The organism is Streptomyces sp. NPDC093801 (assembly GCF_040701585.1).
Lineage (GTDB): Bacteria > Actinomycetota > Actinomycetes > Streptomycetales > Streptomycetaceae > Streptomyces.
Map to the genome: position 1 here is coordinate 1 of NZ_JBFBDP010000032.1, position 93,487 is coordinate 93,487.

General features: G+C 73.0%; 83 protein-coding genes and 1 pseudogene. 33 read left to right on the forward strand and 51 right to left on the reverse strand.

Annotated features, from left to right (window positions below; genetic code table 11):
* Window positions 1-168: 168 nt before the first annotated feature.
* The 11 genes from AB0469_RS31065 to AB0469_RS31115 all read right to left on the reverse strand — a co-directional run bounded on the left by AB0469_RS31065 (window position 169) and on the right by AB0469_RS31115 (window position 15,550).
* Complete coding sequence (locus AB0469_RS31065; RefSeq protein WP_366454792.1) at window positions 169-1,044, reverse strand: AraC family transcriptional regulator; 876 nt, start codon at window positions 1,042-1,044, stop codon at window positions 169-171.
* Window positions 1,045-1,198: 154 nt separating this feature from the next.
* Window positions 1,199-1,861, reverse strand: a complete 663-nt coding sequence (locus tag AB0469_RS31070) for a hypothetical protein (protein WP_366454793.1) — start codon at window positions 1,859-1,861, stop codon at window positions 1,199-1,201.
* A gap of 153 nt (window positions 1,862-2,014) precedes the next feature.
* Entirely contained in the window at window positions 2,015-3,355 is a 1,341-nt protein-coding gene (locus AB0469_RS31075) for a ParB/RepB/Spo0J family partition protein (protein ID WP_366454794.1), read from the reverse strand.
* Window positions 3,352-4,512 carry a ParA family protein gene (locus AB0469_RS31080; RefSeq protein ID WP_366454795.1) on the reverse strand — a complete coding sequence of 387 codons (1,161 nt, stop codon included), beginning with the start codon at window positions 4,510-4,512 and terminating at the stop codon, window positions 3,352-3,354. The genes AB0469_RS31075 and AB0469_RS31080 overlap by 4 nt, the downstream gene beginning before the upstream one ends.
* A gap of 565 nt (window positions 4,513-5,077) precedes the next feature.
* A complete protein-coding gene (locus AB0469_RS31085; protein ID WP_366454796.1) occupies window positions 5,078-7,129 on the reverse strand; it encodes a pentapeptide repeat-containing protein in 2,052 nt (683 codons plus the stop codon).
* Window positions 7,130-7,346: 217 nt separating this feature from the next.
* Window positions 7,347-7,799: a hypothetical protein gene (locus AB0469_RS31090; RefSeq protein WP_366454797.1), complete on the reverse strand. Its 453-nt coding sequence runs from the start codon at window positions 7,797-7,799 to the stop codon at window positions 7,347-7,349.
* Window positions 7,800-8,015: 216 nt separating this feature from the next.
* Window positions 8,016-10,232 (reverse strand): TniQ family protein, encoded by a 2,217-nt coding sequence (locus AB0469_RS31095; RefSeq protein ID WP_366454798.1) that lies wholly within the window; start codon window positions 10,230-10,232, stop codon window positions 8,016-8,018.
* 12 nt (window positions 10,233-10,244) lie between these two features.
* On the reverse strand, window positions 10,245-11,282 hold the full coding sequence (locus AB0469_RS31100) for a TniB family NTP-binding protein (RefSeq protein WP_366454799.1): 1,038 nt from the start codon (window positions 11,280-11,282) through the stop codon (window positions 10,245-10,247).
* 224 nt (window positions 11,283-11,506) lie between these two features.
* Window positions 11,507-13,483 carry a transposase gene (locus tag AB0469_RS31105; RefSeq protein ID WP_366454800.1) on the reverse strand — a complete coding sequence of 659 codons (1,977 nt, stop codon included), beginning with the start codon at window positions 13,481-13,483 and terminating at the stop codon, window positions 11,507-11,509.
* A 71-nt stretch (window positions 13,484-13,554) separates the two neighbouring features.
* A complete protein-coding gene (locus tag AB0469_RS31110; protein WP_366454801.1) occupies window positions 13,555-14,220 on the reverse strand; it encodes a TnsA-like heteromeric transposase endonuclease subunit in 666 nt (221 codons plus the stop codon).
* A gap of 580 nt (window positions 14,221-14,800) precedes the next feature.
* Complete coding sequence (locus tag AB0469_RS31115; RefSeq protein ID WP_366454802.1) at window positions 14,801-15,550, reverse strand: hypothetical protein; 750 nt, start codon at window positions 15,548-15,550, stop codon at window positions 14,801-14,803.
* Between the two features lie 975 nt (window positions 15,551-16,525).
* On the opposite strand from AB0469_RS31115, the gene AB0469_RS31120 reads away from it, so the two are divergent.
* The 6 genes from AB0469_RS31120 to AB0469_RS31145 all read left to right on the forward strand — a co-directional run bounded on the left by AB0469_RS31120 (window position 16,526) and on the right by AB0469_RS31145 (window position 23,017).
* Window positions 16,526-17,227: a hypothetical protein gene (locus tag AB0469_RS31120; protein ID WP_366454803.1), complete on the forward strand. Its 702-nt coding sequence runs from the start codon at window positions 16,526-16,528 to the stop codon at window positions 17,225-17,227.
* A 63-nt stretch (window positions 17,228-17,290) separates the two neighbouring features.
* A complete protein-coding gene (locus tag AB0469_RS31125) occupies window positions 17,291-17,710 on the forward strand; it encodes a hypothetical protein (RefSeq protein ID WP_042815027.1) in 420 nt (139 codons plus the stop codon).
* 1,115 nt (window positions 17,711-18,825) lie between these two features.
* A complete protein-coding gene (locus AB0469_RS31130; RefSeq protein WP_366454865.1) occupies window positions 18,826-19,863 on the forward strand; it encodes a bifunctional DNA primase/polymerase in 1,038 nt (345 codons plus the stop codon).
* Complete coding sequence (locus tag AB0469_RS31135; RefSeq protein ID WP_366454804.1) at window positions 19,860-21,533, forward strand: phage/plasmid primase, P4 family; 1,674 nt, start codon at window positions 19,860-19,862, stop codon at window positions 21,531-21,533. Before AB0469_RS31130 ends, AB0469_RS31135 begins: the two co-directional genes overlap by 4 nt.
* A gap of 226 nt (window positions 21,534-21,759) precedes the next feature.
* Window positions 21,760-22,146 carry a DUF6009 family protein gene (locus AB0469_RS31140; protein WP_042812893.1) on the forward strand — a complete coding sequence of 129 codons (387 nt, stop codon included), beginning with the start codon at window positions 21,760-21,762 and terminating at the stop codon, window positions 22,144-22,146.
* Between the two features lie 385 nt (window positions 22,147-22,531).
* Window positions 22,532-23,017: an NUDIX hydrolase gene (locus AB0469_RS31145; protein WP_366454805.1), complete on the forward strand. Its 486-nt coding sequence runs from the start codon at window positions 22,532-22,534 to the stop codon at window positions 23,015-23,017.
* Here AB0469_RS31145 and AB0469_RS31150 read toward each other — a convergent pair.
* From AB0469_RS31150 to AB0469_RS31165, 4 genes and pseudogenes are all read right to left on the reverse strand, one after another.
* A complete protein-coding gene (locus tag AB0469_RS31150; RefSeq protein WP_366454806.1) occupies window positions 23,014-24,510 on the reverse strand; it encodes a phosphotransferase in 1,497 nt (498 codons plus the stop codon). The genes AB0469_RS31145 and AB0469_RS31150 overlap by 4 nt on opposite strands.
* A 394-nt stretch (window positions 24,511-24,904) precedes the next feature.
* Window positions 24,905-25,468: an amino acid transporter gene (locus tag AB0469_RS31155; protein WP_366454866.1), complete on the reverse strand. Its 564-nt coding sequence runs from the start codon at window positions 25,466-25,468 to the stop codon at window positions 24,905-24,907.
* 108 nt (window positions 25,469-25,576) lie between these two features.
* Window positions 25,577-26,044: pseudogene (locus AB0469_RS31160) on the reverse strand (ATP-binding protein); the annotation flags it as partial.
* 185 nt (window positions 26,045-26,229) lie between these two features.
* Complete coding sequence (locus tag AB0469_RS31165) at window positions 26,230-27,138, reverse strand: hypothetical protein (protein ID WP_366454807.1); 909 nt, start codon at window positions 27,136-27,138, stop codon at window positions 26,230-26,232.
* A gap of 309 nt (window positions 27,139-27,447) precedes the next feature.
* On the opposite strand from AB0469_RS31165, the gene galE reads away from it, so the two are divergent.
* Together galE and AB0469_RS31175 are read left to right on the forward strand one after the other, a co-directional pair.
* The gene (galE, locus tag AB0469_RS31170; protein ID WP_366454808.1) at window positions 27,448-28,449 is read left to right on the forward strand and encodes a UDP-glucose 4-epimerase GalE; all 1,002 of its coding nucleotides are present in this window, start codon (window positions 27,448-27,450) and stop codon (window positions 28,447-28,449) included.
* A gap of 106 nt (window positions 28,450-28,555) precedes the next feature.
* Entirely contained in the window at window positions 28,556-29,098 is a 543-nt protein-coding gene (locus tag AB0469_RS31175; RefSeq protein WP_366454809.1) for a GNAT family N-acetyltransferase, read from the forward strand.
* A gap of 140 nt (window positions 29,099-29,238) precedes the next feature.
* Here the strand turns inward: AB0469_RS31175 and AB0469_RS31180 are convergent, their stop codons facing one another.
* The 7 genes from AB0469_RS31180 to AB0469_RS31210 form a co-directional block, all read right to left on the reverse strand.
* Window positions 29,239-29,529 carry a hypothetical protein gene (locus tag AB0469_RS31180; RefSeq protein WP_366454810.1) on the reverse strand — a complete coding sequence of 97 codons (291 nt, stop codon included), beginning with the start codon at window positions 29,527-29,529 and terminating at the stop codon, window positions 29,239-29,241.
* Window positions 29,530-29,785: 256 nt separating this feature from the next.
* Window positions 29,786-31,213 carry an FAD-dependent monooxygenase gene (locus AB0469_RS31185; RefSeq protein WP_366454811.1) on the reverse strand — a complete coding sequence of 476 codons (1,428 nt, stop codon included), beginning with the start codon at window positions 31,211-31,213 and terminating at the stop codon, window positions 29,786-29,788.
* Window positions 31,210-32,403, reverse strand: coding sequence for an MAB_1171c family putative transporter (locus AB0469_RS31190; RefSeq protein WP_366454812.1), 1,194 nt, complete (start codon window positions 32,401-32,403; stop codon window positions 31,210-31,212). The genes AB0469_RS31185 and AB0469_RS31190 overlap by 4 nt, the downstream gene beginning before the upstream one ends.
* Complete coding sequence (locus tag AB0469_RS31195; protein WP_366454813.1) at window positions 32,400-33,572, reverse strand: MAB_1171c family putative transporter; 1,173 nt, start codon at window positions 33,570-33,572, stop codon at window positions 32,400-32,402. The genes AB0469_RS31190 and AB0469_RS31195 overlap by 4 nt, the downstream gene beginning before the upstream one ends.
* 2 nt (window positions 33,573-33,574) lie before the next feature.
* Entirely contained in the window at window positions 33,575-34,129 is a 555-nt protein-coding gene (locus AB0469_RS31200; RefSeq protein WP_366454867.1) for a toxin-antitoxin system, toxin component, read from the reverse strand.
* A 184-nt stretch (window positions 34,130-34,313) separates the two neighbouring features.
* The gene (locus AB0469_RS31205) at window positions 34,314-35,000 is read right to left on the reverse strand and encodes a helix-turn-helix transcriptional regulator (protein ID WP_366454814.1); all 687 of its coding nucleotides are present in this window, start codon (window positions 34,998-35,000) and stop codon (window positions 34,314-34,316) included.
* A gap of 356 nt (window positions 35,001-35,356) precedes the next feature.
* On the reverse strand, window positions 35,357-35,617 hold the full coding sequence (locus AB0469_RS31210; RefSeq protein ID WP_042813416.1) for a DUF6225 family protein: 261 nt from the start codon (window positions 35,615-35,617) through the stop codon (window positions 35,357-35,359).
* Window positions 35,618-35,729: 112 nt separating this feature from the next.
* On the opposite strand from AB0469_RS31210, the gene AB0469_RS31215 reads away from it, so the two are divergent.
* From AB0469_RS31215 to AB0469_RS31225, 3 genes are all read left to right on the forward strand, one after another.
* Entirely contained in the window at window positions 35,730-36,362 is a 633-nt protein-coding gene (locus tag AB0469_RS31215; protein ID WP_366454815.1) for a class I SAM-dependent methyltransferase, read from the forward strand.
* Window positions 36,363-36,394: 32 nt separating this feature from the next.
* Window positions 36,395-37,174, forward strand: coding sequence for a phosphotransferase (locus AB0469_RS31220; RefSeq protein WP_366454816.1), 780 nt, complete (start codon window positions 36,395-36,397; stop codon window positions 37,172-37,174).
* 470 nt (window positions 37,175-37,644) lie between these two features.
* Window positions 37,645-38,169: a GNAT family N-acetyltransferase gene (locus tag AB0469_RS31225; RefSeq protein ID WP_366454868.1), complete on the forward strand. Its 525-nt coding sequence runs from the start codon at window positions 37,645-37,647 to the stop codon at window positions 38,167-38,169.
* Between the two features lie 128 nt (window positions 38,170-38,297).
* Here AB0469_RS31225 and AB0469_RS31230 read toward each other — a convergent pair whose 3' ends face one another.
* The gene (locus tag AB0469_RS31230; protein WP_366454817.1) at window positions 38,298-38,963 is read right to left on the reverse strand and encodes a class I SAM-dependent methyltransferase; all 666 of its coding nucleotides are present in this window, start codon (window positions 38,961-38,963) and stop codon (window positions 38,298-38,300) included.
* Between the two features lie 211 nt (window positions 38,964-39,174).
* Here AB0469_RS31230 and AB0469_RS31235 point away from each other — a divergent pair, with 211 nt between their 5' ends.
* Window positions 39,175-40,227: a S66 peptidase family protein gene (locus tag AB0469_RS31235; RefSeq protein WP_366454818.1), complete on the forward strand. Its 1,053-nt coding sequence runs from the start codon at window positions 39,175-39,177 to the stop codon at window positions 40,225-40,227.
* Between the two features lie 9 nt (window positions 40,228-40,236).
* On the opposite strand, the gene AB0469_RS31240 is transcribed toward AB0469_RS31235, so the two are convergent.
* Window positions 40,237-40,815, reverse strand: a complete 579-nt coding sequence (locus AB0469_RS31240) for a hypothetical protein (protein WP_366454819.1) — start codon at window positions 40,813-40,815, stop codon at window positions 40,237-40,239.
* Between the two features lie 94 nt (window positions 40,816-40,909).
* Here AB0469_RS31240 and AB0469_RS31245 point away from each other — a divergent pair, with 94 nt between their 5' ends.
* Both AB0469_RS31245 and AB0469_RS31250 read left to right on the forward strand, forming a co-directional pair.
* A complete protein-coding gene (locus AB0469_RS31245; protein WP_366454820.1) occupies window positions 40,910-41,308 on the forward strand; it encodes a hypothetical protein in 399 nt (132 codons plus the stop codon).
* Window positions 41,309-41,439: 131 nt separating this feature from the next.
* Window positions 41,440-42,672: a SpoIIE family protein phosphatase gene (locus AB0469_RS31250; RefSeq protein WP_366454821.1), complete on the forward strand. Its 1,233-nt coding sequence runs from the start codon at window positions 41,440-41,442 to the stop codon at window positions 42,670-42,672.
* Here the strand turns inward: AB0469_RS31250 and AB0469_RS31255 are convergent.
* On the reverse strand, window positions 42,659-43,258 hold the full coding sequence (locus AB0469_RS31255) for a hypothetical protein (RefSeq protein ID WP_366454822.1): 600 nt from the start codon (window positions 43,256-43,258) through the stop codon (window positions 42,659-42,661). The genes AB0469_RS31250 and AB0469_RS31255 overlap by 14 nt on opposite strands.
* Complete coding sequence (locus AB0469_RS31260; protein WP_366454823.1) at window positions 43,255-43,536, reverse strand: hypothetical protein; 282 nt, start codon at window positions 43,534-43,536, stop codon at window positions 43,255-43,257. The genes AB0469_RS31255 and AB0469_RS31260 overlap by 4 nt, the downstream gene beginning before the upstream one ends.
* A 358-nt stretch (window positions 43,537-43,894) precedes the next feature.
* Here AB0469_RS31260 and AB0469_RS31265 point away from each other — a divergent pair, with 358 nt between their 5' ends.
* From AB0469_RS31265 to AB0469_RS31275, 3 genes are all read left to right on the forward strand, one after another.
* On the forward strand, window positions 43,895-44,281 hold the full coding sequence (locus tag AB0469_RS31265) for an RNHCP domain-containing protein (RefSeq protein ID WP_366454824.1): 387 nt from the start codon (window positions 43,895-43,897) through the stop codon (window positions 44,279-44,281).
* Window positions 44,282-44,308: 27 nt separating this feature from the next.
* The gene (locus AB0469_RS31270; RefSeq protein ID WP_366454825.1) at window positions 44,309-44,722 is read left to right on the forward strand and encodes an RNHCP domain-containing protein; all 414 of its coding nucleotides are present in this window, start codon (window positions 44,309-44,311) and stop codon (window positions 44,720-44,722) included.
* Window positions 44,723-44,980: 258 nt separating this feature from the next.
* A complete protein-coding gene (locus AB0469_RS31275) occupies window positions 44,981-46,066 on the forward strand; it encodes an SGNH/GDSL hydrolase family protein (RefSeq protein WP_366454826.1) in 1,086 nt (361 codons plus the stop codon).
* Window positions 46,067-46,364: 298 nt separating this feature from the next.
* On the opposite strand, the gene AB0469_RS31280 is transcribed toward AB0469_RS31275, so the two are convergent.
* Window positions 46,365-47,186, reverse strand: coding sequence for a MerR family transcriptional regulator (locus AB0469_RS31280; RefSeq protein WP_366454827.1), 822 nt, complete (start codon window positions 47,184-47,186; stop codon window positions 46,365-46,367).
* Between the two features lie 313 nt (window positions 47,187-47,499).
* Here AB0469_RS31280 and AB0469_RS31285 point away from each other — a divergent pair, with 313 nt between their 5' ends.
* Window positions 47,500-47,934: a DUF5959 family protein gene (locus AB0469_RS31285; protein ID WP_366454828.1), complete on the forward strand. Its 435-nt coding sequence runs from the start codon at window positions 47,500-47,502 to the stop codon at window positions 47,932-47,934.
* 235 nt (window positions 47,935-48,169) lie between these two features.
* On the opposite strand, the gene AB0469_RS31290 is transcribed toward AB0469_RS31285, so the two are convergent.
* The gene (locus tag AB0469_RS31290) at window positions 48,170-49,039 is read right to left on the reverse strand and encodes an MBL fold metallo-hydrolase (RefSeq protein ID WP_366454829.1); all 870 of its coding nucleotides are present in this window, start codon (window positions 49,037-49,039) and stop codon (window positions 48,170-48,172) included.
* A gap of 421 nt (window positions 49,040-49,460) precedes the next feature.
* Between AB0469_RS31290 and AB0469_RS31295 the strand changes: the two genes are divergently transcribed.
* From AB0469_RS31295 to AB0469_RS31310, 4 genes are all read left to right on the forward strand, one after another.
* Window positions 49,461-50,129: a DedA family protein gene (locus AB0469_RS31295; RefSeq protein WP_366454830.1), complete on the forward strand. Its 669-nt coding sequence runs from the start codon at window positions 49,461-49,463 to the stop codon at window positions 50,127-50,129.
* 337 nt (window positions 50,130-50,466) lie between these two features.
* Window positions 50,467-51,588, forward strand: coding sequence for a histidine kinase (locus tag AB0469_RS31300; protein WP_366454869.1), 1,122 nt, complete (start codon window positions 50,467-50,469; stop codon window positions 51,586-51,588).
* Window positions 51,579-52,223 (forward strand): response regulator transcription factor, encoded by a 645-nt coding sequence (locus AB0469_RS31305; protein ID WP_366454831.1) that lies wholly within the window; start codon window positions 51,579-51,581, stop codon window positions 52,221-52,223. Before AB0469_RS31300 ends, AB0469_RS31305 begins: the two co-directional genes overlap by 10 nt.
* 118 nt (window positions 52,224-52,341) lie before the next feature.
* Window positions 52,342-53,880: a GMC oxidoreductase gene (locus AB0469_RS31310; RefSeq protein ID WP_366454832.1), complete on the forward strand. Its 1,539-nt coding sequence runs from the start codon at window positions 52,342-52,344 to the stop codon at window positions 53,878-53,880.
* Between the two features lie 426 nt (window positions 53,881-54,306).
* On the opposite strand, the gene AB0469_RS31315 is transcribed toward AB0469_RS31310, so the two are convergent.
* A complete protein-coding gene (locus AB0469_RS31315) occupies window positions 54,307-55,137 on the reverse strand; it encodes a tetratricopeptide repeat protein (RefSeq protein WP_366454833.1) in 831 nt (276 codons plus the stop codon).
* Between the two features lie 166 nt (window positions 55,138-55,303).
* Here AB0469_RS31315 and AB0469_RS31320 point away from each other — a divergent pair, with 166 nt between their 5' ends.
* From AB0469_RS31320 to AB0469_RS31330, 3 genes are all read left to right on the forward strand, one after another.
* Window positions 55,304-56,056 (forward strand): hypothetical protein, encoded by a 753-nt coding sequence (locus tag AB0469_RS31320; RefSeq protein ID WP_366454834.1) that lies wholly within the window; start codon window positions 55,304-55,306, stop codon window positions 56,054-56,056.
* The gene (locus AB0469_RS31325; protein ID WP_366454835.1) at window positions 55,984-56,850 is read left to right on the forward strand and encodes a hypothetical protein; all 867 of its coding nucleotides are present in this window, start codon (window positions 55,984-55,986) and stop codon (window positions 56,848-56,850) included. Before AB0469_RS31320 ends, AB0469_RS31325 begins: the two co-directional genes overlap by 73 nt.
* Before the next feature lie 688 nt (window positions 56,851-57,538).
* Window positions 57,539-58,657, forward strand: a complete 1,119-nt coding sequence (locus tag AB0469_RS31330) for a selina-4(15),7(11)-diene synthase (RefSeq protein WP_366454836.1) — start codon at window positions 57,539-57,541, stop codon at window positions 58,655-58,657.
* Between the two features lie 78 nt (window positions 58,658-58,735).
* Here AB0469_RS31330 and AB0469_RS31335 read toward each other — a convergent pair whose 3' ends face one another.
* From AB0469_RS31335 to AB0469_RS31345, 3 genes are all read right to left on the reverse strand, one after another.
* On the reverse strand, window positions 58,736-59,896 hold the full coding sequence (locus tag AB0469_RS31335; protein WP_366454837.1) for an amidase: 1,161 nt from the start codon (window positions 59,894-59,896) through the stop codon (window positions 58,736-58,738).
* 28 nt (window positions 59,897-59,924) lie between these two features.
* Window positions 59,925-60,917: an SDR family NAD(P)-dependent oxidoreductase gene (locus AB0469_RS31340; RefSeq protein ID WP_366454838.1), complete on the reverse strand. Its 993-nt coding sequence runs from the start codon at window positions 60,915-60,917 to the stop codon at window positions 59,925-59,927.
* A 263-nt stretch (window positions 60,918-61,180) separates the two neighbouring features.
* Window positions 61,181-62,050, reverse strand: a complete 870-nt coding sequence (locus tag AB0469_RS31345; protein WP_366454839.1) for a hypothetical protein — start codon at window positions 62,048-62,050, stop codon at window positions 61,181-61,183.
* 225 nt (window positions 62,051-62,275) lie between these two features.
* Between AB0469_RS31345 and AB0469_RS31350 the strand changes: the two genes are divergently transcribed.
* Together AB0469_RS31350 and AB0469_RS31355 are read left to right on the forward strand one after the other, a co-directional pair.
* Window positions 62,276-65,767 (forward strand): hypothetical protein, encoded by a 3,492-nt coding sequence (locus AB0469_RS31350; RefSeq protein ID WP_366454840.1) that lies wholly within the window; start codon window positions 62,276-62,278, stop codon window positions 65,765-65,767.
* Between the two features lie 117 nt (window positions 65,768-65,884).
* Entirely contained in the window at window positions 65,885-67,543 is a 1,659-nt protein-coding gene (locus AB0469_RS31355; protein ID WP_366454841.1) for a DUF4173 domain-containing protein, read from the forward strand.
* 32 nt (window positions 67,544-67,575) lie between these two features.
* Here AB0469_RS31355 and AB0469_RS31360 read toward each other — a convergent pair whose 3' ends face one another.
* On the reverse strand, window positions 67,576-67,974 hold the full coding sequence (locus AB0469_RS31360) for a VOC family protein (protein ID WP_366454842.1): 399 nt from the start codon (window positions 67,972-67,974) through the stop codon (window positions 67,576-67,578).
* A 94-nt stretch (window positions 67,975-68,068) separates the two neighbouring features.
* Here AB0469_RS31360 and AB0469_RS31365 point away from each other — a divergent pair, with 94 nt between their 5' ends.
* The gene (locus AB0469_RS31365) at window positions 68,069-69,106 is read left to right on the forward strand and encodes a WYL domain-containing protein (protein WP_366454843.1); all 1,038 of its coding nucleotides are present in this window, start codon (window positions 68,069-68,071) and stop codon (window positions 69,104-69,106) included.
* Between the two features lie 39 nt (window positions 69,107-69,145).
* On the opposite strand, the gene AB0469_RS31370 is transcribed toward AB0469_RS31365, so the two are convergent.
* Window positions 69,146-69,907: a metallophosphoesterase family protein gene (locus AB0469_RS31370; protein ID WP_366454844.1), complete on the reverse strand. Its 762-nt coding sequence runs from the start codon at window positions 69,905-69,907 to the stop codon at window positions 69,146-69,148.
* Between the two features lie 273 nt (window positions 69,908-70,180).
* On the opposite strand from AB0469_RS31370, the gene AB0469_RS31375 reads away from it, so the two are divergent.
* Together AB0469_RS31375 and AB0469_RS31380 are read left to right on the forward strand one after the other, a co-directional pair.
* On the forward strand, window positions 70,181-71,710 hold the full coding sequence (locus AB0469_RS31375; RefSeq protein WP_366454845.1) for a hypothetical protein: 1,530 nt from the start codon (window positions 70,181-70,183) through the stop codon (window positions 71,708-71,710).
* Window positions 71,711-71,754: 44 nt separating this feature from the next.
* Entirely contained in the window at window positions 71,755-72,171 is a 417-nt protein-coding gene (locus AB0469_RS31380) for a GNAT family N-acetyltransferase (RefSeq protein WP_366454846.1), read from the forward strand.
* Window positions 72,172-72,189: 18 nt separating this feature from the next.
* Here AB0469_RS31380 and AB0469_RS31385 read toward each other — a convergent pair whose 3' ends face one another.
* Complete coding sequence (locus tag AB0469_RS31385) at window positions 72,190-73,035, reverse strand: AraC family transcriptional regulator (RefSeq protein ID WP_366454847.1); 846 nt, start codon at window positions 73,033-73,035, stop codon at window positions 72,190-72,192.
* Window positions 73,036-73,330: 295 nt separating this feature from the next.
* Here AB0469_RS31385 and AB0469_RS31390 point away from each other — a divergent pair, with 295 nt between their 5' ends.
* A complete protein-coding gene (locus tag AB0469_RS31390) occupies window positions 73,331-74,089 on the forward strand; it encodes an SDR family oxidoreductase (protein ID WP_366454848.1) in 759 nt (252 codons plus the stop codon).
* Here the strand turns inward: AB0469_RS31390 and AB0469_RS31395 are convergent.
* The 16 genes from AB0469_RS31395 to AB0469_RS31470 all read right to left on the reverse strand — a co-directional run bounded on the left by AB0469_RS31395 (window position 74,074) and on the right by AB0469_RS31470 (window position 90,878).
* A complete protein-coding gene (locus tag AB0469_RS31395; RefSeq protein WP_366454849.1) occupies window positions 74,074-74,775 on the reverse strand; it encodes a C39 family peptidase in 702 nt (233 codons plus the stop codon). The genes AB0469_RS31390 and AB0469_RS31395 overlap by 16 nt on opposite strands.
* Complete coding sequence (locus tag AB0469_RS31400) at window positions 74,772-75,488, reverse strand: M15 family metallopeptidase (RefSeq protein WP_366454850.1); 717 nt, start codon at window positions 75,486-75,488, stop codon at window positions 74,772-74,774. Before AB0469_RS31400 ends, AB0469_RS31395 begins: the two co-directional genes overlap by 4 nt.
* 55 nt (window positions 75,489-75,543) lie before the next feature.
* Window positions 75,544-76,800 (reverse strand): MFS transporter, encoded by a 1,257-nt coding sequence (locus AB0469_RS31405; RefSeq protein ID WP_366454870.1) that lies wholly within the window; start codon window positions 76,798-76,800, stop codon window positions 75,544-75,546.
* 79 nt (window positions 76,801-76,879) lie between these two features.
* On the reverse strand, window positions 76,880-78,151 hold the full coding sequence (locus AB0469_RS31410) for a hypothetical protein (RefSeq protein ID WP_366454851.1): 1,272 nt from the start codon (window positions 78,149-78,151) through the stop codon (window positions 76,880-76,882).
* 76 nt (window positions 78,152-78,227) lie between these two features.
* Window positions 78,228-79,283, reverse strand: a complete 1,056-nt coding sequence (locus AB0469_RS31415; RefSeq protein ID WP_366454852.1) for a D-alanine--D-alanine ligase — start codon at window positions 79,281-79,283, stop codon at window positions 78,228-78,230.
* A gap of 99 nt (window positions 79,284-79,382) precedes the next feature.
* The gene (locus tag AB0469_RS31420; protein WP_366454871.1) at window positions 79,383-80,921 is read right to left on the reverse strand and encodes a class I tRNA ligase family protein; all 1,539 of its coding nucleotides are present in this window, start codon (window positions 80,919-80,921) and stop codon (window positions 79,383-79,385) included.
* Window positions 80,922-80,997: 76 nt separating this feature from the next.
* Window positions 80,998-82,254, reverse strand: coding sequence for an ATP-grasp domain-containing protein (locus AB0469_RS31425; protein ID WP_366454853.1), 1,257 nt, complete (start codon window positions 82,252-82,254; stop codon window positions 80,998-81,000).
* On the reverse strand, window positions 82,251-83,513 hold the full coding sequence (locus tag AB0469_RS31430) for a hypothetical protein (RefSeq protein ID WP_366454854.1): 1,263 nt from the start codon (window positions 83,511-83,513) through the stop codon (window positions 82,251-82,253). Before AB0469_RS31430 ends, AB0469_RS31425 begins: the two co-directional genes overlap by 4 nt.
* 97 nt (window positions 83,514-83,610) lie before the next feature.
* Complete coding sequence (locus AB0469_RS31435) at window positions 83,611-84,312, reverse strand: HAD family hydrolase (protein ID WP_366454855.1); 702 nt, start codon at window positions 84,310-84,312, stop codon at window positions 83,611-83,613.
* Window positions 84,309-85,052, reverse strand: a complete 744-nt coding sequence (locus AB0469_RS31440) for a hypothetical protein (protein WP_366454856.1) — start codon at window positions 85,050-85,052, stop codon at window positions 84,309-84,311. Before AB0469_RS31440 ends, AB0469_RS31435 begins: the two co-directional genes overlap by 4 nt.
* A complete protein-coding gene (locus AB0469_RS31445) occupies window positions 85,049-86,371 on the reverse strand; it encodes a hypothetical protein (protein ID WP_366454857.1) in 1,323 nt (440 codons plus the stop codon). Before AB0469_RS31445 ends, AB0469_RS31440 begins: the two co-directional genes overlap by 4 nt.
* Window positions 86,368-87,699, reverse strand: a complete 1,332-nt coding sequence (locus AB0469_RS31450; RefSeq protein WP_366454858.1) for an aspartate aminotransferase family protein — start codon at window positions 87,697-87,699, stop codon at window positions 86,368-86,370. Before AB0469_RS31450 ends, AB0469_RS31445 begins: the two co-directional genes overlap by 4 nt.
* Window positions 87,700-87,890: 191 nt before the next feature.
* A complete protein-coding gene (locus AB0469_RS31455; protein ID WP_366454859.1) occupies window positions 87,891-88,895 on the reverse strand; it encodes a TauD/TfdA family dioxygenase in 1,005 nt (334 codons plus the stop codon).
* A gap of 232 nt (window positions 88,896-89,127) precedes the next feature.
* Window positions 89,128-90,258, reverse strand: coding sequence for a hypothetical protein (locus AB0469_RS31460; protein WP_366454860.1), 1,131 nt, complete (start codon window positions 90,256-90,258; stop codon window positions 89,128-89,130).
* Entirely contained in the window at window positions 90,255-90,470 is a 216-nt protein-coding gene (locus tag AB0469_RS31465) for a hypothetical protein (RefSeq protein ID WP_366454861.1), read from the reverse strand. Before AB0469_RS31465 ends, AB0469_RS31460 begins: the two co-directional genes overlap by 4 nt.
* 102 nt (window positions 90,471-90,572) lie before the next feature.
* Window positions 90,573-90,878 carry a hypothetical protein gene (locus tag AB0469_RS31470; protein WP_366454862.1) on the reverse strand — a complete coding sequence of 102 codons (306 nt, stop codon included), beginning with the start codon at window positions 90,876-90,878 and terminating at the stop codon, window positions 90,573-90,575.
* Between the two features lie 253 nt (window positions 90,879-91,131).
* Between AB0469_RS31470 and AB0469_RS31475 the strand changes: the two genes are divergently transcribed.
* Both AB0469_RS31475 and AB0469_RS31480 read left to right on the forward strand, forming a co-directional pair.
* Window positions 91,132-92,127 (forward strand): helix-turn-helix transcriptional regulator, encoded by a 996-nt coding sequence (locus AB0469_RS31475; protein WP_366454863.1) that lies wholly within the window; start codon window positions 91,132-91,134, stop codon window positions 92,125-92,127.
* Between the two features lie 282 nt (window positions 92,128-92,409).
* The gene (locus AB0469_RS31480; RefSeq protein ID WP_366454864.1) at window positions 92,410-93,210 is read left to right on the forward strand and encodes a hypothetical protein; all 801 of its coding nucleotides are present in this window, start codon (window positions 92,410-92,412) and stop codon (window positions 93,208-93,210) included.
* Window positions 93,211-93,487: the final 277 nt, after the last annotated feature.

A 93,487-nucleotide genomic window follows, 5' to 3' on the forward strand; every position in this document is an offset into this window, starting at 1 on the left:
CGCACCGCCGGGGCCCCCCCCCCCCGGGGGCGGCCCCCCCCCCGCCCGGCCGCCGGGCGGCCCCCGCCCGACTTTTGTCCGCGGACAAAAGTCGGGCTCTCGCTGCCCTCGGCCGGGGAGACGGGGCATGACCGGGCGCCCCGCGCCGCGCGTGCGGCGGCCTCCGGCTCAGGCCGTGGTGCGGGTCACCGGGATCCACAGCTGGGCGTCGGAGTGGGCCGGCTCGTCCTGGGAGGCGCGGGTGCGCAGGATCTCCGGGCCCGGGCGGTACTCGTACGGGTTGGAGGGGATCCACTGGGCGGCGACGTCGCCCCACATCTGCTGCAGTGCCTGCGGGAACGGGCCCGTGTTCTCGAAGACGGCCCAGGTGCCCGCCGGGCACTCCAGCACGTCGAGGTCCCCGGGGAGCTCGGTCCCGGCCGCGGTGACCACGGCGTGGTAGTAGTCGAGGTCGCTGCCCTCCTCGAAGCCGTCCGACAGTCGCACCGTCGCCGACACCACCCCCTCCGGGTGCTGGTCCGAGAGGCCGGCGATCCGCAGCATCGTCTCCGCCGGGATGCTCTGGATGTGCTCGGCGATGTGCGGGTTGACCCCCTGGTAGATCAGCGGGACGCGGGCCTTCTTGCCGACGACCCGAAAGGCTTCCTTCTCCACGATGCGGTACCGCATGGTGCTGTTCCCTTCGACGGTGAGGCGGAAGGAGAGCCGGGGCTGCGCGTTCAGAGCCGCGCCGGTACGCCGGGCCTCGCCCGGGCCGATGCCGTGCACGGCGCGGAACGCCCGGGCGAAGGCCTCGCCCGAGGTGTAGCCGTAGCGGATCGCGATCTCCAGCAGCGTCGGTTCCCCGGCCAGGACCGCGGCCGCGGCGACGGTGAGCCGCCGCCGTCGGACGTACTCCGACAGCGGCATCCCGGCCAGTGAGGAGAACAGCCGCCGGAAGTGGTACTCCGACGTGACCGTGATCCGTGCCAGGTCCGACACCTCGATGCGCTGGTCGAGATGCGCCTCGATGTGTTCCATGGCCTGGTTCAGCCGATCCAGCAACTCCGGTCTCCTTCCCTTTCGATCACCCACGTTAGGAAGGACCAAGCCTGCCGCACCCGACATCCTGTGCCCGCTCCGGTCGGGTACGGAGGGCCCTCCCTGCCAGAGTCGCTCGGATCGAGCGGCCTGACCGGTGCGGAGCGGTCGCCGGGGATCAGTTGCTGCCGGGGGCCGGATCCTGACCGACGAGGTAGATCCGTTCGCGGAGCTGCGTCTCCGCCCAGTCCAGGTCGACGCGCAGGTCGAGCCAGACCCGGTCCTTGCGCCCACGGGGCTGGTCCAAGCTGACGGCGGCCCAGGTGAACACGCCCTGGAGGACCTCGCGTGCGTGTCCGGGGCTGGTCACGGACAGCGCGAAGCGGAGGGCGATGCCGGCCCGGGTGACGGTCACGCGCTGTGGATCCTCAGGATCCCGGCGGCCGCCTGTGAAGTAGCGGGGGTCGTCGAGAACCTTGATCCACTCCAGGACCGCTCCGGGGACCTGCCCGTCCAGGATCCTCGCGATGGAGTCTCGTACGGCGACGTCCGGCCGTTCGGCGAGCCAGCCCAGCCAGTGCTGGGAATCCGTGAGCTTGGCGAAGTCGTCCTTCGGCGGGCCGTAATTCGGATTCTCGACGAACTCGCCGGTCAGCTTTCCGTCCTCGCCGACCACCCAGACCCCCTGCACGGCCTCCCCCGGAACATAGCCGTTGGGGTCACCGATGAACTCAGGGTCGATCACGGCGACCGATCCGCCCGGGTTTTCAGCCGCCTGCGCGACGAGCTCCGGCGGAGGCGACTCCAGGATGCGACGCCGCTCGGCTGATATGTCCCCCATGTGTCCAACCCTTCCCCTGGTCCGTCCGAGGAGATCGACACCTCCCCGTCCCGTGCATGTTTCCATGCGCGCCGTCGGATACGGGAACGGCCCGACTTTTGTCCGCGGACAAAAGTCGGGCCGTTCCCGTCAGAGCCTGGTGGCCGGGGCCGGTCAGCGGTTGGCGGACCGGCCGTTGCTGTCGATCAGGAGCATGGTCAGCTCCGCACGCTGCTTCGGCGGCATGTTCTGGCGGATCGCCTCGAAGACCGCCTGGGGGTCGGCCCAGGACACCGGGCCCGCTTCCGGGCTCGTCGCCTGCTCCGGGATGGCCGTCTCCGGCTCGTAGGCGGGAGTCGGCTGGGTGACGGGCGCCGGCTGGGTGACGGGAGCCGGCTGGGTCGGCTGAGTAGCCGGAGCCGGCTCGGGTGCGGAAGGCGGGACCGGTGCGGGCGCCGGCTCGGGCTGAGCCGCCGCGGTCGCGGCAGCCTCCTGGGGGAGGGGGGCCGGGGGCGTGCTCTCGACCGGCTCGGCGATCGGGGTCAGTCCCTCCGGGGTTGCCACCGGGGCTGCTTCCGCCTCCCGACTTTTGTCCGCGGACAAAAGTCGGGGCTGAGGCTCGGCCTGCTCCGGTGTCTGCTCCTGAACCGCAGCAGCAGTACGCGGTTCGGCCTCGACCGGAACCGGGGCGGGCAGGGGAGCCGGCACCGGGGCGGGCTCACGCGCTTCGCGCAGGAGCTCCCGCTGGGCCGCCTTGGCCTGGGCCTCCTGCGCCTTGTTCTCCTGGAGGAGGTCCAGCAGCGCGGCCGCGTCCGCCCCCGGCCGGTCCTTCGCCGCGCGCGCCAGGAGGCGTCCGTCGCGCTCCGGCATGTCGCCGGAGCTCAGCATCCTCTGGATCTCCTCCGGGAGTTCCAGCAGCACCAGCTGGTTGGTCACCCAGGACGGCGACTTGCCCAGCCGCTCCGCCGCACGCGACTTCGCCCCGTGCTCCCGGCCCTGCTCCGCGCAGGTGTCGACGAGCTGCTGCACGCCCCGGGCGCGCTCGATCACGTCGAAGTCCTCGCGTTCGAGGTTCTCCGCGAGCAGGTGGTCGATGAAGTCCGTCCGGGAGGCCGCCAGGTCGTCGCGGACGACGAAGTCCAGCGACTCCAGCCCCACGTGCAGGGCGCTGCGGAAGCGCCGCTCACCGTTGATGAGGATGTACGCGGACGTGCCGATCCGGCCCTCGTGGTCGGGCCAGAGGGAGAGGTACGCGCCGCGGGTGACGGCGATGCAGGCCGACAGCTGGGCCTGGCGCAGCTCCTCGCCGAAGCGGGTCTTCTCCTCGTCCGTGCCGAAGTTCCGGCGCGGGTTGAGGGGAGTGGGGGAGACCTGGTCCAGCGGGACGCGGATCAGTTCGTACGCCGGTACGTCGCCCTGGGCGATGGCCTTGGCCCGGCCGCGCTCGCTCCGGCCGGCGGTACGGCGTGCGTTGCTGAAGGCCGCACCCGTGCCGAGGAGGTCGCTCTTGCTCATGCCGCGATCCTCCGGGCGATCTCGCGCATGGCCTCGGACTGCTCGCAGTCCGGTGCGTAGTGCAGCAGGGGCAGCTTGACGCGTACGGCCTCGCGCTGCTCCTTGAGGTCGGCGATGACGGTGATGACCGGCGGGTCGCCGAACTCCTTCCAGCTGTTGAGGGAGGAGGTGACGACGTAGCCCTTGCGGCTGTCGTAGAGGTTGACCACGAAGCCGAGCTGCGTGATCTCGATGCCGAGGTCGTCGATGAGGTCCTCGAGCTGCTCACTGAGCATGTCGTAGGCGTCGGCCGAGGTGTCCTCCGCCTGCACCGGGATGATCACGCCCGAGCCCTTGGGGGACTCGCCCTCACGGGTGCGGGCGTAGTAGAGGGCGGTGTCCATGGTGTAGCCGAGGCTGGGCGGGCAGTCGACGACGATGTAGTCGAACTCCTTCTCCAGCTCTTCGAGCGCCTTCTCCAGCGCGGTCTCCTTGGTCCGGACGTGGCGCGTGGTGGCCAGCCGGGCGTCGAGGAGGAACGCGTCCTTGCAGGAGGGGAGGAGGAAGAGGCGGCCGGCGAACACCCCGTGCTCGATGGGCACGAGGAGGTCGCGGATGCGGCCGTCGATCTCGCCGAGCATGAACTTGGCGAGGCTGGGCTCCTTGATGCTGAGCATCTCGGCGCCGAGGTGGCGCGTGAGGTGGCCCTGGGGGTCGAAGTCGATGACGCAGACGCGGGCGCCGGTTTCGGCGAGGGCCTGGGAGAGGCCGTTGCTGATGGCGCTCTTGCCCACGCCGCCCTTCTGGTTGCAGACCACGATCCGGCGCGCGCCCTCGTTCGCGGGGCGGCGGCGGCCGGCGGGGGAGGGGTGGGTGTCGAGCCAGAGCCGGATCGACTGGGCGAGGCCCTGGTTGTACGGGACCTCCCGTACCCGGCAGTCCTCCTTGAAGTCGCCGTACAGGCCGGTGGGGAGGTACGTCGAGAAGGAGGAGGCCCCCGAGGTGTCGACGGCCGTTGCCGCGGACGCGTCGGCACGCCAGGCGTGGACGCCCTCGGTGACGGCGTCCTGGATGTCCACGCCCAACTGCGCTGCGCGGACCTTGAGTTCCTGCCGCAGGGTGGCGGGCAGCTTGGCGACTACCTTTTCCCTGACTTCCGGATCGTATGGAGCGGTCATGCGGGTACCTTACTAACCTTCTGGCGGGAAGGCGAAGAGGCACACCGAAATATGTTGCCCTGGTATGAGGAGGGTTGGCCGGAAAAGATCACCGGTTACCTGGCCCGAAGGCGAGGCCTGGCGGTCCGTCAGGGGGAGCGGGGCTGGGGGCTGGGGACTCGCAACTCTCGCCTCCCCCGAACCGGGGGAGGGGCCGACAGGACGGGGGAGCGCGGCGGGCGGGATCCTCACGGCGACCTAGGCCTTGGCCTGTGGCTCGGCCTGTGGCTCGGCGAGCCGGCCGTCTTCGACACGACCGCGTGGGACCCCCTCGCGGTGTGCGATGCCGGCCGACCTCTGACGACGCCTGACGTGACGGCCCGGAGGGCGTGACCGGGGCCGGCGGGGCCTCACTGCTGTGACTGAGCACCTCAGTTGGCCCGTCCGGCCAACTCGGGCGCTCAGCTCAAAAAGCGCGCTGACCAGGGCGTTCTTCATCGCTGCGGCTGGAATCGGCCCTGGCAAACAGTGGCGCGGCGAGTAGCGGTTGGGTGTTCAGTTTGCTGAACACCTGGCGGTGTGGTGGTCAGCGTTTGATGCGACCGCGTACGGCGAGGACGGCTAGGGCAAGGAGGGTGGGTTCGAGGAGTCGGGAGGCCATCTCGATGTAGGTGCCGACAGTGGTGAGGTGCTGGCCTGCGGAGCGGAAAACAACGGAGTTGACGGCGACACGGGAGGCCTTCTCGGCGCGCTTCCAGGTCATGCGCTGGTTCCAGCCGCCGCGCAGTGCGGGGTCGGGGGTCTTGGTGGTGAGGCTGATCTTGCTTCCGTGGAGCGTCCCAGTGGTGGCCGGGTCGGGGTCGTTGGTAGGCAGGCCGAAGCCCATGAGGAGCAGCACGGTCAGCGACATCGCGGCAAGCAGCCAACCGAAGGCTCGGGAGGATCGCAGGCCGTAGCCGGAGAGCAGCCAGTAGCCCCACAGCAGGCAGCGTTCCCCTTTCGGGGTGCCAGTGCGGTCGTGGCGGCGCATCTCCATCTCGCCGTAGTAGAAGTCCGCTGCTCCAGGTTCGTTCTTGCCGTCCTCGAATGCCTTGCGTAGCTGCCGATAGACCGCGGCCATCTCTTCCGGGCCGGGGGTACGTGCCGGGTCGCCGTGATGCGGTCCAGTCCGCCACCTGCGGGAAGATGCGGTTTGCCCGGGGCTGGGGGAAGGCTGGCCGGCGGCCCGGGCCCTCCAGTGGTGTTCTTCGACCAGAGTGCGGCGCGGGGACCACCGGACCGGCCAGATGCGGTGACGGCGGATGCCTCGGGGGACGGGGGCGAAGGTAGTACGGCCTTCCAGACGTATCTGGTCGAGGTGGAACGCGCCCGTGAACAGACAGTCACTCAGGTCGGTGTCGGTCAGTACCAAGTGGGCGGCGTCCACGCCCTGTACGGATGTCACCGCCACGTTCGGCTGACTGCTGGCCAGCAATGTCTCGTCGACCACCTGTTCCGCGGCGGTGAAGGGAGCGGCGTGGGCGGTGACCGCGAACGGGGCGGACAACACTGCGTCTGTCAGATCCACGCGGGCGTACCGAACACGCATCGTCGCTGTCGAATCCCACTGTGTCCTGTCACAGACCAGCTCATGCGCCGCGACCTGCAGTGTCAGCGGAACCGTGAACACCGCACCAGACAGAGTCATCCTGCCCGCACACACCGCTGGCCCAAGTGCATGAACGCCGCTGAACTGCGCTCCATGAAACCAGGCGTCGTCACTAAACTGCGCTCCATGGAACCAGGCGTGGCCGCTGAACTGCACCCCCTCGAACAGGGCGAATTGGTTGAACTGAGCCCCGTCGAACCTGGCACCGCCGCTGAAGAGTGCCCTGGTGAATTGGGCACCACCACTGAACCGCACGTTGAAGAGCAGGGCCTCACGGTTGAACCGGGCTTCGTCGAAGTAGGTGCGGCCGCTGAACTGGGCCCCACCAAATTGGGCCTCGCCATCGAACAGGGACCCAACGAAGTGGTGGCAGTCTCCGCTGAACTTGGCCCCCATAAATCCGGCGTCGCCACTGAATTGCGCCCCGTTGAACCAGGTGTGACCGCTGAACTGGGCCATGTCGAATCGGGCGTCGCTGCTGAACTGGGTCCTGCTGAAGACTTGGTTGTCGCCGTTGAACTGCGTCGCGAGAAAACCGGCGTAGTCGCTGAACTCTGCCTCGTTAAAGCAGACGGGGCCGCTGAACTGAGCCCCGTCAAAGCGGGCGGGGCCGCTGAACTGAGCCCCGTCAAAGCGGGCGGGGCCGCTGAACTGAGCCCCGTCGAAGTCGGCCTTGCCGCTGAACCGTGCCTCTTCAAACTGGGCGTCGCGGATGTTGACCTTGCCGGTGGAGGGGGCTCGTAGGGCGTTGAGGAGGGCGGTGAGGAGTACCTCAGTGAAGGGGGTGCCGCGGTGATCGATGTCGCTGCCGGGGGTCAGGCTGGCCAGGTAAGCGGTGCGCTGGGCCTCAGTGACGTGGGCAAGGCATGCGGCGTGGCCGGGTACGTGGATACCGCTGCAGCCGGCGGGCGCGGTCGCCGGGTCCGCGCCGTGCCCGCAGCGCGGCCAGGAAAGCGACGAAGGAGATATGGGCGTCGGTGGTGTGCTCATGGGGTAGCGGCTCCGCTGGTGTGTCTCGTGATTGGCGGACAAGAGGACGGGGTGTTGCGGCTGCGCCCGAGTCAGGGCCTGCCGTGCTGGGGGTGACTGCCGTCGACCGCCGGTCCGGTGTGCGGATTGTGTCCTGCAGAGCGGTGTAGTAGCGCGATGTGGTAGCAGCAAGTCGCGAGAAGTGATCGCTGCTACACCACTCCAGGGGACATCACCGTCAGTGGAACCAGACGACGAGGCGTACGTTCTCAGCTTCATGGACCTCGCTGAGGATGTGCATGACGTTCCAGACCCGGCCCCAGTCAGTGTCGGCCCCTGCGGCCGAGGCGCGGCTACGTGTGCCAGAGGCATCGGTCTCCTGCCAGTCCACGCTGTTCAGCTCATCGCAGGTCAGCCAGGTGGTCCCGTGCACGTCGTGGGGGCCGCCGTCGGCGGTGAACTCACTTCGAAGCCCGTCTGAGGCGTCATCCGGGAAGCCACGGCCTTCCGCCAGTGGGCGGAAGCCGAAGGTGTTGCGGACTCCGAAGAGGCAGGCCAGGCCGTCGTAGGCGTTGCCCCTGTTTAGGAGGAAGAGATCGATGGCGGGTTCCCACACGGAGTCCTCATCGTCGGGGCCCCACAGCCGGGCGCCTGGCCGGCATTCGATCATTCCGCTGACATCGGTCGACATACCGAGATCTTGCCTGGGAAGGACGGGAGTCAGCATCTGCGTTTCCCTCCCGCACGACTGAGGGCCCCCGAAGCGCTGGAACGCCGGCCAGGCGTCGTGCGCGGTCAGCTGAGCGAGCTCGTGGTGTCCGCTGTCCAGTTCATCCGGCAAGAACTGGACAGCCTGGCAGATCAGCGGCCTGTGCGCATTCGGTGTACTCCTCGGTCGGCGGCACCATCAGCTGATGCCCTCACGGGCCGAGGCCCAGATACGTTCAAACTCGGTCGCCGTGATCTCGGCCGCGGAGTCGGTCTCTTGCCATCCGTCCAGGCTTCCCTCGGCGAGGATGCCGTACTTGTGTTGGTAGACGGCCATCGCGGTGCGGTCGCCACGGTCTCGAATGTCGAGGACCTCACTCAGGGCTGCTGCGGTCACAGGCTGCAGAGTGGAGCCTTGAAGATCGACGTGACGGAGTGCCCAGCCCTCGGAGTCGAGCTCGAAATAGGACCAGGTGTCGAGATCGTCGTAGTAGGAGCGGATCCATCGGGTGCCGCTGATTTTGGGGTTCCTTGTCAGTTGTGCTGGCAGGCCAGGGGGTGGTTGGCGCGGGAGCCACAGCCGGTCCTGCGCGCGGGGAAGTGGTGCACCCGCGTCGATCTGGCGAGCCAGCGAGTTTGCATGTTTGACGAGAAGCTTTCGCAGCTCAGCGTAGTGGGGCAGGGCATCGGGCCTGGCGAGCTGGAACCAGGTGGTGTTGCGCCGGTTCGCCCAAGCGCGTTGAACATGCTCCGTCTTTCCGGCCTCGATGGGACGTGGAGCGAAGAGATGCTCGCCTCGCGTGACATGGCTCCAGATGAAGATAGAGGCGTCCTGCCGCTGGCGGTCGTCGAACACTGGCTGAGCGGATCCCGGACTCGGCGGCAGACGGTTGACCAGGGCTTGCCACTCACCACGGCCGAGGTGCCAGTCCTCAAGGACGGAACGACGATAGTGATAGTCGATCGGATCTGTCTGGGCGGCCAGCTGATCGGCGAGATTGTGAAGTGCGATCTCGAAGGCTGCCGGGCCCTGCTGTGCGCGTGCCCATCGGTACGCATCGTTGGCCGGAGTGAACTGCATCCGCCCGGGAGAAATCCCGAGGAACTCGGCTGCTTCAACCATGGAGCCGCCGGAGACCCAGTGGACGAGGCGGACGGCAGCGATCCGGCGGAGAATCTTGGAGGTAACGCCCTCGAGACGGCTGAAGTGCTCTTCGAACCAATGGGGTTCCAGGAAGGCCGGGATGTGCTCAGGCCGGTAGTCGCTGCGGAACATGCCGGGCAGGCCGTGGGGCCCGCTCACGCGCCGGAAAGTGCGGGTCAGTGGCTCTGCCGCATGTCGTACGCGCGCTGAGCAGGAGCTTTCCAGACGGTTGAACAGGCGAGCCCAGGTGTCTCTGGCCACACCGTTCCTACGAGAGACGTCGAGGAGTTCTGCCAGCGTGCTCCGCAGGTCTTTCGACTTCAGGAGCGCATGGGAGGCGCCGAGAAGGGCCGCGCAAAGGGCCGAGTCGCGTGGCGGCGAGTAAAGCAGACGGTTGCGCTCGCCGGGGGTAGTGCTTGAGGCCAGGGCGTTCTCGACGTACGGGTTCATCAGAGCAGCGAGATCTTCGCCGAAAAGGGACCGGGCCTGTGGCCATGATGAGGTCACCACAGCCGCAAGGAGCCTGAGATCCGTGAAGTACTGCGATGCGCCTTCGGAGGGATAGCCAGGTGTGAGCAGATCGAGGATGTGTTCCTGAAGTCCGAGGAGTTGCTCCGGGGGCTCAAACGCAGCTCTCCTGGGGCGCGTGCTGTCCAGCCGGTTTCCGCATGCTGCCGTTCTCCGTTTGACGGGAGTCGGATGGGTGGACTGTCGGCGGCAGCGAGCAGGGTGCAGGGATGGGTCGTTCGCCCGGTGGATCAAGGCGTCAGGTCCGCTCTCGACACCTCCGCACTGCCGGCAGTCGTGTTCGAGGAAGCGCTGGTGTTCCAGGCAGGCGAAGACGACCGGGAGGTGCCATGCCTTCTTCCATGCTCCCCCGAGTTGCCTTTGCAGGGGTGAGGCATCACCTGCCAGGCAGTTCGGGCAGTGCCGGGGCGTGATGAAAAGCCACGGATCCTGCCCGGCCCGGCTCCGGGCGGTGAGTTCGCTGGAAACGCCGATCGGTGGATAGTGCTCCTTCCAGCCGGCCAGAGTGAGCTCCATGACCTCGGCCAGGCTGAGTCTTGTCGCACGAGCGAAGGCGACGGCGTCGGTGGGGTCGAGTCCCAGCAGAAGTCCGCGGCGGACGTGGCTGCCAGCGGGTTGAGAACTCCCGCTGGCCATCCGGGCGACTTGCAGTGGGGGAACACCAAGTCGGTGTGAGAGTCGCAGAATGAAGCCCGGTAGCGATTCGCCAGCGAGCGGGGCCAGACTTCGAGGAAGCGGGTGCACGGCCGATCTGCCTCACGTGCCCATTGCTGCGGCGGGGCCGTGGTCGTCGAACACGGTGTTCCTGGGGCGCTTGCGCCCACTGGCGCCGCCAGGCTTCATAGTGCTGCTGCCAGGGACATCGGGGATCTCGCCAGCGCTTGGATCGCGGCCCGGCGCGTTGTCGACAGCGATGGCGATGCCGTCCAGCAGGGCTTCGGTGAGGCACTCCGTGCCCGAGTCGATAGCCTCCTGGCAGCCGTCCTCGGCCAGCCGTTCCAGCAGTCCGACCACTCCGTTGGTGCGCTCGAGAAGGTACTCGGGCATGTGGCCGTCGGTGAGCATGCCCGGGGTCGCCTTCAGAAGCCGCAACTGGTTCTCAAGGCCAGTCAGATGACTGATCCACGCAGTCATCTGAGCTGGAGTGTCGTAACGGAAGCGATCCAGTTCGACCAGATCGAAGCGCCGCTCCGTCTGGGTCGACTCCAGGCCATGTGACCTGGCATGCCGGGACGGCGGGAAGATCACCTGCCGCGTCCGGGGGTCGTGGCGCCCCTCTCTCAACAGGCCCGAACCGGGGATGTCGACGCCGACAAGGATGAGGGTGACGTGCATGCTCATGAAGGCCCGGATCAAATCGAGCGTGTCCTGATCGTCCGCCCTGTGCATGCGAAGCCTCGTAATATCATCCAGAATCAAGGCTTTTGTGCCGTGATCGTGCAGAGAATTCGCGACCTGGCGGATGAGGTCGGGCAGGTCCATCCGCGGGCTGAGCGGTGCGCCGTAGAAGTTGAGGATGGCCTTGCAAGTGCTCTTCGGTTTCGCTGTCACCGGCGTCTGAACGTATGCGACTGGGACGTGCAGGTCTCGGGCCCCTGCAACTGCATCCGGGTTGAGGTGCCGGTGCAGCTCAAGCCACGAGTCCTCGAACGTCGCAGCGATCTCGCAGATCGTCTCCGTCTTGCCCTGGTAGCCGCCACCCGTCACCATCACGCCGGCCCTGGTGGTGGGTTTCCGCTTGAGCGCGTTGGTCATGATGCGGCCGTGCAGCAGTTTGGTGACGGACTTGGTCATCGGTGTCTGCAGCAGCGGAAGATTGGCGTGGGTGGCCGCGCGATGCAGATCATGCAGAGATCTCTTCCGCGAGCTCAGGCGTCGCCACTCGGCAAGACTCAGCCGTGGCGCGGGCACGAAGCTATTTCGGGTCGTTCGCCAGTGCTCCCATCCACCCGCCGTGTCCCGCATTGGCGGCGAGCCTGGCAGGAAGAACGAAACGTGCCCGCCGTCTCCCGGCGCACTCATGCTGACTCCGGGCCTTGATCGGGGGCTTGGTCATCGTCCTCGTCGGGCAGCAGGAAGAGATTGTTGGCTCGCAGAGCCTCGCCCAACAGGGGCGGAGGCATCGGCGGCTGGGAGACTGCTGCTTCGCGTCGCTTCTGGCGGTCCGCAGTGACTGCCCGCAGGTTCCGCTGGGCCAGCTCTGCTGACCGGGCGGGTGGAGGAAGCGCACTCATCGGGATGGACGGCCGGTCGGCGGTGGCAGCACGGGCCCGCGCCAGTTCACGGGCCCGCTCACTCTTCTGCTTGGCGGTCATCTGGGTCGGCCAGTCTGTAACCGGCGTCCGCGCGGCCACCAGCTCAAGCAGCACGGGCAGCAGTTCACCATCGTCGCGCGGCTTGAGACCCGTGCGTGCCGCCTCGCGAAGCACTTCGCGTACGCGTGTATCGGAGAATGCCGGGACGTCATCTCCGGGCGGCAAGCCGTTCCAGTGCAGGGAATGCCAGAGTCCCGGGTGCTCGGGATCTTCGAAGTAGACCTCGCGGCAGTCCCGCGGATCGCGATTGATGGCCCACTTGCCCTCGTGCCGTCCGCTGCGGCCGGAGATCTGGCCGCGGTAGGGGTCCAGAGCGGGGTCGGTGCCGCCGTACCAAAGTCCACCGATCTTCACCCCGCGACGGCGGTCGATCTTCACGAAGTGGGTGGGCAGAAGCTCGTAATACAGGCTCGGCTCGGGGATCTCCAGACTGATGCCATCGCGGGCCGCCGCAGCTGCGAACAGCGTGTTCGGACTGTGCCGCCCCCCAGGGTCCCAAGCAGGCGAATACTGATCGAGTCGCCGGTTCTGCCATACCGCGACAACCCAGGTCGCCAACAAGTGCTCCATCTCCGCCAGCGTCCAGACCGCGTCCCCTTCCGGGTCCACCCCTCGGTCAGCGACATCGACGCCGCGGAAACCGAGCAGGAGTTCCAACAGCAGCGACTGAATCCCGGCGAAGGCACGTTCGCAGGCGGCCTTGTCGGTTGGACGCATCGCACGGGCCGGCAACAACTCCACCCCCAACGTGCGGGCGACCTGGACGATCTGGTGATTTTTGTAAACGCTTCCGTGATCGCTGGTCACCGTCTCCGGAGCAAAGAACGGCAGCCCCGCCACCCGGTGCCCAGCGAATTCAGCTACCAGCGCGGCAGGGACACCGGGATAGGGCCACTCCAGCTCCTCGCCCCAAGCCGGGCGCATGGGCATAGGCAGCAGCACATCCCGCAGCAGCATCGCCACCTCCACCGACGAGTCCGACACCGGCGTGAGACGGAACGCGACGAGCGAATGCGAATAGGCGTCCAGGGCCAGGGTGAGATGGACGGAGATCGGGGTGCCGAAGACATCGTCGAGCACCTTCACCGGCAGGGGCGTCGTGTCCAGCGCGACCACCTGACCCGGCCGGACGATCACTACCCTCGCCCTCCCCGTTTCCACCGCCGCAGCGGAGCGGATGTATCGCTGCCGGGCCCCGTCGGTGCCGAACCACTCCTTCCACACCTTCGCCAGCGTGGTGTAGTGCGGCACCTTCACCTTCTTGCCCTCGGCCTCAAACTTCTCGCGCACGTACTGATGAATCAGCCGTTCCTTCGTCTTCATGCTCACCTTCGAGCGATGCATAGATTCCGCATGAACGGCCCGGATTGCCTCGGCAACTTCGTCGCCGATCGCCCGGCGGCCACGCAGGGGAGGGGTCCACCTCCCATCCGCCAGGCCCATCAACCCGTTCTCGTCGTACTGAGCGGCCATACGTTTCAACGTGCGCTCGCTGATCCACTCCAGCCCCAGCTGTTTGGCCTCCTGGCGGTCCAGATCCTTCAGCTCGGCCACCTTCGCGCGGCGCCGCTCAGTCAACGTGGTCCGCTCCGGGTCGTACTCACCCTTGGGCTCACCAGGCCGGGCCCATGACCGGCTGCCACTGCGGTAGCCCGTCTCTGCTTCCAGCAGATGAGCCATTCGGATCCGGGCCCGCGCTAGGTCGTGCTCTTCAAGATCCTCGCTCCGAGGCCGCTGCCGCCCACCGTCCATCACGCCGTCCCCACCGGGTAAATCCACGTGGCATCGTCCAGCGGTTGAGTCAGATCCATCGCCAGGCGGCGGTGCCAGATCAGGTGAACCGCATGTGTGCGGGCCACCGCCGGCATCGAGGTGGCCTCCATCAGCTCGCCGAACTGCCGAGGACGCTCCCGGACAAGTTCCAGGAGTTCTCCCTGAAGCCCCAGGAGGTCAGACATCGGGCGTCTCCGTGCGGACAGTGCATCAAGGCCGGTCAGCACCTGGCGGCGCCAGCCGGATACCACCAGGTAGCGCCATCCCACCGCACCCGCCGCCCACTCTGTCGCGGCGAACTTCACCAGATCCTTGTCCTTGATCAAGTGCCTGGGCCGGACATCGATGAGCACAGCGGTATCGGGCAAGAGCACCAGGAAGTCCGGCGTGTGGTTCTCGCTGCCGTCCGCAGTGGTGAACCGCAGTTTGAACGGTTGTGACAGCACCTCCATCACGTCGCCGGTGAAGTCCAGGGCGATCAACAGATTCCGCTCGGCCAGGCTCTCAAAGCCATGCATCCGATCCGTGGCCAGCAGGTACTGCAGCCCGGGACGATGCCGCTGCCCCGCCCGCCAGGTGAACCCGCGGACCGGTACCGATGCGATGGCCGGGACGCCGGCCAGCTCCTGGACCGGGCAGATCACATCTGCTTGTGTGGTCTTCCAACTGGCCGTCCACCGCCGCGCCCACCCGGGCTCCGTGTCCAGCCTCTCCGCCGCCGCTGGCTCAATGGCGTACGGCGCGACGAGGTCATCCAGAGCGCAACTGTGCGACCACACCGGCCGGGATTAGCTCTCCGGAGCACGTACCGAAACCGTCATGCCCCCAGAACAGCCCGCTCGCAGGGCTTCCCGTACGACTTCCCCGAACACTCAGCAGGTGAACTGGGGCACCCGCTACCCTGCGGGCCAACACCGACGCGCAGACGGGCCAACTCAAACGCTAAGGGGCCAACTCAAGCGCTCAGTCTCAACTGCTCCGTTGGGGCGATGCTCCACGCCCCTGAGACGGCTCCACCCTCCATCGAAAAGCCCTGTGCGCCCCACTGGCGGCCTGTGGCCGCCGGGAAGGTCGCGGGACACCGGGGGAGTTGAGATCGGCCGCCTGAGGGGCCTTTCTGTCGGTCGATTTTTGTCCGTTGCGCCGGAAAACGAGCGAGCCGCCCCAAACCTCGGCCGTTCCGTCCCCGGCGAAGGCCTCCGCCTTCGGCCGCTCGACTTCCGCTCAGCCGGTGGCGGACCGATCGCCGGTGATCCGGTCCGCGACGCAGAAGTCCGCCGCGCAGTCCGGGCATGTCGCGTCGCCGAACACATGGGCGAGCGCGTCGGCCACTTCCCGCTGCCCGTCGGCGCGTGCGATCTCGTGGAGCCGCCGGCCGATGCCTTCCATGGCTGCGGGATCGGCGGGACGCAGGGGCCTCGTCTCGACCTCGTGCTCCGACAGGGCGTAGTCGCTGCTCGTGGAGAAGAATCCGTACGCGCCGATGGCGATGAACAGGTCGACCCGGCAGCCGGGGCAGGAGACCGCGTACTCCTCGCCGACGAGGCCCCAGGCCAGGTCCTCGCTCCAGTGCATGACGCCTTCGAAGCCGAGCATGCATTCCAGGAGGTAGGTGTACTCGGTGCGATCGGAAGCCGTCCGCAGATGTGCGTTCACCAGTGCCAGCAGGGTCTCGATCTCCGCCGCGTACAGCGCACGGACGTCGCCGGCCCCGTGGGCCTGGTCGGAACCTGCCACGATGGCGCCCGCCAGGTTCAGGGCGCTGACCGCCTGCTCCCGGTCGTCGCTGCCGGCTACGTCGGCCAGCCAGGGAAGGGCCGCGAAGCTGGCCGAGTAGACACTGCCCTGATGACACAGCGCCGACCACAGATCACTCCAACGCTCGGGGCTCGGCTCCGATGCGGTCTGCTCCAGCAGCGCCGGCATGTCTTCCGCAGAGCCGTAGGCGTGGCTGAGGTGCGACCAATCCGTCATGCCGGAATCCAACCAGGTCGGTGCACCGACGCCGCAGGCGCATCGGACCGACTGCGCATCGGGGTTCCTGGGTTCCGGGGTTCTTGTCGGTCGCCGGCTGCGGTCCGGATGTCCCAGGGGCCAGCCCCTGGACCCCGCCAGCGCCTGGCCGCGCTGGACCGGCCTCGGCATGGGGGGCTGCTCGCCCCCCAGACCCCCTCGCCAGGCGCTCGGGCGCCCTGGACCCGCTCCCCCTCACGCCCTGCCCCGACTCCCTGACGGTCGCCGGTGCACCCCTCGGGCGCTGGGCGCCCTCACTGGGCATGAGGGCCGGGCAGAACGGGGGCTGGTGCCGGACGTGCCCGGGGTGGGGGACTGCCGGTCGGTATGTCGGCCGCAGCCGACCTGTGCTGAAGGTGCGTCGGCCGGTGTATCGGGAGGCGGGGAGGAGGAGGGCATCGGATCGGGGAAGCGGGCACGCGTGGGGGCAGGTACCGCACAGGGGGAGGGTTCGAGAGGCCGGGGGATGGGCCGGAGTGCGTCGCCGGGTTGCTCTTTTAGTAAGAGGGCCCCGTCCTTTCGAGCCCCTGACCTGCGGTTTTGCCCGGCTCCACGTGTCGCCCACGACACATTCGGGGTCGTGCAATGTGTACCTGGCGGGCACATTGCACGGAAAACTCAAGCAGGGCTTGAGTTTTGTCCGGCGTCGGCCCGGCCGATAGCGCCGCAGGTCAGGGCGTTGGGCCAGGAGGGCCGAACGCCCCGCAGATCCGCATGGCATCTACACGTACGTGTCGCCGCTCCGGCAACCGAAATCAAGCAGGCGTGGATTTTCAGGACTTCACGGCACTGGAACTCCACCCACCGTGGACTTTCGGCGCAGCACTCGAACGGAACCTGACGCGGAGTCGTCCTCCGGCGCGCCGGGGCGTCAAAAGACAAGCAGGGGTTGATTTTTTGGATAGCCTCGGACCGCCTGAGTAACAAGGAGGTCCTGTGACATCTGATCCGCCCGCCCGTCGTCGGCGCGGGCCCCGAGCGCTGCCCGCCCCCACCGCCGCGGGCAGCGAGGCCGAGTACGGAGACATCCTGGCGGTCCTCGGCCAGCAGCTCGGCGAGAAGGTCGCCGAGGCCACCGACCCCGGAGGCCGTCGTCGCCTCAAGGGAGTCCACTTCGAGTACGCCGCCGACCCCAAGTCCGTGCACGACATGGCCGGGGGATCCGGGTACAGCCTGGCCAGCAACTGGTTCACCCAGCTGCTGGCCCAGCTCGCCGTGGCGAACAGCATCACCAAGTCGCAGCTCTGCGTCTTCCTCTTCGTGGCCGGCGGGCAGGTGCCGGGAACCGGTGTCACCCCGTACACGCAGCAGGAGATCACCGACGGGCTGAACAAGATCGCCGCTCAGAAGGGCGGCAAGATGATCACGCGGTCCACCGTCAACCGTGCCGTCCAGGCGCTGTGCGGCTACAACTGGGTGGAGAAGGCGGGCCGGGGCCGGATCCAGCTCAACGTGCGCCTGTGGTTCCACGGGAACAGCACGGCCCAGCACGACGTACTCGCCGAGATCGCCGACCGGCACGAGCACGACGTCGCGGCCTTCCCCTACGCTGTGGGCCCGCAAGGTGCCCATCAGGAGGAACTCGACCTCGATTTCGGGGCGGCGGCCGACTATCGCGGAAGGAAACGTACCGGGTGATAGTGCTGCCAGGCCCGTCCTCCATCACGGACCACCGCCACCGCTCACGAGGAAGGCCGTCCCATGGCTAACGTCATGTCTCCGATCGTCGCGGAGCGCATCTGGGCCCTGCCGCTGTCAGGGTCCGCCGTCAAGTTCCTCCAGTACCTGGTCGCCCGGAGCGACTTCGGGGGAGCCCTGGGGGTACGGCAGAAGGACATGGCGGCCGAGTACGGGGTCACGCCGCAGGCCGTCAGCGGGCTCATGGCGCCCCTGTGCGAGCTGAACATCGTGCTCCGCCCACGCAGCGAGGAGCGCAACGGCAACTCCTACCGGCTCCACCCGCTCGCGGCGAAGTACGAGAGCCCGGAGAGCATGGAGGCGGCCTTCCGCGCGGCCCTGGTCCGCATCCAGGCCGGCGACCTGCCCAACCTGAAGCTGCCCACCTACCACCAGGCCCCGCCCACGCCGACGACGGGCCGTCCGAAGCTCCAGGTGGCCTGAGCGGGAGCCTGCGGGGGCAGGAGCGGAACAGGACAAGACGAAGGGCCCTCCACATCGTGGAGGGCCCTTCGCGCCTGAGTAACTCGTGCCGCCACTATATCCGCGTGCCCTGGGTTGGGACAGCCGAACCGGGCAGCCCACCGCAGCGGTGTCCCGGACCGGTCCTGGTCCCAGTCCCTGTCTCTGCTGCTCCTGTCCAGGACAACCCCGCATTCTCCCGGCCCGCTTCATGGGTGCCCAGCCCTCCCATCACCAGGCTCCCGGCTCTCCACTCCCTGCTCTCTACTCCTGACTCACGGCTTCGGTCACTCGGTCCCTCAGTCCCTCAGACCCTTCGTCACTCGGTCCCTTGGTCTTCAGGGCCAGGGACCGAAGCCGATGACACCTCGGGGCGGCTCTCCGACAGCGCTCTGTGGACCCTCGGAACAGCCCGCGTTCGGTCCCTCGGTCCCTGGGTCCCTCAGTCCCTCCACGTTTGTGCAGGTCAGAGCAGGGTCAGGCCTAAACGGAGGGACTGAAGGGACTCAGAATCCACTCTTCCAGCCTTTACGTGCGTGCGTGTATGCGCGGGCGTAAGCAGTACTGGTGCCATATTCACGTCATAACTAGAAAACTGAGTCCCTTCAGTCCCTTCGAATCCGGCAGCAACCGCCTGACCAGCAGGTTTGTCAGTGACTGAAGCGACAGGGACCGAAAGGTGTCTGACTGCCTTTCCGTCCCTGTTCGGGGGTGAGCGGGATCAGGGGGGAGGGGGCCCAGGACCCGCCAGGGACTCAGTCCCTGCCCCCGACCCTGCCCTGCCGTCGGGAGAAAACCGGCAATCCAGGGCAATCTTCCCGACCCACCCTACTGCCCCCCGTGCTTCGGAGGGACTCAAGGGACTGAAAAATCAAAACAGTCGCAGCAGCTTGCACTGCTTCGGCGTGTCGCTGCGCTAGGCTCCGGCATTGTGAAAGTTTGGTCCCTTCAGTCCCTGCCCGGGACCGGGGCCGACCCTCCTACCAGCCCACACGGTCAAACCGAGCCACACCGCACCGCCGAGGAAGACACACGTGCCAGCCCACAGCGCAACGCCGCCACCAGCGGCCGCCGTCGGCTCCCGGCACAGCCTTGACGTGGCGCTCTGGCTGGCTTCCCAGGGCATGCCCGTCCACCCCCTCGCCCCAGGGACCAAGACGCCCCCCGCGAACTGCGCCCGCTGCCGGGAGCAGCACCACGGCCCCTCGGCCTGCCCCTGTACGGCGGAGGGACGCTGGTGCCACGGCTTCCACGCCGCCACCACCGACACCGACGTCATCAGGGACTGGTGGCGCCAGGAGCCGGAGTTCGGCGTCGGCGTCTCCTGCGGCCCGGCCGGACTGGTCGTCATCGACGTGGACACCCACCCGGCGCCCCTGCCCGACCGGGGACGCCTGCTGCCCGGCATCCCCATCGACGAACGGGTCGACCTGACCGGGCTCGGCTCCGGCTACGACACCCTCGCGCTCCTCGCCGCGCTCCGCCGACGCCCCGATCCCGCCCGGGACGGCGGCACCCTGCGCGTACGCACCCCCAGCGGAGGCCTGCACATCTGGTACCGCGCCCCGCTGGGAAGCCCGGCCATCCGCTCCTCCAGCGGCAGCAGCACCCGTGCGGCCCTCGCCTGGCAGGTGGACGTACGGGCCACCGGCGGCTACATCGTCGCGCCCGGCACCCGCACCGCCGCCGGCACCTACGAGGCCCTGCCCGGCTCCCGCACGCCCGCACCCCTGCCGCTGTGGCTCCACGCCGAACTCGCCCGCACCGGCCACCACCCCGCCCCGCAGCCCGGGCCGGAGCGCGCCCCCGTGCCGCGGAGCGGGCGGACCGCACCGACGCCCCCGACGGCCGGGGCCGACGACGCCCACCGCATCCTCGCCCCCCTCCTCGCCGAGGTCCGGGCCTGCGCCCAGGCACCCTCGGGCACCGCGTTCGGCGAGAAGCTCAACCGGGCGGCCTTCACCGCCGGCGGTCTCGCGGCCGCGGGCCACATCACGCTGCCCGAATGCGCCGACCTCCTCACCGACGCGGCGAACGCGGCCCGCCCGGGCCGGCAGCGCCGCAACCGATTCGTCATCGACTCCGCGCTCCGCGCCGGCAGCCACCGCCCCATCCACCCCAAGGGACGTTCATGAGCAGCGCAGGAAGCACCGGCTTCGACGCGCACGCCGCCGCGGAGCAGCTCGCGGTCTTCGCCGCCGAAACCGCCGGAACGGCCGGGACCAGCGGAGTGGCCGGGACCAGCGGAGTGGCCGGAACCACCGGGACGCCCGGAACGGCCGTGGCTCCCGGTACCCCTGGTACCCCCGGGACGGCCGGGACCCCGGACGGTGCCGCGACCGCCCAGCTCCCCGCCCAGCAGGTCTCCACGCCCGGGGCCGTCTCCCGCCCCGGTGACTTCGTCCAGGCCGGCCTGCTCGTCAACCTCACCGACCGAGGCAACGCCAAGCTCTTCGCCCACCTCCACAACCACCGCTTCCGCCACGTCGAGGGCCTCGGCTGGTACGTGTGGGACGAGTACCGCTGGAAGCGCACCGGCGGCGAGAAGGCGGCGATCTGGGCGGCCGGCGACATGGCCGAGGAGATGCCGCTGCACGACCCCCGGGGCCACTTCACCGACCGCGAGCTCGCGCAGCACCGCAAGCGCGCCATGTCGACCTCCGGGGTCAAGGCCATGTTGTCCCAGGCCAAGGCCTCCCCGGAGCTCGCCCTCGACCCAGACACCCTCGACGGCGACAAGTACGCCCTGTGCACCCCCGCCGGCGTCGTCGACCTGCGCACCGGCGAGCTCCGCAAGCCCGACCCGCTCCGGGACCTGCACTCGCGCGCCACCTACCTTGCCCCCGAGGCCCGCCCCACCCCCCGCTTCGCCCGCTTCCTGACGGAGACCTTCGGCGACGACGACAAGGGCAAGGAGATGATCACCTTCGTCCATCTCCTGCTCGGCTACTCCATCACCGGCGACGTCGGCGGCCAGGTGCTGCCGTTCCTCTACGGCATCGGCGCCAACGGCAAGTCCGCCCTCATGGACATCGTCATCAAGATCCTCGGCGACTACGCGGACGTGGCGCCGCCCGGCTTCCTGATGGAGCGCGGCAAGTTCAACGAGCACTCCACCGAGCTCACCGAACTCCACGGCCGCCGCCTGTTCGTGTGCAGCGAGCTCAAGCCCCACGACAAGTTCGACGAGGCCCGCGTCAAGCTCCTCACCGGCGGCGACCGGCTCAAGGCGCGCCGCATGCGCCAGGACTACTTCAGCTTCGAGCCCACCCACAAGCTGTGGCTGCTCGGCAACCACCGCCCCGAGGTCGGCACCGGCGGACACGCCTTCTGGCGCCGCATCCGCCTCATCCCCTTCGACAAGGTCGTCCCCGACCACCGCAAGATCGACAACCTGGCGGAGGAACTCGTCAACCACGAGGGTGCCGGCATCCTCCACTGGATGATCCAGGGCGCCATGGCCTACCTGAAGACCAAGCCCTCCCTCACCGGGCCCACCGTCGTGCGCACCGCCACCCAGGCCTACGCCACCACCGAGGACCACATCGGCCGCTTCCTCGCCGAATGCTGCACCACCGGCGACGGCCACGAGGAGCCGCGGGACTTCAAGGTCGAGCAGGGAGCCCTCTACCGCGCCTACAGCACCTGGTGCCAGGAGGGCGAGGGCCTGCGCCCCGCGACCACCCGCGCCTTCGCCACGCGCATCCGCGCCGAGGTGGGCATCTCCTCGCCCGGCGAGATGCTCCGCTCCAACGGCCAGAAGTTCTACCCCGGCCTCGCCCTGCTCGCCGAAGAGGCCGGATGAGGGCGTACGGGACCGTACGGGGCGCCCGGCGAACGGGGCAGGCCCGGGGTGAACCGCCCGGGCCTACTGTCCGCCACCGCATCCAGACACCTACCATGGACACGCAACGAATGAGCCAGCCACAGGACGCCGCCGCGCATACCGGCATAGCCCATGCCCGGCGCCCGGTAGCGTGGCCAGTCCGGCCCGTGCAGCAGCTACGTCAGACCGAGAGGGGACCAAGGCCATGAGCTCGCTACTTCAAGCAAGCGATCTCACCCACGAGGACAAGGTGGTGTGGCTGGAAGACCCCGCGCAGCTCGACTATGTACGCCAGGCCCTCGACAAGACCCCGCGCCGGCGCGGCAAGCCCCGCTACTACCGGGACGGCCGTATGGTCGGCTTCGCCGAACTCTGCGACAGCGCGGAGGCCGATCCTGACAGCGGGCTCCAGAAGCGCCGCGTCTTCTACCTCCTGCCGCACGACCGCGACGCGGAGCCGGACGGCCTCTACCGGGCCGGCGCCCCCGGCGAGGCGGTGGACCCCCGCACGGTGGAGCCGCGGCACGTCGGCATGAAGACGGAACGTTCCCAGAGGGGCGCCGCAGGCACGACGACGCGCACCGTCGCCTGACACGGGGCCGGCCGGCCGACCGTTCGACGCCGTGCACACACTTCGAAAATTCGGTCCCTTCAGTCCCTGAACGGGCCCTGCCGGCGCTCTGACCTGCAAGGACCGACAGGGACCGAAGGGGTGTACGGCACCACCCACCCCTTCGCGGACCCGCCAGTCCTTCAGTCCTTCCTTGGGCGGGCGGTGTCCGGGCCGCCCCGAGGGCCCCTGTCAGGCGTGGCTCGCCCCTGGCTCGCCCTTGCCACGTCCGGGTGAGAATCGGCCTTCCGCCCACGCGCCGGGGAACGCCCCGGTAGCATTTGCGCCGCCGTGGCGCTGGAGCAGGCCGCCGCGTACGAGCGGCGCCCGCGTGCGGCGTACGCCCCGGGGAGAAGGAGGCCTCCGCGTGACCGGTACCTGGCTGCCGCCCGAGCAGTACGTCAAGACCATCGCGAACGCCACCGGTTACGCGGCGCTCTACTTCACCGACACCGCCGGCCGCCCGGTCCAGCTCCGTGCCGTCGGGGACGCGGGGACCTGGCAGTGGCCCGGCGGCAACATGGACCACGGCGAGACGCCGTGGGAGTGCGCCGTGCGGGAGTGCTTCGAGGAGACGGGCATCTCGTTCGCCGGGCCGCAGAAGCTCCTGGCCGTGCACTTCATCGCCCAGGGCGCCGACTGGCCGCTGAACAAGTTCGGCGTGATCTTCGACGGCGGGCACCTCACCGACGCGCAGATCGCCCACGTCACCCTCGACCCGGCCGAGCACACCGAACTCCGCGTCCACACGCTGGGGGAATGGCAGCAGATCATGCACCCGGACGGCTTCGCCCGCCTCCGGGCAACCGACACCGCCCGCCGCACGGGCGCCGTCGCCTACCTGGAGCGCTAGCCCACCGCGCTCGTGGCGATGCCCGCCGGCCCGGTCTCCGCCGCCGCGCGGTGGCGGGCCAGGGTGCGGCGGCCGCGTTCGACGAGCTCCGGGTCGGCGTGGGCGGCGCCGTACTGGATGCCGGAGACGGCGTCGAGTACGGACAGGACGGCCAGGTGTTCCTGCTCGACGGCGGTGAGCGGGCGGCCGTAGCCGGCCGTCAGGGCCTCGTACAGGTCCGGGCGGCCGTGCCAGGCGTCGGACAGGCGGACGAAGTCCCGTACGGCCGGACCGTACTCGCCGCGCTCGAAGTCGATGACGTGCAGGGTCGCTCCGGCCTCGTCCCAGCGCAGGTTGCGGAGCTGGAGGTCGCCGTGCGTGGGCACGGTGTGCAGGGCGGGCAGCCGTGCGGCCCGCCCTGCGGCCGCCCGGACGAACTCCTCGTCGCCCGGGGTGAGGTGGGGGCGGGCCGCGTCCAGGTGCCGCTCCCACCTCCCGGAGGGCACGGCGGCGGCCGGGCCCGGCGGGGCGCCGTGGTGGATGGCCGCGGCGAGGCGGCCGATGTGGTGGAAGATCCGCCGCTGCTGCGCCGGGGCGTGGACGGCGCCGTGCAGGGAGCGGCCCGGGACCGCCGTGACGACGACCGTCCGGAGGGTCGCGTCGGCGGCCACCAGGCGGGGCGCGGCCGCCCCCAGGGCCGGGACCCAGGTGCGGAAGGCGGTCGTCTCGCGCGCGTGGAAGCGGGCGCTGCGGTGGACCTTGACGAACCAGGTTCCGCCCTCCGCCCCGCGGACCCGCCACACCTGGTTGCCGGCCCGTGCCCAGGAGACGTCCGTCCAGTCGGTGACGCGTCCGACGGCCTGCTCGGTGAAGGCCCGTACGTGCCCGTCCGGTCCGGCGGTACCGGTCGTACGGTCGGGACCGGCTCCCGGGACGGGCCGGCGCCGGTCGAGGGCGGGATCGTGGGCGATCGGGTCGCCGGGCTGCTGGAAGTGCACGGCCATCGCCCGGCCGTCCCGGTAGGTGTCGAGTCCGGCCCGGCAGTACGCGACCATCGGCTCCGGCAGCGCGTCCAGCCCGTACCAGCCCATCGCGTCGCAGACGTCCGGCTCCCGCACGGCGGGGGCGCCCTGCCAGGTACGGACCTCGAAGAAGAACCCGGTGCGGGACCGGCCACCAGGGCCGCGGTGGTGCACGGCGACCGCGAAGCGGACCTCCGCCGGGTCGACGACCACCCCGGTCTCCTCGCGGGCCTCGCGGACCAGGGCCTCCACGACGTCCTCGTGCGGGCCGTCCAGATGGCCGGACGGCAGGTGCCACATCCCGGCGGCGTAGACCTCCCCGGCCCTGCGGGACAGGAGCACCTCGGGGGCGGCCGCGCCGTCGCGGCGCAGGATCAGGTGCACGTCGACGGCCTCCCGGTGCCGTGCGGCAGGGGCCGCGAACCGAACGGGCGCGGCCCGAGGGGCGAGGGGGACGGGGAGGGCGGTACGACGAGGGGGCAGGGGGTACATGCTCGCCTCCGGGGCAGGGCGTTGCGGGTCGGTCGGCGGGCTTAACGACGGTGCTCAGCTCGTCGAACACACGTCTTTCAGACGTGCCGCAACCCGGATGTCAGGCGAATGCACGTTCGTGCCGGCTACACCGACCCGCGCCGGTCCTGCCCCGCGCCCCGGATGCCCGATGGCCGAAACGCCGCTGGTGGTCGCGTGCCCCGGCGGACGACGCGCTGGTGTCGAGGCACTCGGCAGCGGAACCGCAGCCCCTGCCGCGCCCGCCGCGGCGTCGTTCTCGGATGCACCGGCCCGGGGCCGGACGGCCCGGGGAGGACCGCGCTCTTCTGCAGCGTTGGCCGGGCCGGTGCCAGGGGCGGCTTCCCCCTGGTAGGCCGAGCATCCTGCGCGCATGTCAGCGCAGCCGGGCCGTCCAGGGGTGGGGGCCGAGGGTGCGGGTGACGGCGTGGGTGAGCCAGGAGCGCTGTGCGGGGTCGAGGTGGGGGAGGGCGGCGTCGAAGTCCCGCTCGTCCTTCGGGCGGGGGTGCTTCGCCTTGTAGTAGAGCTGGATCTCAGGCCTCAGGTAGGGGATGCCGTCCGGGCTGACCGCGCCGATCCCGGCCACCGGTCGGCGCACGCCGTCGTCGCGGCGGGACACCCACTCGCCGTGCTCCGCCTCGTCCAGCATCACCTGGATCCGCCAGGCCGCGCCCGGCGCGGGGCGGCACCAGATGTCGTGGACGCCGGGGCGCAGACGCTCCCCGGGGCGCCAGGGGCGCAGGGTTGCGGGCGGGTCGGCGGCCCACCACTCCCAGCCGGCGAGGACCTCCTGTACGGCGAACTGGTCGTCGCGCAGGAGCAGCACGTCGATGTCGTCGTGGGGGCGCAGCCCGCGGCCGACGGCGAGTTCGATGGCGTGGCCCCCGGCGATCCACCACCGGCAGCCCGCCCGGCCGAACAGGCCGACCACTTCGTGCAGGGGTGCGGGATCCCAGCGGGCGGAGGTTCCGCCGGTCAGGAGACGGAGGGCGGTCGCCGGGTCGCCGTCGTGGCGAACGGGGTTCTCGTCGGGACCGGGCGGCTGGTACCGGTCGCGGAACCGGTGCAGGTCGTGCTCCTCGAAGCGGAGCTCGGCCGGGGATCCGTGGGCGTTGCGGTCCCGGACGCGCTCCCACAGGGTGTCGTGCTCGGCGTCGAGCAGGACCAGGACGGGGACCCCGCCGGCCTCGGTGACGACCTGCCGCCACTCGTCGCGCTCGGCCCGGGTCCACAGGCCGTGATCGAGGACGACGGGCCGTCCGTCCGCGAGCAGCCGGCCCAGCCGGCGCTTGAGGTCGTCCAGGACCGGCCGCTCGTGGGCGGAGAACGTGCCGCGCGGGTAGTCGACGCCGTACACGCCGTACCGCCGGTGCATCTCCTCGTCGGGGCAGAGGCGGGTCACACCGTGCGCTTCGAGGGCACGGGCCAGGTGGGACTTCCCGGATCCGGGCAGACCGACCAGCAGGAGGCAGCTCGGCCCGTCCGGGCCTTCGGGCAGGGAGGTGTGCTCGGGCATCCGGGCACGCTACCGCCGGACGGCCCGTGCCGGCCGCCGGTTTCCGGTGCGGGCCGCGGGAGCGGTCGTCGCCGCCAGGCCGTGCCGCCTCCCTGCGTGTCCGGCGGACCGGTTCGGCCGGTCCGCCGGACGCCGTCACGGGGCGGCTGCCGCGCGGTGGTGCCCGACGGCCCCGTTTCCGGCGGTTACTGCCTCACCCTCGTCAGGTGTACGGCCTTGACGTCGCTCGCCGTGACCCCGACCCGGTAGTCGCTGTCGTAGGCGGTGGCGGTCGCCTTCACCTCGACGTCACCGGCCTGGAAGGGGCTGGCCCCCGTGGGGTCGGCCTCGGCGCTCCAGGCGACCGGTGCGCCCGGGACGCACGCCACGCTGGCGCTGTACGGTCCCCGGATCAGGGTGTTCCGCTTGACCTGGGTCACCAGGCCCGACACGTCCACCTGGACCGGCTTGTTGCAGCTGACCTTGCCGTTGACGGTCGCCCGGCCGTTCAGCGCGCCGGCCCGGCCCTCGACCGAGACGCCGACTCCCAGCGAGAGGGCGGCCGGGGGCGCCGGGTTCTGGACGTGCACCCGGCCGCGCAGGGCGGGGCCGCCGCCTTCGCAGTGCTGCTCGTAGGCGGCGTCGAGGGCCTCGACGTAGCCGTTCGGGCCCCAGGTGATCTTGGAGATGGTGAAGGAGCCGGTCAGGGTGTTGCAGCCGCGGCCGTTGCCGTCGTGGCTGAGGCCCGGTGCGCCGCCGTCGTTGAAGGGGTAGCGGGTGGCGCCCTCGTACGTACCCGCCTGGAGCTCCCGGCCGGCCGGGGCGGCCAGGGAGAGGTTCCACCAGTCGCCGTCGGCTCCGTTGATGCTGAGGCCGACGGTCGTCCGGTCGGCGGACCCGTTCACCTGGATCTGGTCCTTGCCGGCGGTGTAGGCGTACGAGCCGCCGCCGCTGATGTAGTCCCCCTGGTCGCCGTCGAAGCCGACGGTGCCCTCCGAGACCGGCTGCGCGTGCGCGCCGGTCGCCGCCAGCAGGCCTCCCGCGGCCAGTGCGAGCGTGAGACCCAGTCCGGTGACGGTGCGGGCGAAGGCGCGTCGCATCGTGTGTCGCGTCAAGATCGAATCCCCCCACGTGGTGGTGCGTGGACCCTCGTACGGCGGTTGCCGTCAGGGCGGAGGGAGTCTCGCAAGGCGTGCGATCGGCGACAACTCCATTTATGGGAGTGGCAGTTGGGATTGGCTGGATTCGTGCGGGGACGGAACGGGCGCAGGCACATCGGATGTCGCGTGACGGGCTGCTCGACAGGACGGGGTTCACGAGCGACGACACCCGCACGCACATGCCGGCATGGGGCACCATGCCCGCAACACCCCGGCGGCGACGCAGGACCCGCAGCGGCCGCCCCGACGAACGAGGAGCAGACCTTGAAGGTACTCATCGCAGGAGGCGCCGGCTTCATCGGCAGCACCATCGCCTCCGCCTGCACGGACAACGGCATCACCCCCGTCATCCTCGACAACCTCGCCACCGGCCGCCGTGAGTTCACCGCCGGCCGGATCTTCTACGAGGGCGACATCAGCGACGGCCCCCTGCTCGACCGCATCTTCACCGAGCACCCCGACGTCCGGACCGCCGTCGACTGCGCGGCGCTGATCGTCGTCCCCGACTCGGTCGCCGATCCGCTCGGCTACTACCGCGAGAACGTCGCCAAGGGCATCCGGTTCCTGGAGCACCTCGTCCGCAACGACTGCCGCAACCTCCTCTTCAGCAGCTCGGCCTCCATCTACCGGGCCGACCCGGCGGACTTCTCCGTCGACGAGCGGTCCCCCCTCGAGACCCTCAGCCCGTACGCCCGCACCAAGGCGATGTTCGAGACGATCCTGAGCGACGTCGCCGCGGCCGGAACCCTCGACGTCGTCTCGCTGCGCTACTTCAACCCGATCGGCGCCGACCCGCGGCTCCGCACCGGCCTCCAGGTCCGCACGCCCACGCACGCCCTGGGCAAGATGATCGACGTGCACCACGCGGGCGAGCCGTTCTGCATCACCGGCACCGACTACCCCACCCACGACGGGACCGGCATCCGCGACTACGTCCACGTCTGGGACCTCGCCGCAGCGCACGTCAAGGCCATCGAACGGTTCGACGCCGTGACCGCCGCCGCCCCCTACCGCGTCATCAACCTGGGCACCGGCCGCGGAACGACCGTCCGGGAGCTCCTCGCCGCCTTCGAGAGCGTCACCGGAACCCCGCTGGCGGCCGTCGAGACCGACCGCAGGCCCGGCGACTCGGCGGGTGCCTACGCCCGCGTCGACCTCGCCCGCGAGCTCCTCGGCTGGAAGGCCGAGCACTCCCTCGAGGACGGCATCCGCGACTCCCTGCGCTGGTACGACCGGCGCGACACGGTGATCGGCAGCGGCGAGTAGACCGGCGCCGGGGGAACCAGGGGCCCGGGGCGCGGAAAATGCCGGTGGGCCCGGGTCCTCGCCGGTTATCTTGCCTCGTCATGAACAGGCCAGGGAGGTCACCCACATGAGCAGTGCCACGTCGTCCTTGCCCGAGCGGATCGAGCTGTCGGGGGAGGGGCTCGTCCTGCGCGACTGGAGGGAGGGCGACCTGGCCGCGATGCCCGAGCTGTTCGACCACCCCGACATCGCGTACTGGACGCCGATCGTGTCGCCCTTCGACGAGGCGGCCGCCCGCGCACGGCTGGTCCGGGACCGGCAGCTGCGGAGGGAGGGCACGACCCTCCTGCTCGCCATCACCGTCGACGGGGACGCCCCGCTCGGCGAGATCATGCTGCGGCGCGCCCCCGAGGGCATGGAGATCGGCTACGCCGTCGGCCCCGCGCACCGGGGCCGGGGGCTGGCGGTGCGGGCGGTGCGGCTGATGGCCGCGTACGCGTTCGAGGAGATGGGCGCGGAGCAGGTGATCCTGGAGCTGGAGGCCGAGAACGCGGCCAGCGTCGCCGTGGCCGGCAAGGCGGGGTTCAGGCTGCTCGACGTCCCGCTGATCACGGGCGAGGAGAAGGGGAGGCCCTACGTCCTCCAGACCTGGGGCCTGGACCGCCCCTGACGGCCGGCACCGGCCGTCAGGGCCCGTGCCGGCGGCAGGGTCGGGCGCCGGCCGGGCCCGTCACGCCGGCCGGGCCGTTCCGGCGGGCGGGGCAGGAGTCGGCCGGGCCGTTCCGGCGGGCGATCCCCGGTGTGTGCGGGTCAGCCCAGCGGGTGCCGGCCGGCCATGGCGATCAGCTGGACGTCCATCTCGTCGGCCTGCGCACGGAGGATGCTCGCGACCGTCCGCATCGTTTCCTCGTCCAGACGGGCCGGGGCCGCCCGGTCCTCGGCAGGCCGGACGGCCCCGTCCGACTGCGCGTGCTGGTCGAACGCCCGCGCCAGGTCGCGGAGCATCGCGGTGACGTCCCGGGCCGCCACGTAGAACTGCCCGTCGGCGCCGCGACGTACGAGCGTCTCCGCGTCCGTGTGCCGCCAGACCATCTTCCTCACCCCACTGAGATCACGCCCCACCAGGCGGTGCGTCTCTGCCCGGGCCCATCCTGCTCCCTACGGGTGCCGTCGGCGAAGGGGTTCGGGGCGGTCGGCGTGTCGGCACGCCGATGTGCACTCCTCCGTGGTCACCCCGCCCGCCCCGGCCCATCCGATCGGACCGTCCTACGGCCCCGGGGGCCGGGGAGGCCGGGTCGACCGCCTCCGCCGGGGTCGTCCGTCCGTCCGCGTGCACGCCGGTCGTACGGCGGTCCCTTCACCGGCGGGCCCCGCCCTGGACGAGGGCGAGTTCCCGGGCCGTCAGGGGCGGCCCGCCCAGCGGCGGGTACTGCGGCCCCCGTACGGCTCCCAGCAGGACGCGCGGCCTGAGCAGGTTCGTGAGCGGGGCCTGGAGCGAGGTGACGTCCGAGAGGTCCTCCACCATGCTGAACCGTCCGCAGCTCGTCCTCACCAGGCGGTCCACGTAGCGCCCCAGGATCCTGTCCCTGAGGCTCGGACCGCCGCCCTGGACCTCCGGGTAGAACACGTCCTGCCCCGTCGCCAGCTCCCACGCCGCTGCGACCGGCTTCGCCATGGCCCGCTGGACGTGCCGTGCGAGACCCGGGGAGTCCACACCGCGGGCCTCGACCGCCCTCCGCAGGACCTCGGCCGTCTGCGCGGCGACGGACATGCCGTGCCCGTACAGGGGGTTGAACGCCGCGAGGGCGTCGCCCAGGACCGCGAAGCGCTCCGGCCAGTCCCGCACCCGCTCGAAGTACCGGCGCGTGTTGCGCGTGCTCCTGCTGAGCGACACGCCCGTGAGGGGCTTCAGGCGGGAGACGATCTCCCCGACCACGGGATGGCGGAGCCCGCGCGGGAAGGCCGCGAAGTCCTCCGGGTCGCCCGACGGCTCGCCCGCCCTGGTGCCCGTCTCCGTGACGATCCACCGGCCGCCTTCCACCGGCAGGATGCTGGCGCCCTGCCCGGGCCGTCCGCTGCGGGGATCCGACTGTACGCTCACGATCGGGAAGCCCCGGGCCCCTTCCGGGGCGCGGAAGACCCGTGTCGCGTACACCAGGCCGAGGTCCAGGGAGCGCTCGGGCGCGGCGGGCACCCCCAGCTCCTCCAGGTGACGGGGCGTCCGTGAGGCACGTCCGCTCGCGTCGACGACGAAGTCGGCTTCCAGGGTCCGCTCGCGGCCGTCCGGCCCGCTTACGCGCACCCCGGTCACGCGGCGCGCGCCGCCGGTCAGGCCCTCGACCCGGGTGCGCTGCAGGACCGTGACCCCTTCCCCGGCCAGGACGTGCTCGCGTACCACCGCGTCCAGCAGGTCGCGGCTGCACGCCAGTACGAAGTGGGTCTCGCGGTCCCAGCGCCTGAACCAGCCCTGGGAGCTGAGCGCGACCATGCCGGTCGGGATCGGAACGCGGTTGGCGCCGGCCGCCAGCCAGCGGTCGGTGATCCCCGGCAGTACCGCCTCGGCGGCGTGGACGCCACCGCTCCAGAACATGTGCGCGTGGCGCGCCTGGGGAAGTCCCCTGCGGGGGAGCGGCCCTTCCGGGAGTTCGTCGCTCTCGACGACGAGGACCTCGTCCACCGCGCCGCGCAGCGCGGCGGAGGCCAGCATGCCGGCCAGCCCCCCGCCGATGACCAGGGCACGCCGGTGGAGCCCGGTGCGGGTGCGGGCGGTACGCGGATCGTTCACGACACCGCCTTCCGCGGGGCCGCCGACGGGTCGTGCCTGTTCCGGTCGTGCCCGGCGGCCGCGAAGCTCCCGCGCGCCGCCATGACCCGTACCGCGTCGGAGAGGCGCACGAGTCCGTCGTCGCTGTCGATCAGGCTCTGAACGCTGCCGTCGCCGTCGCCGGGGCGGCCGCGCAGGGAGTCGAACGCGGCGATGACCAGTGCCGCGTGCTCCGCCGCCCCGGGCTTCAGCGCACCGGGGACCGTCGCGCGCCCGTGCCCGCGTACGTCCGCTCCCGCGCGGTGTTCGAGGTGGGGGGCGAGGAGGCGCAGGCCGTCCCGGATGTCGCAGGTCCGCCGCAGATGGCGCCTGCTCAGCGAGGACCACGGGGGGATCCGCACCAGCTCGTACGGGATGACCAGGCGCATGATCTCCCACAGCGGACCCAGCCGGTGGTACCTCGACCGGCGCCGCCACCGTTCGTGGAGGCTGTGGCCGACGGCGGGAAGGGCGAAACCGATGCACTGGAGCAAGGAGGAGAGGGCGGCCATGGAGGGGGCCACCGTGGTGCTGACGCCGTCCCAGTCGTGGCCGGTCCAGCGTGCGCCGACGGCGAGGAGCTTGCCCGCCGTGTAACCGAGCCCCAGGACCCCTCCGGCCACGATCAGGACGAGCCCGGCGCGCAGCAGACCGGTGACCTCGCAGGCCCACCGCCAGCACAGGACCGACAGGACGGTCGTCGCCACCGCGTGGGCCACGAGGTAGAGGACGATCATCTCGCGGAGATAGGGCGTGGTGGAGTAGTACGTGTCGAAGTCCTGGAGCCGTTCGTCGGGTGCGTCTCCCAGGGCGAACAGGGCGAGCAGCGCGACGATCACCGCGCCGTAGACGCCGGCGCACCAGAGGGTTGCCGCCCGCCGCCGCTCCTCCGGGCCCCCCTGCCAGGTCAGCATCAGGTTGATGACGCCGGCGCTCCCCGCGGTGACGACGGCGTAGACCAGCGGGGCCGAGAAGTTGGCGACGCCGGTGAGCGCGTTCACCGCGGACACCGTCGGCGGCGCGGCGAAGAAGAAGACCACGGCGCCGAGGGGGATCACCACGCCCACCGAGCGGACCAGCGGATCACGCCAGTGCCGCACGAGACCGGGCACCCTCAGGGCGAAGGAGACGAGCAGGAGGAACGCGGGGATGTAGTAGTAGACGCTGCTCAACGGGTGGCCCTTCCGGCTTCCGGCCCGCCGGCGGCCCTCTTGCGGGTGTGCAGGAGCGCCTGCGAGATGCGGACGAGGTCGCGGTCCTCGCCCGCCGGCTCCTGGAGGGCCCGCGAAGAGGCGATCACCCGCCGTTCGGGGTCGGCGCGCATGGTCTTCACCGCCGCGAGGACCATGGCCGCGTCCGCGTCGGCCGCCGCTCGGTCGCCGGTCGCGCCCCCGGCGACGGCTTCGGCCAGGGTGCGCGCCCGCAGGCCGAGGTCGAAGTAGGGGTTGAGGACGAGCAGTCCGTCGTGGATCACCGATTCGCGCTGGAGCCGCCGTACGCCCACCGAGGCGAGCAGCGGCACGCCGGCAGCGGCCGGGGTCGGAGCCAGCCCGCCCACCAGCTGCGACAGCGGTTCCAGCCGCCGGTACCGGGTCCAGTCCTGCCAGCGCCCCCGGAAGCGCCGCACGACGATCGGCAGCACCATGCCGCACGCGATGAGGGGGGCGGCCACCGAGGTGAACCCCCGGGCCACCTCGGTGCTGAGGACGTCCCAGTCCGCGCCGGCCCACCGCGCGCCCAGGGCGGTGAACTTGAGGAGGCCGAAGCCGATCGCGAGGCCGTACCCCGTCACCATCAGGGCGAGGCCCGCCCTCAGCTCCCCGTCCACGTGACGCAGCCAGCGCCGGCACATGGAGGCCATGACGGTCGACGCCACGGTGTGGCCGACCAGGTAGAGGACGATCATCTCGCGCATGTAGGGGGTGTTGGCGTAGTAGGTGTCCAGGTCCCGCAGCCGCTCGACGGGCGCGTCCGCCTGTGCGAACAGGACGACCAGGGCGGCGCAGAGGGTCCCGTAGCCCGCGATGCACCAGCGGGTGGCCCTCCGGATGCGCTCGGGGGGACCGCCCCGCCAGTTGATGATCAGCACGATGCCCGACGCGGCGCAGGCCATGGCCCAGAAGTAGTCGAAGGGGGCTGCGGCGTTCGGAACGCCCGTGAGCTCGTTGACCTTCGCGACCACCGGGACGGAGGTGAAGAAGAACACGCCCACGCCGGTCACGAGCATGGCCATGACCGCCCGGAGCAGGGGGTCGCGCGGATTCCGCAACAGGCCGGGGAGCCTGAGCAGGGCGGCCACACCGCCCAGCACCGTGGGAAAGACAACCGTCGGGTCGGGCATCGTCAGTCTCGGATCCCGTGGTTGCAGAGCGCGGCCGCGATCCGGCCGGAGCGGGTGTCCCGGTCGGGCTCGGGGGTGTCGGAAGCCGTCAGCAGGTGCCGTACGGCATGGGCCAGTTCCAGCCCGTAGCGCTCCGCCGCCCGCTCCTCCACCCGGTGCCTGCGGGCGGCGGTCCCGTCCTCCTCCAGCAGGGCGGGGCTCTGCCGTCCGGCGACCGCGAGGGCCGACGCGACGAGCCGTTGCAGATCGGCGTCGTGGTGGAGGAGACGGGTGGCCACGGAGCCCTCGGACACGTGCTGGTGGCAGTGTCCGAGTTCCAGGTGGCGCAACTCGTGCCCGGTGATGACGATCTGGTGCTCGGCCACGGTCCGCTGTTCGACGACGACGAGGTCCCGGTCGCCGAGGTCCAGGGCGAGGCCGCTGGCGGTGCCGGGAGGGAAGGAGGTGCTGCGGAACTCGATCTTCCGACCCCGGCGCCGTCCCATGGCATCGCAGAGCGCGCGGCAGACCACCTCGGCCGGAACCGGAGACTTCAGATGGCTGAGCCCGCCCACCACGGCGCTCACGGACTGCCGTAATTCCCGCTGCTTGAACACGTGACTTCCCCCTGCCCCTCTCCCGCGGAGGCCGGAACACGTCCCTCCGCAGATTCCATCCGGCCGGCCCGTACCGCCCCGCACGGCGGTCGACCGCTTGACAGCACCCCGGCCCGCCCGACGACCGCGAGGGTCCCCGACGGCCTCAGGCCCGTTCGACGGGCGGACCGGGATCCTGCTCGGCCGCCTGCTCGTCCATGTAGTGGTCGAGCCATTCGAGCAACTTGGTGCGCCCCTGGTCGGGCAGCAGTGCCGCGCGCAGCGCGATGCCGTCGACGCCGTGCCGCTCGTAGAGACCGGGCCGCCCGGCACCGGCCGGGGCCGCGGCCGCGAGGGCGTTGCGCTCGCTGTGTTCCTGGTACTCCCGCAGGAGCGTCTTCTCGATGGTGGCCAGGGCGCAGCCCAGCGCCTCGGAGTCCTCCGACTGGAGGAACCCGGCGGGCCGGTCGAAGAACCTCTCCAGCCGCGCGCAGTGGTCCATCGTGGGGCGGCGGTCCCCGCCGAGCAGCGCCTGCACCTGCTGCCGGGAGATGCCGCTCTCCCGGGCGATCTCCCCGTGCGAGAACTTCCTGCCGTTGTCCTTGCGGTGCGTCTCGTGGAGCAGGTCCAGGCGCTGGCGGAACCGCGCGTGGATGTCCGGCTCACCGGCCGCCCGCCCCTGGAGCAGCGCCCGGATGACGTCGAGGGGAACCCCGCAGGCCCGGGTCAGCGTCTCCGGGGCGAGCACCTCGTCACGACTCCGTCCGAGCTTGGCCCCCAGGCGGGCGACCCGCTCGACGGCCGCGGCCAGCCGGGGGCAGGGGCGGGGCGGTACGGAGAGGGCTTCGGTCACCGGGCTTCCCTCCCGAGGTCGGCGCAGGACGACTCCTCCCGGAGCCACCGGGAGCTCGGGGCCGCTGCGGGCGGCCCTTCACCGCCGATCCTGCCACGGTGGTGGCAGGTGGGCCATGGATCTCCGGCCAAACTGCCACAGTGGTGGCAGGAACGTGACGGTCCCTCACCAGGGGCCCTGACGCTCCGGGGGTTCGCCTCCTCCCTGCCGACCCGGCCCGGCCCCGGCACGGGACCGCCCTCCTCCGGCCGTGCCGGGGGAGGGCGGGGTGCGTCCGCGGACGCGGCCGCCGTCGCCGGGCGGTCGCGGAAAGCCGGTCCGGGCCGTCGGGGCAGCGGCCCCGGCCCGGGGCGGTGTCAGTCGACGTCGGGGTGGTAGGCGCCCGCCCGGGCGTCCGCGAACAGGGTGAACTGGACGTGCGGAGGGCCGTCGACGCCGTCGGTGTCCAACTCGACGGGCTCGGCGTCCACCAGGACGTACTCCCCGTACCCGTCGAAATCACCCGGACCGTCCGCGACCCCGATGTGGATCGGTGTCTCGTCCGGCAGTTCCGCGAGAGCTTCACGCAGCCGCGCAGCGGTCCATACCTGCGGGGCGTGCTCGAACATGTCAGCCATGTACAGAAGCTAGAACCACCGTCGGCCGAAGCAGGGTTCGCCGCGCCGTGGGCACGTGTGCCATGTCGGCCGGAGGGCGGGGGCGAAGCCCGTGCTGCTAGCTTCATCCCCCATGCCGCAACACCAGGACGAGATCAGGACCGCCTACGACGGGGTCGTGGAGCTCTACGCGTCCATGTTCGCCGATCGCCGCCTGGAGGCGCAGCCCTTCACACGGAACATGATCGCCACCTTCGCAGAGCTGGTGCGCGCTACGGGCAACCGGCGGGTGGCCGACGTCGGGTGCGGGCCCGGCCACCTCACGGCCATGCTGCACGACCTGGGCGTGGACGCCTTCGGCCTCGACCTCTCCCCGGGCATGGTCGCCCACGCCCGGCGGGCCCACCCGGCACTGCGGTTCGACGAGGCCCGGATGGAAGCCCTGCCGGTCGCGGACGGAGCGCTCGGCGGAGTGCTGGCCCACTACTCGACGATCCACACCCCGCCGGAGGAACTCCCCGCGCTCCTCGCCGAGCTGGCCCGCGTCCTGGCATCCGGGGGCCTGCTCCTGGTCTCGTTCTTCGCCACCGACGGCCCGGACCCGGTCCGCTTCGACCACAAGGTGACGCCCGCCCACAGCTGGCCCGCGGACCGCATCGCCGAACTGCTGGCCGGGGCCGGCCTCATCCCCTTCGCCCGGCTCCTGCACGACCCGGCCTCCGAACGCGGCTTCCTCGACGCCCACGTGCTGGCCCGGCGCCCGTAGCCACCCCGCCGGGGCACGCCTAAGCTGGCCCGGTGATCGAGGATGGTGCCACCGACCAGGGCAGTGTGACGACCGTGCGCCGCGTCGGCGAAACGATCCGCCGGCCGGCCGGCGCGTGGACGCCCGCGGTGCACGCCCTGCTGGACCACCTGGAGTCGGCGGGCTTCACCCGGGCACCGCGCGCCCTCGGCACCGACGGCGCCGACGAAGTCGTGTCACTGCTCCACGGCGAACCGGCCTTCAGCCCCTGGCCGCCGGCCCTGCGGTCGACGGCCGGCATCCGCGAGCTGGGGACCTGGCTGCGCGAGTACCACGAAGCCGTCCGCGACTTCAGGCCCCCGGCCGACGCGCGATGGCGGGCCCCGGACGAGGAACGGCGGCCCGGAACGATCGTCCGGCACGGCGACCTCGGCCCCTGGAACTCCATCTGGAACGGAGACCGGCTGGCCGGCTTCATCGACTGGGACTTCGCAGCGCCCGGCCACCCCCTCGACGACCTCGCACAACTCGCCTGGTACGCCGTACCGCTGCGCCCCGTCGGGCAACAGCGCAGGGCCGGGATCACCGGGGCCGGCGCCCTGCGCAGCCGCCTCGACGCCCTCTGCACCGCCTACGGCGCACGCCCGGCGGCCGTCCTGGACGCGCTGGACGCCCTCCAGGCCCGTGAGGCGGAGCGCATCGAACGGCTCGGCGGGCGGGGCGAGGAGCCGTGGGCGACGTTCCTGGCCCGCGGCGACGCGGCCGAGATGACGGAGGAACGGGCCTGGCTGCGGCAGGAGCGCGCGGCCCTCCTCGGCGATCCGGGCGACTGAACACGTCAACACCCGCGCAACGGCGTTCAACGGACGAGAGCGGCGGGACCCGCTACCTCGACGTCCCCGCCGGGGCGTCGGACCCGGCCGGCTTCGAGAGCCGGCGCACCACCGTCCGGGGGTCGGAGACCGTCCGCTCGCTCGGTGCACGGTTCTTCCCCCGGCCGGCCGAGGACGACCTCCGCGTCGCCCCGGGGGACGTCGCGGAGTTCACCGAGGAAGTCCACCTGCTCCAGGCCGACATCGAGACCATCGCAGCCCGTACGGACTCGCCCGAACCCGTGCCGCGGCGCATCGGCGAGATCGCCGACCGTCCGGGCAACGTCCTCGACGCCGCCCGGCGGGCGGAGCGGATCGGCGGCGGGGTGCAGATCTGGCAGCGGGAGCGCGTCGCTGTGCCTGCCCCGCCCTTCCCCTCCCCGGACAATTCCGGTGCGGTCCGGTCGTCCCGCGTGGTACTCCTGCCTGCCATGGACGACGTGGTGACGGAACGGCTCCTGCTCCACCCGATGACCATCGGCGAGGCCGAGCGGTTGCTGGCGGGCGAGCCGGACGGCGGCGACCGGTGGGCGCCGGGATACCCCACCGAGGGCGACGCGTCGGCCGCCGGGCGCTTCCTGGGCACCTGCGCGGACACCGGCGACCCCCACCCGTTCGGCAACTACGAGATCCGGCTCCGCGAGGACGGCCGGGCCATCGGCGGCATCGGCTTCCACGGACCCGCGGACGCGCACGGCAGCGTCACCATCGGCTACGGCCTCGTCCCCTCGGCCCGGGGCAGCGGATACGCCTCCGAAGCCCTCCGCGCCCTCCTGCTGCTCGCGCGGTCCCGGGGCATCACCCGCGTGAAGGGCGACGCCGACCACGACAACACCGCGTCCCACCACGTCATGACGGCGGCCGGCATGCGGCCGGCCGGACAGGACGAGCGCGTCAGGTACTTCGAGATCACCTGGCCCGACCCGACGACGGCGCCCGCCGACCCGTACCCCTAGGCCGTGTCTTTCGGATCAGGCCGGGCCCGCGACGCCCGGCAGGTCGGAGCGTGCCGACGCCGCGCCAGGTCCAGCCCGCCCCGACGACCGCGTCGCCCACGCTCCGCGCGGGCCCGCGACGGCCCTGCTCACCGGGGCAGGTACTGGGTGACGCGCCACAGGCGGCGCGGCAGTTCGCCCTCCTCGAAGGCGTGGACCTCGTCGAGGATCCAGCCGTCTGCGAGGGCGTCGACGAGTTCGCGGTCGAAGAAGTGGACCGCGAAGCCCCCGTGTTCGAAGATGCCGTCGCCGTGCGCCGTACCGGCGCCGTAGTGGGCGTCGCCGGTGTGCCGCACCGTGTAGACGAACACTCCGCCGGGCCGCAGGACGCGGCGGACCTCCGCGACCAGGGCGTGGATCTCCTCAGTCGACAGGGCCATGCACAGCAGCATGTGCGCGAACACCGCGTCCACCGAGGCGTCCGGCAGCGGTAGCGGCTCGCGCACGTCGTGGACCGCGGTGGTCACGCGCTCACCGACGGCCCGGGAGCGGGCGGCGTCGCGCAGCTGTTCCAGCCCGGCGGGGCTGAAGTCGGTCGCGTGGACGGTGAAGCCCTCGCGGGCGAAGAACAGCGCGTCCCGGCCGTGCCCGGCGCCCAGCTCCAGCACGTCCCCGACCCGCGCCACCCTGAACACGGCGGCGGCGTGGACCGCGGGCTCGGACGGCTCCTCGCCGTACATGCCGGGGTGGGCGGCGTAGGTGCCCTGCCAGTGCCGCCGCTGAACCCCGGCCAGGTCCTCCCGCTCGTCCGCCATGCCGCCTCCTTCGCCGGGCCCGTGTCCGGAGGAATCCTAGGAGCACCGCCGCAGAGGGAGTCCGGGGCGGGACCGGCCTTCTCCCGGGTGTCGGCACGGCCCTGACCACCTGGACCGTTGCGGACGGGCCGCGGCCCCGAGCGACGCCGGCCCACGCCCTGCTCCGAAATGAAGATGATCCGACGCGGGCCGGGCCCCTAACCTCACCGTCATGACCGCACCCTCCCCCGCGTATCCCCCCAAGCCCGCCCCCGGCGACCGCATCGCCGTCATCTCGCCGGGGTCGGGTCTGCCGGAGCTGTTCCCCCTCCCGTACGAGCTGGGGCTCAAGCGGCTGCGCGGGGACTTCGGCCTCGAACCGGTGGAGTATCCGACGACGCGCGTCATGGGCTCCACCCCCCGCGCACGGGCCGACGACATCCACGCCGCGTTCGCCGACCCCACGGTCACGGCGGTCATGGCCACCATCGGCGGCGACGACCAGATCACCGTGCTGCCCCACCTGGACCGCGAACTGATCCGCGCCAACCCCAAGCCCTTCTTCGGGATGAGCGACAACACCAACCTGCTGGCGTTCCTCTACAACCTGGGCGTCGTCGGCTACCACGGCGGCTGCCTCATGACGACGCTCGGCCGCCCGTACGCGCTCCACCCCCTGACCGCCGACTCGCTCCGCGCGGCCCTGTTCACCCCGGGCCCGTACGCACTCCGCCCCGCCGCGCACTACGGCGACACCGACCGCGACTGGGCCGACCCGGCCACCTTCGAGGAGGAACCGGACGCGCGGCCCGCCGACGGCTGGACCTGGCACCAGCCGGAACGCCGCGTCGAGGGCCGGGCCTGGGGCGGCAACCTGGAGATCCTGTCGTGGCTGCTGATGGCCGACCGCGAGATCGCGCGCGACCCGGCCGTGTACGACGGCGGGGTGCTGTTCCTCGAGACGTCGGAGGAGCTGCCGAGAGGGGAGGAGGTCTTCCGCATCCTGCGCAACATGGGGGAACGGGGCCTGCTGGCGCGCTTCCCGGCCCTGCTGATGGGGCGGGCCAAGGCGTGGTCCTTCGAGCGGCCCAACGGGCCGGAGGACAGGCGGCGCTACGCCGTGGAGCAGCGCGAGGCGGTGCTGCGCGCCCTGGCGGCGTACGCCCCGCGCACGACGGCGGTCTTCGACGTCGACTTCGGGCACACCGACCCGCAACTGGTGATCCCCTACGGCGGATCCGTCACCGTCGACGGCCCGGCGCGGCGGATCACGGTGACGTACTGACCGAGGCGGTCAGTCCTCACCGATGGTCCGCAGCGCCTCGTCCCAGACGTTGCCGCCGTCGGCCCAGGTCCAGAGCCAATGGCGCAGCGAGGGCGCCGCGTAGCGCAGGCCGTCGTGAGGGGTCTGTCCCGCGTCGGGCTCCCAGCCGTCGGCGTCGTAGAGCAGCACGGGATGGTCGACGGCCGTCAGCGAGACGTACCACTCCATGCTGCAGCCGCCGTCGGTCAGAGGGAACCACGACCGCGGCGGCGCCGTACGGGGCCGCCGGTCGCGGACGGTCAGCGCACAGTGCCAGTCCGCCCGGTACCCGGGCGGCCGGCGGCCCGGCACGAGCGACGCGAGGCCGCCTTCGGGACCGAACCCTCCGTCACCGATCTCGGTGTAGATGCGCCGGAGCAGACCGGGCAGCCGATACCCGATCTTCCGTTCCGCGTGCGCGACCTGGGCCCCCGAGAGCGGCGGGAAGGGCCCCGCCGGCAGGACGGTCGGGTAGGGGACCACACTGCCGCCGCCCCACGCGAGCGCATGGAGCCGCTCCAGCAGCGCGTCGTCGTCCGCGGCCGTGCGGCGGTGGGCAGGAGGGGTCACGCAGCGTGAGTGTAGTGCGGGGTGCCGCGGCTCCCGCAGCTCCCGCCTGCGGCCGCCCCCGGCCGTGGCGGGAGTCCGGTGCGATCATGCCTGCATGAACGATCCCGGCGACGCCCGCATGCGCACCTGGACGCTGCGCCTCATGACCCTCCTGGCGGCCGACGCACAGGACCAGCTCGCCTGGGTGGGCGAGCGGCGGGTGCGGACGGCGGACGTCGTCGAGGAGGCGGAGCTGCTCTGCCGTGTCTGCGAGGGACTCGCGGAGCGCGGAGTCCTGGAGCCGGAAGAAATCCGCGACCTGCGCCCCGTCGGCCGCCGCCTCGCCGAGATCGACGCCACCGCCCGCTCCGGCCTCTGGGCCGACGCCCTGACCACCACGGACCCGGCCTGGAACGACGTCCGCCTCCGCAGCCGACAGTTCCTCCTCACCACCCTGGGCACCTGGCAGCAGCCCCTGCCGCACTGTGTACCCCTGCAGCCGGGGGACCGCTGATCGAGGGTGCCGCCGTGCGAGGGCCGAACGGTCCACACCGGCGCATCGCAGCGGGGCGCATCCGCGCCGGACTGGCATCGTGGGAGCACACAGGACCGGACCGGTGGGCTGGGCAGGCGGCAGGTGGAATCGTGAGCGGACCCGTCATCGACTATCACGCAGTCTTCCAGGCGCTCCCCGCCGCAGTGGCGCTGCTGACCCCCGACTTGATGTACGCGGACGTCAACGAGACCTTCCTGGCGCTGTCCGGCCGCACCCGCGGGCAGCTCATCGGCCGCTACCTCTTCGACGTCTTCCCGGACAACCCCAACGATCCCTCCGCGACCGGCATGCGCAACCTCCAGGCCTCCCTGCTGCGCGTCGTGGCCACCGCCGAGCGCGACACGATGGCCCTGCAGCGCTACGACGTGGAGGACCCCGAACGCCCCGGCGTGTGGCAGGAGCGGTACTGGAGCCCGGTCAACGTCCCCGTGCCGGCCCCCGACGGGAGCGTGGCCCTGCTCCTGCACCGCGTCGAGGAGGTCACCGAGCTGATCAAGGCCCGCGGCAGCCGCAGCGGCAGCGACCGCTCCCAGGTCCTCGAGGCCGAGCTGTACACCCGCGCACGGGAACTGCAGGAGGTCAACGAACGGCTGCGCCAGGCCCACGCCCGTGAACGCGAGGTCGCCCTCCACCTCCAGCAGGCGATGCTGCCCGCGCCCCGCCCTCTCGGCCACCACCGCGCCGCCGTCCGCTACCGGCCCGCGATGGGCGCCCTGAACGTGTGCGGCGACTGGTACGACCTCGTCGACCTGCCGGACGCGGGCCGTACGGCCGTGGCCGTGGGGGACGTCGTCGGACACGGCCTGGCCGCCGCAGGGGTCATGGGCCAGCTCCGCAGCGCGCTGTCCGCCGTCTCCCACGTCGCCGAAGGCCCCGCGCAGGCCCTCGAGGTCCTCGGGTTGTACGCGCGCTCGGTCGACGGCGCCGAATCGACCACCGCCGCCTCCGTCTTCATCGACTGGAACAGCAGGACCCTGACCTACAGCTGCGCCGGGCACCCCCCGCCCGCCCTGTGTCATCCCGACGGCAGCGTCACCTTCCTCGACCGGGCCACCGACCCCCCGCTCGGCGCCCGCCCCGAACACGTCTCCCGCCCCGAGGCCCGCGCCGGTTTCGCCGAGGGGTGCGTCCTGGTCCTCTACACCGACGGGCTCGTCGAACGCCGCCGGGAGGACATCGACACCGGCCTGCACCGCCTGGCCGCCTCGCTGGCCCGCCACCGCACCGCCGACGCCGACACCCTCGCCGACTCCCTCCTGACGGACCTGATCCCTCCGGCCGGCCTCACCGACGACACGGCCCTCGTCGTCATGCGTCTGTGACGGGGCGGTCGAGGGGCCGCTTGTAGTACCGCCAGGGGAACCATCCCGCACCGACCGGAATCCAGCCTTCCGCTTCCATCCGCCGGTGCCGTGTGACGGAGGGGAGCGTGACCCGGCAGTGCTCCCAGGGGTGACCCGACGCCTCCACCTCGTGGTAGAAGGGGCCGTAGCCGACCATGTGCCAGCCGTCGCGGCCCGCCTCTTCCAGGGCGGCCATCTCGTTGAACGCGGTGAGCCCGCTGAGGGTGCGGCGCTTGGGGGCGTTCGGTCCTCCGGCGGCCGCTGCCGACCGGCCCGCGGAGGCCTTGCTCGCGAAGCGCTGCTGGGCGGCCTGGCGGCTGACCCCCAGGACACGGCCCACGGTGTCCCAGCTGTGGCCGGCGGCCCGGGCGCCCTGGACGGCCTCGCGCAGGAGCCGGCTCGCCTCCTCGGCGCCGACGCGCGAGGCGTCCACCAGGCGCAGGTACCCGTGCGCGTCGTGTTCCAGCGAGTCGGCCAGCCCCTCGGGGGCGTCGAGGACGGCCGCGGCGATCCCTTCCCGGATCCGGTCCATCTCCGCGGGGTGGAGCAGTGGTTCGTTGCTCATCGGCCCAGTCCCGCAAGGGGTTCGAGGGCGTCGAGGACGGCCTCGTCGCGGCGCGTCCGTTCGGCGGACTCCCGGGCCGCCCGGGCGGTCAGACCGGCGGTGCAGGCGATGAGTACGAGGCCCGTGACGATCAGGGCGACGGTGGCGAGCGGGCCGAGCCGGTCGCCGAACAGCACGGTCAGGGCGGGCAGGCTCACGGCGAGCGGCAGCACGACGGCCATGGACGTGGTGGCGGGGAAGAGCTCCCGGTGGCGGGAGCCCGCCTTCAAGATCAACATGCGTCAAGGAAACCTTGACGCCGCCGACTTGTCAAGAATCCCTTGACGCCCTGCGTCGGATATTCCGTTGACGCCCCCGGGAGCCGCCTTGTTAGCCTGACCGGGTCGTTCTGCTTCGATCTGGGCCCGTGCGCCCTGGAAATGGGTGTGTGATGACCCGGCCCGCGCCGAGTGCGCCTCGCCGTACCGCGTAACCGTCCGCCGCGTTCCGCCGCCCGCTTCTCCGGGTGGCTGCCGGATGCGTTCTCCGGTGCTCTGACCTGCCCGTCCGCCGTCCCACGACGTCTTCGGGCCCTCTGACGAGGCCGCTCGGCCTGCTCTTGCTGCCATGACCGACCCCCAGCAAGGAGCACCCCGGGTGTCCAGCCACACCAATCGCAACACCACCAACACCACCAACAACACCCTCAGCCTCGACACCTTCGCCTGCGCGTGGTGTGGCCTGACCGTGTCCGCGTACGCCGCCGACGGCGCGCCGCGCAACCACTGCCCGTCCTGCCTTCACTCCCGGCACGTCCTCGACCACGCCGAGGGCGGACCGAGCGACTGCGGTGGCCGGATGTCCCCGATCGCCATCGCCGTGCTCCGCACCGGTGACTGGATGGTGATCCACCGCTGCGTGCGCTGCGACGAGCTCACCTCCAACCCGGCCCGCACGGACGACAACCAGCTCATCCTGATGCGCATGGCGGTCCGTCCGCTGGCCCAACCGCCCTTCCCGCTCGAAGCGTTCGGAACCCTCTGACCGCCCGCACCGGGAAGGAGCACATCCGTGTCACGCAACAACGGCCGCCGTCGGAGCCGTCCGCAGCGGCACAAGGACGTCCTGCACATCCGGCGCGGCCACCGGGCCGACGCCTTCCGGTGCACGTCCTGCCGCCTCGACGTCTCCCTGGACGCACCCGGCACCGCGCACCGCAACCACTGCCCGAACTGCCTGGCCAGCCTGCACGTCGACCGGAAGGTCCCCGGCGACCGCGACGCCGACTGCCGGGGCCGGATGGAGGCGCTGGGCATGTCCGTCCGCCCGGACGGCGAATGGATGCTCATCCACCAGTGCGCCGCGTGCGGCGAACTCAGCGCCAACCGCATCGCCGGCGACGACAACCCCCTCGCCCTGGTCCGCCTCGCACTCAGGCCCCTCGCCGACCCCGGGCGCGCCGGCCGTGCCCTGCTCATGCTGTGAGCGGGGCACGGAGGAGCCCGAGGCCTCCCCCCTCCACCGGTCGCTGACCGACGGCCGCTACGACGGCGCCGCCCCGCTCCGGGCCGGCGCCGTCGTACCGGCGTCGGGCGCCGGCCTCCGGCATCCGGGTGAACGCGCTGCGGCCGCGGCGGGTGGATCGCGTCGTTCCCGTGTCGCCCTCCCGTCCTGCATATTCCGATGGCATATCTATGGACCCGATGCGTCACGCGCAGTGTTGACCTCTCGGGAAGGGCGTCCATGCCGCACATCCAGCCTCTGCCTCAGTACGTCGCGCTCGGCGACTCCTACAGCGCCGGCCAGTTCATCGGCGGTGATACCAACCTGGTCCGCGAGCCGGTGGACGGCGGTCTGGGCGGGCCGGACGGCGACTACAGCGGCCGCTCGAAGGACAGCTACCCGCAACAGCTGGCCCGCACCGTGCTGTCCGCCTACGAGTTCATCGACGTCACCTGCGGCGGCGCGACCATCGACGACCGGGGCCTCGGCCTCGGCGGCATCCTCACCCCGCAGACCGTCTTCGGCGGCCCGCCCTACGTCCCCGTCGACGGCAGCGGCGTACCGCAGTTCACCCCCACCCCGCGCCCCGCGCAGATCGACGCCCTCAGCAAGGCCACCACGCTGGTCACCGTCGGCATCGGCGGCAACCAGTACAACCTCGGCCAGATCGTCGCCAAGTGCGCCTCCCTGGGCGCGTCCGCCATCGGCAGCCCCGGCACCGACTACTACCGCCACACCGAGGAAGGCCGCGCGGACCTGGCCCGGAAGGAGGAGGACCTGCGCGACGGCTTCGCGAAGATGATGCCGGAGCTGCGCGAGCGCGCCCCCCACGCAAGGTTCTTCTTCGTCGGCTACCCCACCCTCTTCCCCACCGCGGAAGGACAGGGCACTTGCGACGGCGGGCTGGACGAGAACATCACGATCAAGAAGGGCGACATGCCCTTCATCCAGCAGCAGTTCGACCTGGTCGACTCCGTCATCCGCGACGCGGCCAAGGCCCACGGCCACACCTACGTCGACATCGCCGAGTCCACCCGCGCCCACCACGTCTGCCGCGAGGGCACCGAGAAGTGGATGTTCGGGCTCTACGCCCGCTACACGTTCGACGAGGAGCTCCAGGGCTACAAGCCCGCCCGCTTCCCCGCCGGCAAGGACATGCCGCCCTTCAGCCCCGGCTGGACCGCCTGGATGCAGGGCATGCTCGCCCACGGCGACGGCATCTTCCGCGGGAACGAGACGCTGACCACCTTCCACCCCAACAAGCGCGGCGCCGACAACCAGGCCCGCCAGGTCACCTCCGCACTGCGCGCCGCCGGCATCATCTGAGCGGCGCGGCGCGCACGACGGCGCGGCCGAGGGAGCTCGTGGTGAGCGGCGGCGACCCCGGCTCCCCCTAAACGTGGACGAGAGGTCGGGGGCGTCCACACGGGTCGCCGCTCCCCTTCCGGGGGCGGCGGCCCTTCGCGTCAACCGGACCCGGCCGCACCGCGGGCCCGGCCCGTGGCCCGCTGCTTCCTGGTCGGCGACGGGGACGTGGAGGTCCAGCGCCGGCTCGCCGCCGTCGTCGCGCAGCCGTGGCCGCCCGCTCCCGGCATCTGCTCCGGCCCCTCGGACCGCGGGCGGTTCAGGACCGGACGACCGGTGCCTGCAGCTCCGTCACCCACTCGTCGCGGTTGTCGGGGCACTCCAGGTTGACCTCGCGGGGGTAGCCGGCCGACCGGAGGCCGTGGGCGTCGACCCAGCGGGCCAGGGTCTGGGCGGTGGGGAGCACGCCGTCCATCGAGCCGCGGTGCACGATGGTCGCCGCCTGCTCGACGGGCGGCAGGTCGACGACGCGGAAGGCACCGTCCTGGAGCGGGGCGCAGACCTGGACGCCCGCGTGGACGCTGATCCTTCCGCCGCCCTCCGGCGCGTCCTCGTAGTACGCGACGCCGGGACCGGTCGGGGTGATGCCGGCCGCTCCCAGGAGCCGGAACAGCTCGTCGTAGAGCGGCCCGATGACCGGTCCGATGTCCTCGGGCTCGAAACTCTCGGCGGTCGCGGTCAGCTCCGCGACCCGGACGGCGGGAAGGTTCTTGATGACGACGTCGTTGACGGGCATGCGCCCCTCGCTCTCGATGGCCCGGAGCCTCGCCTCGACCTGGACCAGCCGAGCCCCCGCGGCGGCCACGGCGGTCTCCAGCTCGGCCCGCCGCAGCCGCAGCATGCCGCGCAACTCCTCGGCTCCGACCTTCTCGTCCACGATGTCGTGGACCTGTTGGAGGGTGAAACCGAGGTCTTTGAGCGCGATGATCCGGTTGAGGCGGGCGAGCTGGGCCGCCGTGTAGTGGCGGTAGCCGTTGTGGGGGTCGACATGGGCGGGGCGCAACAGGCCGGTCGCGTCGTAGTGACGCAGCATCCGGACCGAGACGCGGCCGTGCCGGGCGAAGTCTCCGATGGTGAACATGATGTCTCCGAGTCGACCGCCTGACACGGTGTGAGGGTCAAGAAGCTACCCGGCGGGCGGAGAACGGCGGAGGGCGGGGGCGCCGTACCCGATCTCGGGCCACCGCCGTCGTCGCCCCGGTCGTGAACCGGGACCCATTCGACGTCCGGGCATCATCGAGGGGGTGCCGGACGGCGCTCGTCGGGTGGCGCCGCAGCGGCGGCCCCGGGGCGTTGTCAGTGCCACCTGGCAGGATGACATGGACGTCAACGTCGGCATGGCCGGCACGGAGAGCGGGCGACGGGCCGCGACGGATGCGGAGGAGGGGGTACGGATGAGAGATCTCGACGTCGTCAGGTTCGCGGACCGGGGGCGGAGCGTGTCGGTGGAGCTGGAGGACGCGGCGGGCGGCGGACGCCACGCGGGCCGGCACGAGGCCGAGATCGTGATCGAGACCGGCTTCGTCGGCGCACGCCTGCCGGTGCACTTCACCGACGCCGACCTCGCGGACCTCACCGCGTTCATGGCCGCCCGCGCCGCCGCCGAGGAGGACGGCGCCCTGCCCGACGGCTCGGTCACCGACTGGCCCGAGGCGGGACGCAGCGCCTACCTGCGGCTGCGCGCGGCCGACCCGTTCGTGGTGGACGTCCGCGACCCGGTCCAGAGCGGGGTGACGGTGACGGTGCCGCTGAACCTGCGCGACGGCTGGGCCACGCGCGCCGCCTCCCACCTGGACCGACTGCGCGCCACCCTCACCGACGGCCCCTGACCCGGGCCTGAGAAGAGGAGCGGAGGCGTCGACTGGTCGGGCTGGGGGGGGGTGTCGCGGAAGTCCCGCACGGCGTCCACGGCACCCGGCACGCACTCCCGCCGCCCCGGGCGAAGCCCCGAGTACGCCCAGTGCGAGGGCCTTCGCCCCGCACGCCGGGAGCACGCACCGGACAGCGCGGGCACCGCACAGGACTTTCGCACCACCCCCTGGGTCCTCCCTTCCGGCCGGCCTCTCACCAGCGGACGGCGGTGAAGTCGACCGGTCGGGCCCGCAACAGCCGGGTGCGCTCGGCCAGGGCGCCCAGGCGGCGGGACATCTCGTCGGCGGGCATCCGGCGGCGGTCGCCGTGGCCGGGGAGGACCCACTCGAACCGGAGCCGTCCCGCCACCCTGGCCAGGGAGGCGGCCAACTCCTCGATGGAGTACCAGGTCACGCTGTCCGCGACTTCGAGATCACCGGTGGTGCGCGACCAGTAGAAGCTGTCCCCGCTGAAGCAGTACCGGCCATCGGCGAGGTAGAGCACGCTGCCCGCAGTGTGGCCGGGCAGCGGCTGGGCGGTGACCCCCTCGCCGATCTCCAGCGGTTCGAGGCCCCGGATCACCTCGTCCGCGTCGGGCGCCGCATCGAGGTCGCCCTCGTGGATCCACAGCCGGGCACCGAAGTGGTCCGCGTAGCGGCGGCCGTGTGCGGCGTGGTCGCGATGGGTGAGCAGCACGTCCGTGACCGGGCCCGATGCCGCGTAGCGCTCGGCGAGCGCAGGGCTCCAGCGCGGCGTGTCGATCATCATGGCCGTCCCCGAGGGCCGCAGCAATAGGTAGGAGTTGGCCCCCGCGGTGTGCCGCGAGTTGTGGCCGCACAGCAGCACGCCGCCGTCCAAGGCCATCGGGAAGGGGTCGCGCCGCCGGTCCGGTGGCCCGGAGGTGTGACGGATGGAGCGGGTGGGACAGGCGAACACGGCCGCGTACAAGTGCCGCGTCTCCGCCTCGTCGCGCGGCGGGCGCGGGATCCGTGACGCTCCGTCGGCCTCGCCGATCAGTTCGGGCGCGAGCTGTCGCGCGACATCGCAGTTGGAGCAACGGTCGTCCACGTACCAGCCGTCCACGGCAGGTCTCCGTTCCGGGGCGAACGGCCCCGATCGGGGCCGTCCCTCAGGGATACCCCACCCCCCGCGGCAACGGCCAGGCCCTGCCGATCTTGTACTTTCGCCCCGGTGCGCTCTCACGGCGACACGCGTCCACGGGACACGGTGCGGGTTCACAGGGCGGACGGCCGGCGGAGGCGGGGGAGGGGCGCAGGGCAGAGCCGGGGTCTCGCGTGCTGCCTCCACGACCCCGGCGGGCCCTGATCCCGCCGTCGGCCGGCCTGCGATCGCGAGCGCCTGTCCACCTCACCCTGCGGTTTTCCGCAGGGTGAGGTGGACGGCCACCCGCATACCGCCGCTGAGCTGCGCTTTCCACCATGGAAGGGCAACGGGGCACACCGCCCCGCAGGACCTGAACCCGACCTTCCAGGAAGGCCGCAGCATGCATCCCTTCATCACTCTGGCGCTGTCCCGGCAGCCCGCGGACGGCTTCGCGGGCTGGGCCGCCGGACTCGTCGACACCATGGGCGGGCCCGGGGCCGGCCTGGCCATCGCCCTGGAGAACCTCTTCCCGCCGCTGCCCAGCGAGGTCATCCTGCCGCTGACGGGCTTCGCCGCCGGACAGGGCGTGCTCAGCCTCGTATCGGCCCTGTTCTGGACCACGTCCGGTTCGGTGGCGGGCGCGCTCGCCCTGTACTGGATCGGCATGCTCTTCGGCCGCGACCGCATGCACGCGATCTGGGCGAGGCTCCCGCTGGTGAAGGCCTCCGACCTGGAGCGCACCGAGCAGTGGTTCGCCCGGCACGGCACCAGGGCGGTCTTCCTCGGCCGGATGGTGCCCATCTTCCGCAGCCTGATCTCGGTACCGGCCGGCGTGGAGCGCATGCCGATGCCCGTGTTCCTGATGCTGACCGCCCTGGGCAGCCTGATCTGGAACGGCGTGCTCGTCCTGGCCGGCTACTGGCTCGGCGACCGGTGGGACGTGGTGGAGACCTATGTCGGCGTCCTGTCCAAGGCCGTCCTGGTGACGGTCCTGGTGGCGGTCGGGGCCTACCTGGCGGTCCGGCTGCGCGGCCGCGGCCGGACGCCCCGGCACCGCCGCACCCCGTGACCACCACCGCCCGGCTTGTGGCTGCCGCCCGGCTTGTGGCTGCCGCCCGGCCTGTGGCTGCCGCTCGGCCTGTGGCTGCCGCTCGGCTCGTGGCCGCTGCCCGGCCCGTGGCCGTCGCCCGGCCCGTGGCCGTCGCCCGGTACCTGACCACCCGGCGCACCCCGTGACCGCCGCCCACCCCCGCCCGGCCGGCCCGGGCCACCGTCCCACGCCCCGGGGACGATGTGAACGATCTTGTCCAGCCCGCAGTCCCCGACTAGGCTCGGACCCCGTGCCGGGGGACTCGACGATCAGCGAAACGGTTCGGCAGGAGGCCGCCCGGCGCCGCCCGTGGCCGCTGCGCGCCTGCGGGGTACTGCTCGGCTGCGCCACCGCCCTGCTGGAGCTGGCCTGGTTCCTCGTCCCGGGCGCGGCCCTCGGGCCCTTCCTCCTGTGGCCCCGCACCCGCCCGGACGCCCTCGGCCTCCTGCTCGGCGGCGCCCGCCGGCTGGCGGCCCTGGAGCGCGGCCGCCGCTCCGCCTTCTTCGGGGACCCCTTCCCCGCGCACTACGAGGCCTCCGGCCCCAAGATCCTGCGCTACCTGGCCGTCCGCTGCTACGCCGGCCTGCTGTGCGCGACGGTCCTCGGACTGCTCGGCTTCGGCGCGGCGCTGGCCGTGCTGCTCGTCGCGGGCGCCGTACGGGGCGGCCTGGGCTGGTCCGAGCTGCTGACGCAGGTCCTGCTGGGCGGCGTACTGCTCTTCCTCGGCCTCCAGGGCCTGCGCTCCCTGGTCGTGCTCGACGCGCGGATCGCCCGCGCGTGCTTCGGACCCTCCGAGCACGAGCTGCTCCGGGCCCGCATCGAGGAACTGGCCGGCAGCCGGGCCGCGGTGCTACGGGCCGTGGACTCCGAGCGGCGCCGCATCGAACGGGACCTGCACGACGGGGTCCAGCAGCGGCTGGTGGCCCTGGCGATGCTGCTGGGCCGGGCCCGCCGAAGCCGCGAGCGGGACCCGGAGCGGGCGGACGCCCTGCTGCTCCAGGCGCACCGGGAGTCCCAGGACGTCCTGACCGAACTGCGCGAGGTGGCCTGGCGGGTGTACCCGTCCGCCCTGGACAGCCTGGGCCTGGAGGAGGCGCTGGCCGGGGTGGCCGAGCGGTGCGCGATCCCGCTGCGCACCGAGTTCGACGCGGCCGGTCCGCTGCCGGGACCGGTGCGCACCGCCGCGTACTTCGTGGTCTGCGAGGCCGTGACGAACGCCGCCAAGCACTCCGGCGCCTCCGCCGTCTCGGTGCGGGTGGCCCGGCGCGGACCGGTCCTGACCGTACGGGTCGAGGACGACGGCTCGGGCGGCGCGGACCCGTCGGGCACCGGGCTGTCGGGCCTGCTCAGCCGGGTGGCGGCCCTCGACGGACTGCTGCGCGTCGAAAGCCCCGCGGGGGGACCCACCACCGTCACCGCGGAGCTGCCGTGCGCGTGATCCTGGCCGAGGACTCGACCCTGCTGCGGGAGGGCCTCGTACGCCTCCTCGTCGAGGAGGGCCACGAGGTCCTCGCCGCGCTCCCCGACGCGGTCTCGCTGGTCGAGGAGACGGCGGCGCGGCGGCCGGACATCGTCGTCGCGGACATCCGGATGCCCCCGACCCACACCGACGAGGGCCTGCGCGCCGCGGTGGAGATCCGCGAGCGCCTGCCGGAGGTGGGGGTCCTGGTGCTGTCGCAGCACGTCGAGCGAAGTTACGCCGCCCGGCTGCTGGCGGCGAACGCGGAGCGGGTGGGGTACCTGCTCAAGGACCGGGTGGCGCAGGTGGAGGAGTTCCTCGACGCACTGGAACGGATCCACGCGGGCGGGGCGGTGATCGACCCGGAGGTGGTGCGGCAGCTGGTCGTCCGCAGCACGCACGGCGATCCCCTGGCCCGGCTCACCCCGCGCGAGCGCACGGTGCTGGAGGCCCTGGCCCAGGGGCTGACCAACACGGCCATCGCGAAGGAGCTGCACATCTCGGTGAGCGCGGTGGAGAAGAACCTCAACACCGTCTTCGACAAACTGGAACTGCCCCACACCACGGACCGCAACCGCCGGGTCCTGGCGGTACTGCGCTACCTGGAGCACTGACGGCCCGCGCACCCCCGCAAGGACGCGCCCGAACATCGGACGTCGACTTCCCGCTGGTGCGCCCTGTGCGCCACGGGCGCCGCGTGCGCCCCGTGCGTCCCGGGCGTACGGTCGGATCATGGCGGCCGGCTACGACGTGGTGATCGTGGGCGGCGGGGCTGCCGGATGCGTGCTGGCGGCGCGGCTGAGCGAGGATTCGTCGACGCGGGTGCTCCTGCTGGAGGCCGGGCCGGACTACGCGGAGCTGCCCGCCGCGCTGCGCGACGGCTCCGGACCGCACACGGCCTCGCACGACTGGGGCCTGTCCAGCGAGCCCGGCCCGGCCGGCCGGGCCATCGCCCTGCCGCGGGGGAAGGTGATCGGAGGCTCCTCGACCACGAACGCGGCCTTCGCCCTGCGCGGTTCGCCGTACGACTTCGACGCCTGGGCGGAGCGCGGCAATCCCGGCTGGGGCTGGGACGACGTGCTGCCCCGGTTCGTCGCGGTGGAGACCGACCTGGACTTCGGCCGCGAGCCGTACCACGGCGGCCACGGCCCGGTTCCCGTCCGCCGGTACACGGGCGGGGAGCGCAGCGACATCGCCTCCGCCGGGCAGGCGGCGATCACGTCCACGGGCGTGCCGGCGATCGCCGACCACAACGCCCCGGGCGCCGTGGGGGTGGGCCCGCTCCCGGTCAACGAGGTCGGCGGGGAGCGCCTCGGCGCGGCCTCCACGTACCTGGCGGCGGCCCGGGCGCGGCGCAACCTCACCGTGCGCGGCGGGGCGCACGCCGCCTCGGTGCTCCTCCACCGCGGGCGCGCGACCGGAGTGCGGCTGGCGGACGGGGAGGACGTGCACGGCGATCGCGTGATCGTATCGGCCGGCACCTACGCCAGCCCGGCGATCCTCCTGCGGTCGGGGCTCGGCCCAGCCGACGAACTGCGCCCGCTGGGCATCGAGCCGGTGCTGGACCTGCCCGGCGTCGGACGCAACCTCGCCGACCACCCCGCGGTCTCGATCGACGTCGCCTACACGGGGGCGGGGCGTCCCCGGCGCGCCTTCCAGCTCGTCGCCACCCTGCACAGCGCGCGGACCGGCGAACACCGCGGGCCGCCGGACCTCCAGCTGATCGTCGGCGGCCCGTTCGACGACCCGGCCTCCCCGAGCGGCGCCACGTTCTTCGTCGGCGCCGCCCTGCTCACCCCGCGCTCGCGGGGCCGGCTCCGGCTGCGCTCACCGGACCCGCTCGCGGCACCACGCGTCGACCTGGGCTACTTCTCGCACCCCGCCGACCTGCCGCGGCTGGCGGAGGGGGTACGCCGCGCCTGGCGGGTGGCGCGGGCGGAACCGCTCGGCCCCCTCTCGGCGGGCGTGACGAGCGCGCCGGACGACGACGGCGACGAGGCGACCGAACGCTTCGTCCGCACCCACGTGTGGACCTACCACCACCCGGTCGGCACCTGCGCCATGGGCCCCGCCCCGGCAGCCGGGGCGGTCGTCGACCCGGCCGGCCGGGTGCACGGAGTGCAGCACCTCTGGGTGGCCGACGCGTCGATCATGCCGAACGTGCCGTCGGCGAACACCCACCTCCCCACCCTGATGCTCGCCGAACACCTCGCGGCAACGCTACGGGGCGAACCACCGCCGCCCACCGGCCCCGTCCGAGGCGGCGGCTAGCGTCGGCGGCGCACGGTTGCGCCATGCCGTCGGGAAGCACCGGGCAGCGGACGGCTCCTGCCCGGGCGACGGGACCCGGGCAGCCGGCGCCGCTCCCCTCCGGAGCCGGCCGGTACGGCCCGGGAGGTCGTCCTCCTCCATCCCCGGGCCGGGCGGACGGACACCGAAGACGGCTCGATCGGCGGCCCGCTGCCGTGACCGGCCTCGTCTTCCCCGCCGGCACGGACCTGTCGCAGATCCTGGGGTGCCCGCCGGTCCGCGAGGACGGCCAGTACGCGGCCAACACCGGCCTCCACCGGCGCGGCGCGGCCGTGACGGCAGCCGCCCCCACGGCCGGGGAACCGCCCGGCCCGCACACCGCGGACGGCCCGGCGCGCGCCGCGCCGGAGGACGCAGAGCCCGACCGCCCGTGCGGCGCGCACCCGCTCAGGCACCGCCGATGCGGTCGAGCAACGCACGGGCCTGGCCGGTGCGGACGTTGTCCGGGCCGAAGGCGGCCAGACAGGCGTCGTGGGCGGCCACGGCCCGCGAACGGGCCTCGGAGCCGCGGCCCAGCGCGAGGAGCGCAGAGGCAGCGGCCAGATCCACGGCCCCGGTTTCCGGGCCGCGCTGCTCCGGGGGCAGGCCGCGGTAGACCTCGCCGGCGCGCTCCGCCGCGGCCAGGGCCTCCTCGTGGCGACCCTGGGCATGGAGGCTGAGGGCCAGGGAGAGCAGCACGATCAGGGTGGGCTGGTCCGGCTCGCGAGGGGCGGCGAGGAAGTCGCGGGCCAGCCCCTCGACCGCCGGGTGGTCCCCCAGCGCGTTGAGGGCCGCGATCCGCCCGTTGAGGGCGGCCATCACGATGAACGGCGTTTCCGGTGTCGCGTTGCGGGACGCGGTCCGCATGACGTCCACGCACTCCGCCTCGCACGCGTCGTGCCGGCCGAGCAGGTTCAGGGCCTGCGCGCGGTCGGTGCGCAGCTTCAGGGTCATCGGGTGTTCCGCGCCGAAGATCCTGCCGAAGTCCGGCAGGAGGGCCTCGAACGTGGCGAGCGCCTCGGCGTGGTGCCCCTGGGCGATCGCCGCCAGTCCGGCTATGCCCAGCGCCAGCGGCCCGAACGGGTCGTCGTGCAGCGGCGCCCGGGCCGCGGCCACGGAGCGGGCCTCGGCCTCGGCCTCGGCATAGTGCCCCGCCTGGTACAGCGCCGTGGCCCGCGCCGGCGGGTATGCCGCCGTCGGACCGGCTTCGCCTTCACCGTGCGACCGAGAGAGTGTCATGCCCCGAGCATATGAAGGCCGGGCACGCCCGTACGGAGAACGCGGAAAAGAGAGGAGGAAGGCCGGCACCCGGCCCGGGCGCAGAGGAAATCCGGTTGCCGGCACGCGCCGCGTCGGACAGCCTCCCCCTCATGACCACACGCAAGGGCGGGCGGCCCTCTGGCCGTTGACCGGCACACGGTGGACGCGCGACGGGTTCACCCCCGCGCATCCCACCCTCTTCCACCACGCACGGACCCTCCGCCACCGCTACGGCCCCGGCCCATGGCCCGCCGCCGGCGATCCGCTCCCCGACACCCACCCGCCCGACACCGACCACGGCCACGGCTCCGGCACCAGCCACGGCACCGGCCCCCGCCTCGGCACCGGCCCCCGCCTCGGCATCGGCAGCGGCACCGGCACCGGGGGCCCCCGCCTCGGCACCGGCACCCGCCTCGGCACCGGCACCGGCACCCGCCTCGGCACCGGCACCGGCACCCGCCTCGGCACCGGCACCGGCCCCCGCCTCGGCACCGGCCTTGACAGCGGCACCGGCCTCCGTTTCGTCGGCGGCGGTGCGGACGCACTGCTCCGACCCGCCCCGGACCACCACGGCACGGCCCCGCCCACCGGCGCCGAACTCGCCGGCCACCTCGCACACCTGCTGCCGACCGCCGCCGCCCCCGGTCTCGGCGGCGCCGCGTTCAGGCGCCTCCACGCGCTCCTCGCCACGTGCTCGCCGATCGACCTCGCCGACGACCTCAGCGCCGAGGTCCGCCGCCGCGGGCTGCCGTCCGACGGCCTGCGCCTGCTGGGCCGGCAACTGGCCGGCACGGTACCCACCGGGCCCCCGTCAAGATCGGCCTCGTGCTCCTGGGCCTGGGCGGCGACACCCGTGACCGGGACCTGCTGCTCCTCCTCGGCAGCCTCGACGAGTTGACCCTCTACGCGGCCGTCGCGCTCCACCGCTACCAGCCCGACGGTGACCGGGCAGTCCACACCCTCGCCCGACAGGTGGCCGGCTGCGGGCGCATCCTGGCCGCCATGGCCGAGGGCCAAGGGGGACCCGCACCCGGCCTGGCCGACTACGCACACGCCGTACCCGTGCTGCGCCGCTACGCGGACCTGGTCCCGACCCGGGCGCCCACCATCGCCGCTCTCCGCGACCTGATCGGCATCACCCTGTTCTTCCGCCGCCCACCCGGGAAACCGCCCTGGCAACCCGTCGACATCGCGTACCTGACGGCCCGCTACGAGGCCCTGCTGCACGAACCCCACTGGCGCACCCTCGTCCTCGACCACCTGGCCGACCCCCACCGCCCCGACTTCCACCTCGCCCTGCACCCCGCCGACGTCCTGGACATCGACCCGACGGCCCCACTCCTGGCACGTCTGGAGACCGGACCGTCCCTCCTCGACCCGGCCTGGTCCCGTGCCCTGCGCGGCGCCGACCGCCGGCACGCCGCCCACATCCTCGACCTGGCCGAACGACGTCTCACCACCACTCCCCGCCCCGAACGCGACCACGCCCTCCTCGTCTTCGCCCACCTCCTGCGGGGCCATCCCGCACACGGCTGGCCCCTGCTGCGGTCCGCACTCACCGACAGCACCGCCGAGGCCCGCCGCACCGCCCTGACCACCCTCGCCGCCTGGCCCGCCCACACCCTCACGCCCGAGGCCGCCGACCTCCTGCACCCCGCCGACACGCCTCGGCGGGACGAAGCGCAGGGATGAGCCGACGGCACGGCGGGCCGTGGCCGCCCCGCAGGCCCCCTCAGCCGTGCCGACGACGCAGGAACACGAAGGCCGCAGCCGCCGCCGCGAGTGCCCCCGGTGGGCTTCAGGGTCCGCGGCCTCGGGAACGCCTTGGACGCGCTCCGGTGTCCCCGTCATCACCGTCACGGTTGCGGAGGTCTTGTGAATTCCCGGAGTCCTGGTCGCCTCGGCGACGGTCCCGCGGCCGCGCCGCCTCCGGGCCGTCCTGCGGCCGTCGGGTCCGGCGCGGGCGCTGCCGCGCACCGCCGCCCCGTACGCCGCCCGCGACGAGGAGACGCAGTCGGCGGTCACCGGCGGAGCGCCGCCGGACCTGGTGGAAGTCGCCGCTGCGGTGGCGTCGGCGGGCACCCGACCGGCCTCCCCCGGAGTCGCGTCCCGTACGAGGGCGGGCCGCCGGTGGCGGCCGGACCAGTCCCCTCGGCAGCCGGGTGCCAGGGTGGTGCAGACCCCCTGATGCCTGGTCATTTGCCCACTCCGGCATGGCGCTTGCCATACGCACGCCCTATTGGACGGGGCAGTTCCGCTGGATAGCATGCGCCCGAATACAAGATCACCCGTGCATGACGCCAGGCATGAGAAGGCCTTCCCGACGGCAGTCGTGCGGGCCCGCGAGCGCGTCGGCACGACGGCTGAAAGGCGATTGCGAGTGAGGCGTGACCCCGGGCTCGTGGTGCCCCCCATCTACACCCCCATCCCCACGGCCATCCACCCGCGCCACGCGGCGGTCGAAGCGCACGTCACCACGTGGGCCGAGTCCTTCCAGGTGGGCTCCCCCGCGCTGCGCGCACGGCTCCTGCGCCACAGCATCGGCACCTTCGCCGCCCGCATCCTGCCCGACGGGCGCGAGGAAGTGGTGGAGCTCGTGGCCGACTTCGTCCTGTGGCTCTTCGCCGTGGACGACGGGATGTGCGAGGAGGGCGCCCTGGGCCGAAGACCGGGGGAGCTGGCGGCCGCACTCCACCGCCTGCTGCGCGTGGCGCAGAACCCGGAGACCCCCATGCTGGGCGACGACCCCCTCGCGGAGGCACTGCGCGACCTCCGGCTCCGCGTCTCGCGGTACGGCACCGCCGGCCAGGCCGCCGCCTGGTGCAACGCCCTGCGCGAGTACTTCTTCTCCGTCGTCTGGGAGGCGTCCCACCGCAGGGAGGAAACCGTACCCAGCCTGGACGACTACACCCTCATGCGCCTCTACGACGGCGCGACCACCGTGGTCTTCCCGCTCATCGAGATGGGCCACGGCTACGAACTGCCGACGCACGAGCGGGACCAGCCGTCCGTCCGGGCGGCGGGCGAGATGGCCTCCTTCGTCATCACCTGGGACAACGACATCCTCTCCCACCACAAGGAGAGCAGGGGCGACGGCTACTACCTCAACGTCCTGCGGGTGCTCCAGCACGAGCGCGGCCTGACGCCCGCCCAGGCCCTGGACGCCGCGATCGACCAGCGCGACCGCGTCACGGACCTCTTCATGCGCCTGCGCGAGGACCTCCAGGCCTCGGCGAGCCCCCAGCTGCGCCGGTACCTCCAGGGGCTGGGCAGCTTCATCCGGGGCTCCCAGGACTGGGGCGTGTCCTCGCACCGCTACACCACCCCCGAGGACCCCGCCAGCCTCCCCACCCACTTCCGCGACACTCCCAGCACCGACGACCGCGAGCCCCTGGAGATCCCCCCGGTCTCCTGGTGGTGGGACATGCCGCCCAGAACGCTCGAAGGCATGCCGCGCCCCCGCACACGGGCCACCTCCCTGCTCGCGCCCACGCCCTGAAGAAAGGATTCACCAAAGATCGAGCTCGTGGTCGCGGTCGCGGTCGTGGTCACGGCCGCCCGGGCCCTGGACCCGAGGTCAGGCGCACCGGGCGCGGGCGAGCGTACGGTGCCACCCCCCGGCGGTATCGAGCAGCAGCGCGTCGGCGTGGTGACGGGCGATCAGCTGGAGGCCGACGGGCTCGCCGTCCGGTGTGCGGCCGGCGGGCAGGGTGATCGCCGGATGGCCGGAGAGGTTGAAGGCCCAGGTGAGTGCGACGCTCATGTGCGTCCCGGGGCCGTCGTGGCCGTGCGGCGGCCGGGGTGTCGTGGGGGTGGCGAGGAGATCGGTCTCCTCGAAGGCGTCCCTCAGGACCTGCGCGTTGCCCCGGGCCAGGGCTTCGGCGCCCCCGTCTCTTGTCCCGGCGCGCAGGGCGGTCCAGGCCGGAGCCGGATCGCGTAGCTCCACCGGATGCCCGACGAGGCGGCACAGTCCGGCTCGGGCGATCCGGTGCACGGCGTGCAGAGCGCAGGCCGCGACGTCCGGGGCGGTCTCCGCGTAGCCCAGGGTGGGGGTCCAGGAGACCCGGAGCGTCCGCGCCGCCGGCGCCGGGGAGTGGGCGGGGACGACCGCGCGGAGGTAGGCCGCGGCGTCGGCCGGGTCGCGGGTGATCACGCCGGGACTGTTGAGTCCGGCCCGGTCGCGGGCGGGCAGCAGCCCGTTGGTGGGCTTGAAGCCGATGACGCCGCACCATGCGGCGGGGATGCGTACGGATCCCGCTCCGTCGGAGCCGGTGGCCAGAGGCACCAGACCCGCTCCGACCGCGGCCGCGGAACCGGCGGACGAGCCGCCCGGGGACCAGTCGGGGTTCAGCGGGTTGAGGGTGGGCCCGCGATCGGTGGAACCGTAGGTCTGCCAGCCCGTGCCGCGCCGCGGCACGGAGGTCGCGCCGATCGGCACGCACCCCGCGGCGACCAGGCGCCGGTTCTGCGCTGAGCGGGCGCCCTCGCTCGCCTTGACGGCGATCGGGACGCCGGCCAGCGGCAGCACCACCCCACGGGCCACTTCCGCGTCGACCTCCGCCGCCCGGGCCCGGGCGGCATCCGCCCACAGGGCGGTGAAGGCACGGAGCGCACCGTCACGTTCGACGCCGACGGCCAGCGCGGTGTCCACCACCTCGCGGGCCGTGACCGTGCCGCGGCTGACCAGGCCGGCGATCTCGACGGCGGAGAGCGAGGAGTACAGGTGAACGTCGAGCATGGCAGACCTCCTGGTCCCGGGTGCCGTGTCAGCGTGCGGTCCCTCGTCGCCGCCTGGCGCCGGTTCCACTGGAGAACGTCGGGTCGGTGGAGGTCAGGTCGCAGCTGGCCGCCCACAGGCGTGCTGCGGTCGGGGTGTCGGTCAGATGGTTCCAGAGGGGTTCGGTCCTCGGCGCACCGCGCAGCCCGAACGCCCGGGGAGCCAGCATCCGGCCGCCGCGCACGCCCGGGTCGAGCACGGCCCGGACAGCGGGCCAGGCGGCGCTGTCCTTGCCCTGGACGACGAGGCGGAGCGGCAGGCGGCTCAGCCGTGTGCCGGTGGTGCGGACGTGGAACGGCGGGCGCGAGGGGGTGAGGGAGTCGAGTGCGCCGCCGGGGTGGACGAGCACGCTGAGCGTCGTGCTGCCGACGGCCCGCAGACGGCGGTCGAGTTCGAGGGCGAAGAGCATCTGGGCGAGCTTGGAGCGGGCATAGGCGCGTTTGGGCCGGTAGTCGTGCGTGCTCTGGAGGTCGTCGGGGTCCAGGCGTTCGGACTTGGCGGCGAAGCTGCCGGTGGTGACGATCCGGCTCCCCGGGGTCGCCGCGAGCAGGGGGGCCAGGTGGTGGGTCAGGGCGAAGTGCCCCAGGTGGTTGGTCGCGAACATCAGCTCGTGGCCGTCGCGGGTTTCGCGGCGCGGCGGGTGGTCGAGCGCCACGCCGGCGTTGTGGACGACCGCGTCGAGGCGGTCCAGCCCGAGCGCGTCCACGGATGCCCCGAGCGACGCGTGATCGGCCAGGTCCAGCGGTACGTGCCTCACGTCCGCGCCGGGGACGCGCGACACGATGGAGGCGATCGCCGCACCGGCCTTCGCCCCGTCGCGGCTGCCGAGGACGACCGTGGCCCCCGTTCCGGCGAGCTGCTCGGCGACGAAGTACCCGATGCCCGCGTTGCCGCCGGTGACCAGGAAGGCCCTCCCTTCGGCGCGGGGCAGCCGGTGGACGTCCCACGGCGGGGTCTGGGGTACGGGGGGTGCGGACGGCACGAGGGGCTCCCGGAAGGTCGGAGTGGTCTGGAAGGGTGGGCGGACCCGCACGGTTCACGGCCGGCCCTGACCTGTTCCCAGGCTCTCGGAGGCCACCCACAGCGCGCCGACGGGCCACTTTCCGCGCCGACATCCGACCGACAGCGCCGACGGCGGCCCGCCTCCTCGTACCGAGGAACGCGCACGGCACCTCAGCCGCGTCGCCGAGCCGGGCCCGCCCGCGACCCCGCCGCCGATCCCGGCGCCCGGCCGCCCGCGGTCCCTCACTGGATCAGGTCGGTGTGCGGGTGGCCTCCGTTCGCCGGGCAGGCGTACAGCTGGAGGTGATTGGCGTCCAGCACCGTGACCTCGGGCGGATTGGACCGGCTGTCGTCGGATGCGCCCGGGACCCGGTCCTCGTACGGGGTCCAACTCGTGCTGCTGCGGTTCCATTCGGACGAGGCGATGGTCAGCAGCGGCGTCATCGCCGTACCGCAGGCCACGCAGAACCGCGGCACGGGGTCGGTGAGCCCCCACGGGGCCCAGCCGCCGATCTTCCAGCCGGGGGCGTGGGACAGCGCGTCGTCATAGAGCGCCTCGGGGTAGGCATCGTCGACCACGACGCCCGCCGCCCGCCAGGGCGCGGGGTCCGTGAGCTGCCGCTTCAATTCCTTCGGGAGTTCAAGGAAATCGGGGTACTCGGTGACCTGCTCCGGAGCGAGCACGCACGGCTCGGGCACGTAGAGGTCCTCGTCCGCGTCGAACGGCTCGGGCGGCGCGGCCGGCACGTCGGTGACGTCCGCGGCGGTGCTCCAGAACAACTCGATCGGAATGCTTGAGTCCGGATCGTGCTCCGAAGGGCACCACAGGACCTGCAGCACGTCGCTCCGCCCGGGTGGCCGCAGCAGGGGTATGTCCCGCGCGTACAGCTGGGCCACGGGCACCAGGGGGTGGGGCCGTTCATGCCCGATGCGGCAGTGCGGCCAGGGTTGCCGTGCGGGCCACAGCAGGGGCCCGCCGATCGAGCTGTCGTGCACGGTGGGAGAGCCGGGACGCGGATGCAACCGGACCGCTGGGCGGGCCAGCGGGGCCAGCGCGGGGAAGACCGCGGCGACGTCGACCGGCCGCGGCGGGGTGGTACGTGTGCCGTTCATGGTGACGATCTTGCCAACACGCTCTGACAACGGGGCCCCACCCGAGGGGACGAGCCGGCCGCGGGAGGACAGCCCTGGGTGCCGCTGTCCTGGGTTGCCGGGGGCGGATCCTGCAGCCCCGGGTGCCGCCGTCCCGGGCGGCCGGGGCGCCGGGGCGCGGAGCGGCGGGCCAGCGGTCCGATAATCCGTAGGGGCGGGGGCGGACCCCGGGGCACAATGCCCGCGATGACCTTCACCGCCGGCGAGCTGCTCGCCGCCCTCGAGCCCCTGTCCCATGCCGACCGGCTCCGGCACACCGCCCTCACCGCCCACCGGCTCGCCCGCAAGGGGGAACTGCGGCCCCTGCTCGACGCCCTGGACGCGCTCGGCCCGTACGAGCGCCGCCTCGCCGCGCTCGCCGCCCTGGCCGGCGGGGAGGCCGGCCACCTGGGAGCCCGGCTCGCCGACCCCGATCCCGTGGTGCGCCGGTATGCCGTGCGGGCGGCCCGGCGGCTGCCCGTGCCGGACGCCGCCGTCGAAGCCGCGCACGACGACGCCCCCGCCGTGGTCCGCGCCGATCTGGCCCGGCTGCTGCGCGACGGGCGCCGGGCCGGGCTCGCCGAGCGGCTGGTGCCCCGGGTGCGCACCGAGTACGGGGACCGGGACGCGGCCCGCCTGCTGGCGGGCTGCTCGCCGGAGTTCACCGCCCGGCTGCTGCCCGAGCTCGCCGGGGCGCTCGCCCCCGAGGGCTGGAACACCCTGGCCGTCCGCCACCCCGCCGCCGTCCTCGACCAGGCGGAACGCGAACTGGGCGACCTCCCCGAGCGGTTGCGCGACCGCTGGTGGAAGCACCACGCCACCGGCATCGCCGCCGCCCTGCCGGCCGCGCCCGGCCGCGTGCTCGACCTGCTGGAGCGGCACGGACCCGGCTCCCTGCCCGGCCCGGTGCACGACCGGCTGGGCGACCTCGTGGCGGTGGACGCCGAACGCGTCGCCCACTGGCTCGCCGACCCCGCCCGGACGCACGGGAGGTGGGAGCGGCTGCCCGGACGGGCCGTCCTGGAGCGGCTGGCGGCGGCCGACCCGCCGTCCCTGCCCGGTCTCGCGTCGCGCTGGTTCCACCGGGGCGCCTTCCCCGCGCTGCTGCGGTCACTGCCCCCGTCCCGCCGGGCCGCCTTCCTGGACGCCGTCCTCGCCGCCCGGGCTCCGCGCGCCGGGCTCCGCGCGAACGAGGGGCTGCTCGCCCTGCTGCCCGCCGACGAGCGGCACGCCCGGGCCCGCGCCGCGCTCGCGGAGCGCCGCGCCGGAAGCGGTGCCGCCCGGGAGGTCTGGGGCATGCTCTCCCTGCTGCCGCCCGCCGAGGCCCGCCCCGGGCTGCTGGCGGCCCTCGCCACCGGTGACGCCGACGACCGGGGGTCCCTCTGGACCTGGCTCGCCCTGAACGCGGGCCGCACCCGCGTGCCGGGGGAGGTCGCGGAGGTCCTCCTGCTGGCCGCCGGCCGGCTGGCCAACGAGCGCGATCCGGTACGCCAGGAGGCCCTCGACGCCTTCGCGGACCTGCGCCCGTCCCTGCTCCTGGCCGCCCTCCACGAGGCCCTGCCCACCGCCGGCGCCGGGGAGCGGACGGAGCGGACCGGGGCCGCCCTCCTGGAACGGCTGTGCCGGGACGCCCTGCGGGCCCGGGACTGCTCACCGGCGACCCGGCGCACGGTCCGGAAGCTGACCCTGAACCTGCTCGCGGCCTCCGCCGAACCGACCGGGGCCGACCCGGCCGACGGCTCCGGCGCCGCGCGGACCGCCGTACGCATCGTGGAGGCGCTGACCGCGCACACCGGCGCGGTGGACCTCGGCAGCCTGGGCGACGGGCTTCCCGTACGGGGGATCCGCGCGCTGCTCGGCGTCCTCGGCCCGTGGCTCGACCGGGCCGCCGGCCAGGGGGACTTCACACCCCTGCTCGCGCTCACCGCCTCCTGCGGGCACCGCGCCCACCGGGTCCCCGAACTCCAGGACCGCCTCGAACGGTCCCTGCGCATCTGCCCGGACGGGGTGTTCGGGAAGCTCGCGGCGGCCTGGCTGGCCGCCCCCGCGACCCGGCGCGCGCGGGTGGCCGTACTGCTGGAGCGGGAGCCCTCCGCGGCCTTCGTGCCGGAGGTCCTGGCCGTCCTCGCCGCCGAGCGCACCGACCTGCTGGACCTGGCGCTGACCGGTGGTCCGTCCCCGGACGGACGCTTCCCGGCGGCCGGGGCCGCCCGCCCGCTGCCGCCCTTCCGCCACGCCGACCGGTGGCTGCCCCGGCAGCAGCGGGCGGCCGTCCGGCTGGCCGCCGCCGTGCTCGCCGATCCGGGCCGGGGGCTCGACGAACGGGCCGCGCTGCTCCGCGCGGTGGCCCCCGTACCGGAGTACGGGCGGGAACTGCTCCGGCGGTACGCCCCCACCGGGGCGGCCGGGGCACGGCCGGACGAGGGCGAAGGGAGCGCCGCCGAAACGGTGCTGGGCGCGGCGGCCCTGGACGCGGCCGCCCGTACGGACGACCCGGCCCCGGCCCTGGAGGCCCTGCTCGCCCTCGCCGGGGACGACCGGGCCTCGGCCGCTTGGAGCGCGGCGGGACGCGCCGCCGCGCACGCCCGGCCCACCCGGGTCGCCGCCCTGCTCCGGGACGTCCTGACCCGCGAGAGCGGGGTGAAGGTCACCGTGCGGAAGGCGGCCGCCCGGCTCGCCGTGCACCACCTGTCCCCGGGCGCCGCCACGGCGCTCCTGAGCCGGGTGGGCGGCACCCCGGGCGTCCATCCGGACGTGCTGGCCACGGTCGTCGGCCTGGCCCCGGGGCTCCTGCCGGCCGAGGAGATGTGGGCGCTGCTGGAATGGGCGGCCGCCGACGGACCGGAGGCGGCCCGGTCCGCGCTCCTGGCCCCGGGACCGGCGGACCTGGCCCCGGCCCACCGGGCCCGGTACGGGGAGCTCGTCGCCCGGCTGCCCTTCGTCGCGGAGGATCCGACGGCGGGACGCGCCCTGTCCGTCCTGGGCGACTGGGCGCGGTACACGCCCGCGGCCGGTGCGGCGCTGGCGGAGGTCTACACCGACCTCTCCTCGCCCCGCAGCGCCACGCGGGCGGGCTACGCGCTGAGGAGCCTGGCCGGGTCCGGGCTGCCCCACCCCACGGGCGGCGTGGAGCCCGGCAGCCTGCTGCACGGGGTCGTGGACCGGCTCCTGGACCTCGTCGCGGCCGGTGAACCGGAGGGCGGAGGGCCCGGCCGGGACCTGCCGGCCCGCCGCCGCCTGGAGGGGCTCATCGGTCCACGGGTCGGCGACCCGCGCACGTGCGCCGCCCTGGCCCGCAGGCTGGAGGGCGTACCGGCGCTGGCCCCCACCCGTACCTCGCTCCTCGTCGGGGCGGTGGACCTGACGCAGGACGGGCCCGGACTGCGGCGCGCACTGGACGAGTTGGCCCGCGCGGTGCGGGGCCGCCCGGTCCTCGCGGTACGGGCGGCCGAGAAGCTGGAGGAGGCGCACCGGTACGGCGACCCGCTGCCCGACCCCGCCCCGGCCCTCGACGCCGTCGGCCGGCTGGCGGACGGCGGCGGTCTCGCGGAGGGCCTCCTCGCGGTAGCCCTCGCCGGCGTCGTCGGGGCCCGCCAGCACTGGCCGGACGTCTGCCGCGCGGCCGTCGTGGCACTGCGCCGCCACCCGGACCTGGAGGTGCGGGAGACGGCGTACGCGACGGTCCTGGGCGGCAACTGAGCGGGGGCGCCGTCCGGTTCGCGATGGTCACGGTCCCGTCACAGAGATCGATTGAATGTGTTCAAAACCCTGGGCGGCGGGCCTACTCTGACCCCTCCGCAACAGGGGAGGGACCCGATGTCCGAGAACACCGCCGACCACGCCCAGGAGGCGGACCGGGGAGTACCCGCCCAGGCTCCGCCTCCGCCGCCCGCCCCCGGCCTGCCGGGACACGACCGGACGGCCTGGCTGCTGTACCAGCACCACCTGCGCCGGCGGCAGCTCCAGGAGGAGGCCGCCGCGAGGGCGGCGAACTCCACGTGGCGGCGGATCCGCCCGGCCGACGCCGCCCCGATCCGCACCGTCACCCTGGCCGCCGCGCTCGCCGCGGGCGTCGCCAGCGCCGTCCTCCTCGGGGACGGGGTGGGCCCCGGGCTGCTCCTCGCCGCGCTGCCCGCCATGGTGGCCGCGTACGCCTCGGCCCGCGCCGCCGGCCGCAAGGCCCGCCCCTGGAGCCTGGTGTGGGCGGCCGGGTGCGCGGCGCTGCTCGCGGTGCCGGCGCTGCGCGACTCCGCCTGGCCGTCCACGCTGGCGGTGCTGGCCGCCGTGCCCCTGGCCGCCCTGGCCCTGCACGGCACCCGCAGATGGCCCGGTGTCGTGCTCGGCCCGCTCGGCTTCCTCGACAGCGCCGTCAGCGGGGTCGGCTGGGCCTGGGCGGGCGTCCGGGCGCGCGGCGGCGGGACGGGCCGGGAACACTGGCTGCCCGTGGCCAAGGCGGCCGTGGTCGCGGCGGTCCTGCTGGTGCTGTTCGGAGGGCTGTTCGCCTCCGCCGACGCGGCCTTCGCCGACCTGCTGGGCGCTCTGATCCCCGACGTCTCCGTGGGGGAGGGGCCGCTGCGGATCCTGCTCTTCCTGGCCGGCACCGTCCTCGCGCTCGCCGCCGCCCGCACGGCCGCGGCCCCGCACCGCTGGGACCGGATGGAGTCCCGTCCGGGCACGCCGCGTTCCCGGGTGGAGTGGAGCCTGCCCCTGGTCCTGCTCGACCTCCTCTTCGCCGGCTTCAACGCCGTCCAGCTGGCCGTGCTGTTCGGCGGCTACGACGAGGTGCTGGAGAGCACCGGGCTCAGCCACGCCCAGTACGCGCGCCAGGGGTTCTGGCAGCTGCTGTGGGCCACCGTCCTCGTCCTCGCCGTCATCGCGCTCGCCCTGCGCTGGGCCCCCCGGGGCACGGCCGCCGACCGCCGCCTGGTCCGGGCGGTGCTGGGCACGCTGTGCCTGCTGACCCTGGTGGTGGTCGCCTCCGCCGTGCGCCGCATGGACCTGTACGTCGCCGCGTACGGACTGACCAGGCTGCGGCTGTCCGTGGTCACGACGGAACTGTGGCTGGGCCTGGTGATCGTGCTGCTGATGGCGGCCGGGGTGGCGGGCGGCCGCTGGCTGGCCCGCGCGGTGGTCGCGAGCGCGGCGGCGACCGTACTGGCCTTCGGGCTGGCCTCGCCCGACGGGATCATCGCGGAGGCGGGCGTCACCCGCTACCAGCGGGACGGCGAGATCGACCTGGCCTACCTGCGCGGACTGTCGGCGGACGCCGTCCCCGCCCTGGACCGGCTGCCCGAACCCCAGCGCTCCTGCGCCCTGCTGACCCTCCGCGACGACCTCCGCCGGGACGGCGGGGCCCCCTGGTACGCCACGAGCCTGGGCGAGCACCGCGCCCGGAAGATCCTGCGCGAACGCCCGCTCGCGGCCGACCTGAGCGAATGCGTGCGCCGCGACGCGTACACCGTCCGCCGTCCTTAGACGTCTGAGGCCGTCCGTTCCGGGACGTGGTGTCAGCGCGCGAACTTCTCGATGGCCTCCGGGGTCACGGGGGTGAAGAAGTTGACGAGGTTGCCGTCGGGGTCGCGGAGCAGGAGCGACCGGTTGCCCCAGGGCATCGTGGTGGGCTCCGTCACGAAGTCGGTGACGAAGCCGGTCAGGTCACGGTGCACGCGGTCCACGTCGTCGACGAGGAACTCGGTGATCACGCTGTGGTTGTCCGCCGGGCGGGCGGAGCCCGGGGCGAACAGCGGGACGGTGCGGGTGCCGGCGATCGCGAGGGTGGCGCCCGCGGTCCCGAGCTCGGCGAAGTCCTCGGTGGCCCACACCGCCCGGGCCCCCGTGGCCCGCTCGTAGAACGCGACGAGGCGCGCCACGTCGCCGGTGATGATGCGGATCGAGACGAAGTCCATGGGAATCTCCTGGGTCGTACGGGATGCGTGTTGCGTCGCAGACTAGGAGGAATAGCGGACAGAACCGGTCCGGTATCGGCACTAGGCTGCGGACATGTCCCGACCTACCGCCCGCGTCCTGACCCTCCTGGAGCTGCTGCAGTCGGGCGGCACCCGGACGGTGGCCGAACTCGCCGACCGGCTCGGCGTCGAGGGCCGCACCGTGCGCCGGTACGTGGACCAGCTGGTGACCGACCTCGACGTGCCCGTGGAATCGGTGCGCGGCCGCTACGGCGGATACCGGCTCGCCCCCGGCTACCGCCTGCCCCCGCTCATGCTCAGCGACGACGAGGCGCTGGCCGTGCTGCTCGGGCTGCTCGCCGGCCGCCGCACAGGGCTGACGACGACCGGGCGCACGGCGGGCGAGACGGCGTCGGCGAAGATCCGGCGGGTACTGCCCCGGCACCTCGCCCACCGGCTCGACACCCTCCTCGACGCCCTCGCCTTCACCGACCGGCCCGGCGACTTCGACCCCCCCGACTCCGGGGTCCTGCTCACCCTCGCCGACGCGGTGCGCCACCGCAGACCGGTCTCGATCCGCTACACCGACCGCGACGGACGGCGCAGCGAACGCACCCTGCACCCGGACGGGGTGGTCGCCCACGCGGGACGCTGGTACGTCACGGGCGAGGACGTCCGGATCGGCGAGGACCGGACCTTCCGGCTCGACCGCATCACGGACGCACGGACCCTGCCGGGCTCCTTCGAAGCGCCCGACGCCGCCGATCCGGCACGGCGCCTGCTGGAAGGGTTCGCCACGGCCGGCCACCGGCACGAGGTGACCCTGCGGATCCACGGGACGGTCGGGCAGATCCGCGCCCACCTCCCCGCCGCCGTCGCGCTCCTGCGGGAGTACCAACACGAACACGAACACGGGCACGGGCACGAGCCCGTCGCGGACGAGGACCGGGCGGCCGAGCGCTGGCTGCGCGTCGAACTGCGGGCCGAACGGCTCGACTGGCTGCCCCCGGTACTCGCCGCACTCGACCGGCCCTTCGTCATCGAGCGCCCCGAGGAACTGCGCGCCCTCGTCACCGCGTTCGCCGATCGCCTCACGTCCTACGCCCGCGCGGCCCGAGAGGGCGCCTCCTGAGCGGGTGCGCGATCCTCGCGGCACGCACGCACGGTGTGGTCAGGGCCCGTGGCCGCGTCCGTCCCGCGGGCCGAAGGCACCGAGGACCTCGGCGTCGGTCGCGCGGGCGTGCAGGAAGTGGTCGGCCCAGTCGGTGATGCCGGGGAAGGCCGACTCCCGGCCGAGCCGGGCGGCCGCGGCCCGCAGGTCGAAGCGCGTGGTCCGGAGGTCGACGCCCGGGCCCAGGAGCGCCCAGTGCGCTCCGGCCCGCCCGTAGGGCATGCCGACGCTGCCGGGGTTGACCACCAGGCGGCCGTGGGCGAGGCGGACGAACGGCATGTGGGTATGGCCGCAGACGACGGTGCGTATGTCGGCGTCGAGTCCGTCGAAGACCTCCTCCCAGCGGTCGAGCCGGGAGTCGACCAGGACGATCTCCTCGTCGTCACGGGGCGTGGCGTGGCAGAAGAGCACCTCTCCCAGGCCGTCCACGGACAGGGTCCGTGACCGCGGCAGCGAGCCGAGCAGGTCGAGATGGTCCTCGCGGAGCTGCGAGGCGGCCCAGGGACCGATCGGGTCGGGGATGGTCTCGCGCTGCCCCCGGCGGTATTCGAGGAGCTCGCGGTCGGCGTTGCCGCTGATCCAGACGACGCGTTCGCCGAGGCCGGTCAGCAGGTCGAGGACCTGCGCCGGCTGCGGGCCGGCGGTGATGTCGCCGGTGAGCACGATGCGGTCGGCGGCGCCGACCTCGGGTTCGGCGAGCACCGCCTCCAGGGCGGGCAGGACTCCGTGGATGTCGGACAGGACGGCGACTCGGTTCAGCATGGGCACCACTGTGGGACGAGGACGGCCGAGCGGTGTGCTCTTTCGCGCTGCGCGAAGTTCCGGCTGCGCGTGGTTCCGGCTGTCCGGGCTTCCGGCTGCGCGTGGTTCCGGCTGTCCGGGCTTCCGGCTGTCCGGGCGGAGGGCCCGGGCGCGGCCGGGACGGCCTTCCGCCCCGGGCCGTCCACCGTGTGGTGCGGCCGGTCCTGCCGAGCGAGCCCCCGCCGGGGAGACCGCGGACCGTCCGGAGTCGGCGGCGGCTGTTACGGTCCGGCCATGACGCGCCCCGACCCCCTGCTCACCGTCCTGCGCCGGAATCCTGATCTGGCGGGGCCGGCCGCGGGAACCTTCGATTTCGACCTCGACCGGGCCGAGCACGGGGAGGAGGTCCGCCTGGCGAGCGGAGCGCCGCTGAGGGCCGTGGCGGGCGACGACACCGGCGGGACCTACTTCGTGTGCGGGGACGGGGCCGTGCTGTACGCGAGCTCCGAGGGCGAGGCGGGCCTCATCGGGGCCGGCATGGACGAAGCTCTGGAGATCCTCTTCGGTCTGCCGGGCTGGCGCGACCACGTCGATCTCGACCCCGCGGCCGATGACGAGGCGCTGGAGGCGGTGTTCGACGCGACCGAAGACGAGATCCGGAACTCCTACGGCCCCGAGCTGGACGCCGAGCGCAGCAGGCTGCTCGACGGGCTGGGCCTGCGCCGGCTCCCCAGGCGGGAGCTGCTGCACAGGCTCCAGGACTCCCTGGCGCGGACCGAGCCGGAGTTCCTGCTGCTGAACGCCGACGAGGGCTGCGCCCACGCGTCGCTGGACCGTCTCCGGCGCCCGCCGCTGTGGCAGGCGGTACTCGCTCCCGGCCGGGACGATCTGGCCCGGATGCGGACTGACCGCGACGGCTGGGAGGCGATCGCGGGCGATCCGGTACGGCGGGCCACCGTCCTGCGCGCAGCCCAGTACGACCGGCAGCCGGGAGACCTCCCGCTCCTGCGCACGCTCCTGCGGCAGGAGGCCCGCCGCGGCCCCACCGGGGAACTCCGCCTCGCCGCGGTCCTGGTCGCCCTGCACGGAAAGCCGGAGGACCACGCCCTGCTGCGGTCCCTGCGGAAGGCGGACCCCGATGTCCACTTCCTGCTCGGCGGGCTCCCCGAGGCCGCCGAAGGCCTGACCCGGTGGGCGGCCGACTTCGACGAGTCGCACTACGGCCGGGATCCCCACGACGAACACGACCTCGCCTGGACGGCGCTGGCCCGCCGCCAGGGGCGGACCGAACTGGCCCGCGCCGCGCTCATACGCATCCTGGACGACGCGGGCCCGCGCGACGAGGCCCTGCTCGGGTCCTTGGTGCACGAGCTGGGAGCCCTCGGAGACCTCGGGCAGGCGATCCGGGCGCGCCGCCTGCACGTGTCCCTGCAGGACGACGCCGGCAGGCGCGGCGCGGCCCTGGTCGACCTCGCCTCCCTGCAGCGCCGCCACGGCGAGGTGGAGGCGGCCCTGCAGTCCCTCGACCGGGCGGTCGCGGTCCTCGACGGCCCGCCGCCCCCGCCGCCCGCCGGTCAGCCGGAGCTCGGCCTCGAGCTGCCGCAACCGTCCTGTCGGACCGCGACGTGGCGCGGGCTCGGCCTGGGGGTGAAGGTCACCGAGGAGTACTTCCTCGTCGCACGGGACGCCGTGCCGCTCGGTCTGCACGAGGTGGCCCGGGCGTCACTGCGCTCGGGGACGGTCGTGCTCGACGGCCTCGCGCACGTCCCCGAGCCCCTGCGCCGGGCCGCGGAGGCGGCGGCGCAGGCCCGTCTCGCTCCGTGAAAGGCGGTGGTGGACCGGTACGCCGCTGTGTTTGGCTCGGTTCCATGATCGAGACACGCAGTGCCACGGTGGCCGATGCCGCGAACGTCCTGGCCTTCTGGAAGGAAGCGGCCGAGGGGACGTCCATCACGGACGACCTCGCGGGGGTCACCCGGCTCATCGCACGGGACCCCGACGCTCTGATCCTCGCCGAGTCCGACGGGCTCCTCGTGGGCACCCTGATCGCCGGGTGGGACGGTTGGAGGGCTTCGCTGTACCGGCTGGCCGTGCTTCCCTCCCATCGGCGGCGAGGGATCTCCAGGACGCTCCTCGAGACCGCCGAACAGCGGTTCCTGGAGCTGGGCGGCCGGCGCGGCGACGCCATGGTGCTGGTCGAGAACCAGCAGGCTCAGGCCGCCTGGGCCGCCGCCGGGTACCGGAGGGAAGACCACTGGCGGCGCTGGGTGAAGCCGCTCGGGTAGGTACGCGCCCGGCTGCGGCTACCGGCTCGCGCGGAGCCCCGCCGGGGTGAGGCCGGTGTGCAGGCGCATGGTGCGGGTCAGGTGGCTCTGGTCCGCGAAGCCGCACAGCTGGGCGATCGCGGCGATCGGGGTGTCCGTGGTGAGCAGGGCGCGGCGGGCGCGTTCCACGCGCAGCCGGACCAGGTACTGGTGCGGGGACTGGCCGGTGGACGCGCGGAAGGCCCGGGTGAAGTGCGAGGGGCTGACGCCCGCCACGGCGGCCAGCTCGGTCAGCGAGAGCCGGCCGTCCAGGTAGCCGTTCATGTGGTCGACGACCCGGTTCAGCCTCTTGGGCGTGAGCCCGCCCCCGCGCTCGGGCAGGCGCGGGCCGCGGGTCGCGGCGGTGCGGATCAGGTGGGCCGCGAGTGCCTGCAGCATCGACTGGGCGTAGAGCGGATCGGCGGGCTGCGGGCCCTCGTACTCGGCGACCAGGCGCTCGACCAGCATGCCCAGGAACGGGTCGGTCAGGTGGTAGCGCGGGGCCAGCTCCAGCGGGCCGGGCAGGTCGCTCCCGGTGGCGAGCTCCTCCAGCCAGGCCGGTTCGAGGGCGACCAGCATCAGCTCGGCGTCCTGTTCCCAGCGCGGCCGGGACGCCCAGCCGGCCGGGTTGACCAGCGCCTGGCCGCGGTGGAAGCGCTCGCGCCGGGGGCGGCCGTCGGCGGTCCAGCTGAGGTCGGCCGAGCCGCCGGTGTGCACCACCACGACGTGCCGGGTCGGACCGTCCGCGCCCTCGGCGCCCTCGCCGGCCCGTTCCAGGCCGCGCTCGACCACGCCCTCGTCCAGGCCGGCGCTGCCGGAGAGGCGGACCAGGTGGGGCTTGATCAACGATGCCGTCGTCGCGGACCGCAGCGCTGCCGGGTGCGTCGCGGACGCCGGAGGTATCGGGGGCGTCGGGGGTGCCGGGGGTGCCGGGGGTGTCGCCATGCTGTCGATTCTGGTCCCTCCGGGTGAGGAACGCAGGACCGACGGGGCCCTCGTTGCGCGTACCGGCCGGGATCGTGAGCGGTTCGTTCCAGGGCCCGTCGGATTGTTCAAGCCCCGGAAGGCCCCCGCGACGGACCGTGGTCCGGCGAACGTCCCCGAGTCCGGGGACTCCCCATCCGGTGAGGAGCCGTAGATCATGAGCAGCAACCACTCCCTGGCGGGCAAGGTCGTCCTGGTCGGCGCCGGTGCGAAGAACCTCGGCGGGCTGATCAGCCGCAACGCGGGCGCGGACGGCGCCGAGGTCGTCGTGCACTACCACTCCGACGGCACCGCACCGGACGCCGAGGAGACCGTCGCGGCGGTCAAGGCGGCCGGCGGCGAGGCGGTCGCGGTCCAGGGCGACCTGACGAAGACCGCCGACGTGGAGCGGGTCTTCGCCGTCGCACAGGAGACCTTCGGCGGCATCGACGTCGCCGTGAACACGGCGGGCATGGTGCTGCGCAAGCCGATCGTGGAGACCACCGAGGCCGAGTACGACGTGATGCACGCGGTGAACGCCAAGGCCGCGTACTTCTTCATCCGCGAGGCGGGCAAGCGGCTGAACGACGGCGGCAAGGTCATCACCGTCGTGACCTCCCTGCTGGCCGCCTTCACCGACGGCTACTCCACCTACGCCGGCGCCAAGGCCCCCGTCGAGCACTACACCCGGGCCGCGGCCAAGGAGTTCGCCGCCCGCGGCATCTCGGTCAACAACATCGCGCCGGGCCCGATGGACACCCCGTTCTTCTACGGCCAGGAGACCCCCGAGCGGGTCGCGTTCCACGAGTCCCAGGCGATGGGCGGCCGGCTGACGAAGATCGAGGACATCGCGCCGATCGTCACCTTCCTGGCCACCGAGGGCGGGTGGATCACCGGCCAGACCCTCTTCGCCAACGGCGGCTACACCACGCGCTGACCCTCCCGGCCGGGCGGGCGGCCGAGCAGGACGCCGCGACGGGCGTAGTAGCGGTGCATCACCGGCCACGGGACCTCGGCGAACTCCTGCGAGGTGCCGTGCCAGCCCGACGGGTTGTGGATCGTGACGGTGTTCCGGTCCGCGCCCACGGCCAGCACCAGGTGCCCGCCGCGGTGGGGCGGCTCGGTGTCCCCGCTGCGGACCCCCGGGTGGACCGACAGCATGACGAGGCGGCCGGCGTGCAGCTGGTACGCCACCTCGTGCAGCGGGAGCCAGGGGCGGGATTCGGCGTGGAGGCCGAAGCGGTCCCGGGTGTGGCGGGCGAAGGGCTCGTAGATCAGCCCGTGCAGTCCGCCCTCCTTCGGCACGTACGCGCCCGCTTCGAGGTACTCCTTGCCGAGGGTCACGCTCGGGGGCGCGTCGAGGCCCCAGTGGGCCAGAGCCATCCGCAGGCAGGCCATGCCGCACACCCGCCAGGACCAGAAGGCGTACTCCTCGCGGGAGTCGGCGCCGGAGTCCCGCCAGCGGGGGTCGTCGGCGGCGTCCAGGCGGCCCGTGACGATCTCCGAGACCAGCTCGGTCGACTCCCACTGCGCGAAGTACGGCACCTCGTGGCGGACGGGCCGGTACGCGCAGTGGGGTGCGACGGGGTGCGGCGGGGCGAGGTGGGACCGCTCCGGAATCACCGGGCGGTCCCGTCGGCGGCGCCCGCGCCCCCGGGGACCGGCGGGTCCACGGTGCGGTGGACCGGCCCGTACAGGGCTGCGGCGCGGCCCGTGCCCAGGGCCCAGTAGCGGTCCCCGTACGACCAGTGCCACCACTCGGTGGGGTAGTTGACGAAGCCGGCCGCGGTGAGGACGCTGCCGAGCAGGTCCCGGTTCGCGCGGCTCTCCGGGTCGATGTCCGGGGCCGCCGTGTAGCAGCGCAGCGCGCTGTCCTCGGGGGAGGCGTTGACGCTCGTACCCATGGGCAGTTCGCGGCCGTCCTCGGTGCACAGGGTGAGGTCGATGGCGGATCCGGCCGAGTGGGGTGCGATCTCCGGGGGTGACACGTAGCGGCTGGCGGCGAGGTGCCGGCCGGCTTCGTCCAGGTCGGGCCGCAGGTCGCGCAGCCGCTCCCGGTACGCGGTGAAGTAGTGCCGCTGGAGGTCGGGCGGCCGGTAGCCCTCGACGAAGAGGAAGGTGATCCCGGCGGGGAGCAGGCCGGCGGCGCGTGCGAGGCGGTCGGCCACGCCCTGCCGTACATGGGCGTAGTGTCCGGCCGGGTCGGCCTTGCGGGTGTCCACGCGCAGGTGGGAGCGGGTGCGCAGGTCGACGAGCGGCTCGTCGGAGCCGGTGACGGGGATGGCGGCGACGCGGGGGTCGGCCATCAGGACGGGGGCGGGCGTGAGGTCCGTCATATGAGTCTCCTCGGTGGTCGTGGGGGCGTCCGTCCGGCTTCGGGTGTCGTCCCGCTCACTCGGTCAGCTGCCGCACGTCCCTGAGGAGCAGCGGGACGACCATGGCGAGCAGGGAGAGCACGGCGGCGCAGACGAGGGTGAGGGGCACTCCGCAGGCGGCGGCGACCGGGCCGACCAGGGCCGTGCCGACGGGGCGCAGGCCCATCGAGCCGAAGCGGTTGACGGCGTCCACGCGCGACAGGAGCTCGCGGGGCACCTCCTTGGCTATGGCCGCCGACTCCACGGCGGTGAAGACCGCGATGGCCATGCCGGAGACGAACTCGGAGACGGCGAGGACGTACACGGGCGCGGGCAGGGCGAGGAGGAGCAGGGTCGGGCCGGCGCCCGCGAGCATGACGACGTACCCGGTCAGCAGGGGCCGTCGCATGCGCAGTCGGAGGGACAGGGCGGTGCCGCACAGCCCGCCGGCGCCCAGCGCGCCGACGATGAGGGCCCAGGCGGAGGCGCCGCCGAGGTGCTCGTCGGCGACGACCGGGCCGAGGACGTTCAGGGCGGACAGCAGGCACAGCTGGAAGACGGCGGCGCTGGCGATGAGGGCGGTCAGCCAGCGGCGCTCGGTCACGCAGCGCAGGCCCTCGCGGATGTCCCCGGCCATCGAGCGCCGGGCGCCGGCGGCCGGCTTGCCGAGGGGGCCGACGGCGGAGACGAGGAGGGCGCTGACCAGGAAGGTGGCTCCGTCCGCCACCAGCAGCCAGCCGGGGTCGGTCCAGGCCAGGAGTGCGGCGGCGAGGAGCGGTCCGGCGACTTCCGCGGCATTGCCCACGAGGGAGAAGAGGCTGTAGGTCTGCCGGAGGTTCCCCTCCGGGGCGACTTCCGCGATGGCGCCGGTGGAGGCCGGGTTGAAGAACGCGCCCGTCGCCCCGCGGGTGGCGGCCAGCAGGGCGATGCACCACAGCGGGGCGTGCTGGAGGAGGATGAGGACGCCGGTGAGGGTCTGGCCCGCGAATCCCGCGAGGTTCGACCACACCATGACGGACCGGCGCGGGTAGCGGTCGCCGAGGACCCCGCCGATCAGGACGAGTGCCACGCTCGGCAGCGCCCGGGCCGCCAGCACCGTGCCGACGCCGGACGCGCCGCCGCCCAGGGCGAGGACGGCGAAGACCAGGGCGACGGGGGTGACCATGTCGCCCAGCACCGAGGTGCCGCGGGCCAGGAAGAGCAGCCGCAGCGGTCTGCTGCGGAGCAGCTCGCGGGGGGTGAGCGCGGTGCCGGGTTCCGGCGGGGGCGTGGTGGCGTTCGCTTGGGCGTTGATGGCGGCATCCTCAAGGGGAGGGGAGGGGAGGGGAGGGGAGCGGAAGAGGGGGGAGTCGGCGGGCGCCGGGCGGCGCCCTTCAGCGGCCGGCCACGGCGTCGGTGAACTCGTCCCGCTCCCAGGCCCGTACGGCCAGGTAGTCGCGTTCGAGCTGCGCGGGGTCCTCGTGGCAGAGGTAGAGGCCGCCGGGCTTGCTGTGCAGGCCGGTCGTACGGGGGAGTTCGCATCCGGCGCGGACGGTCAGCCGGATCCCGTGGAACGACGGGAGCGAGGTGACCGGGTCCAGGTCGAGCGGCCGCAGGAGGACCCCGGCGGCCGGGGAGATCAGGCTGACGCCGAGCGCGTGGCGGCGCAGCGGGCGTACCGGGCCGCGGTCGGCGACCGCGTCGGGCGCGAGGTAGGAGTCGACGACCTCGTCGAGGTGGCTGGTGCCCAGGGCCTTGAGGCTGAGCGAGGGGTCGTGGCCGCCGGGCAGCCGGGTGCCCGTCTCCAGCAGCAGGGGCCCCCGGTCGGTGAGGATGACCTCGGTGTGGGTGGCGCCCCAGCGCACGCCCAGCGCGGTGAGGACCTCGCGGACGTAGGCGAGGAGGGCGGGCATGCCGGGGGCGTCGGGGCTCTGCAGCTCCTGCCGGTCGTAGACGGGCGCGTCGTCGACCAGCTTCTTGTCGGAGCGCCAGATCTCGACGGCCATGTGGGAGCCGTCCACGGACACGGTGTTGACCATGTACTCGGGGCCGGTGAGGAGTTCCTGGACCACGACGCCGTCGTTGGGCTGGCCGAACAGGTTGGGGGCGCCCAGCAGGCTGCGGACGGCGGCGTCGCGGTCCGCAGCGGTGGGGCAGACGTGCACGCCGTCCGTCCCGGCGCTGGCGGGCGGCTTGACCACGGTCGGCTGCGCCGGTGCGAGCGGGCCCGTCTGCCAGTGGACGCGGCCTTCGCCGTCCAGGTGCTGCTGGGCCGGTACGGCGACCCCGGCCTCGTGCAGGATGCGGTGCATCGTGCGCTTGTCCCGGCGGGCCGCGGCGAAACCGGGGGCGTTCGCGGTGGGCAGGTCCAGCTCGGTGGCGAGGAGGTCGGCGGTGTCGCTGCCGCTCTCGGTGCCGGCCATGACGTGCCGGACGCCCAGTGCGCGCAGCTGCCCTGCGGTGGCCGCCGGGTCGCCGGTGAAGTCGAGCGCGGCGGTGAAGTCCGGCGCGTGGAAGGTGTGGAGCTGCCGTTCGAAGGCCGCGGTGTGGTTGCGTACGTGGACGACGGGGACGCCGCGGGAGCGGAGGGCGGGGCCGAGGAGGTGGCCGGTGCCGAGCGCGTCGACCACGGCTACCGCGGTGGTGTTGTAGCCGTCATGGAGCATGGGGTGGGTGTCCGTTCTGTGCGGAGGGAGGGTGAGTCCGGCTGCTCCGGGGCCGTGGCCCGGGCCGGAGCCGGGCTCAGGCCAGGTCGGCCCGCTCCCGCCGCCACGGCGCGAGCTTGGCGGTGTTCGCGGCGCTGGCCAGGACGACGCCCAGCAGCTCGGGGTACGTGATGCCGGCCGCGGCGGCGGCGAGCACGAGGTTGCTGCCGTGCTGGACGCCGGGGATGGTGTTGAGTTCCAGGAGCACCGGGTCGCCCTCCGGCGTGAGGATGAAGTCCACCCGGATCGCGCCCTCGAAGTCGATGACCTCCAGGACGTCCCGGGTGGCGCGGTGCAGGGCGTGCAGCCGCGGGTCGTCGGCGTCGGTCAGGGCCAGGTAGGTCACCGTGCCCGCCTGCTCGCCGTGCAGCTTGCTGTACTCGTCGTAGTACTCCCGCTCGGTGCCGCAGGTGACCGGCGGCAGCAGGACCACGTCCCCGTCGATGCGCAGCGCGGAGACCGTCACGGTGGTGCCGTCGACGAAGGGTTCGGCGATGACGTCGGTGAAGCCGGCCTCCCCGAGGCCGCGCAGGGCAGGGGCGAGGTCGTCCGGCTCGGTGACGAGGACCATGCCCACGCTGCTGCCGCCGTTGACGGCCTTCAGCATGACCGGGCAGGGCAGGCCGGCCTCGGGCGTCCCGGCGGGGCTGAGCCGTCGGTGGGCGGGGACGGTGACGCCGCAGGAGGCCAGGACCAGTTTGGTCAGGCGCTTGTCGGCTCCGATGACACCCGTCGCGACCGAGCTGCCGGTGTAGGGGACGCCGAGGTAGGCGAGCGTGCCCTGGAGGTGGCCGTCCTCGCCGAAGTCGCCGTGCACGTTGAGGAAGGCGGCGTCGTAGGCGGTGATCTCGGACGGGAAGGCGGGGGAGGTCGGGTCGATCCAGTCGGCCTCGGTCCCCAGCTGCCTCAGCCCTTCCAGGACGTCGTGCACCGACCAGTCGGCGGCGGGCTTGCTCTCCATGTAGAGCCGGTCCTCGGCGGAGGTCCCGCCGTAGAGCACGGCCACCCGCCAGGGGGCGGTACGGGCCACGGCGCTGCGGACCAGCTCGCGCAGCCGGTGGGGTTCGTGGTCGAGCCAGCTGGTGATGTGCATGGGGTACTCCGGTGTCCGGTCGATGGGGGAAGAAGGGGGGAGGGGACGAGCAGGGGCGGGTGAGGGCGACGGCGCGGGACGGGGCGGCGGCCGGGCGCCTCAGGCCCGGTGGACGAACGGCAGGAGGGCCCCGGCCGTCAGCGGCTGCGCGGACGGCGGCGTCAGCCGCGGCTCCGGGCACGGCGCGGGGCTGCCGGCACGGGCCCGGGCCAGGTCCGGCGCGCCCTCGAAGCCCAGCTGGGCCCAGATCTCACCGGCGAGGCGGGGCACCAGGGGCGCGCCGAGCAGGGCGAGGCCGAGCAGCCATGCTCCGCGGTCCTCGGGCACGGGACCGGGGCCCCGGTGCATCCAGTCGGCGAGCGCGGTGACCGCCGCGGTGAGGTCCGTGTGGTAGGGGCTGAGCCCGGTGTGCTGGGCTTCGACGGCGTCGAGCACGGCGGGGGTGCACCGCACCGCGGAGCCCGCCGACCGCACCTGGTCGACCGCGGGCAGCAGCACGTTCCGCTGCCAGTCGCGCAGCCGCACCACGTCGTCGACCAGGCCGTCCAGGGTGACGTCGGCGGTGCCGTGGTCCAGCGGGGCGTGGAGCAGGTGGAAGCGCAGCTCGTCCGCCGTGACGCGGGCGCTGCCGAGCAGCTCGCCCAGCCAGATGCCGTGGCCCTTGCTGGTGGAGCACTTCTGGCCCTCGAAGTGCAGCATGCCGGTGACGACGGCCGCGTCGAACGGCTTGAGGGCGCCGCCCGAACCCTGGGCGATGACGTGCGGGGACACGAAGCCCGGACGGGAGTTGTCGCTGCCGAACACACCGATCGTGGTGACGCCGCTGCCGACGGCGAACGGGTTGGCGCCGGCGCCGGTCAGCCGGCGGTGCACCTCGCCGCAGTACACGCTGTACAGGTAGTAGCTGTTCGCGATGACCTTGCCCGGCGGGAGCGTACGGCTCTTGATGCCCCAGGTGCCCTGGCCGGTGAGGTTGACCCGCCCCGCACTGGCGTCGAGGTAGCGGCGCACGGTGTCGAGGAACTGCGGGCGGACCCCGGCCCGTTCGTGGTGGTCGGTGATGGCGTGCGGATCGGCCGGGTAGGTGAACCAGTTCTCCTCGTCCCGCCACTCCAGCGTGGAGTCGTCGAGCCGCGAGCGCGGGTTGACGACCTCCTCGGGCTGGAAGAACTGGCCGCAGAACGTGCAGGTCGCGCCGCCGCACGGCTTGCCGCAGTGCGGGCAGTCGCCGGCGATCCAGGTGCCGACGACGGCCCGCCCGGTCTGTTCGGAGAACGGGATCCGCTCGCTCTCGGCGCGTGCCGCGCCGGTGGAGCGGAGCAGTTCGATCGTGTCCTCGTGGACGGCCCGGTAGCCGTCGTGGTGCTCGGCCGAGGTCGGGTCGATCCACGCGTCGAGGCCGATGGACAGGCCGTCCAGGTCCTGCTTGATGCCGGCGTGGAAGCGGGCGACGGTCTCCTCGGGGGTGTGCCCGTCCGCCAGGGCCGCGGCGGTGACCCAGTCCTCGAACCCGTCGCTGCCGCTGATGACGGACACGTGGTGGCCGCGGCTGCGCAGCGCACGGGCGAGGACGTCGGCGCGCAGATACGTTCCGGCGCCGTGGCCGATGTGCATGCGTCCGTTGGGGGTGGGTTGCATCGGCACGATGAGGACGGTCTGACTGACGTGCACGGGGGGCCTTTCGGGGTACGGGAGGGAAGCGGGCGGGGACGGGTCAGGGGGCGGGGTCCGGCCCCGGCGGCGTGATCTCGCAGGCCGCCCGGAACCAGTCGACGGCCTCGGCGAGGACCGCCCCCGCCGCGGCGCGGTCCTCGCCGGCGACGACCACCGACGCGATCCGCGCACTGCTGTGCTCGGCGACGCCGAGGAAGGTGCCCACCGGCACGTTGAGGCGGTACTGGTCCACGCCGGGCACGTCGCAGGTGCCCTCGGCGGGAGCCGCCGCCAGGGTGCCCGGGCTGCCGGGGAACAGGGCGAACCCGGCGGTCCGTTCGGGCCGGTCCACCGGCGGGCGGTGGACGCTGTCGTCGCCGACGGCCTGGATGTACTCGCGGACCAGGTCCACGCCCGTCGCGAGCCGGACCGTCTCGTAGATCTTGCCGCCGCCGACCCGGGAGGCGATCTCGTTGAGCAGGAGCGTGCCGTCCGCGGTGCGGAAGACCTCCGCGTGGAAGGTGAGCGTGGGCCAGGCCGACAGGGCGCGCACCGCGCGGAGGGTCAGGTCGCGCAGCGGCCCGGTCAGCGGGTCGTGCGCATCGAGCGTCGTGCTGGTGAACACGGTGCCCTCGCGGTAGGTGAGGGCGGAGGTGCAGGCGGACGGCCACACCAGGACCGTGGTGCCCCCCACGATCAGCCCGTCGATGTGGAACAGCTCGTGCTCGACGTACGCCTCCGCCAGCAGCGCGGCTCCGTCGTCGTCCCCGAGCGCGGTGTGGGCCGCGGCGTAGGCCGCCAGCCCGTCCGCGTCGCGCAGCACTTCCACACCCGTCGAACCGGCGCCGCGCCGCGGCTTCACCACGAATGGGTAGCCGTGCTCGGCGGCGAACGCGTACAGGTCGGTGACGTGCGCGACGGGCGCGAACGGTGCCGTGCGGACGCCGACGGCGGTGAGGACCTCCTTCATGCGGAGCTTGTCGCGGAACGCCTCCGCCTCGGCCGTGCCCTGGCCGTCGATGCCCATCGCCCCCCGCAGGCGGGCCGCCCGCAGCAGGTCGTACTCGTTCATGGCGATGACCGCGTCGAAGCCGTGGCGCCGGTGCAGGTCGAGTGCGGTGGTTTCGACGGCCGCGTTCGCGTGGAAGCGGTCGAAGGTGACCACCTCCCGGTAGCCGGACAGCTCCGCCCGCGCGCGATCGGGGTCGGTGCTGATCGCGCCGGTGGAGGTGACGAGCACGACCTCGTGCGCGGGGCCGAGCCACTGGGCGTAGGGGGTGGTGGCGAGGTTGGAGCGGTTCAGGACGAGGATCTTCACGCCGCCGCCTCCTCGGGGGCCGCGGTCTCCATGCGGAACGCCGCCTCGACCTCCCGCACGAGAGCGGCCACGTCGCGGTCGGCCGAGGTCCGCGCGAAGACCAGGCCGCTGACCGTGGAGGAGTCCATGAGCCCGCCGACCGTGTCGCCCGGCTTCAGCCGCATGTCCACCTCGATGACGCCGGGAATCGCGGTGAAGTCCTCCGCCGCGCTGATCGCCGTCACGGTGCCGCGGACGGCCGGGAACAGCATCTCGACGAGCAGGCCCGGGTCCGCGGCACTGCGGTCCGAGGCGGCGGCCGGGACCTCGTACGCCTCCCCGAAGCTGCTCGCGATGTACGCGCCCCAGGTGTCGAAGCCGCTGTCGAGCTGGAGCATGCGGCGGATGCCGCCGCCGCCCGGACGGCACGCGATCTCGCCGGCGAGGATGCCGTCGGCGGTCTCCAGCGCCTCGAAGTGGGTCACTCCGTCGCGCAGGCCCACCGCGCGGACGGCCCGCTCGTGCAGCGCGCGGACCGCGGCCGCCTCCGCGGAGTCCTGGTCCAGCAGGTGGGAGCCGAAGACACCGCCCTCCCCGTAGGCGAGGACGGGCTTGAGGTAGCGCGACACCCGTACGTACGTCACCTCGCCGTCGGTGACGAGCCCGTCGCAGTGGTACTCGTGGAGGACGTCCAGGTACTGCTCGACCACGACCGGGAAGGCCTTCTCGGAGGTGGTGGCCGGGTTGGCCAGCCGGTCGAGGTACGCCTGCGCGGCGGGCGTCGCGAGGTCGGCGGCGGAGCGGACGACCTCGGTCGCGTCCGCGCCGGCACCGATGACCGGCTTGACGATGGCCGGGTAGCCGGTTTCCCCGAGCGCGGCGGCGAGCCCGGCCGCGTCGGCCGCGACGGCGTGCCGTGCGGTGGGCAGCCCGGCCTCCCGGAACCGCTGCTTCATGACCTGCTTGTCGGTGCAGTTGACCACCGTGTCGAACGACGGCCCCGGCAGCCCGAGGTGGCTGCGCAGGTGGCCGGCCGCCTGGGAGGCGCGCTCCGAGAGCGCCAGCACGTGGGTGAACTCCCCGAGCGGGCGCGTCGCGGTGACGGCGGCGGTGACGGCTTCGGGGTCGTTGAGGTCGTCCACCAGGGCGAGCTCGGTGCCCTCCGGGTACTGGTCGACGAACCGCGGCTCGGTGACGAACAGGATGCGCAGGTCGCCCCGTTCGGCGAGCTGCCGGGCCTGCCTGGTGTTGCCGGTGTTGGTGACGATGACGTGCTTCATGAGGTTCACGAGCTCCTGTCGGAACGGGGAAAGGGGGTCGATCGCCCGGTACGGGCCTGTCGCAGTGGGGCGGGGGAACGGTCCGGGCGCCGTCGCCTCAGGCGGCATCCGGTGCACGCCCGACGTACCCGGCCAGCCCCAGGACCTCCGGCAGCGCGCGGATCCGGGGGCCGGTCCACGGGTGGTCCTCGCCGAGGTCGAGCAGCACCGCGGTCATCCCGGCGCTCGACGCGCCGTCCAGCTCGTCGTCGTGCCCGTCTCCGACGTACAGGCACGCACCGCCGTCCACGCCCAGCCGGCGGGCGGCGAGCAGGAAGATCTCCGGATCCGGCTTCATGAGCCCGGCTTCCGCCGAGAGCACGGACACGTCGATCAGCGGCCCCAGGTCCGAGGCGTCGAGCATGTCCCGGACGTCGGAGCTGCAGTTCGACACCAGGCCGATCGGGACGCCCAGGGCCTTCAGCGCGGTCAGCGTCTCGACGGCGCCGTCGGCGGGACGGGCGAAGCCCCGGCCGTGGACGCTCCGGCGCACCCGCATGGCCTCGGCCCGCTGCCCGTCGTCCCACGGAGCGCCGAGGTCCTCGCGCAGGCCGTCGAGGTAGGCGTCCAGGGGGCCGGTCTCGCGCCGCACCCGGGTCCGCGCCCAGGGCCCGGAGAGTTCCTCCGGCCGCCGGCCCAGAGCCCGCGCCGTCTCGGTGAAGGCCTGCCGCTTCACGTCGTCGGGCAGCGGGACGAGGGTCTTCCACAGGTCGAAGACCACCGCGCGCACGGGACCCCGGCCGGGGGCCGCGGCGCTCATCGCCCGCCGTCCTCTGCGCGGGCCGCAGCCGTACCCGCCGGCCACACCCGTACGACCGGAGCCGCCCAGTCCGAGTTGTCGACGATCACCTCCGCGTGCTCGGCCGGCGGGTGCCCGGCCAGGTACGCCCGCTGCGCCGGGAGGTACTTCGTGTGGTACTTGCCCATGACCTCCTCGCCCTGCGAGGGAACGTCCCGCGACCGGCCGCGGGCCAGGACGACGTCCTCGGCGACGTCGAGGTACACGAACAGGTCGATCAGGTCCCGGATTTCGTCGCGGAACAGGAACACCCCCTCGACCAGCACGATCGTCTCGGGCCCGACCTCGTACGTCCGGGTCAGCGTGTACGTGTCGGTGGGCAGGTCCAGCAGGGTCAGTTCCGCCGACAGCCGGCCCTCCTCCCGCACCGGCCGCAGCACTTCCGCGGCGGCCCGGCCGAAGTCGATGCTGTGGTGGTAGTACGCCTCGGCCTCCGGCAGGTCGGAGCGGTAGCGGACGGCGCGCGGGCGGTGGAAGTCGTCGATCCGGACGAGCTGGTGGCCGGCCCCCCGGCGCTCGAACTCGGCGGCCAGCGCGGTGGCCAGCTGCGACTTGCCGGAGGTGTCCATGCCGGTCAGCCCGGCCACCAGCGGCCGGCCCGGCCGCTTGCGGCCCTGGAGGAGATCGGCCAGCTCCTCGACGAGCTGCTGCCGGCTGCGGACGCGGGGCACGGCGGCCGCCGCCGTCGTCTCGGTGGTCATACGGCGATCTCCTGGGGAAGGGACGGGGACGGGGAGGAAGGCGGGGAAGGGGGCGGGGAAGCGGCGACGGCCGGGGGAACGGCCGCGGCGAGCGGGCCGGCGTCCGCTTCGAGCCGGGCGAGGAGCCGGCCGGCGAGCCTGCCGTAGAGTCCGCTGCCGTAGACCGCGTGGTCGCGCAGGGCGTACGGCGTCGGCTCGACCCGGAGCACCGACAGCGCCGGAACGGGCCGCCCGGCGATCAGTGCCGTGCCGTCGTCCGTGTGCGCGAAGCGCTCCGGCGAGCCGCTGGGGCGGGCGGGCCGGCCGTCGATGAGCACGTCGGGCGCGTGGCCGTGGTAGCCGAGGGCCTGGACCACCAGAGCGGCGTCGTCGAGCAGGTCCGCGGCCTCCGCGAGCCGGCCCGTGCGGACCAGCCGGGCACCCGGGATCCGGCCGTCCCACAGCGCGCAGTACAGGTCCCGCGACTCGTGCCGCAGACCCGAGTCGCGGAAGACGATGCCCGTCTCCGGGCACACGTCGGTGGCCGGATCGGCGGCCCGTTCCCGGCCCTCGACGTAGTCCCGCCGTGCCTCGGCGAGGCCGGGGTGGACGAGCCGGGCCGCGCTGCGCTGGAGCACGTCGACGGCGGGGGGCCGGAAGCCGGGGTCGGTCGTGCGGATCTCGTCGAACAGCTCCAGCAGGACGCGGAGCACGGACATGGCACTGTGCGAGGCGCCGGCGACGACGATCCGGCCGCCGTCCCCGCCGGGCCGTCCGAGTGCGGCCAGCTCCCGGCGCAGCGCGTCCCGCCCGCTCCGGCTGATGATCTGCGCGGACCGGCGCACCTTCGCCCGCCAGGGCGCGAGTTCGGCGTGCGGCCGCTCGGTCCGCCCCGTGGCGATGACCGCGTTCCGGCTCCGTACGGTCCGCCCGTCGGCGAGGCGGACCAGTACGGCCGAGCCCTCCTCGACGACGTCGAGGGCGGCCACCTCCGTGCCCAGGGCGAGCCGGCCGGGCCCCAGGGCCGCGGCCACCGCCGTACCGACCCGGCCCAGCGCCGTGGCCAGGTGCGCCATGGGCACCGGCGACTCGGCGCCGGCGACCCGGGCGACCAGCGGATCGTCCCTCAGCGCGGCGAAGGGGCCGGTGGCGGAGAGCTCCTTGAGGAAGCGGGAGCCGATCGAGGTGCTGGTGATCGCGTAGTCCGCGAAGCCGCCGGGACCGAAGACGGTGCCGCGCTCGAACACGGCGACCCGGTGGGCGAGGAGTTCGGGGGCGGAGGCGAGGAAGGTGGCGGCGCGGAACCCGCCGCCCACCAGGACGAGGTCGGGTTCCATCACGCGTGCTCCGTCAGCAGCGCGTCGAAGCGGTCGCAGATCAGCTCGGCCTCGGCCAGGGTCAGCGTGAGCGGCGGCCGGATCTTGAGCACGTTGCCGTTGCCGTAGCGCGAGGTGCGCAGGATCAGGCCGTGCTCCATCGCCTTGTCCGCGAGGTGGTTGGTCAGGGCGGTGTCGGGGGTGCCGTTCGCGTCGACGATCTCGATGCCGATCATCAGGCCCACGCCGCGGACGTCGGAGATCACGCGGTGGCGCTTCTTCATCTCCTCCAGCCGGCCCATGATCAGGTCGCCGGTGGCGCGGACGTTCGCCAGGAACAGCGGGTCGTCGATCACGTCGAGCGTCGCCAGGGCGGCGGAGGCGGCCAGCAGGTTGGAGCCGTAGGTGAAGGAGTGGTCGTTGGTGGGCAGGCCCGCCATCTCGTCGCTCGCGATGATCGCGGCCACCTGCGCGCCGGAACCGCCGAGGCCCTTGGCGACCGTCATCGCGTCCGGCTCGACGCCGAAGTGCTCGGCGGCGAACATGCGCCCGGTGCGGCCGATGCCGGTCTGGATCTCGTCGAAGATCAGCTTGATGCCGTGGGCGTCGCACAGCTCGCGCAGCTTGGTGAAGTAGCCGTCCGGCGGGACGATGTTGCCGCCGTTGCCGGAGATGGGCTCCACGAGGACGGCCGCGACGCTGCCGCTGCTCGCGAACTCCAGGAAGTCGTTGATGCGGTCCACGCACATCATGCGGCAGCTGCCGGCCTGCTGGCCGTAGAAGCAGCGGTGGCAGTACGGGTCCGGCACCTGCATGCCGCCCGGGTACAGCTGGGCGAACGGCGCCCGGCGGAAGGCGTTTCCGGACAGGCTGGCCATCATCATGGTCTGGCCGACGTGGCTGCGGAACAGCGTCACGACGTCGCGCTTGCCCGTGGCCCGCTGCGCCATCTTGATCGCGCCCTCGTTGGCGACCGATCCGCCGGACACCTTGAGGTGGGTCTTGGTGAGGCGCTTGGGGGCGAGGTCGGCCAGGCGCTTGGAGAGCCGGTTGATGGGCTCCGTCTGGAAGCTCGACGTGACGTGGATCAGCTCGTCGGCCTGGTCCTTGATCGCCTTGATGACGGCCGGGTGGCGGTAGCCGAGGCTGAGGTTGAACGTCGCGGAGGCGCAGTCGATGTATCCGCGGCCCTCGGAGTCGTACAGGTAGACCCCTTCGCCGGTGACCATGCGCTGGTCGCTGACGGGGTAGTAGACGGCCTCGGGCGAGGTCTCGCCGGAGACGACGGCGCTCATGACGGGGTCCGGGATCCCGCCGGGCACGAGGTCACCGGGGGAAGCGAGGATGGACATGGGTGTGCCCTTCTTGGGAGGTTTCTGGCGGTGCGCGCGTGAGGTGCGCTGGCGATGAGGGGCGTGCGGACTCCTGGAGTCCGGCACGTGGACGGGTGCGCGTGGGCACCACGGACCGGCCCGGGGTGCCGCGGGTGCGGCAGCGGGCAGGCAGGTGGTCGGGCGGGCGGGTGGGAGGCCGGGGTGCGGCCTCAGAAGACGCCCTGGATGTCGGTGGTGGCCGGCAGGACGCGTGCGCCGGCCATCATGCGCCGCGCCCAGCCCGGCAGGGCGCTGTGGGAGTAGAAGCGGCGCAGCCAGCGGTCTCGTCCGTCGTAGCGGGGAGTGAAGGCGGAGCGGCCGTGGGCGGCGATGTGGTTGTCGACGAGGAGCAGGTCACCGGGTTCCAGGACGACTTCGGTGCACACGGCTTCGAGCGCTTCGGCCAGGGCCCGCAGGGCCTGTGCGGCTCCGGGGTCCACCGCCCTGGTGTTGAACGAGTCGTAGCGGAAGAACTCGCTGCCCGGGGCGCCGAAGAGGACCCGGTGCCGGCCCGTGGAGGGCCGTTCGCCGGAGGTGCCCCGCGTGAACGAGGTCGGGAACAGGCTCTCGAACCGCAGTTCCCGCAGGGTGGCGGCCTCGGCCTCCGTCAAGCGGGTCAGGGCCCGGCGGACGGAGGCCACGCGGGTGGCGGTGGTCCGCTCGTGCCCTTGGCGCAGGCTCAGCAGGCCGAGGTGGTCGGGGCGCAGCGGATGGTGGACGTTCTCGGTGTGGAAGTCGAAGGCCACCGAGCCGCTGTTCTCCATCCGGTGCTCCTCGCCCCGCACCGGGTGGACGTCGTGGAAGAGGTCGCCCTTCTTCTCGTCGGCGTACCCGATGAGGCCGCCGAGGATGTCGGCCGCCAGGGCGAGCGTTCCGTTGGTGGGGTGTCCGGCCAGTGCCCGTGACCCGTATTCCGCGGGTGTGCTCGGGAGTTCCCCCGTGGACACGCCCTTGACCAGCAGGCAGCCGCTGTCCGACGTTCCTTCGCGGAAGTCGGTCAGCGCGGTGCGCAGCGTGCGGGGGACGTCCGGGAGGAGTTCCGAGAGGTCGAAGGACGGGGAGTGCTCCAGGCGGGAGACCGCCTCGTGCGACAGGTTCCACAGCCCCTCGCTCTCGGCCCGGGTGAGGTGGACGACCGACCCTGCCACGTGTCGTTCTGCTACGGCGAGTGCCACTCCTGCTCCTTGTATTGCGGGGGTTCCGGCGGGCGGCGGCGGGGTCCGCCGACGGAAGGGTGATGGGCTGTGCTGGTGGTTCGGGCCGGTACGGCACGGCGCGTACACGGTGGCGGCGAACGCCGTCGCCGTGCCGCCGGAGTAGGCGTGCCCGTCCGCCCCGGCCACCGGACGCGGTGGTGCCGGACGCCGTGGTGCCGGACGCCGTGGTGCCGGGGCGCGGGGAGCGCCGTCAGCCGGCCGCGCCGCCGATGCCCGCCGGCAGCGGGGTACGGCCGTCCCGGCCGGTGCGCCGCTGCCCGAGGTGGGAGGCGAGCTCCTCCCACAGCCGGGCGTGCGACTCCGCGAGCCGCGCGACGGTGTCCAGCCGGTGCGGCGGAACGTGCGCGGCGATGCCCTCGATCCCGTCCGCGAGCACACAGGAGACGTCGAGGGCGCGCAGCAGTGCGCGGCCGCTCTCGGTGAGGCGCAGGGAGGGGTCCTGGGTCAGGGATGCCAGTGCGGGCCGCAGTGCGGTGACGGCCGTCGGCGGTACGGGTGTCGGTGGTGGTACGTGTGTCGGTGGTGGTACGGGCGTCGCCGGCAGGGGCGCCCCACCGGTCCGGGGCGTCGGGACGAGGCCGGCCCGCCCGGGCCGGACCCCGGCGCCCCGGCGGGGTACGGGATCCTCGCCGCGGCGCCTGCGTTCGCGTACGTCGGCCACCGTGGCCGGTGACAGTCCGGCCGCGCGGGCGACCTGCCGCATGGAGGCGTGCGGGTCGTCGCTCAGCAGTCCGTCGGCGAGTTGCCGGCGGGCGGCGGAGTCGAGGGGCCGGGCCCGGCCGTCGAGGCCGAGCCGTCGTTCGTGCGGTGCGGTGGCGGCTCCGCTCTCCCGCCGGAGCGCTGCGACCCGCTTTCCCGGCAGCCCGGTGAGAGCGGCCAGCGCCCGGTCGGACCAGTCGGGCTGCACGCGCAGCGCGTGCCGGGCCGCGGCGGTGCGGTCCGCCACGGGCGGAACCATGCCGTGCGCGACGTCGACCAGCACCGACAGCATGTCGCCGTCCTCCTCCGTGCCGTCGAAGAGGCGGGCCCGGATGTGGGTGCGGCCGCGGAGCGCGGCGGCGCGGGCCCGGCACACGCCGTCGATGACGAGCATCGTCGAGCGGTGCACGAGGACCGGCGCGAGGTCCTCCCGGGAGGCGGCGAGCGTCCGTGCGTACTGCTCGTCCTCCTCGGCATTGCGCGGCGCGTGCGCCGTGTGGAGGTCCCGCAGCGGGACGGACTCCACGGTCGAGGTGGGGGACAGCCGGTCGAGGAACGCCGTGAGCCGGCGGGCCCCGGCGCCCCGGTGCGGGGCGCTCCTGCCCGACCCGGGCTCCGTCACTTGGCGGCAGGCGGCTTGATCTCCTGCCAGCCGGAGTCACGCGGGCAGCCGAAGCCGGGGGAGGCGCAGCTCGTGCCGGGCTGCAGGGTGAATATCGGGGTGCGGGGGTGCTCGGGGGTGACGGTGCCGGCGCTCGCGGTGCCGGCACCGAGCAGCACGGTGGTGGCCGCGATCAGCGACATGGCCAGACCCTGGGTCTTCTTCATGTTCATGCTCCGTTCCTCGTTCGTTCTCCTGGGGGACGACCACGAGTCTGCCCCGGCGCAAGAGCCCGGTGAAGGGAGATCGGGAGGGTCAAAATGGCCATGTCCGCCCTAGGCCACGGGCGGTTGCGGAAGCGGAACGTCCTCCCAGACGGCCGTCCACCCCTCCAGCTCCGGCCGGGCGGCGACCGCGGCGTGCCAGGCCCGCTCGCAAGCGGAAGCGGCGGCCTGCTGCGTGGCGGCGACGACGTACATGCCGAGGACGGGTCGTGTTCCCGGTTCGGCGCGCTGGACGACGTGTTCGACCCCCCGCACCCCGGCCGCCGCGGCGGCGGACGCGACGGCCGCCGCGGTGTCGACGGGGAAGGGGCCGCTGACGCCGGGGCGCGGGACCAGGGAAGCGCAGATCAGGAACATGGTTTAGACCATGCGGGATTCGGGGCCCCAGTACCAGGGGTTGCAGTTGGCCACTTTCGGACGCGCCGCCCGGGACGGGCCGCTCCGGGACGGCCCGGAGCAATAGAATGCGGCGTAGACCGTCCGCATACCGGACCCGATCGCCGGAGGTCGGAGCACGTCAGCGCCGGATCCGGGCGCGGGCCACCCGCACCACCCGCACCACCCGCACCACCCGCACCACCCGCACCACTCGCACCACAAGGGAACGTTCATGCTTGGTCCACTCGGCCTCAGCGCCGCAGCCGAAGCGGTCTACCGGGAGCTGCTGGCCCACCCGCTGTTCGGAGTGGCCGAGCTCTCCGGCCAGCTGGAGCTGTCCGAGGACGCCGTGCGCGAGGCCCTCGACCAGCTCTTCGAGCTGGCCCTGATCCGCAGGTCCTCGGCGGACGAGTCCCCGATGCGCGCCATCAGCCCCGACCTCGGGCTCATGAAGCTCCTCGCGCGCCGCCAGGCCGAACTGGCCGAGCAGCAACAGCACGTGGAACAGAGCCGCGCGGCGACGGCCGAGCTGATCGCCCAGTACGCACAGCACGACACCATGTCGATGGGCGCCGGGATCCGCTACCTCCGCGGCATCGACGCCATCCGCGACCACCTGGAAGCCCTCAACGACAACGTCAAGGAGGAGTTCCTCACCTTCGCCCCCGGCGGACCCCAGACGCCCGCCAACATGGAGGCCTCGCGCCCGCTCAACCGCCGCCTCCTCTCCCGCGGCATCACGATGCGCACCGTCTACCTGGACAGCATCCGCCGCGACGCCCCCACCGCCGGCCACGCGGCCTGGCTCACCGAGCAGGGAGCGCACATCCGCACCGTGCCGACCCTGCCCAACCGCATGATCATCATCGACCGGCGCTCGGCCCTGATCGCCTCCGACTCCGACAGCACCGCCGACGGCGCGCTGGCCATCACGGACCCCGGCGTGATCTCCCTGATGTGCCGCCTGTTCGACCTCGTGTGGGACTCCGCCGAACCCTTCGGCGCCGCGCCCCAGCGCTCCTCCGGCGAACTGACCCGCCAGCAGACCGAGGTCGTGCGCCTGATGGCGGAGGGCCGCACCGACGAGTCGATCGCCAACAGCATGGGCATCTCCACCCGCACCGCCCGCCGGCTGACCACCGGCCTGCTCACCCACCTCGGCGCCCGCAGCCGCTTCCAGGCCGGCGTCCGCGCCGTACAACTGGGATACCTCCCGTCCCACCCCTGACGCACACCGCGGCCGACGGCTCCCCCCGGCATACCGTTCCGATGCTCGGTCGCCCGCCATCGGGGGTGTCAGTGCCCTTTGGCAGCATGGCCGGCATGAGCAAGCGGGACGGCCCGAGGCACTCCGCGACCTGCGCAGGCACTGCGCCGCGCGGGGCTGCCGCCCGGAACGGACCTGGACGACAGGGCCTGCGTCAGCTGGCACGGGGCGGACGGCGCCACCTGGCCCGACCGTGCGGGACGCCGGCGCACCACGATCGCGCTGCTGACCGCTGGACTGCTCGTGTCCGCGTTCCTCCTCAGCGGCATCGGAATGGTGGACGCCCCGGGGGCACTGACCTTCTCGGGGCGTCTGGCCGGAATGCTGTTCGTGCTGTCGGGGGCGGCGCAGGTCTGTGCGGCGGCCGCGGTGTTCGACCACTGGGGGAAGCGGACCCTGCGGTACTCGGGCGCGGCGGTGCTGCTGGGCGTGCTCATCACCGTGGCGACGCAGGGCCTGCTGCTGGCCCTGTGGCTCCAGGAGCGGGAGTGGACGCCGTACCTGCCGGTGTTCCTCGCCCTCACGGCCTGGTCGCTGTGGGCGGTGTGGACGGTCTGGCGCGAGCGGGCCTGGAAGGGGATCCCCGTCTGGATGGCGCCGGGAACCTCCTTCACCACCGAGCGAGTGCTCCGGATTCCGCGGAACGCTGCGTACGACCTGGTCACCGCCAACATGTCGGCGTACTTCATCAGGGGCGACCGCGCGAGGATCGACCCCGAGTTCGAGACTCCGATCTTCTCGTGGAAGGAGAAGAGCGACAGGTTCTTCGACTGCCGGCCCGCGGCTTGCCTCGACTGCGTCGCGCACCATGCACGGGTCCACCACAACAACAACATCATCAACGTCACGCGCCGGCCCCGCTACCTCACCGCATGGCGATCGGTCGGTCCCGCCGGCAGCCAGATGCAAGTGCTGATCAGCCCGCTCGATTCCAGGGGCCTCGTGTCGTTCGACCTCGAGTCCGCCGACAGGTACGGCGTCGACCAGTACCTCTCCGGGCTGTCGGAGATCCCCTACGCCTCGCTGTGGGAAGTCCGCCCCTAGCGACGCGGGCCAGGTCGCCGAGCGGGCCGTCGGCCGGTCACGAGATGATTCGTCGTGGCCCGGGTTCTCTCTTCGGGATATCTGCGCCAGTGAGCCCTTTCAGAGTGCCCACTGATCGAGTGACCCAGGCCGTGTCAGGTGAGGACCGCAACGCACAAGGCTCCCGCGCCGTTGAGGGAGGCGTTCGAAGTCTCAACCCATCGGCACAGGAGCCCTGTTGGTTCCCCATCCTGCCGCACTCGACCTGCCTCATGCTCTGGTCGAGTGGGTATCCATG

Excerpts from the sequence above, each read along its gene's own strand:
- AB0469_RS31070 (WP_366454793.1), bottom strand. The coding sequence starts at position 1,861 with ATGGGGGACATATCAGCCGAGCGGCGTCGCATCCTGGAGTCGCCTCCG.
- AB0469_RS31075 (WP_366454794.1), bottom strand. The coding sequence starts at position 3,355 with ATGAGCAAGAGCGACCTCCTCGGCACGGGTGCGGCCTTCAGCAACGCA.
- AB0469_RS31080 (WP_366454795.1), bottom strand. The coding sequence starts at position 4,512 with ATGACCGCTCCATACGATCCGGAAGTCAGGGAAAAGGTAGTCGCCAAG.
- AB0469_RS31085 (WP_366454796.1), bottom strand. The coding sequence starts at position 7,129 with ATGAGCACACCACCGACGCCCATATCTCCTTCGTCGCTTTCCTGGCCG.
- AB0469_RS31090 (WP_366454797.1), bottom strand. The coding sequence starts at position 7,799 with ATGTCGACCGATGTCAGCGGAATGATCGAATGCCGGCCAGGCGCCCGG.
- AB0469_RS31100 (WP_366454799.1), bottom strand. The coding sequence starts at position 11,282 with ATGACCAAGTCCGTCACCAAACTGCTGCACGGCCGCATCATGACCAAC.
- AB0469_RS31105 (WP_366454800.1), bottom strand. The coding sequence starts at position 13,483 with ATGGCTCATCTGCTGGAAGCAGAGACGGGCTACCGCAGTGGCAGCCGG.
- AB0469_RS31115 (WP_366454802.1), bottom strand. The coding sequence starts at position 15,550 with ATGACGGATTGGTCGCACCTCAGCCACGCCTACGGCTCTGCGGAAGAC.
- AB0469_RS31125 (WP_042815027.1), top strand. The coding sequence starts at position 17,291 with ATGGCTAACGTCATGTCTCCGATCGTCGCGGAGCGCATCTGGGCCCTG.
- AB0469_RS31135 (WP_366454804.1), top strand. The coding sequence starts at position 19,860 with ATGAGCAGCGCAGGAAGCACCGGCTTCGACGCGCACGCCGCCGCGGAG.
- AB0469_RS31140 (WP_042812893.1), top strand. The coding sequence starts at position 21,760 with ATGAGCTCGCTACTTCAAGCAAGCGATCTCACCCACGAGGACAAGGTG.
- AB0469_RS31150 (WP_366454806.1), bottom strand. The coding sequence starts at position 24,510 with ATGTACCCCCTGCCCCCTCGTCGTACCGCCCTCCCCGTCCCCCTCGCC.
- AB0469_RS31175 (WP_366454809.1), top strand. The coding sequence starts at position 28,556 with ATGAGCAGTGCCACGTCGTCCTTGCCCGAGCGGATCGAGCTGTCGGGG.
- AB0469_RS31195 (WP_366454813.1), bottom strand. The coding sequence starts at position 33,572 with ATGCCCGACCCGACGGTTGTCTTTCCCACGGTGCTGGGCGGTGTGGCC.
- AB0469_RS31210 (WP_042813416.1), bottom strand. The coding sequence starts at position 35,617 with ATGGCTGACATGTTCGAGCACGCCCCGCAGGTATGGACCGCTGCGCGG.
- AB0469_RS31215 (WP_366454815.1), top strand. The coding sequence starts at position 35,730 with ATGCCGCAACACCAGGACGAGATCAGGACCGCCTACGACGGGGTCGTG.
- AB0469_RS31225 (WP_366454868.1), top strand. The coding sequence starts at position 37,645 with ATGGACGACGTGGTGACGGAACGGCTCCTGCTCCACCCGATGACCATC.
- AB0469_RS31230 (WP_366454817.1), bottom strand. The coding sequence starts at position 38,963 with ATGGCGGACGAGCGGGAGGACCTGGCCGGGGTTCAGCGGCGGCACTGG.
- AB0469_RS31235 (WP_366454818.1), top strand. The coding sequence starts at position 39,175 with ATGACCGCACCCTCCCCCGCGTATCCCCCCAAGCCCGCCCCCGGCGAC.
- AB0469_RS31245 (WP_366454820.1), top strand. The coding sequence starts at position 40,910 with ATGAACGATCCCGGCGACGCCCGCATGCGCACCTGGACGCTGCGCCTC.
- AB0469_RS31255 (WP_366454822.1), bottom strand. The coding sequence starts at position 43,258 with ATGAGCAACGAACCACTGCTCCACCCCGCGGAGATGGACCGGATCCGG.
- AB0469_RS31260 (WP_366454823.1), bottom strand. The coding sequence starts at position 43,536 with ATGTTGATCTTGAAGGCGGGCTCCCGCCACCGGGAGCTCTTCCCCGCC.
- AB0469_RS31275 (WP_366454826.1), top strand. The coding sequence starts at position 44,981 with ATGCCGCACATCCAGCCTCTGCCTCAGTACGTCGCGCTCGGCGACTCC.
- AB0469_RS31280 (WP_366454827.1), bottom strand. The coding sequence starts at position 47,186 with ATGTTCACCATCGGAGACTTCGCCCGGCACGGCCGCGTCTCGGTCCGG.
- AB0469_RS31285 (WP_366454828.1), top strand. The coding sequence starts at position 47,500 with ATGAGAGATCTCGACGTCGTCAGGTTCGCGGACCGGGGGCGGAGCGTG.
- AB0469_RS31295 (WP_366454830.1), top strand. The coding sequence starts at position 49,461 with ATGCATCCCTTCATCACTCTGGCGCTGTCCCGGCAGCCCGCGGACGGC.
- AB0469_RS31310 (WP_366454832.1), top strand. The coding sequence starts at position 52,342 with ATGGCGGCCGGCTACGACGTGGTGATCGTGGGCGGCGGGGCTGCCGGA.
- AB0469_RS31315 (WP_366454833.1), bottom strand. The coding sequence starts at position 55,137 with ATGACACTCTCTCGGTCGCACGGTGAAGGCGAAGCCGGTCCGACGGCG.
- AB0469_RS31335 (WP_366454837.1), bottom strand. The coding sequence starts at position 59,896 with ATGCTCGACGTTCACCTGTACTCCTCGCTCTCCGCCGTCGAGATCGCC.
- AB0469_RS31345 (WP_366454839.1), bottom strand. The coding sequence starts at position 62,050 with ATGAACGGCACACGTACCACCCCGCCGCGGCCGGTCGACGTCGCCGCG.
- AB0469_RS31350 (WP_366454840.1), top strand. The coding sequence starts at position 62,276 with ATGACCTTCACCGCCGGCGAGCTGCTCGCCGCCCTCGAGCCCCTGTCC.
- AB0469_RS31355 (WP_366454841.1), top strand. The coding sequence starts at position 65,885 with ATGTCCGAGAACACCGCCGACCACGCCCAGGAGGCGGACCGGGGAGTA.
- AB0469_RS31360 (WP_366454842.1), bottom strand. The coding sequence starts at position 67,974 with ATGGACTTCGTCTCGATCCGCATCATCACCGGCGACGTGGCGCGCCTC.
- AB0469_RS31365 (WP_366454843.1), top strand. The coding sequence starts at position 68,069 with ATGTCCCGACCTACCGCCCGCGTCCTGACCCTCCTGGAGCTGCTGCAG.
- AB0469_RS31370 (WP_366454844.1), bottom strand. The coding sequence starts at position 69,907 with ATGCTGAACCGAGTCGCCGTCCTGTCCGACATCCACGGAGTCCTGCCC.
- AB0469_RS31375 (WP_366454845.1), top strand. The coding sequence starts at position 70,181 with ATGACGCGCCCCGACCCCCTGCTCACCGTCCTGCGCCGGAATCCTGAT.
- AB0469_RS31380 (WP_366454846.1), top strand. The coding sequence starts at position 71,755 with ATGATCGAGACACGCAGTGCCACGGTGGCCGATGCCGCGAACGTCCTG.
- AB0469_RS31390 (WP_366454848.1), top strand. The coding sequence starts at position 73,331 with ATGAGCAGCAACCACTCCCTGGCGGGCAAGGTCGTCCTGGTCGGCGCC.
- AB0469_RS31400 (WP_366454850.1), bottom strand. The coding sequence starts at position 75,488 with ATGACGGACCTCACGCCCGCCCCCGTCCTGATGGCCGACCCCCGCGTC.
- AB0469_RS31410 (WP_366454851.1), bottom strand. The coding sequence starts at position 78,151 with ATGCTCCATGACGGCTACAACACCACCGCGGTAGCCGTGGTCGACGCG.
- AB0469_RS31415 (WP_366454852.1), bottom strand. The coding sequence starts at position 79,283 with ATGCACATCACCAGCTGGCTCGACCACGAACCCCACCGGCTGCGCGAG.
- AB0469_RS31420 (WP_366454871.1), bottom strand. The coding sequence starts at position 80,921 with ATGCAACCCACCCCCAACGGACGCATGCACATCGGCCACGGCGCCGGA.
- AB0469_RS31430 (WP_366454854.1), bottom strand. The coding sequence starts at position 83,513 with ATGAAGCACGTCATCGTCACCAACACCGGCAACACCAGGCAGGCCCGG.
- AB0469_RS31435 (WP_366454855.1), bottom strand. The coding sequence starts at position 84,312 with ATGAGCGCCGCGGCCCCCGGCCGGGGTCCCGTGCGCGCGGTGGTCTTC.
- AB0469_RS31440 (WP_366454856.1), bottom strand. The coding sequence starts at position 85,052 with ATGACCACCGAGACGACGGCGGCGGCCGCCGTGCCCCGCGTCCGCAGC.
- AB0469_RS31450 (WP_366454858.1), bottom strand. The coding sequence starts at position 87,699 with ATGTCCATCCTCGCTTCCCCCGGTGACCTCGTGCCCGGCGGGATCCCG.
- AB0469_RS31465 (WP_366454861.1), bottom strand. The coding sequence starts at position 90,470 with ATGAACATGAAGAAGACCCAGGGTCTGGCCATGTCGCTGATCGCGGCC.
- AB0469_RS31470 (WP_366454862.1), bottom strand. The coding sequence starts at position 90,878 with ATGTTCCTGATCTGCGCTTCCCTGGTCCCGCGCCCCGGCGTCAGCGGC.
- AB0469_RS31475 (WP_366454863.1), top strand. The coding sequence starts at position 91,132 with ATGCTTGGTCCACTCGGCCTCAGCGCCGCAGCCGAAGCGGTCTACCGG.